Origin of the sequence: Pseudomonas shirazensis, assembly GCF_014268785.2 — a bacterium.
Lineage (GTDB): Bacteria > Pseudomonadota > Gammaproteobacteria > Pseudomonadales > Pseudomonadaceae > Aquipseudomonas > Aquipseudomonas shirazensis.
In genome coordinates this window covers 460,172-572,528 of record NZ_JABWRD020000002.1, presented here as the reverse complement: position 1 = coordinate 572,528, position 112,357 = coordinate 460,172, and the positions used below count along the sequence as shown (strand labels likewise).

Here is a 112,357-nt window from a genome sequence, read left to right as displayed (position 1 = left end):
CACCAGTGCCGCGAGAAAGTCCGCCTGACCGCTGCGCCCGCCTTCCTTGGGGGTGAAACCCAGCTGCTGGCAGGCGCTGAGCAGGCGGTCGTTGAGGACGAAACTGCGCTGATAGAGCAAGAACGGCGTCTCGGCCAGTTGGCCCAGGTCAACCTCGGTCAAGCCTGCCAGGGCGTGTCCGGCGGGCAGTAGGGCATCCAGCGGCTCGTTGCAGAAGGGCTGAAAGGCGAAGCCATCGTCATTCGGCGTCAGGCTGCCGCCCAGCTCCAGCTCGCCGCTGCGTACCGCCTGCTCAATGGTGCGGCTGCCGCCTTCGAGCAGATGAATGACGATGTTCGGGTGGCGCCGCCGGTACTCGGCGAACAGCCCGGCAAACAGCGCATCACTGCCCAGCAGTGGCAGGCCCAGGCGCAGCTCGCCCCGGTGCATCTGGCTCAAATCATCCAGCTCGCTCAACAGCTCCTGGCGCTGGCGCAGCAGCGCTTCGCCGCGCTCAAGTACGATGCGCCCCGCGGCGGTCAGGTGCATCTGCGAGCCCTGCCGTTCGAGCAGTTGCTGGCCGATGTCATCCTCCAGCTGAGCCACCTGCTTGCTCACCGCTGATTGGCTGATATTCAGCGTCTGCGCGGCCTGGGTAAAACCACCGCGATGAACCACTTCGACAAAGCTGCGTAGCTGCTTGAATTCCATCACCTGAATTCCTTTTTGGAATGGCAGGCAGTCTAACAATTCGCTTCTGGCCTAGGCACGGCAAATTTACAATGGGCACCTGTCGAGGAGCCCATTGATGAACGCTGTATTGCTTAAAAAACTCACTCGGCTGATCTGCGAGCTGGCGGTGCTGTTTGCCTTGTTTCTGTTCGGCAGCCAGCTTGCAGCCTGGTCTGGCTGGCCCATTCCGGGTGGTGTGCTCGGCCTGGCCCTGCTCTTGATGCTGTTCGCCAGCGGCCTGCTGAAACCGGCCATGCTCCAGGCCGGTGCGGGCTGGCTGATGGCCGAAATGCTGTTGTTCTTCATTCCGGCGCTGATGAGCCTGCTCGATTACGGCAGCCTGCTGCGCGATGAAGGCTGGCGCATCCTCCTGGTGATCGCGGTGAGCACGCTGCTGGTAATGGTGGTCACTGCCGTGACGGTCGAGCTGGTGTGCCGCTGGAGCCTGCGACATGAGCCTTGAGCCGATGCCGCTGTTTTGGCTGGCGCTGACACTGGCCGCTTATCTAGGCAGCCGCTGGCTGTACCGGCGCAGCGGGCGTTACCTGCTGTCGCCGCTGATCCTGGTGCCGGCTTTGCTGCTGGCGGTGGCCGTGCCACTGCACACCGCCTATGCCGAGTACGCGCGCAATACCCATTGGCTGATGGCCGTGCTTGGCCCGGTGACGGTGGCCTTCGCCGTGCCCATCTGGCAGCAACGGGCGTTGCTCGCGCGGCATTGGCCGGCGTTGCTGCTGGGCATGCTGGCCGGCAGCTGCGTGTCGATCGGCAGCTCCTGGGGCCTGGCACACCTGTTGGCGCTGGACGAGGCAGTCAGCCTGTCGCTGCTGCCGCGCTCGATCACCACCCCGTTTGCCATGCCGCTGGCCCACGATCTGGGCGGCGTGCCGGAGCTTACTGCGGTGTTCGTGATGTTCACCGGGGTGCTCGGGGCGCTGTTCGGCGGCACCTTGCTGCGATGGTTGCCGTTGCGCACGCCACTGGCCCGTGGCGCGCTGTTTGGCGTCGGCGCACATGGCGCAGGTGTCAGTCGGGCGCAGGAAGTGGGCCGCGAAGAAGGTTCGGTTGCCGGCCTGGTCATGGTCCTGACCGGCTTGCTCAACCTGTTCGCCGCGCCATTGCTGGCGGCGTTGCTGTGACCGTTCGTGCCACTGACCTGTACGGTCATCAAGCTGGCTGCCAAGGCGAGTTCCGCCGATCGAGGCGCTGACTATGCTGTGCAGGACGCAACATAAAGAGCACATGTAAGTGCCAAGGTGACATGCAATGACCGCAGCCTTGCCGTATTCGACCCATGCAGCTTTGATCCAAGCTACTACTCCAGGACAACTCTGATGCCTTTGGCCGAAATTCCATTGTGCGTCTGGCGTACCCGGGGTCAGGATTTCTCATTCCGGGGCCAGAGCATCCGCTACTGGACGGCAGGGCAAGGCGAGCCTCTGCTGCTTCTCCACGGTTTCCCCACGGCCAGTTGGGACTGGCACTATTTATGGGGCCCATTGACCCAGCGCTTTCGCGTAGTGGCCTGCGACATGCTCGGCTTTGGCGACTCTGCCAAGCCGCTCGGCCATCGCTACAGTTTGATAGAGCAGGCCGATCTGCAGCAGGCCTTGCTTGCTCACTTGGGCATCGACGAGCCAGTGCACCTGCTCGCCCACGACTATGGCGGCAGCGTCGCTCAAGAGTTGCTCGCACGGCACTATGAGCAGCGCAGCAACATCGCCAGCTGTGTCTTCCTCAACAGCGCGCTGTTCCCCGAGCGTTGCCCGCTGCTGCTGGTGCAGAAGCTGTTGCTCAGCCCGCTTGGCTGGCTGATCGGCCGCTCGTTCGGCCGGGATGACCTGGTGCGTACCGTCACCCAGATCTATGGGCCCTGCACCCACCCCAGCGAAAGCGCTCTGGACGACAGCTGGAGCCTGATCACCGCCAACCGTGGCACGCATATCCTCCACCGGCTGATCAACTACGTGCATGAACGGCGCCAGCAGCGTGAGCGTTGGGTCGGCGCGCTGCAGGGTGATGGCGTGCGTTTGCGCCTGATCAACGGCTCGGTTGATCCACTGTGCGGTGCCCACATGGTCAACGCCTTCCGCCAGCTCGTCGTGGATGCCGATACGGTGCAGTTGCAGGGCATTGGTCATTACCCGCACATCGAAGCGCCGGTGCAGGTGTTGCGCCATTACCTGAGCTTTCGCGAGCAGCCGTTGAGCTTTGTACCGCAGAAAGTGGCCTGGTGTTGATGGGGCCGCCGGGCTGAAAAACAAAAAACCGATGTCAGCGAACTGACATCGGTTTTTCATGCAGCCTGGTTTTCAAGAACAAAAAGCGACAGGCTGGATCACGCGTGGATCAGTTGCCGTAAACCGGCAGCTTTTTGCAGATGGCCTTGACCTTCTCACGTACCGCGTCGATCACGGCCTGGTTGTTCAGGTCGGCGAGGATGTCGCAGATCCAGCCAGCCAGCTCGCGGCATTCGGTTTCCTTGAAGCCGCGGGTGGTCACAGCCGGGGTGCCGAAGCGCAGGCCCGAGGTGACGAACGGCGAACGTGGATCGTTCGGTACCGAGTTCTTGTTGACGGTGATGAAAGCGTTGCCCAGGGCAGCGTCAGCATCTTTACCGGAGATGTCCTGCTTGATCAGCGAGAGCAGGAACAGGTGGTTTTGAGTACCGCCGGACACCACGTCGAAGCCGCGCTCGATGAACACCTCGGCCATGGCCTGGGCGTTTTTCACCACTTGCTGCTGGTAAGCCTTGAACTCAGGCTGCAGCGCTTCCTTGAAGCAGATCGCCTTGGCGGCGATGACGTGCTCGAGCGGGCCGCCCTGGGCGCCTGGGAACACTGCCGAGTTGAGTTTCTTCTCGATGTCGGCGTTGGCACGGGCCAGGATCAGGCCGCCACGTGGACCGCGCAGCGTCTTGTGGGTGGTGGTGGTGACTACGTCGGCGAACGGCACCGGGTTTGGGTACACGCCAGCGGCAACCAGGCCAGCAACGTGGGCCATGTCGACGAACAGGTAGGCACCGACCTTGTCGGCGATGGCGCGGAAGCGCGGGAAGTCGAGAACCTGCGAGTAGGCCGAGAAGCCGGCTACGATCATTTTCGGCTTGTGTTCAACAGCCAGGCGCTCGACTTCGTCGTAGTCGATCAGGCCATTGCCGTCGATGCCGTACTGCACGGCGTTGTACAGCTTGCCCGACGAGCTGACGCTGGCGCCGTGGGTCAGGTGACCGCCGTGAGCCAGGCTCATGCCCAGGATGGTGTCACCGGCCGACAGCAGGGCCAGGTAGACCGCAGCGTTGGCCTGGGAGCCGGCATGCGGCTGGACGTTGGCGTAATCGGCGCCGAACAGCTCTTTGGCGCGATCGATAGCCAGTTGCTCGACCACGTCGACGTATTCACAGCCGCCGTAGTAGCGCTTGCCTGGGTAGCCTTCGGCGTACTTGTTGGTCAGTACCGAACCTTGGGCTTCCATCACCGCGGGGCTGGTGTAGTTTTCCGAAGCGATCAGCTCGATATGCTCTTCCTGACGCTGAGCTTCTTGCTCCATGGCGGCAAAGAGATCGGCGTCGTACTTGGCAATGGTCAAATCACGGCTGAACATGGCGGTCCTCAAGGATCGGGGCTGAATTGGGTGTGCATTCTAACCGATTGGCCGAGGCGTGGCATATGAACTGGCGTCATGTCGCAGACCAATGCCATTCACGTCGTAAAATGACCGGGCGGACATGCCGCTCGGCTCACTGGAACATGAACAGCGTCTCGTTGCTGAACTGCGCTTCGAACTGCTGCGGCGGCATTGGCCGGCCGAACAGGTAGCCCTGCACTTCGTCGCAGTCGTGCTCGCGCAGAAACTCCAGCTGCTCGTGGGTTTCGACACCCTCGGCGATCACCGCCAGGTTGAGGCTGTGGGCCATGGCGATGATCGCCCTGGCGATCTGCGCGTCTTGCTCGCCGGAGGGCAGGCCGTCGACGAAGGTGCGGTCGATTTTGAGCACATCGATGGGGAACTGCTTTAAGTAGTTGAGCGATGAGTAGCCAGTGCCGAAGTCATCCACGGCGATGCTCAGGCCAAGGTTTTTCAGGCTGTCGAGAATCTGCATGGCCTCATGCACTTCGCGCATCAGGATGCTTTCGGTCAGCTCCAGCTCCAGGCACGCCGGCGGCAGCCCGGTTTCTTCAAGAATGGTCGCGATGCGCGTGCCCAACTGGCCGTCGGAGAACTGCCGCGCCGAGATGTTCACCGACACTTTCGGTACGCGCACCTTGGCCAGATGCCAGGCCTTGAGCTGGCGGCACGACTCGCGCAACACCCAATCACCGACATCCACCACCAGCCCGACCTCTTCCAGCACCGGAATGAAATCGCCCGGCGGCACCAGCCCGCGGCGTGGATGGCGCCAGCGCAGCAGCGCTTCGGCGCCGGTCAGGCGTTTGCCGTCGCCACTGAATTGCGGCTGGTAATAGAGGATGAATTCGTTCTGTTCGAGGGCATGGCGCAAATCGCTTTCCAGTTCCAGGCGCTCGAGGGCACTGGCGTTCATCTCGGTCTGGTAGAACTGGAAGTTGTTCTTGCCGCGCTCCTTGGCATGGTACATGGCGGTGTCGGCGTTTTTCATCAGCTGGCTGAGTTCGCTGCCATCCTGCGGGCTCAGGGCGATGCCGATACTGGCGGTGACGAAGAACTCGCGGTTCTCCAGTACGAACGGCCGCACCAGGCTGCCAAGAATGCTCTCGGCAACATGAATGGCGCGGTTCAGGGCTTGCTCGCGGCTCGCGCGGGGCTGCAGCAGCAGGGTGAATTCGTCGCCGCCCATGCGCGCTACGGTGTCGTCGTCATCGACGCACTCGAGCAGGCGCTGGGCCATGTCCTTGAGCATGCGGTCGCCGGCGGCGTGGCCGAGCGAGTCGTTGATCGGCTTGAAGCGGTCCAGGTCGAGGAACATCAGCACCACCCACGACTTCTGCCGCTCGGCCTGCTGCAGCGCCGTGTACAGGCGGTCCTGGAACAAGGTGCGGTTGGGCAGGTGGGTCAGGGCGTCGTAATAGGCCAGGCGGTGAATGCGCTGTTCGCTGGCCTTGCGCTCACTGATATCGGTGAAGAAGCACACGTAGCTGGCCAGGTCGCCCTCGTCGTCGAGCACCGCGGTGATGCCGACCCAGGCCGGGTAATGCTCGCCGTCACGGCGTTTGAGCCAGACTTCGCCCTCCCAGCTGCCGCGCTGGTTGAGTTGCTTGAGCACGTAACGCAGGTGCGATTCCTGCTGGTCCTCGACGGTGAGCAGGCGTGGCAGTTGGTCGAGCACTTCGCTGACCGCATAACCACTGACCCGGCTGAAGGCGTCGTTGGCCTGAACGATGTAGCCGGCCGGGTCGGTGATCAGAATCGCCGAGGTCGAGTGCTCGAATACCGTTGCCGCCATGCGCAGGTCTTTTTCTGCACGGCGTTGCTGGCTGATGTCGCGGCCGACCCCAAGGATGCCCTCGAAGCGCTCGTGCTCATCCCACACCAGCACCAGGCGCAGCTCAATCGGGATCTTGCGGCCATCGGCGCGCAGGCAGTCGAACAGGAACAGCTGGGTCGGCAGCTCGGTGCGCAGCAGGGCCAGTTGCGCGCGGTCATCGATCGCTTTGCTGACCTGCTCCATCAAACTGTAGACACCGCTCAACTGGGCCGGGTTGGCGACCACCGACTGCCAGCCATTGGCGAATATCCACTCCGCCTCATAGCCGAGCACCGCGCGCACCGACGGGCTGACGTAATTGAGCAGCAAGCGGCTGTCGGTGGAGAAGATCACGTCGCTGATGCTCTCGGCGAGCATGCGGTAGCGTTGCTCGCTGTCACGCAGCGACGCGCTGGCCTCGATCTGTACGGTGACATCCTTGCCGACGCCGACGATGCGCGTGACCTGGCCATCGTTGTCGCGGGTCAGCACCTGCTCGCGGATGTCATAGCAGCGCCAGCCGCCGTCATGGTGGCGGAAGCGCAACTGGCAGTGCAGCGCCTCGCGGTGGCCGCTGTCGCGTTGCAACTGCAGCTGGCTGCGATAGTGCGCGGCGTCTTCGGGGTGCAGCAACAGCTCCCAGAAGCGCTCGCCCATCTGTGCCAGCTCGGCGCGGTCGTAGCCCAGGGTCTGGCCCAGATGCCGGTTGCTGAAGATCATCCGCTGGCTGGCCACGTCCTGCACGTAAAGCTGATCGGGCACGGTACGGACCACGTCCGACCAGAAGCTTTCGCGCTCCAGCAGCGACAACTCGACCTGCTTGCGGCTGGTGATATCACTGATGCTGAGGATCACCGCCTGATAATCGCGGCGTTGCTGTGGCAGACGCACCATCAGCCACAGGTGCAGGTCGCCTCCCAGTGGCGCCGGCAGGCAGACTTCCAGTTCAAGCACGCTGCGCTGCTCGATCAGGGCGTCGATCAACTGCATGCCGACGCTCTCGCGGCCATGCCCGGACGCCTCGATCAGGCGCTGCCAGGCGCCTTCGTGGCATTCGACACTGAGCAACTGGCGCGCCACCTGGTTGATCTCGGTGATTTTCAGCTCCTGCAGCAACGAGCGGCGCAGGTTTGGCTCCAGCGCCAGGCTCTGCCTCAGTGCACCCAGGTTGCGCAGGTGATAGCGATCGAGCTGACCGGGCAGGCTCGACAGGTCGAGCACGCACAGGGCAACCCCGGTGCCTTCGAAAATCTCGTGATAGCGGCGGCGGTCTTCCTGCAGCGCGCGCTGGCGCCGGCGCATGTTGGTCAGTGCCAGCAACGGCAGCAACGCACAGATCACCACCAACAGGCACTTGCCCAGCATTGGCAGCAGCAGTTGCTGGCGAGTCAGGCCTTCGTCATACAGGCCGCGCAGTTGCCAGCTACTGTTATCGAGGAAGGCAAGCATCACGCTTTGTAGCGGTTCACCACTGGAAACGGCGGACTCATGGCGCTCCAGCACCGCACCGTCGCGGCTGCTTTCCAGCAGCCAGAGCGGGTGGCCAGGGCCGTCCAGATGCTCGGTCAGCGCCGGGTAATAGTCAGGGCTCAGACGCAGCAGCCAATAACCGACGCCTTGTTCCGGCGTTTGGCGCAGCAGCAGATAGATCATGCCGTTGTCCGCAGCATTGGCAAAGAAATGGCTGCGGCCGCGATTCAATTGCAGCAACTCGTCAATCAACTGGCGGTCAGGGCTGCCGACCAGGCTGTCGGCCACGACCTGGCCATTCTGGTTCAACCAAGCCACATGGCGCAGGCTAGGCAGGCGCGCCTGCAGGGTTTGCAGCAGCGACGGCAATGCTTCAGGCGTCGGCGCTTTGACGTAGGGCTGGACCAGGTTCAGCGCTTGCTGAGCTTTGAGCGCCAGATTCAGGTTGAGGTTATCGGCCAATTTGGCGCTGGCGACAACCGTGTGTTCGCGCATGTCAGCCTGGGTATGGCGGAACTGCGCAAACAGCTGCCACAACAGCAAACCCAGCAAAACCAGCGCAAGCATGGCCAGCGCGCCTTTGAGCGAGCCGCGCAGGGATACACTACTCGAAGTGGGAGCAGGGCGCAAAACGGGCGGTTGGTTGAGATTGGTCAAGCGATGGTCCTGCAATTGGGCGGCGACGGCAGGGGCGCAACATGCATGGGTCGTGCCTGAGCCTGGGGTGGCGCGCACTTATAGTTGTGGACACATGAAGGCGGCTAGCATGCCTGCAATTGTGGCGAAGTGCCAGCCCTGCTTCCAGCGCATTGCCGACGGGGTGATCGGGTCCGGTTCGGCAACCTCGGGCTGGCTGTGCGAGAATGCCCGCCGCTTGACTGTTTACGCTTCTGGAGATGTACGGTTTTGGTTACCCACTATTCCCTCAACGGCCTTGATTCCGCCTGCGGGCGCAGCAGCCAGACCCTGGTCAGCACCGGTGTGGCCGATGCTGTTTCGTGTAAATCCTGCCAGCGCTCGCTGGTCAAACCTGATGCCGACGCGGCAGTGGTGCGCAAGAGCCCGTCGCTGGCTGAGCTGCGCAAGTCGGCCAAGGCTGCCAGTGAGCCTGATTTTGCGGTCGCCTCGGTGGTATTGCCTGCCTCGGCTCCTTCGGTAGCCACGCCGCAGGTCAACCCTGCGCTGGCGTCTGTGCTCAAGCAGCCAGTGTCGAGCCAGCCAGCGCCTGCGGCCAGCTTCAATGCCAAGGCCGCCTGGGCGGCGCAGCTGGTCAAGCAGGCCGGCAACCGCCCGCCGCGAGGCAAGCAGGCCAAGCAGCGGCGTGGTTGAGCTGCTGGCTTGACAGCTGTGTGATTGGGGCTGCGCGGCGCGGTCCCTGTGGGGGTTCACCCGCGAAGGCCGCACCCCTGACATCTGGCCAACGCCCACAGTTGGCGTAGAATGGTCGCCTTTGTTCACTGACACCCTGTAAGCACATCCCCCTGGCATCAGCCGGGTAGTTCGGATGTCTTCACCTATCTATAGAGGGCTTGGTTTTGGCTCAATACGTCTACACCATGCATCGGCTGAGCAAGGTCGTGCCGCCGAAGCGCGAAATCCTGAAGAACATTTCGCTGTCGTTCTTCCCTGGCGCCAAGATCGGCGTGCTCGGCCTCAACGGTTCGGGCAAATCGACTTTGCTGAAGATCATGGCTGGGGTCGACAAAGAGTTCGACGGTGAAGCCCGTCCGATGCCTGAACTGAACGTCGGCTACCTGCCTCAGGAGCCGCAGCTGGACCCAACCAAGACCGTGCGTGAAGTGGTCGAGGAAGCGGTGAGCGTGATCAAGGACGCCCAGGCGCGCCTGGACGAGGTCTACGCTGCCTACGCCGAACCGGATGCCGACTTCGACAAGCTGGCTGCCGAGCAGGCCAAGCTCGAATCGATCCTGCAGGCCGCCGACGGCCACAACCTCGAGCGTCAGCTCGAAGTCGCCGCCGATGCCCTGCGTCTGCCGGCATGGGATGCGAAGGTCGAGCACCTCTCCGGTGGTGAAAAACGCCGCGTCGCCCTGTGCCGCCTGCTGCTGTCGGCCCCCGACATGCTCCTGCTCGACGAACCAACCAACCACCTGGATGCTGATTCGGTGGCCTGGCTCGAGCGCTTCCTGCACGACTTCCCGGGCACCGTGGTCGCGATTACCCACGACCGGTACTTCCTCGACAACGTTGCCGGCTGGATCCTCGAGCTCGACCGCGGCGCCGGTATCCCGTACGAAGGCAACTATTCGGGCTGGCTGGAAGCCAAGTCGGACCGTCTGGCGCAAGAGTCCAAGCAGCAGAGCGCTCACGAAAAAGCCATGAAGGAAGAACTGGAGTGGGTGCGCAAAGGCGCCAAGGCCCGCCAGTCGAAGTCCAAGGCCCGTCTGGCACGCTTCGAAGAAATGCAATCGCAGGAATTCCAGAAGCGCAGCGAGACCAACGAGATCTATATCCCGGCCGGTCCACGTCTGGGCGACAAGGTCATCGAGTTCAAGAACGTCAGCAAGAGCTATGGCGATCGCGTGCTGATCGAGAACCTCTCATTCGCCATGCCTAAAGGCGCCATCGTTGGCGTGATCGGCGGCAACGGTGCCGGTAAGTCGACCCTGTTCCGCATGCTGATGGGCAAAGAGCAACCGGACTCGGGCACCATCGAGATCGGCGAAACCGTGCAGCTGGCCTGTGTTGACCAGAGCCGCGAGGACCTCGACGGCAGCAAGTCGGTATTCCAGCAGATTTCCGACGGCTCCGACCAGATCCGCATCGGCAACTATGAGATCCCGGCGCGTACCTATGTTGGCCGCTTCAACTTCAAGGGCGGGGATCAGCAGAAGTTCGTCAAGGACCTGTCCGGTGGTGAGCGTGGCCGTCTGCACCTGGCGCTGACCTTGAAAGAAGGCGGCAACGTCCTGCTGCTCGACGAACCGTCCAACGACCTCGACGTCGAAACCCTGCGTTCGCTGGAGGAAGCACTGCTCGACTTCCCAGGCGCAGCCATCGTGATCTCTCACGATCGGTGGTTCCTGGACCGTGTCGCCACGCACATCCTCGCCTACGAAGACGACTCCAACGTGCTGTTCTTCGAAGGTAACTACACCGAGTACGAAGCTGATCGCAAGAAACGCCTCGGCGATGCAGCGGCCCAGCCGCACCGTGTTCGCCACAAGAAGCTGGCGCAGTAACAGCTTCATCCGCTGCACAAGATTGGGGCCCTGTGGGGCCCCTTTTTTGTGCCTGCCTGAGCGCCGGTCAGGCTGCTTTCACGAGCATTCCGTGTGGTCCTTTGTATACATTTATATAAAACGCACCAATTTATTTCAAAAAAACGACATTTCGCCCTGTTGCAGTGCGAGCGGTTCTTGATAGAGTCGGGAAAAAATATAAGTCCAACCCTCTCTTGGTGAGATGTCTAGCATGATCGAATCCGTCGACGATTTCCTCGCGCGCCTGCAGCAACGTGACCCAGGCCAACCCGAATTCCACCAGGCGGTGGAAGAGGTCCTGCGTACGCTTTGGCCCTTCCTCGAGGCCAACCCCCACTACCTGCAAGCCGGCATTCTCGAGCGTATCGTCGAGCCTGAGCGCGCGATTCTGTTCCGTGTCTCCTGGGTCGATGATCAGGGCAAGGTCCAGGTCAACCGCGGCTACCGCATCCAGATGAACAGCGCCATCGGCCCCTACAAAGGCGGCTTGCGCTTCCATCGCTCGGTCAACCTCAGTGTGCTCAAGTTCCTCGCCTTCGAGCAGACCTTCAAGAACTCGCTGACCTCGCTGCCCATGGGCGGCGGCAAGGGCGGCTCGGACTTCGATCCAAAGGGCAAGAGCGACGCTGAAGTGATGCGCTTCTGCCAGGCCTTCATGAGCGAGCTGTACCGCCACATTGGTGCTGATTGCGACGTGCCGGCCGGTGATATCGGCGTTGGTGCACGCGAGATCGGCTTCATGTTCGGCCAGTACAAGCGCCTGGCCAACCAGTTCACCTCGGTACTGACCGGCAAAGGCATGACCTACGGCGGCAGCCTGATCCGCCCGGAAGCGACCGGCTACGGCTGCGTGTACTTCGCTGAAGAAATGCTCAAGCGTCAGGGCCTGCGTATCGACGGTCGCCGGGTGGCCATCTCCGGCTCCGGCAACGTGGCTCAGTATGCAGCGCGCAAGGTCATGGATCTGGGCGGCAAGGTCATCTCGCTGTCCGACTCCGAAGGCACGCTGTACTGCGAAGCCGGCCTGAACGATGCCCAGTGGGATGCATTGATGGAGCTGAAAAACGTCAAGCGTGGGCGTATCAGCGAGCTGGCCAGCCAGTTCGGCCTGGAGTTCCGCAAGGGGCAGACGCCATGGACCCTGGCCTGCGACATCGCCCTGCCATGTGCTACTCAGAATGAGCTGGGCGCCGAAGACGCGCAGACTCTGCTGCGCAACGGCTGTATCTGTGTGGCAGAAGGCGCCAACATGCCGACCACGCTCGAGGCTGTGGATATCTTCATCGACGCGGGCATTCTGTATGCCCCGGGTAAGGCTTCGAACGCCGGCGGCGTTGCCGTCAGCGGCCTGGAAATGTCGCAGAATGCCATGCGCCTGCTTTGGACCGCGGGTGAGGTGGACAGCAAGCTGCACAACATCATGCAATCGATCCACCATGCTTGCGTGTATTACGGCGAAGAAGCCGACGGTAAGGTCAACTACGTCAAAGGCGCCAACATCGCCGGCTTCGTCAAAGTCGCTGACGCGATGCTGGCGCAAGGCGTGGTCTGACATACGCTTGTGTTGGAGCTGCCTTGCCGGGGCGCCGGACCGGTCGGAAAGGCCCGCACAGCGGGCCCAGCAATTCAGCGGCGTTGTGTAGATCCCGGGGCCGCTACGCGACCCTTTCCGACCGGTCCGGCGCCCCGGCAAGGCCGCTCCTACACAGCGTCCGGCGTTATGGCGGTAATAACGATCATCTGGTCCCCGGCCGGGCGCCGCCACAGGACTTCATCCCCCGGCGCCGCGCCCAGTAATGCGCGCCCCAATGGCGAACCCCAGTTGATCAGGCCTTGCCTGGCGTCTGCCTGATCCTCGCCGACCAACTGCACGCTGTGTTCTTGCTCATCCTCATCGATAAACATCACGCAGCTGCCAATCTGCACCTTCTGCTCGGAGGTTGCCGGTGGCACCACTTGTGCGCTCTGCACGCGCGCGGCGAAGTAACGCAGTTCGCTTTCGGTGTTTGCCACCTGCTGCTTGTCGGCACGCTCACCCTCTGCCAGCAGTTGCTCTCGCTGGGCATTCAGCGCGGCCACGCGCTGCTGCAGCAAGCGCAGGCCAGCAGCGGTGACGTAGTTGGGTTGCTCGCTGACCCGCCGTTCAACCGGCTGTTCGGCCTGGGCGGCGGCGTGGTCTTCGTTGACAAATGCTCGGCTCATGCTCGGCCCTCCTCAGGCATGAGACCTCTGCCAAAGGCTGGTCGTTTCAGTGCAAGCCAGTTCGGGGCCTAGTTATGACGGTAGGCCCGCGCGGTGTCGCGATCCTTTTCCTGCTGCCAGTCGCGGTCACGCTCGTTCCAGTAGTGTTCGCGGTAGTCACGCAAATCCTGATTGGCCTGCATGCTCTGGCACTGCCGAAAGCCATCGTCCCAGCCGGCTTCATACTGGCGCTCGGCTAGATAGCGCGGCACGTTCTTGCGAAAGTCCCCGACCATCAAGCCCGCCGCCTGGCGGCCGCTGCTGCAGCCGTCGCCGTAACCATCGGCGTAGGCGGGCGGATAGCCGTGCTCGATCATCTGCTCGTGAGCTGACTGGCAGCCCGTGAGCAACAATGCTATTCCGATTCCAAGCCAGTACCGCGACATGTGCCAGACCTCCACGTTATAGAGAAAGTCTAGGCGCCGGATTGTCGCGCTGATGTCAAAACAATGTTGGATTGCTGTACGGCCAAACCCGGCCTGAACGCAACCCTGTGCGCTCAGACCGGGGCCGGCTGCATCAGTAGTGGTACCACTTCAACTCGAGCATCACCTCGTTTTGCGCAGTGGCCAGGTGACTGTACTCACGCTTGGCGCTCAGGCGCAGGCCCAGGTCCTGGCTGATTTCCCACTGCTGATTGAGGCTGAGGCTGCGGCGCACTTCGCCGTTGGTGAAGTAATCGCCCTTGGCTTCGACGGTCATGTTTCCCAGCCCGTTGCGCCAGAGCAGGCCACCATTGAAGCCTGCAGCCGGGCTGATGAACTCGGCAAAGTCGTTGTGGTGTTCGACCCGTACCGTGCCCAAGGCAAAGCCGAGCAAGCCGTCGGCCAACTGCCAGGTGCCGCCGGCGCCGCCGTTGACGTGGCTGACCAGCACTTCATCGTCATGCTTGCCCGGTACCCGCTCAAGGCCACCGGCAACCTGCCACGACAGCGGTTTGAGCAGCTCGTTGCGCGGCGTCAGGGAGCGGATGGTGGCGAGGTCGAGTTGCTGTACCTGCCAATCGTTGCCTTCGTACTGGCGCAGCTTGAGTTGGAGAATCTCGATCTGCGCGCCGAGCGGGAAGCCGTACGCGTTGTCGTTGAGGTCGTGGTAGGCCATGCGCAGGCCGTACTCGGCAAAGGCACGGTCCTCACGGGTGCCTACGCCAACCTGCCAGGTGCGCGACTGGTGGCCGTTTTCAGGCAGGCCCGGGCGTTCTACTTCGAGTGGCTCAGGTGGATTGCGGTTGATTGCCTGTAGCAGCTCGAAACTGCGCTTGGCCTGAGCCGGGTCGCGTTCCTGGCCGTTGGCGCGATAGCGCTCCAGGCGGTAGGCGGCATCCTGGACCAAGGCCTGACGCGGCTTGGGCAGTGCGTTGAATTCGGCGCTCTGCAGCTGCGCGGTGTTGGCGCTGATGGCCAGCACCTGCTGTTTTTCCTGATGATCGAGCGAATCTGCGCGGGCCAGCAGTTCACGTTCACGCGAGGGCCGGTAGCGAACACTGGAAACCAGACCGGATTGCTTGACTGCCTTGACCGTGTCGGTAGGGATCGCGGTCAGCGGGAACTGCGAGGTCAGATCCAGCCCGGGGCGGGCGACTTGCAGCAGTTCGAGCAGGCGATACGAGCAGTTTTCGTCAAAGAAGAAATAGTCGAACTGGACCTGTTTGAGTTCCCACACGTGTTCGACCATGCGCCCGGTCTCGGTCGGCGTCAGGTCCAGCTGGTACTCCCACAGGTCGCGGTTTTCCAGGCTGCGATACTCGGACAACTTCTCCTGGTACGGCATCAGGGCGAATAACCCGGGGTAGCCGCCTGCCAGGCCTTTCCAGGCATATAGAATGCTGTTGTCACTGCCTTCGATGTAGGCACCGAAGTTGATCGCGTAGCTGAGCAGGGTGGTGTCGTCGTCGCGGGTCTTGGCCTGGTCGATACGCAGCAGGGTATGGCCGAACATCGACGACGGGCTGTTCAGGTAAGCCGCGGGGAATATCAGTACTGCGCTGTGCGGGTCTACCGACTGATACCACTGGCGGAATTCGGCGCAGTCGGGCTGCGGCAGGTCTTGCAGATCGAGTTGCTCGCGCAGCCAGCGGGTGCGCGCGGGGTAGACGCATTGGGCGTGCTTGTCGCCGAGGCTGGCCGGCGCGTACAACGCTTGTACCGTGGCCGCCAGTTCGCGGTCGGGATGGTGCCCGCCGTCTTCGGCGAGGAAGAATTTGGCATCGTCGACATAACTGCGCCAACCGCCCAGTTTGCCGGTCTCGTAGTGGCCGAGGGCAATCCAGTAGGGCGTGGCCGCCAGCTGTTGCAGGCGCGCAGGGTCTACGTGGGGTGCAGCGTTGAGCTGGGCGCTGCCAAGCAGAGCCAGAAGGGCAAGGCGTTTGAGCATGTCGGGCAACTACTTCTTGAAGGATGCCGATGATGATGCCAGTCCCGCCCCGGTGAGGGGCGGGAAGGGCCGGACTCAAGCCTCGGTAGCGTACTTGGCCAGTTGCGGGTCGCTTTTGAGCACCGCGAGGGTGTTGTTGTGCACGGTTTCAGCAGTGGCATCGGCGCTGTTGAAGATCTCGCCGAAGTGCTGGTGGGTAACCGCGGCGAAGTGCGCGCGATCTTCAGGTGCAACGCCGAGAACCACGGCGTAGGTGGTCAGAGCTTCGCCCTGGCCTTGCGCCATGTCTTCGGAAAGCTCGTTCATCATGCCGTTCATGGCGAACCAGGACTTGCCGCCGTAGGTCAGCGAAGCCTTGGTCGAGCAACCGTTGGTGCCCGAGGTCATGCCGAAGGTGGCGTTGCCGGAAGTACCGTTGGTGGTGGAAGCCAGGAAGTGAGCAGGAGTCCCGCGCTGGCCTTCGAACAGCATGTTGCCCCAGCCGCAGTTCGGGCCACCAGGCGCGTCTGCCATGGCGTTGATCGAGATTGCGGTGAACAGAGTACCCAGAAGAATCCGTTTCATAGCTTCGTTCTCTTTCTTAGTAGACTTACCAATGGTCAGGGGTTCTGGCAATTCCTTGCCAGCTCGGAACAGCATAATGCTACCCCGCGCAATGTTGGAGTTTAGGCATGATCCAAAGGTTGCGTGGCTTATTACAAAAAATTGCATGAGTAATTGCCAGAGGTTGGCTGCGACATAAAGTCCCGGTGAGCCTTGCAACGTGCGGTCAGGCAGCGCCAGAATGCTTTCATCGCCCCGCCGAAGTAAGGAAACCCAATGCCCGATCCTGTCGCTGCGCGCCTGCGTCTTGCGCCTGAAGCCCTGACCCGGCGTTTTTCTCCCGAACAGTTTGCTTTCACCAATACTGACGATCTGGAACCGTTTCGCGGCGTTCTGGGCCAGGAACGTGCTGTCGAGGCCCTGCAATTCGGTGTGGCCATGCCGCGCCCTGGTTACAACGTGTTTGTCATGGGCGAGCCGGGTACCGGTCGCTTCTCTTTCGTCAAACGCTACCTGCGCGCTGAGGGCAAGCGCCAGAAGACGCCGGCTGACTGGGTCTACGTCAACAACTTCGAGGACATGCGCGAGCCGCGTGCGCTGGAGCTGCCGTCGGGAACAGCCGGCGAGTTCATCAGTGACATGAACGGTTTGATCGACAACCTGCTGGCGACCTTCCCGGCAGTGTTCGAGCACCCGTCCTACCAGCAGAAAAAAAGCGCCATCGACCGCGCCTTCAACCAGCGCTACGACCGTGCCCTGGACGTTATCGAACGCGCCTCGCTGGAAAAGGACGTGGCCCTGTACCGCGACGCCAGCAACGTTGCCTTCACGCCGATGAGCGACGGCAAGGCGCTGGACGAAGCGGAGTTTGCCCAGTTGCCGGACGAAGTGCGCGAGCGCTTCCACGACGACATCTCGCAGCTTGAAGAGCGTCTCAACGAAGAGCTTGCCAGCCTGCCGCAATGGAAGCGTGAGTCGAACAACCAACTGCGCCAGCTCAACGAAGAAACCATCACCCTAGCACTGCAGCCGCTGTTGGCACCGCTGTCGGAAAAATACGCTGAAAACGCAGCAGTCTGCGCCTATCTGCAGTCGGTGCAGTTGAACCTGCTGCGCACCGTGGTTGAAGAACTGGTCGATGACGCCAAGGCCGACCCGGTCGCGCGCAAGATGCTCGAAGAATATTACGCGCCAAGCCTGATGGTCGGTCACCCCAACAGCGGCGGCGCGCCGGTGGTGTTCGAGCCGCACCCGACCTACGACAACCTGTTCGGTCGCATTGAATACAGCACCGACCAGGGCGCGCTGTACACCTCCTACCGCCAGCTGCGTCCAGGTGCCTTGCACCGGGCCAATGGCGGCTTCCTGATCCTTGAAGCAGAGAAGATGCTCGGCGAGCCGTACGTCTGGGACGGCCTCAAGCGTGCGTTGCAGTCGCGCAAGCTGAAGATGGAATCGCCGCTGGGTGAGCTGGGCCGCGTAGCCACGGTCAGCCTCGCGCCGCAGATGATCCCGCTCAACGTCAAGCTGGTGATCATTGGCTCGCGTCAGCTGTACTACGCGCTGCAAGACCATGATTCGGACTTCCAGGAGATGTTCCGGGTGCTGGTCGATTTCGACGAAGACATGCCCATGGTCGACGAGAACCTTGAGCAGTTCGCCCAGTTGCTGCGTACCCGCACCAACGAAGAGGGCATGGCGCCGTTGACCAGCGACGCAGTTGCGCGTCTGGCCACCTACAGCGCTCGCCTGGCAGAAAACCAGTCACGCCTCTCGGCACGCATCGGCGACCTGTTCCAGTTGGTCAGTGAGGCGGACTTCATCCGTCAGTTGGCCAACGGCGAAATGACTGATGCCGGGCACATCGAACGAGCCCTGAAAGCCAAGGCGACTCGTACCGGGCGCGTCTCGCAGCGGGTGCTTGATGACATGCTGGCCGGGATCATCCTGATCGACACAGAAGGTGCGGCGATCGGCAAGTGCAACGGGCTGACCGTGCTCGAGGTGGGTGATTCGGCGTTCGGTATGCCGGCGCGGATCTCGGCCACGGTGTATCCGGGTGGTAGCGGTATCGTCGACATCGAGCGTGAGGTCAATCTGGGCCAGCCGATCCACTCCAAGGGGGTGATGATCCTAACCGGGTATCTGGGCAGCCGGTACGCCCAGGAATTCCCTCTGGCGATCTCGGCGAGCATCGCCCTTGAGCAGTCCTACGGCTATGTCGATGGCGACAGCGCGTCGCTGGGCGAGGCCTGTACGCTGATCTCGGCGCTGTCGCGCACGCCGCTCAAACAGTGTTTCGCCATCACCGGCTCGATCAACCAGTTTGGCGAGGTGCAGGCGGTTGGCGGGGTCAACGAGAAGATCGAGGGCTTTTTCCGCCTGTGCGAAGCGCGCGGCCTGACCGGCGAGCAAGGGGTGATCATCCCGCGCGCCAACGTCGCCACGTTGATGCTCGATGAGCGTGTGTTGCAGGCAGTGGAGGCGGGTCAGTTCAACGTCTACGCGGTCAGCCAGGCGGACGAAGCGTTGAGCCTGCTGGTCGGCACGGATGCCGGTACGCCAGATGAGAACGGTGAATTCCCCGAGGGCAGTGTCAACGCCCGAGTGGTCGAGCGGCTCAGCGAGATTGCCGAAATGATCAGCGAGGAAGACATCAAAGACGCTGAGAAGGAGCGTATGGAGGAGATGATCGCTCAAGCTAAACCGGCGTAAGTCAAAAAAACGGCGCTGGCGGCAATGTGCTACCGTTCGGCGCCGGTTTTCCATCTTTTTCCGTTGATCTTCTATGCTGGAACTTAGGGAGAGCAACAGCGTTCAGGATGGAAACAGCCTGCAGTGATTGGCTGAAATGGTTACCTCGGAGGGGACGCCGCCATGCGCAACCTCAGTCTCACCCGCCAGTGCCTTGGCCTGGTGACTCGTATTGAATGCAGCATTCGTCCGCTGTCTGGCGACAACGGCATGTGGACGCTGCTGTTTGCGGCCGGCATGGCCGGTGAACAGCCTTCGGCGATCAAGGCCCAGGGGCCGTTTCATGGACCGCTGGTGGCCGAGTCGGTGCTCAACGCGATTGTCGACAGCCTGACCTTGCATGGTTACCACGTCGCTGAAGACCCGCAGATCTGGTGTGTGCACCTGCAAGGGCAACTGCGCAAGATCAACGGTGAACGCTGCCGCAATTTGGGGGACTATCAGTTTCACCCTGAAACCTGACCCGTCCGCTTGAGCGATTTGTACCCTGCGGCAACCGACCGCAGGCTTTTGCTGTAACAGGTGGGTGGCTATACTCGCGATCGCTTTCCGCTCACCTGACGAGTTTGATCCTCCATGGAACGTTTTCTCGAGAACGCGATGTACGCATCGCGTTGGTTGCTTGCCCCGATCTACTTTGGCCTGTCGCTTGGCCTGCTGGCGCTGGCGCTGAAGTTCTTCCAAGAAGTCCTGCATGTGCTGCCCAATGTGTTCGCTCTCAGCGAAGCCGACCTGATCCTGGTCATCCTGTCGCTGATCGACATGTCGCTGGTTGGCGGCCTGCTGGTGATGGTGATGATCTCTGGCTACGAGAACTTCGTCTCGCAGCTGGACATCGACGACAGCAAGGAAAAGCTCAGCTGGCTGGGCAAGATGGACTCGACCTCGCTGAAGATGAAAGTCGCCGCGTCGATCGTGGCAATTTCTTCGATTCATCTGCTGCGGGTGTTCATGGATGCGCAGAACATCTCCACTGACAAGCTGATGTGGTACGTGATCATCCACATGACCTTTGTCATTTCGGCATTTGTCATGGGTTATCTGGACAAGCTGACCAAGCACTAAGCGCTGCTCTGCCGCATTGCCCATGCCGCCCGACCGTTGCCCAACGGCCGGGCGGTTGTGTATCTGCGGTGCGCAGTGGCCCGGTAGCTGATCTGCTGCGCCGCAGTGTGCTAGGCTGCTCGCCCTTTTGATCAAGGGCGCGGCTGCACTGCGCCCTGCTGCGGAGCAAGTCAATGTCCGAACTCATTCTGTCCACCGACGAAACCCGCGTCAGCTACGGCATTGGCCGTCAGCTCGGCGGTCAGCTGCGTGACAACCCACCACCAGGCGTCAGCCTGGAAGCCATCGTCGCCGGCCTGACCGACGCCTTCAATGGCGTTGAAAGCCGCGTCAACGAGGCCGACCTGTCGGCTGCGTTCAAGACCATCCGCGACATCATGCAAGCCGAAGCCGCTGCCAAGGCTGAAGTCGCTGCTGCTGTGGGCGTCGAGTTCCTGGCTGAAAACGCCAAGCGCGAAGGCATCACCACCCTGGCTTCGGGCCTGCAGTTCGAAGTACTGACCGCCGGTGTTGGCGCCAAGCCAAGCCGCGACGACACTGTACGCACCCACTACCATGGCACCCTGATCGACGGCACTGTATTCGACAGCTCCTACGATCGTGGTCAGCCTGCTGAATTCCCGGTTGGTGGCGTGATCGCCGGCTGGACCGAAGCTCTGCAGCTGATGAATGCCGGCAGCAAATGGCGCCTGTACGTGCCCAGCGAGCTGGCTTACGGCGCTCAAGGCGTTGGCAGCATCCCGCCGCACAGCGTTCTGGTGTTCGACGTCGAGCTGCTCGACGTTCTGTAAGACCGTCTGGGCCGCCTGGTGCGGCCCTTTCGCTTGACCTTCAGTTCCAGTCAGTCCCGCCAGGGCGCAATGCCCGTGCATAGCAGAACAGAAACAAATTGCGTACCAGCTCCTTGAGCACCACCGGCTCGCTTGAATTAAGCCCATGCAGGTCCAGGTCACCCTGGTCGCGTAGCTCGTTGAGGGCGTCCTGCTCAAGTACCGCGCACACTTCACCGGTCTCGCGGTGGAGAATTCTCAGGTAGGGATGGGGGCGGTCCAGCCAGGCGTCAATCAGATAAGTCATGGCTACTCTCCTTGGATAGCGGTTTCCAATGAGAATAATTCTTATTATCAAAATAGCAAGTAACTATTGGTTTTTTTCGCCAATGGTCGGTCGATCCTGTTGCAGGATCTGTCGGGGCCACCGAGGGCAGCCCCAGACCAGAGCGAGTCAGACCTTGCGCACGAACTCGGACTTGAGCTTCATCGGGCCGATGCCGTCGATCTTGCAGTCGATGTCATGGTCGCCGTCGCACAGGCGGATGTTCTTGACCTTGGTGCCGACCTTGACCACCAGCGAGGTGCCCTTGACTTTGAGGTCCTTGATCACGGTGATGGTGTCGCCGTCCTGCAGGACGTTACCGACCGAATCCTTCTTCACCACGTCATCGCTGGCTGCTTCGGCATCGTCGCTGGCCGACCACTCGTGGGCGCATTCAGGGCAGATCAGCTGGGTGCCGTCTTCGTAGGTATATTCGGAATTGCATTTGGGGCAGGCAGGCAGAGTGCTCACTACGGGTCCTTTGGCAGGGCTGGAAAAGCCTACATTGTATAAGGTTTTGCCGGTGAACGGGGCGATGAGATTCGCTCTCATCAACCGGAGTTGGTGCAGCTCGTGTAGGAGCGGCCTTGTGTCGCGAAAGGGGCGCGTAGCGGCCCCAGATATCAGCTTCGCCGCCGAAATTGCCGGGCCAGCTATGCTGGCCTTTCGCGACACAAGGCCGCTCCTACACAAAGCAGACCGCGCACGGTATCTAAACCATCGCTGGCCCAGCAGCCCTGCTTAGTGAGTACGGGCTACCGCAAACTCGCTGAGCTCGACCAGTGCATCGCGGTACTCGCTGGCTGGCAGTACTTCCAGGCAGGCGATGGCGCGGGCGACGTAGTCGCGGGCCATCTGCGCGGTGTAGGCGAGGGCGCCTGAGTCCTGCACGGCTGCGCGAATCTGCTCGAGGTCTTCCAGGCCACCCTTCTGGATCGCCTTGCGCACCAGTGCGGCCTGCTCGGGCGAGCCTTCGCGCATGGTGTAGATCAGCGGCAGGGTCGGCTTGCCTTCGGCCAGATCGTCGCCGACGTTCTTGCCCAGGGTCTCCGAGTCGCCCTGATAGTCGAGCAGGTCGTCGACCAGCTGGAAGGCCACGCCAAGGTGATCGCCAAAGGTGCGCAGCGCTTCACGTTGCTCGTCGCTGGCGCCTGCCAGCGCAGCGGCGCTGTGGGTCGAGGCTTCAAAGAGCATCGCGGTTTTGCCGCGGATGACTTCCATGTACACCTCTTCGCTGGTGCTCGCATCACGCACCCGCGACAGCTGCAGCACTTCGCCTTCGGCGATCACGCGAGTGGCCTTGGCGAGGATCTGCATCACCGACATCGAACCCAGTTCGACCATCATTTCGAACGAGCGCGAATAAAGGAAGTCGCCCACCAGCACGCTCGGCGCGTTGCCCCATAGTGCGTTGGCGGTGGAGCGGCCACGGCGCATGCCGGACATGTCGACCACATCGTCGTGCAGCAGGGTAGCGGTGTGGAGGAACTCGATGGTCGCTGCCAGCAGGCGCAGGTCGTCGCTCTCGCGACCCAGCGCTTTGCCGCAGAGCAGTACCAGCAAGGGCCGCAGGCGTTTGCCGCCGGCCGACGTGATATAGTCGCCGATCTTCGATACCAGCGGCACGCGCGAGGTCAGCTGCTTCTTGATGATCTCGTCGACGGCGCTGAAATCATCAGCTACCGCGCGGTAGAAGGTTTGGGGTTGCATCGGCTGCTCCATTGGGGTTGCGCGGCATGCTAGGTCGAGGGTTGCGGTGTGTCAAGGCACGCTGCCTGCCGCGCCGGGGCGGGACTTGCAAGGCCATCCTGGGTTGCGTACAATCGCGCACCCTAACTTTCCTGGGCAGCACCTGCCTTACGCAATTGCGCCGGGCCGTTCCAGCCTTGTGCAGCCATGCCAGCCAATACTCAATATATAAAGAGCTGGGTGAGCAGGATTATCGGAGAAATACCATGTCTTACGCAGTAATTGTTACCGGCGGCAAGCAGTACAAAGTCGCTGAAGGTGAATACCTGAAGATCGAGAAGCTGGAAATCGCCACTGGCGAATCCGTGACCTTCGATCGCGTCCTGCTGGTTGCCAATGGCGACGCAGTCACCATCGGTGCTCCAGTTGTTGCTGGCGCTACCGTGGTTGCCGAGGTCATCTCGCAAGGCCGTCACGACAAGGTTCGCATCATCAAGTTCCGTCGTCGTAAGCACCACATGAAGCGTATGGGCCACCGCCAGTGGTTCACCGAGATCAAAATCACCGGCATCCAGGCTTAATTTCCTAGATCCCCTGAATTTATTTGGAGAATTGAACCATGGCTCACAAGAAGGCTGGTGGTAGTACTCGTAACGGTCGCGACTCAGAATCGAAACGCCTTGGCGTGAAGATGTATGGCGGCCAGGTCATCAAGGCCGGCAACATCATCGTCCGTCAGCGTGGCACCCAGTTCCACGCCGGCTACGGCGTTGGCATGGGCAAGGATCACACCTTGTTCGCCAAGATCGAAGGCGTGATCAAGTTCGAGAAGAAAGGCGAATTCAACCGCCGTTACGTGAGCGTCGTCGCGGGCTAATCGCGCTGTCGCTGGAGAAGCCCCGTCACGCGACGGGGCTTTTTCGTTTGTGGTGAGCCTCTTGCAAAGCTGTTTGTCTGGGCTGCCGGCGTCGGTCTCTGCGTCTCGGGGTCGCCGCGCTCATTTTTGCAAGAGCCTCATGTTTTTGAGTCATTTCAACTCGTCTGCTGACGAGAGGCGGTTTCTATGAAGTTTGTTGACGAAGTATCGATCCGGGTCAAAGCCGGTGATGGCGGTAACGGTTGCATGAGCTTCCGCCGCGAGAAGTTCATCGAGAACGGTGGCCCCAACGGTGGTGATGGCGGCGACGGTGGCTCGGTGTACATGATTGCCGACGAAAACCTCAACACCCTGGTCGACTATCGCTACACCCGTCACTTCGACGCCCAGCGCGGCGCCAACGGTGGCAGTACCGACTGCACCGGCAAGAAGGGCGAAGACATGATCCTGCGGGTGCCGGTTGGCACCACCGTGATCGATGCCTCGACCCAGGAAGTGATCGGCGACCTGGTCAAGGCCGGGCAAAAGCTGATGGTCGCCCAAGGCGGCTGGCACGGCCTGGGCAACACCCGTTTCAAGTCCAGCACCAACCGTGCTCCACGCCAGACCACCCCAGGCAAGCCGGGCGATCAGCGTGACCTGAAACTGGAAATGAAAGTCCTCGCTGACGTCGGCCTGCTCGGCCTGCCCAACGCTGGCAAAAGTACCTTCATCCGCTCGGTATCGGCCGCCAAGCCGAAAGTCGCCGACTACCCGTTCACCACCCTGGTGCCAAACCTGGGCGTGGTCAGCGTCGACCGCTGGAAGAGCTTCGTCATCGCCGACATCCCCGGCCTGATCGAAGGCGCCTCGGAAGGTGCCGGCCTGGGTATCCGCTTCCTCAAGCACCTGGCGCGCACTCGCATCCTGCTGCATCTGGTTGACCTGGCGCCGCTGGACGAGACCAACTCGGCCGACGCTGCCGAAGTCATCGTCAACGAGCTGACCCGCTTCAGCCCGTCGCTGGCCGAGCGTGAGCGCTGGCTGGTGCTGAACAAGTCGGACATGCTGATGGATGACGAGCGTGACGAGCGGGTCAAGGAAGTGGTCGAGCGCCTGCAGTGGAAGGGGCCGGTCTATGTGATCTCGGCAATCTCCAAGCAGGGTACCGAAGCCCTCAGCCGCGACATCATGCGCTACCTCGAAGACCGCGCCGACCGCCTGGCCGCCGACCCGGCCTACGCCGCGCAGCTGGCCAGCCTCGATCAGCGCATCGAAGACGAAGCGCGTGCTCAGTTGCAGGCCCTGGACGATGCCCGTACCTTGCGCCGCACTGGCGTCAAGAGCGTGCACAGCGTCGGCGAAGACGATGTCTGGGATGATGATTTCGAGGACGACGAAGACGGCCCGGAAATCATTTACGTGCGCGACTGATCGCTTGCAGTACACTAAACGCCGCTCTCAGGAGCGGCGTTTTAGTATCTACGAATCGACATGGGTTGGATGAAGATGCGAAGCAAGGTGACGGGCGCGAAGCGCTGGGTCGTGAAGATCGGCAGCGCCCTGCTGACCGCCGATGGCAAGGGCCTGGACCGCGGTGCCATGGGCGTTTGGGTCGAGCAGATGGTGGCCCTGCGTGAAGCAGGGGTGGAGTTGGTGCTGGTCTCTTCCGGGGCCGTAGCAGCGGGCATGAGCCAGCTTGGCTGGAACAAGCGACCGAGTGCCATGAACGAGCTGCAGGCCGCCGCCTCGCTGGGCCAGATGCGCCTGGTGCAGGCGTGGGAGTCGAGCTTTGGTGAGCACGGCAAGCACACCGCGCAGATCCTCCTGACCCACGACGATCTGTCTGACCGCAAGCGTTACCTGAATGCCCGCAGCACCCTGCGCACGCTGGTCGATCTGGGTGTGGTGCCGGTGATCAACGAGAACGACACGGTGGTTACCGACGAGATACGTTTCGGCGACAACGACACCCTTGCAGCGCTGGTGGCCAACTTGGTCGAGGCGGACCTGCTGGTGATTCTCACCGACCGCGACGGTATGTTCGATGCCGACCCACGGCACAACCCCGACGCCCAGCTGATCTTCGAAGCGCGCGCCGATGACCCGGCGCTCGACGCCGTGGCCGGCAGCACCGGCGGTGCGCTGGGGCGCGGCGGCATGCAGACCAAACTGCGTGCGGCGCGTCTGGCCGCGCGTTCCGGCGCGCACACCATCATCATTGGCGGACGCATCGAACGCGTGCTGGATCGGCTCAAGGCCGGTGAGCGCCTCGGCACGCTGCTGTCGCCAGAGCGCGGCATGCTCGCGGCGCGCAAGCAGTGGCTGGCAGGCCACCTGCAGACCCGCGGCACACTGGTGCTCGACGAGGGTGCCGTGCAGGCACTGCGCCAGGCCAACAAGAGCCTGCTGCCGGTTGGGGTCAAGACTGTTCAGGGCAGCTTCCGTCGCGGCGAGATGGTGATCTGCGTCGGCCCGGACGGCCATGAAGTGGCCCGCGGGCTGGCCAATTACAGTGCGTTGGAAGCGCAGAAGATCATCGGCCAACCGTCCGATGCAATCGAGGCGTTGCTTGGCTACAGCGCGGAGCCCGAGCTGGTGCACCGTGATAACCTGGTTCTGGTGTAAGGGGATGACTGTGCTGAAAAAGCTGTTTGCCGTGGCGGTGTTGATGCTGCCGATGGTCGCGGGCGCTGAAGAAATCGGCCAGGTCTCGACCGTGTTCAAGTTTGTCGGGCCGAATGATCGGATCGTCGTCGAAGCCTTCGATGACCCCAAGGTCGAGGGTGTCACCTGCTACCTGTCGCGGGCCAAGACTGGCGGCGTCAAGGGTGGCCTGGGCCTGGCCGAGGACCGTGCAGAAGCGTCGATCGCCTGCCGTCAGGTTGGGCCGATCAACTTCAAGGGTGAACTCAAGGACGGTGACGAGGTGTTCAAGGAGCGCACCTCGCTGGTGTTCAAGACCATGCAGGTGGTGCGTTTTCTCGACAAGAAGCGCAACACCCTGGTGTACCTGGTCTACAGCGATCGCATGATCGAAGGCAGCCCGCAGAACGCGGTGACGGCGATTCCAATCCTGCCTTGGGCGCAGTAGCAGGTAGTACGTATTTTGGGGCTGCTTTGCAGCCCCCGTTACCGCAGATCAGGCCAATTCCTCGGCCACATCCTCACGCACAATCGCCTTCTCTGCATCGATCCGGCTGATGTACTTCCAGTCTGATTCGTCAATGTAGATGCCATTCGGCCCGCTACCACCTTCCAGATCGATCGCCACGTGCGCCGACACCTGTGGCTTGACGCTGGCCAGAATCGGCACGAAGCCCAGCTGCTGGCTGGTCTCGAGCAGCGCCGCCTGGTTGCGTTCGTCGATGTCGGCGGCCTCGTCGAGGTAGTACGGCAAGCGAATGCGTCCGGCCAGGTCGCGGTCCATCAGGTGCAGCAACAAGTACATGTTGGTCAGCGCCTTGATGGTCATGGTGGTGCCGTTGGAGGCAGCGCCATCGATGTCGGCGTGGATCACCGGCTGGCTGTTGATCTTGGTGATCTCGAACGCTAGCTCGAACAAGTCCTTGAGGCCCAGTTGGTTGTGGTTGGCTGCCACCAGCCGGGCCAGGTACTCCTTGGCCTCTTCGTTCTTGTGATCCTGGTCGCTGCTCTGGGTCAGGTCGAACACCGACAGGGTCTCGCCTTCTTCGTACTGGCCAGCGCTGTGGATGATCTGGTCGATGTGCTTGAGCGCTTCCTTGTTCGGCGCCAGCACCACGCGGAAGCTTTCCAGGTTGGACACCTGGCGCTTGTTGATCTCGCGGTTGAACAGCGCTAGCTGGTGCTCAAGGCTGTCGTAGTCGCTGCGGATGTTGCGCAGGGTCCGGGCGATGTCGGTAACCGCCGCACGGCGCGCCTTGGCCAGGGTCAGGGCTTCTTCGGTGCGGTGCGAGTAGGCGTTGATCAGCAGCTGCAGGCGGCGCTCCATGTCGTCTTCGCTGTCGAACTTGGCCACCCCTTTGAGGCGTACCTGGGCGTACAGCGCCTCGATCTGGTTATCTGCCCGCTGCAGCGCCTGCCAGCTGTCCTGGTAGTCGTTGAGCAGCGGCAGCAGGTTGTCCATCGAGTCGTCCACCGCTTCCATGAACGGCGTGCCGAACGGCATGTCGTTGGGTAGCAGCTGACGGCGGCGCAGGGCGTCTTCGAGGGTGCGCTGCTTGGCTTCGAGATCGGCCAACTGACGGCCGACCAGTTGCAGCTTGGCCGACAGTTGCTGGACGCGCTCGGTGAAGGCGTCGCTGGAGCGCTTGAGTTCGTCCTGGGCCGCTTCAAGCTGGGCCAGTTGCTCAAGCTTCTCTGGCTCTTCAGCGGCCAGGGTTTCGCTGCGACGGAAGTCTTCCAGGGCCTTTTGCGCATCCAGTACCTGCTGGTACAGGGCTTCGGTCTGGGCCTTGCTGGCGGTGCGGTCGGCGGCGACCGCCTGCTGGGTCTTGAGCTGCTTGAGTTCGCGGTCGAGGCGGTCTTTCTGGTCGCGCAGGGCCGCGCGGTCAGCCAACGCTTGCAGCGCCGGCGGCTCGATGTGCGAGAGGTCGATGGACAGGCCCGGGGCTTCGAAACGCTCGCCCTTGAAGCTGTCGAGCACCGCTTCCAGTGACTTGACCCAGAGGTCGCTGTCATCCAGCTCGATGCCGCGCTCGCCCAGCGGCAGGCTGAACAGTGCGCCGTTGAACAGGCGCATCAGGCGGTCGACGTCGCCTTGCGAGAACTCTTCGCGCAGGCGTGCGTAGCTGTTGTTGTCGGCATGATCGAGCTGCTGCTTGACCACCTTGACCCGCTTCTCGAGGTCACGCACACGCTCGTCGAGGTCTTCGGCGGAGAACTGCCGCGATTGCGCCAGGGCGCCGGCAAGTTCGTCGTGGGCGTCCTTGGCGGCAAGCAACTGCTGCTCGAGGACGCGTACATCATCGACCAGCGCAAAGCGATTCTTCAGCACCGACAGTTCGCCCAGCCAGCGCTGGATACCGCTGATCTCGCGCTCCAGGCGCATCAGCTCCTGGGTACCGCCGCGTTGGTCGTTCTGCAGGCGGTCCTGCTCGCTGCGGTAATGCTCGGACTGGATCACCAGTTCTTCTTTACGCGCCATGGCATATTCCTGCCAGGTGCCGAGCAGGTTATCCAGCAGCGGCGACAGGCGATGCAGCTTGCCACGCAGGATGTCGCGCTGGGCGACGCCGCCGGCCAGGGCTTCGACCAACGGCCCGGCGGCGACCAGGGCGTTGTAATCGCCTTCCATGCGGCGTACGTCGCGGAAGGCCTCTTCGCAGGCAGCGATGTAGTCGACGCTGCCCGAGCGCAGGCTGTGCTCGAAGGCATCGAGGAACAGCTGCTTGAGCTTGGCTGCAGTGATTTCGCGCATGTGCAGCAGGTTGATGAACAGGGCGCGGAAGGTCTTCAGGCTCTGCTCGCTGGTCGAGCGCAACGGGATCAGGGTCAGGTCCAGTGGCACCGAAGTGTGGCCACCGACCAGCAGACGGCGCAGTTCGTCGGGCTTCAGCTCGTAAGCCTTGAGGCCATTGCGCTCAAGGTTGGTGAACAGCTCCTTCTGGCGCAGGCAGGTGTCGTCTTTCTGGTAGTGAGCCAGGTCCAGCTGGCCTTGGTAGGCAAAGAACTGGTGACCGAAGCCGCCGCCCGGGCCGCGGCCGACTACGCCAATCACGTGCGGGCCATGGGGCAGATCCAGCTCGCAGAGGATGTAGCTGGTGTCGCTGGCGAAGTAGAAGCGGCGCGACTGCTCGAGGCTGTACTTGCCGAAGCTCATGTCCGACATGCGCGCCAGAATCGGGAACTGCAGGGCGTTGATCGACGCCGACTTACCCAGGTTGTTGGCGCCATAGACCGACAGCGGGTGCTCCAGCGGGAACAGGCCGAGGCTGTAGCCGGCGGTGTTGAGCAAGGCGAAGCGGCGGATGCCGTAGCGTTGCTGGCTCATGCGTCAATCTCCTGTTGCTCTTCGCGGATGGCGCGGGCAAGGGCATCTTCTTCGCTCTCGTCGCCGGCAAACGGGCTGAGGTCGAGCGGGTCGTCGGTGCTGTCGAGTTGTTCGGCGCTGTCGTCGTCGGCCAGCACCGGTACCGGCAGTGGCAGGGCGCTGTGCAGGGTCGCGGCCAGGTCGCGGTCCTGCTGCACCGACAGGCACACATCGATGAAGCGGTGCATCGGCGGCAGGAAACGGTAGATGCCGCCTTCTTCATGAGCGAAGCCCAGCTGGGTCATGCGCCGGAGGATCTTTTCTTCAAGCTCGTCGACGGTCTGTACTTCGGCCTGAATGAACAGGTCGCGGTACTTTTCCAGCAGCGACGGCAGCTCATCACGGCCGATGCTGCCGCCATCGAGCACGGCGATCGGGTCGCGGCCCTGGTCAGCCAGGTGTTCAACCAGGATGAAAGTGAACAGCGACAGGCGCTGGGCGGTCTTGTTGACCTGCGCAGCAGCCAGCTCTGGCACGAAGTAATAGAAACCGCGGGTATCGCACACCAGCTCGAAGCCAAGCGCCTTGAACAGGGTGCGGTACTGGTCCTGGAAGTTCGACAGCTGGGCGTACAACTCGGGGTCGCGGCGGCTGACGTGGAAGCCTTTGAACAGCTCGCGGAAGATCGGCGCGAGCTGGGACAGTTCGGAGAGATCAAGATGCATTGGCTGGGCTCGCAGTGGATGCAGGCGATGATTCGGTCAGGGCGAAGGAGCGCAGGCTCACCCGGTGTTCGGCGGTGAGATAGTCGCGCCGTTCGAGGCGCTCGCGGCTGAAGCGCTTCTCGCGCGACAGGCGCGAGAACCAGTACAGCAGCTCGTCGGTGGCGCCTTCGGGCTCCTGCTCCAGCAGCCAGACCATCAGGTCGGGCAGTGGCAGAGCGCTGGCACAGCGTTCGAGCATCTCCTTGACCGTGCGCGGGGCACGTGGCGTCGGGCCCTTGTCGGTGCGGTGGGCCTTGGGGAAGCGCGCCGGCTTGGGCTCGAAGCGGGCCAGCGCGTAAACGTAGGCCTCGACCTGGCTGGCGCTGCCGAGAAAGGTGCTTTGCGGTCGAGTGAACATCGGCATGGCCGCGTGCGGCACGGCATCGATGCCCTTGCGCCGGATCACCGACAGGGCCAGCGCCGCGCCACGGGTCACGGCGTTGTGCCGGCGCGCTTCTTCGCGCAACGGCAGCAGCAGTTCGCGGGCATGGCGCAGGGTCAGCTGGGCGCTGGTCTGCATCTCGAGGATGCGTGCATGGGTGCGCAGGAGCATGTCGTCGTCGACCAGATGGCCGAGCCGCGCCTGCTCGCCGAGCAGGCGCAGCAGCACCGTCTCGACCTTGCGCACGCCTTGCTCGAAGGCACCGTCGGCGTTGACCAGCTGGATCATCGGCTCGACGTACTCGTCCCAGGTTGCCAGTACTTCGGCGTAGCGCTGGCGCAGCGGGATCTGCCGGTTGCTGGTCTTGGCCCGTTCGGCCACGGCCACCAGCGCCTGCTCGTCGTTGTCGAGTTTCTTCAACACGTCGCGCACGCGCATGTCGAGCAAACGCAGCTGGCGCGCCAGATCGTCGCTGTCGCGGTTGTCGAATGCGTCCTGAATATGCCCGGCCAAGCGCTCCAGATGGCGCAGATAGGCTTCGATTTCCAGGCACAGGCCGAGCCGGTGCTCGCGGCGCAGGTAGGCCAGGAAGTCGTGGATCTGCGCATTCAGCTCGAAGCGGTTCGGGCTTTTTGCCACCGGTACCAGAATATCCAGGCGGATCCACACATCGAGCAGCTGAGTGATGTCCTGCGGGGTGCTTTCTACCTGCTGGCGGCCGAGTTGCTGGCGCAGTTCGATCAGGCTCAATGTGCCCTGGTCGAAACGTTCACACAGCGGCTCGATCAATGCCCAGTGTTCGGCGAGGGCGCGCAGGACGCGCTTGGGTTCGATCATTGGCGGGTCGACTCGTTGCCAAATTAAAGCCGGCGATTGTACTGCATCCAGGGGGGAGGAATTCACCCCTTGGTCTGTAATGAGATTGCGTCAGGGATTTACCGGGTTGGCCCAGGGTTTTGCCGGCTGGCAAATTTCCGCCAACCTGTAGCGGCGCGGGGCGGTCAACGGCGTTAGAATGCGCGACTGACTTTTCCCGGATGACCGTGCTGTGCTGATCGAGTCCCGCCGCCGCGCTTACCTGTCTGCCATGCAAGTGGTGCACTGGCTGCCGCGTGCCGAACTGCCGTTCGCCGCGCCGTCGCGCCCCGAGCTGCTGCTGCCGCAGGCGCCGGTCGAGGAAGTCGAGCTCGAAGCCCTGGCGCCAGCGCCCGCCGCCGCACCGGTCGCGCCGCAGGCACGCAGCATCGAACGGCCGAAAATCGAGATTCCGCGCCCAGCCAGCAGCGTCAAGCCAGCGGCCAAGCCGGCCGAGACCGAGGCTGAGCCAGTGGTCCGTGCGGCGCCGGTGCCACCGCCACGGTTTGCCCTGCAGTTACTGCGCGCCGGCGGTTGCCTGGTGCTGGTCGAGCTGGCCACTGGTCAGCCGTTCCAGAGCCGCGACCCATCCTACCTGCTGCTCAAGGACATGCTCCGCGCCGCCGGCCTGCCGGATGCGCCGCAGATCATCGGCGAGCCGATCCGTTGGCCGCTGCTGGTACGCGGCAACATGGACCAAGGCCCCGAGGCTGCGCGTGACTTCGTCCAGGGCTTTATCCAGGCGCGCCTGGAAGAATCACCCTGCACCTGCCTGTGGCTGATCGGCCTGCCGGCGCTGCGCTTTGCCGCCCAGGCCGAGGCACCGGCCTATTACCAAGAGCTGCAGGTCGAAGCGCTGGGCACTGCCTGGGCGCTGCCTGGCCTGGAACTGTTGATGGACGAGCCGCAGCGCAAGGCGGACGTCTGGCAAGCGATGCGCCAGCTGATGGCGCGCTGGAAGAGCGTTGAATGAGTGATTCGATCAGTTTCCGCCCGATGACCGAGGCGGACCTGGATGCGGTGCTGAAGATCGAGTACGCCGCGTTCAGCCATCCCTGGACCCGCGGGATTTTTCTGGATGCGCTCAAGTCATACCAGATCTGGTTGATGTTCGATGGCGCCCAGCAGGTGGGTCATGGTGTGATCAACGTGATCATCGACGAAGCGCACCTGCTCAACATCACCGTAAAACCGGAAAACCAGGGCCGCGGCCTGGGCCTGCGCCTGCTGGAAAAACTCATGGCCGAGGCCTACAAGCTCAATGGCCGCGAGTGCTTCCTCGAGCTGCGCGCGAGCAACCAGTCGGCCTATCGTCTGTATGAACGCTTCGGCTTCAACGAGATTGGCCGGCGCCGCGACTACTATCCAATGGCCGGTGGTCGCGAAGATGCCCTGGTAATGGCCTGCACCCTGTTCGACGAGTGACCTTGCGCCGTCAGGTCCAGTCACACAGGCATAACCTGATGAGGCAAGACCATGCACGACCTGCAGGAACTGATCGACAACAACGAGCGCTGGGCTGACGCGATCACCCAGCGTGACCCGGACTTCTTCGCCAAGCTGGCCCGTCAGCAGACGCCGGAGTTTCTCTGGATCGGCTGCTCCGACGCACGCGTGCCGGCCAACGAGATCGTCGGCATGCTGCCGGGCGATCTGTTCGTCCACCGCAACGTCGCCAACGTGGTGCTGCACACCGACCTTAACTGCCTGTCGGTGATTCAGTACGCGGTCGAAGTGCTCAAGGTCAAACACATCCTGGTCACCGGCCACTATGGCTGCGGCGGCGTGCGCGCGGCCATGCAGGACCGTCAACTCGGACTGATCGACGGCTGGCTGCGCTCGATTCGTGACCTCTACTACGAAAAACGCGGTGAGCTGGCCAAGCTCGACACGGACGAGGCGCGTGTCGACCGCATGTGCGAGCTGAACGTGATCCAGCAGGTGGCCAACGTTGCCCACACCAGCATCATCCAGAACGCCTGGCATCGCGGTCAGGAGCTGTCTATCCATGGTTGCATCTATGGCATCAAGGATGGCCGCTGGAAGAGCCTGGACACCACCATCAGCGGCTTTGCCCAATTGCCGCCGCAATACCGCCTGCGCCCGCAGGAGTAGGCTTAACTCTAAGCCAGTAGCCGCCAACTGGCTGAAGAGGTGAGCAATGAAAACTGCAAGGATGCTGCTCTGTGCAACTGGCTTGAGCATCGCCAGTGTTGCTCAGGCCGACCCGCGCGACCTGTGGATGTTCGCCCAGTGGGCCGGCGACCATCAGACTCGGCCGTTTCGCGAGATGCTGGTCGAGGCGCGGCTGTATGGCGTGGTGCCGATTCATCAATTGCTGCGCTCGGCGTCGGACTGGCGCCAGTGTCGTGCCTCGCCGTTCGCGGTGCCGCCGGCAGCGCAGTGGCCGGCAGTGCGCTCGACGCTGGCGTTGCTGCAAAGGCTGGGTGAGCAGGGTGTTCTGCGCCAGTTCGAGGTGGTCTCGGCGTACCGCGATCCGCAGCTCAACGCCTGTGCTGGCGGTGCGGTGGCGAGCGCTCACACGCGGGCTTTTGCGGTCGATCTGTTACTGCCGGCATGGGCTGACCCCAATCCGTTGTGCCGCTTCTGGCAGCAGCATGGCCAGGCCTGGAGCATGGGCCTGGGCCGCTATCCGTCGGGGCGGATTCATATCGACACCGCCGGTTACCGCACCTGGGGCGGTGATGGCAAAGCCGGCTCGTCGTTCTGTATCAGGCCCAGCTGAGCCAGGCAGGCCTGAGATTGGCAGCGCACCCAGTCGGCAAAGCGCTGGCGCTTGCAGCCGGGCAGAAACGCCTGCGGGCTGAGCAGGTGATACGCCGAGCCATCCGCGATAAACCCGGCGGGCGCGCGCAATTGGCCGCTGGCAGGGAAATTTTCCCCCGAGGAATACGGAGAGAGGTTGCAGGGCGATTCAAGGACAGAACGCCAGAAACAAGAAAGCCCGCACTAGGCGGGCTTCTTGTTAGATCTACAGACCTCGTGAGAAATCTGTAGATCTGAAGGGTGGTGGCTACACAGGGACTTGAACCCCGGACCCCAGCATTATGAATGCTATGCTCTAACCAACTGAGCTATGTAGCCAACTGGCGCGCATTATTCGCTTCAGACGCCCCTCTGTCAACACCCGGATCAAAAAAAATTTACACGGTTTCAACCGCTTAGCCTGCGAGTGCGGTTTCAGCGGGCGATCAGCCACTGGCCGAACAGGCTATACAGCTGCAATTGCTGCTCGGCGGCGAGCTGATCGAGGCTGGCCTGGGCGCGGTCGAGGTTGAAATCACCGCTGACCCGGCGATAAGCGGTTTGCTCATCCATCAGCCAGACGCGCTGCCCTTGATAGCCGGCCAGGCGCTCGAGCACGCTGGCCAGGGGCTGATCCTTGACCTGCAAGTGCCCGCTGCGCCAGGCCTCGACGCGCTCCACGTCGACTTTTTGCACAGGGTCGATGCGCTGTTCGGTGAAGGTTACCCGTTCGCCGGCCGAGAGCAGGCGTTGATCGCCGCCTTGAATGATCATGGCTTTGCCGTTGAGCACGACCAGTTCATCATGTTGGCCGCTGCGGGCGATCATCAGGCGAGTGCCATAGACCTGAATGCGCGCCTGGCCGACCTGCACTTCCAGGGCGCGGCCATCGAGCACCACTTCGAGCGAAACCTGACCTTGCACCAGTTGCAACTGGCGAGTGCGCCCGCGCAGGTCGGCGTTCATCGCGCTGGCGCTGTCCAGGTGCATCGTTGAACCGTCGGCCAGGCGCACACTGCGGCGCTCGCCGCTGGCGGTGTGCAGTTCACTGGCCAGGCGCTGCATCAACGGCCAATACAGATAGGCAAGGGCGGCGAGGATCAACAGAAACAGCGCGGCGAGGGTTTTGCCGAGATAGCTGCGGCGGGTTTGCAACTGACGCGGGCGCGGCCTTGCTGGAGGCGGAGTGAGTTGCTGCCAGTAGGCTTCCAGCTCAGCGTAGGCGCGGGCGTTGGCTGGGTCCTGCTGCTGCCACGTGGCGAACGCCTGCCGCTGCAGCCCATCGCAGCCTGGCTGACGGAGCATGGAAAACCACTCCAGTGCCTCGCGATCGGCGTCGGGCGTGGGCTGCTGGGCGGGCATCGGGTTCATTGATCGGTCGGCTCGCAGGTGAGGCGGAAGCGGCGAAAGGGAGTGGGGCAATGTGCCATGGATGCTAATTATATTGAGAACCATTTGCAAGTGTGTGTCGGACCGATGGTAAAAAAGCTAGCTATGTATCGATTTGTTTCCCGATAATCGGATCCCAAACCCGCGGACGGATGTCGAGCCCATGGCCATCAGCAGTTCTCAAACCACCTCCAGCGCAACTACGGCTTCAGGTACCAACCCTCTGGTGATGCGCATCATCGGCTTCTGTGCGCTGGCGCACCTGATCAACGACCTGATCCAGGCCGTGCTGCCGGCGATCTACCCAATGCTCAAGGCCAATTACAACTTGAGCTTTGCCCAGATCGGCCTGATCACTCTGACGTTCCAGATCACTGCGTCGCTGTTGCAGCCGTGGGTGGGCTTTTTCACCGACAAGCGGCCGACGCCGAATCTGCTACCGCTGGGCACCCTGTGCACCTTGGTCGGGATCGTGTTGCTGGCATTTGTTGGCAGCTTCCCGATGATTCTGGTGGCTTCGGCGCTGGTCGGCATCGGTTCGTCAGCATTCCACCCCGAGACATCGCGGATTGCCCGGTTGGCTTCAGGTGGGCGCTTTGGCCTGGCCCAGTCGACCTTCCAGGTCGGCGGTAATGCCGGCTCGGCGCTGGGCCCGCTGCTGGCAGCAGCGATCGTCATTCCGTTCGGCCAGACCCATGTCGCCTGGTTTGGCCTGGCTGGCTTGTTCTTCTTCGGCGTAACCCTGCTGCTGCGCCGCTGGTACAAGGAGCACCTCAACCAGGCCAAGGCGCGCAAGGCGGTAGAAGCGACCCATGGCCTGTCGCGCCAGCGCGTGATTGGTGCATTGGTGGTGCTGGGCTTGCTGGTGTTTTCCAAGTACTTCTACATGGCCAGCTTCACCAGCTATTTCACCTTCTACCTGATCGAGAAGTTCGACGTTTCGGTGGCCAGCTCGCAGTTGCACCTGTTCCTGTTCCTTGGCGCAGTGGCGGCGGGGACGTTCTTTGGCGGGCCGATTGGCGACCGCTTCGGGCGCAAGGCGGTGATCTGGTTCTCGATTCTCGGTGTGGCGCCGTTCACCCTGGCGCTGCCGTATGCCGATCAGTTCTGGACCACCATCCTCAGTGTGGTGATCGGCTTTATCCTCGCTTCGGCATTCTCGGCCATCGTCGTTTACGCCCAAGAGCTGGTGCCGGGCAATGTTGGCATGATCGCCGGGATTTTCTTCGGCCTGATGTTCGGCTTTGGCGGCATCGGCGCGGCGCTGCTGGGCTATGTGGCCGACCTGCGCGGGATCGAATACGTGTATGCGCTTTGTTCGTATCTGCCGCTGTTTGGCCTGCTGGCAATATTGTTACCGTCTACCGGCAAACGCTGACAAGTGCAGTGGGGTCGCAAATGCGGCCTCACTGCAAGTTAATAAGAGTCATTATCAATCTTATTCCTATAGCGCTCACTTTCCCTTAGAATCCGCCCCGCTGGCCGCAACGAGCATTGGGCCTGCGCAAAACAACAATATCTGGCGTAGTGGAGCGGGTCGTGAATTTCAAGAAGAATACGCTTGCCCTGGCTGTGGGCGCTGCCGCGTGCCTGGCAAATAGCGGCTGGGCCGCTGAAACATCGAACGCTGCATCACCAAACGTGGTCGAGATGGCGCCAATCACGGTGACCGGCGAGAAGATCGACCGCACCCTCGAGCAGACCCAGTCCAGCGTTGTGGTCGTCACCGACCAGCAACTGCGCGACAAGGCCGATCACAGCCTGGTTGATGTGTTTGCGCGAACGCCTGGGGTATACAGCCAGGCCGGCAACGAGAACTGGGGCATCCGTGGTGTGCCGGTGTCCGGTTTCGATGACCAAGGGCCGTCGACCATGAACGGTGCCGTGTCGGTCTATATCGATGGCGCTGTGCAGCCGAACCGGGCACTGACCTTGAGCCCGAACCCGCTGTGGGATACCGAGCAGGTCGAGGTGTTTCTTGGCCCGCAGTCCACCACTCAAGGGCGCAACTCGCTGGCCGGTGCAGTGGTGATCAAGACCAAGGATCCGACCTTCGACCCAAGCTTCTCTGCCCAGACCAACGTTGGCAACTACGGTGAGAAAGGCCTGGCCGTTGCTGGTGGTGGCGCCATTGTCGAGGGCAAGGTCGCCGGGCGTATCGCTGTGGACCGCCAGGACGGCGACGGCTATATCGACAATATCGCGCTGGGCAAGGATGCCAACCCGCATCGCACCAGCAATGCCCGCGGCAAGTTGCTGATCCTGCCCAATGACGACCTCGATGTACTGCTGACTTATGCCCACAGCGAGCACCGTCAGGGCGACAACTCGGTCATGCGCGAGAACGACAAAGTCCGCTACTACAAGGTGTCGTCCAATACCCAGGCCTTTGACAACCTCAAGCAGGATACCGTCAGCGCCAAGGTCGACTATCGCCTGAGTGATGCCTGGTCGCTGACCAGCATGACCGTCAACACCCGCTCCGATTACAGCAACCGCCTGGACTTCGACCAGACCGCCGAGAGCAACGACGTCATCCTCCGTGCACACGATGGCAATTTGTTCAGCCAGGAACTGCGGCTGAACTACAGCTCGGATGACGTGAAGAGTTTCATCGGCGCCTATTACGGCCACAGCACCAACAAATTCCATGACCGCCTGTTGTTCGATGACACCTTGTTCGCCACCGTCAAAGGCGACACGACAATCGATAACAAGGCTGTATTCGGTGAGGTCAACTGGACCTTCGCGCCGCGCTGGACGTTGATCACCGGCCTGCGTTACGACCACGAAACCAATGACACCGACGTCAAGCAGGACGACCTGTCCAGTCCGGGGCAAGTCAGTGAATCGTTCAACGCCCTGTTGCCCAAGCTGGGTCTGAACTATGAACTGGCGGTCAATCAGTTCCTCGGCTTCATGGTGCAGAAAGGCTATCGCGGCGGTGGCGTCAACGTGCGCTCCGGCAGTGGTCACGAGTCGTATGACCCGGAATACACCACCAACTATGAGCTGTCCTATCGCGGGACGTTCATGGAAGGCAGCCTGCGCACTCGCGCCAACCTCTATTACACCGACTGGAAAGACCAGCAGGTCAGCGTACGCCAGGACAACAGCAACGTTATCAATGTGTATAACGCCGGTCGCAGCACCATCAAAGGCCTGGAAGTGTTTGTCGAAAAAGACCTCAGCGAGCAACTGACGCTGACCTTGGGTGGCTCGGTCACCGATGGCAAGTACAAGGACTTCGTTGCCGGCAACGGCCAGGACCGCAGTGGCGAGGCGTTCCTCTATGCGCCCAAGTACAAGATGTCGCTGGGCGCGTTGTATCGGGTCAATGAACGGCTTACCTTCAACACTGACCTGACTTACCAAAGCACGGCGCCGTCGCAATACGACTTCAATACCGCGGGCCAGGTTATTGGTGAGCGCAGAAGCGACAACTACGTGCTGGCCAACTTCAGCAGCGAGTACAAGGTCACCAAGAACATCGCGGTGTCCGGCTTTGTCAAAAACGCCTTCGACAAGGAGTACGTGACCAACAACCGTGGCGGCGACATCATCGATGCCGGTGCACCACGTACCTTTGGCCTGGCGCTGCGTTACGACATGTAAGCCTGGAGGCGGTGAAGCGCACGGTTCGCTTCACCGCCCTTGCATGCCCCCGATTGACGCGCTCGCCAGCCTTGGCCTAGAGTGCCGCTTCCTATTTACCTGCGTAGTCGATGCAATGCGCCGTAGTCAGCGTCTCCTCCAAGCCCTTCAGCCTGCAGCCCAGGCCTGTCGGCGTGCCTGGCCGAGCGACACGGTGCTCAAGCGGCGGCGCAGCGTGCTGTTTGCCTTCACCTTCTCGCCACACCTTGCCCTGAACTGATTCGCGCCGCTGCGACCAGCGCCCTTTGCGCCTGGCCATGGGCGCCTGTGTGCAGTCATTTTTCAGGGTTATCAGCCGACGCGGCCGCAGGTGCCGCCGTGCCGGCATGCAAGGAGTGGGTAATGAACATGCGTTTGCTGGCGGGCCTCCTGTTCGCCGTATCGGTCGTGGGTTTTAGCCTCGGGGCGAGCCTGCCGCTGGTGTCGTTGCGGCTGCAGGACAGCGGTGCCAACACCCTGCAGATCGGCATCATGGCGGCGATACCGGCGGCGGGGATGATGCTCTCGGCGTTTCTGGTCGATGCCTGCTGCCGCTACCTGACCCGACGCACCATCTATTTGCTGTGCTTCAGCTTGTGCGCGCTGTCCATCGGCCTGTTGGAGTGGGCGTTCTCATCGATCTGGCTGCTGGCCTTGTTGCGACTGGGGCTTGGCCTGGGCATGGGGATCGCCATCATTCTGGGTGAATCGTGGGTCAACGAGCTGTGCCCGGAGCACAACCGCGGCAAGATCATGGCGCTGTACGCCACCAGTTTTACCGGCTTCCAGGTGCTTGGCCCGGCGATGCTGGCGCTGGTCGGCGCGCACAGCCCGTGGATCACCGGGGTGGTCACGGCCTGCTATGGCCTGGCCCTGCTGTGCATCGTATTGACCGTACCCAACGACCGTGTCGAACACGCTGAAGAAGACGACAAGAGCTTTACCCTGGCTGGTTTCTTCCGGGTTGCGCCGGCGCTGTGTGTGGCGGTGCTGTTCTTCTCGTTCTTCGATGCGGTGGTGCTGTCGTTGCTGCCGGTGTATGCCACCAGTCATGGCTTTGCCGTGGCCGTGGCGGCGCTGATGGTGACCGTGGTGTTTGCCGGCGACATGCTGTTCCAGCTGCCGCTGGGCTGGTTGGCGGATCGGGTCGAGCGCACCGGCCTGCATTTGCTGTGCGGGGTGCTAGCAATGCTGATCGGCATTGGCCTGCCATGGTTGCTGCAGATGAGCTGGCTGTTATGGCCGATGCTGGTGCTGCTGGGCGCGGTGGCTGGCGGCATCTACACCTTGGCGCTGGTGCTGATCGGCCAGCGCTTCAGGGGTCGCGACCTGGTCACGGCAAATGCCAGCGTCGGCCTGCTGTGGGGCGTCGGCAGCCTGATCGGGCCGCTGCTCAGCGGCGCCGCGATGGGCGCCGCACCGCATGGTCTGCCGATGGCGCTGGCACTGATGGCAGGGCTGTTCGTGTGCTTTGCCCGGCAGTCGTACCGCCGCGCTGGCAAGCTCAAGGCAGCCGCCGAGTAAGCGCTCGGCGAAGGCTCAGAAGCTACCGCGCAGGGTCACCGAGACGTTGCGCGGATCACCCCAGTAATAGCCGGTTGGCGTCGGCGCGACCTGGCGGTAGTACTTCTTGTCGAAGATGTTGTTGGCGTTGAGCTGCAGCGAGTACTGCTGGTTGAAGCGGTAGTTGACCATGCCGTTGTATACCGCATAGCCCGCCTGCGACGCTTCTACCGTGCCATTGCGGTTGTAGATATCGCTCTGCGCCTGCACCCCGCCGCCAATGGTCCACGCCTCCAGCTCGCCCGGCAGGCGGTAGCTGGTGAACAGGCGCAACATACGCTTGGGGTCGGTGGTGCGGATCGGGTTGCCGGTGCTGTTGCTGGTGTCCTTCAGGTACTCGGTGGTGTTGTAGGTGTAGCCACCGCCGACGTTCCAGCCCGGCAGCACTTCACCGGAAATCTCCAGCTCGAAGCCCTGGCTGCGGTTCTTGCCGGCAGCGACCTTGCAGTAGCCGCTGGTGTAGTTGGGCAGGCACGGGTTAGGCCCGCTGATGTCATCCAGGGCGTTGCCGACCTGATAGATGCGGAAGAACGCCAGCGAGGTATTCAACCGCCCTTCGTAGAACTCACCCTTGATCCCGGTCTCGTAGGCTTCACCAGTAGTCGGCTCGAGCACCGCGCCGCTGACCCCGGTGGCGGTCTGCGGGTTGAAGATCTCGGTATAGCTGGCGTAGGTACTGAAGTTGTCGTTGATGTCATAACTCAGCGCGGCATACGGCACGATCTTGTTGTCGACGGCGAACTTGCCGTTGGATTTGACGTTGTTTTCCTGCTCGTAGTCGTACCAGTTGTTGCGCGCGCCGATGATCGCTGTAAGCGGCTCGGCCAGGGAAATGCGCCAGGTGGCATAGGCCGCCTGCTGGGTGGTACGGGTGCGCACCGGGTGCGCGAAGATGGTGATATCCGGCTCCGGCAGGCTGGTCTTCGAGTCCCAGTTGCGCAGATCGAACTGCCCGGAGGCGACGTTGTTGGTTGCCGAAGCGTAGGAGTCGTTGCGGATCCGTTCGACGCCGAGCATCAATTCATGGGTGCGACCGAGCAGCTCGAACGGGCCGTTGAGGGTGGCGCTGAGGTTGTTCTGGATGCTCTCGCCGCCATCTCCTTCGGTGACCTGGTAATTCATCAGGTAGGGATTGCTGGTGCCAGTGGGCCGGCTGAAGTAGGTCTGCTTGAAACCGTGGTCGTCAAGCTCAAAGTGCGTACGCTGGGCCATCAGCTTGAGCTTCCAGTCATTGTCGAAGCGGTGCTCCAGCTCGGCGAAAGTCTGCAGATTGCTGCGGTCCCAGCGGTTCCAGTCCGAACCCAGATAGGTGCTGCGGCCAAACGGCAGCGGCTTGCCGTCGAAGTCGGCGGGCAGGTTGCCCCAGGCGCCGGTGGCGTCGAGCTTGGTCCATTCCAGGCCGGTGGTCAGCGTGGTGCTGTCGCTGAGGTCGAAGGCGAGTACGCCGTACAGCACCTCTTTGCGCTCCATGCGCGAGTTCTGGAAGTGATCCTTGTCGTCGTGCACGGCAATCATCCGCCCACGTACGTTGCCGGTTTCGGTCAGCGGGCCGGACACATCGGCCACATAGCGCTGCGCATCCCAGCTGCCCAGGGTCACGCTGCCTTCACCCTGAAACTCGGCAGTAGGGCGCTTGCGCACCAGGTTGACCGTACCAGACGGGTTGCCGGCACCGCGCAGCATGCCGGTGGCGCCGCGCAGGATCTCGGCGCGGTCGATGATCGCCGAGTCGCTCTGGATGAACGAGCCACCGCCGCTGCCTTGCACCACGGTGGCGCCGTCGTACTGAATTGCGTCGATCGCGTAGCCGCGGGAGTAGTACTGCACGCGCTCGCTGTCGGTCATGTTCACCACCACGCCCGGGGTCTGCTCGAGCAGATTGGTCAGGTTGGTGATGTTCTGGTCGTCGATCCGTTGGCGCGTGACCACCGTGACCGACTGCGGCGTGCGGCGGATGCTCTGGGCGGTTTTGCCGACGGTCACCGCGCCGGTAGTGTAGGAGCCGGAATGCTCGGTAGTTTCGCCCAGACGGTCGCTTGAGATGCTGGTAGCGCCCAACTCGAGCGCGCCGCCGGCGTCGATTGCCGGGATCAGCAGGAAGCTGCTGGCGCTCTCCTGCTGGACCTGCACGTCACTCCCCTGCAGTACGATCGACAAGGCCTGGGCGTTGTCATACCGGCCTTGCACGCCTCGGGTAGTCTTGCCTTGCAGGCTGTTGGCGTCGAACGACAGACTCAGGCCGCCTTGCCGGGCCAACTGGTCCAGTGCGCTGGCCAGCGGGCCGGCGGTGATGTTCCAGTCCCGTTGCTGGTTCTGACTGACGGGGGCGGCCTGGACCAGCACTGGCAGAGCGGCGGCGCTCAGGCCGAGGCCGAGCAGGGCGGCCTGCACGGCATGCCGCAGGCGATCGGGGCGGTGGGGACGGCGGTGAATCATGCAGCGCTCCTGAAGATTATCAAGTCCACTTTTCGGGCTTTGTTCCTTCAGGCCGAGCGAGAATGAGATTCCACCTCATTTATTTTTGGGTTTTTTCAGGCAGCGTCAATGCTGACCCAGTAGCGTGTGCGGTAGTCGACGCGCAGCGGCAGGGTGCGCGCCAGCAGCAGCAGAATTTGTTCGGTATCGGCCAATTGGTAGGTACCGGACACCCTCAACCGAGCAACCTCATCTGCACAGCGCAACAACCCTGGCCGGTAGCGCGACAGCTCGCTGATGAACTCGCCAAGGGGCATCTGCTGCACGCTGAGCACACCGTCGGTCCAGGCCCAGGGATCGCCATGCAGTTGCACCGCTGACGCGGCGCCAGACATCGACAATTGCACGACCTGGCCCGCCTGTACCTGTCGCAACGGGTTGCTCTGCGAGTCAACAGTGACTGAGCCACGACGCACCGCCAGCAACAAGCCGGCGTCGTTTTCGCGCAACAGCAATTGCCCGTTCTGCGTGCTCAGCTGACCCACCCGGGTACTGACGATGAAAGGCCGGTTATCGTCGCCATTGCTGTCCAGTGTCAGCTCGCCACGCAGCAGGCTCAATTGGCGTTGCGCGCTGCTGTAGCGCAGGTCGATGGCGCTGGCGGTGTTGAGCTGGATCATGCTGCCGTCGCTGCCTTGCACCTGGCGTTGCTCGCCGGTGCCGGTACTGCTGTCGGCGAGCAGTGCCTGCAGGCCGAGGGGTTCACGCGCCGCCCAGCCGAGACTGCCGCCAACCGCCAGCACAGCCATCAGCTTGAGCTGATCGCGGCGGCTGATGCGCTGCCGACGGCTGCCATCGAGGGTACGCCGGCTCAAGTCGCTGGGCAGGCCGGCCAGCTCTTCGCTCAGCTCGCTGACCCGTTGCCAGGCCAGGGCATTATGCGGATGGCTGGCAAGCCATTGCTGGAACTGGCGCTGGGTGCGTGCACTTGGCTCGTCGAAACGCAGCTTGACCAGCCAGTCGATGGCCTGATCGACCTGGGCCTGCGCCGGCGTGCGCTCAGAGGTCGGCATAGCGCAACCGGTAGCAGACGCCAAGTGCCTTGGCCAGGTCGCGTTCGATGGTGGCGCGGGAAACCTCCAGGCGCATGGCGATTTGGGTAATGCTCAGGCCATCCAGCTGTGCCAGCAAAAACGCCTGGCGCACCCGCGGCTTGAGTTGCTGCAGGGCGCGATCCAGGCGTTCGAGGGTATCGATAATGATCAGCCGGTACTCTTCGCTGGGCGCTTCGCCCTCGGGCAGGCAGGCCAGGCTGTCCTGAAAGGCTCGCTCCAGCGCACGTCGGCGAAACTGATCGATCATCAGGCCACGGGCGATGCTGCTCAGATAAGCGCGGGGTTCCTTCAGCGGTGATACCTGGCGTGCCCGCAACAGGCGGACGAAGGTGTCCTGAGCCAGGTCGGCAGCGTTTTCCATGCAGCCGACTCTAGTCCGCAGCCAGCCACGCAGCCAGGCATGGTGGGTTTGATAGAGCAGATCGACCTCGGACGGCTTGAGCGTGTCGTTCATCTGCATCGGATCAATGGCCCTGAACTAGAGTTAAATGCGTTTGTTAATGGTTCTCAATTCTATGGGTGAAGTAGGGTTCAGGTAAAGGCCTGGGCTAAGATGGGCGATCAGGCTCAACACAGGTTTTTGCCAATGATTGTGTCCGACCTCAGCGCGGCGGGGCTGCAGCAGGCCAGCGTTCATCTGGCAAGCATTGATCCTGACTGGGCCCGCCATGTTGCGACGATAGGCCCTTGCCTGCATCGCGCTACGCCCGGGCGGGAGCCCTATGAGGCGTTGGTGCGGGCGATTGCCTACCAGCAGTTGCACGCGCGCGCGGCCGAGGCGATCTTGCAGCGGATGCTCGCGTTATACCCGGAAGCGGCGTTTCCCAGCCCTCAGCAGTTGCTGGCGACCACTCCGTTGGCGCTGCGCGGGTGTGGTTTTTCGGCGAACAAGTTGACCACTGTGCAGGGCATCGCCCAGGCCCGCCTCGACGGCCTGGTGCCAAGCCGGGCCGAGGCGCTGGGTATGGCCGATGACGAATTGATCGAGCGGCTGGTGACGTTGCGTGGAGTCGGCCGCTGGACGGTAGAGATGCTGCTGATCTACTGCCTGGAGCGCTCGGATATCCTTCCGGTCGATGATTTTGGTGTGCGCGAGGGTTATCGGCGCATCAAGGGTCTGGACAAGGCGCCGACGCCTGCGCAGATGCGCGCGTTGGCACTACCCTTGAGCCCCTATCGGACGGCTGCGGCGTGGTATCTATGGCGTGCGGTAGGCTGACCAGTGGAACAAGCGCAAGAATCGGAGTGATCGCTGGCAGAGGCTCTGCCACGCTTTGCCCATCCCAGCCAGGAGACTGCGACATGCACCCTGTCGACACTACCAGCGCCCGGCGTACCGCATTGATTGCGCGCGCCTGCCGCCTGATCGAAACCAGTGACACCCTGCCCAGCCTCGACCAACTGGCGGTCGAGCTCGCGGTCAGCCGGTTTCATCTGCACCGCCTGTTCAAAGCCGAGACCGGCCTTACCCCCAAGGCCTATGCTTCTGCGTTTCGCGCGCAGCGCCTGCGCGAGCGCTTGCAAGGCGAGGCAGTGACCGTGACCGAAGCGCTGTTCGATGCCGGCTACAACTCCAACAGCCGCTTTTACGAAGGCGCCGGCCAACGCCTGGGCATGTTGCCCAAGCAGTACCGCGCACGTGGTGCAGGCGCGACCATCTACTTTGCCGTTGGTCAGTGCGCGCTGGGGGCCATTTTGGTGGCGCAGAGTGCGCGTGGTGTCTGCGCGATATTTCTTGGCGATGACCCTGCGCAGTTGCTCAATGATCTGCAGGATCAGTTCGCCAACGCCGAACTGATCGGTGCAGACAACCGCTTCGAGCAGTTGATCGCGCAGGTAGTGGGCTTTGTTGAACAACCCGCACTGGGCCTTAACCTGCCGCTGGATGTGCAGGGCACGGCGTTTCAGGAGCGGGTCTGGCAGGCCTTGCGTGAAGTCCCGGCAGGCCAGCGCGTCAGCTATACCGACATCGCCGAGCGCATCGGTGCGCCAAAAGCCGTGCGGGCGGTAGCACTCGCTTGTGCAGCCAACCGCATCGCCGTGGCCATCCCCTGTCACCGGGTCGTTCGCCGTGACGGTGATCTGAGCGGCTACCGCTGGGGAGTTGAGCGTAAACGGCAGTTGCTGGAGCGAGAAACGGCACTTCCCTAAGCCGGCAAGCGGCGTAGAATTCGCCGCCAGCAGAGTCTGTCTATAGGTGATTTCGATGAGCCGTGTAAGCCTTGACCGTTTGTGTGTGGGGTTACTGGCCCTGCTTATGTGGGTGGCGACCCCAGCCTGGTCGGCAGGCGCTACGCCGGTATCGCAACTGCTGGCCGGTGAGATGCCGGCGCTGGAGGAAAACGCCAGCCTGGAGCAGTTGACCGATCGGCTCGACCAGATCCGCCAGGGGGTCACCAGCAATGCCAACGACGACCAGCTGTCGCAGCTGCGTCAGGCAGCCATGCAGGTGCAGCGCCAGGCCGATGCGCTGACCACCATACGCACCACCGACATCAGCCGCCTGGATGATCAGCTCAAGGTGCTTGGCGATGTGCTGCCCGACGAGGGCGAAAGCATCACCCGCCAGCGTCAGCAGCTCACCAGTGACAAGAAGAAGCTACTGGCCGAGCAGAAGAACGCCACCCAACTGACCCAGTCAGCGCGTGACTTGTCGACCCAGATCGTCAATCTGCGCCGCAGCCAGTTCAACTCGCAGGTCACCAGCCGCGCCGCCAGCCCGCTGAGCCCGGCGTTCTGGTCGAGCATGATTCGCCCGACCGACGATGACGTCGCCCGCTTGCAGGCCTTGAAGACCGAGGCCAGTGATGCCCTGGCCAGCGCGCTCAGCCCTGAACACCGCTGGCTGTTCATCGCCAGCCTGGTCGCCGCGCTGCTGGTATGGACATTGGCGCGTTTGCTGGTCGAGCGTCTGCTGGCCGATGCGATGGTCCGTTGGTTGCCTGAAGGCCGCCTGCGCCGCAGCGCCCTGGCGCTGGGCGTCAGCCTGGCCACGCTGGCGACCATTGCGGGTTCGGTGTCGCTGGTGCGCTGGGGGCTGGAGACCAGCGCCGAGCTGGGCGCCGATATCGCCAGCCTGATCAACCACGTGCTGACGCTGGTGGTGTTCAGTGCCTTCATCACCGGCCTGGGCCGGGCCATGCTGATGCTGCAGCGGCCGTCCTGGCGGCTGCCGCCGATCCCCGACGAAGTGGCCAGCGCGCTGGGCTGGTTTCCCAAGGTGCTGGCCGTAGCGCTGATGGTGCTGTTGACCCAGGAGCGGATCAACAGTGTGATTGGCACCAGCCTGGCGTTGACCGTTGCCACCAATGGTCTGACCGCTCTGGTGGTGTCACTGGTGTTCTTCGCCGCCTTGGTGCGCTACCGCCGCACCCGACGCAAGCACCAGATCGAGCGACCAACCGGCCTCGCCGGGCTGATCCCGTTCGTGATCGTGGTCTGGGTGTTGCTGATCCTGCTGGCATTGCTGGCGGGCTACCTGACCTTGGCGTACTTCCTCGCGGCGAAAATGCTCTGGATCAGCGTGGTCGTCACCTGCGCCTACCTGCTGGTGACGGTATTCGGCGACCTCTGCGAAACCCTGCTCTCGCCACGCCAGCCTGGTGGCCTGGCGTTGGCTTCGACGCTCGGCTTGAAGCCGCGTCATCAGGCCCAGGCCAGCACTGTTCTGGCTGGCATCGGCCGCACCCTGCTGCTGTTCCTCGCGGCGCTGCTGGCGCTGATGCCGTCCGGCACCAGCCCCAGCGAGCTGCTGATGAGCCTGGCTGATTGGGACGGCAGCGGCGGCAAGGTGCTCGGCAATCTGAACATCGTGCCGCAAGATATTTTCATCGCCGTGGCGATGTTCCTCGGTGGGCTGTTCGCCATTCGAGTGGTCAAGCGCTGGCTGAGCGAGCGGCTGCTGCCCGAGACCGACATGGACGCCGGCATGCGTGCCTCGCTGGTGACCCTTGTCGGCTACCTGGGCTTCCTGTTCCTGGCGATGCTGGTGATGACGACCCTGCGCATCAACCTGACCAGCCTGACCTGGGTGGTCAGTGCGTTGTCGGTGGGTATCGGTTTCGGTCTGCAGCAGATCGTTCAGAACTTCATCTCCGGCCTTATCCTGCTCACCGAGCGCCCGGTCAAGGTGGGCGACTGGGTCAGCCTGGCTGGCGTCGAAGGCGATATCCGCCGGATCAACGTGCGCGCCACCGAGATCCAGATGTCCGACCGTTCGACGGTGATCGTGCCGAATTCGCAGTTCATCTCGCAGAACGTGCGCAACGTGACCATGGGCAATGCGCTGGGGGTGGTGGGTATCACCCTGACCCTGCCGCTGGAAACCGACCCTGATCAGGTGCGTGACCTGCTGATGGCGGCGTACCACGAGCACGAGGCGATTCTGGATGCGCCGGCACCCTCGGTGACGTTCAAGGACCTTACCGCCAGCGGCATGACGCTGAGCATCAGCGGCTATGTGGCCAGCCCGCGGCAGGTCTCCGGCACCCGCAGCGACCTGCTGTTCACCGTGCTCGGCCGGTTGCGCGATGCCGACATTCCGCTGTCTTCGCCGCAGAGCATGGTGCTGGTGCAGGAAGCGCCCAAGCCCGCCGACGAACCCGCCTGATCGTGGTAGCGGCGCGCCCCTTGCCGGCCAAGGGGCGCGTCGGCTAGCCCAGGCAGCGGGTCACATGCTTGACTGCCTGATAGGCCGACAACCCCCATGGCCCCAGCTCGCGGCCAATGCCGCTGGCCTTCGTACCGCCCCAGGACGTTTCGACGAATACCGCTTGCACCGAGTTGATCCAGACATGGCCGACTTCAAGGCTGTCGGCGACCCGCTCGGCGCGCTGCAGGTCGTTGGAGCATACGGTAGCCACCAAGCCGAAGCGGCTGTCATTGGCATGCTCGATTGCCTGCTGTTCGGTGCTGAACCGCTGCGCGCAGAGCACCGGCCCGAAGATCTCTTCCTGCCACAGGCGGCTGCTCGCGGGCACATCGACATACAGCGTCGGGCTGACAAACCAGCCATCACGATCCACTGCCTTGCCGCCGGCCATACAGCGCAAACCTTCATCGCGGGCACTGGCAAAGTAACCCGCCACCTTCAGCCACTGCGCCTGGCTGGTCAGCGGGCCCATGTCGACCTCTTCGCGTGATGGATTACCCACCCGCAGTTGCGTCAGGGCGCTCTGCAGCTGGCTTAGCAGCGCGTCGGCGATGCCTTCCTGCACCAACAGACGTGAGGTCGCCGAGCACATCTGGCCGGCGTTCCAGGTGATGCCGGCGATGATCCAGTCAACCGCCTGCTGCACGTCGCAGTCGTCGAACACGATGATTGCCGACTTGCCGCCCAGCTCCAGTGTCAGCGGCCGGCAGTGCGCCGCCGAGGCACGCATGACCTGGCTGCCGACGCCATTGCTGCCGGTGAATGACAGCTTGTCCAGGCCGGGGTGGCCGCTGAGCGCGGCGCCAGTTTCGGCTTTGCCGTTGACGATGTTCAGCACGCCTGCGGGCAGGCCGATCTGACTGGCGATTTCGCCGTAGGCCAGCTCCGCCAGTGGCGTGACTTCGGAGGGCTTGAGCACCACCGTGCAGCCTGCCGCCAGGGCAGGGGCGAGCTTCCAGGCGCTGGTGACCAGCGGGAAGTTCCACGGCACGATCAAGCCGACCACACCGATCGGTTCCAGCCGCGTACGCGAGGTGAAGCCTGGCACTGCCAAGGGTACTTCGCGGTTGCTCGCCGGGGATTGCTCGGCCAGCGCTGCGTAATAGGTGAAGGTCGCAACGGCGTCATCGAGGTCGACTTCAGCCTCGTGGCGGGGTTTGCCGTTGTTGCACATCTGCAGGGCGATCAACGCTTCACGACGCGCCGTCAGCTGCTCGGCGAAGCCGTGCAAGAGGCGGGCACGTTCACTTGCCGGGGTGGCTTTCCAGGCCGGCAGCGCCTGTCGCGCGGCGGTAACCGCTAGGTCAACCTGGGCCGTGCTGGCGGCCATCAGCTCGGCGAACGGCACGCCCAGCGCGGGGTCGTGGACGGTGATGCAGTCAATGCCTTGGCCTTCGACCCAGCAGCCATCGATGTAGTTGAACGTGTTCATGGGCAGATTCCAGTCAGGCCATTTCGGCGGCAGAAGTTACCGGTTGTGGCGCGCTGTTTCTGCAGCGCACCCAGCGCGGGCCGTTCGGCCCATACACGCCAGCGGGTTCGGGGAACAGTCTGAGCAGGCTCAGGTAGAGCAGGGCGGCGATGCCGAGAGTTACCGGCAGGCTCACGTCGATACCGCCGGCCAGTTCACCCAACGGCCCAACGAACTGCCCTGGCAGGTTGACGAAGCACAGGCCCAGCGCTGCGCTGGGCAGCCAGGCGCCCATGCCGCGCCAGTTCCAGCCATGCAGAAACCAGTAGTGGCCGCCGCGCTGGCCGCGGGTGAACACTTGCAGGTCATCGGCGTGGTAGAAGCCACGACGGGTAATCAGGCCGAGGATCATGATCACCATCCACGGGCTGGTGCAGGTGATGATCAGCACGGCGAAGGTCGACACGCTCTGCACCAGGTTGAAGGTAAAGCGGCCAAGGAAGATGAAGCCGATTGCTGCCACGCCAATCAGCAAGGTGGCTGCGGCGCGGCTGAGCAGCCGCGGGAACACGCTGGACATGTCCAGCCCGGTGCCATACAGCGCGGTGGTACCGGTCGACATGCCGCCGATTACCGCAATCAGGCACACCGGCAAGAAGAACCAGCTCGGCGAAATCGCCAGCAGGCCGCCAACATAGTTGTTGGCAGCGATGTAGTCAGGCGCCTGGCTGGCGACCAGTGTGGCCGTGCACAGGCCGAACAGAAACGGGATCAAGGTGGCGGCCTGGGCGCAAATCACGGCCAGCATGATCCGCGCTTTTGGCGTTTCGCGCGGAATGTAGCGTGACCAGTCGCCGAGAAACGCGCCGAACGACACCGGGTTGCTCATGGCCAGGATCGCCGCGCCGACAAACGCCGCCCAAAAGCCTGCCTGGCCGACATTGACGCTACCCGCGTAGCCCGCATCGAAGGGCCCGGCGAAGGCGAAGATGCCCAGCAGAAACAGCAGACTCGATGCCCACACGGCGATCTTGTTGACCCACAGCATGAAGCGAAAGCCGTAGATGCACACCACCAGCACCAGCACCGCGAACAGGCCGTAGGCCAGGCCCAGTGTCACGTCGGTTTCCGGCAATCCGACCAGGCGCTTGGCGCCGCCGACCAATGCATCGCCGGAACTCCACACCGACAGTGAAAAGAACGCCACGGCGGTCAGCAGTGACAGCAACGAGCCGACGATGCGCCCGTGCACGCCGAAGTGCGCGCCGGAGGAGACTGCATTGTTGGTGCCGTTCAGCGCACCGAACAGGCCCATCGGGGCAAGAATCAAGGCGCCGACACCAACACCCAGCAAAATCGCCCAGAACCCGGCCTGGAACGACAGGCCGAACAGCACCGGGAAGCTGCCGAGCACGGCAGTGGCAAAGGTATTGGCGCCGCCGAAAATCAGGCGAAACAGATCCAGCGGGGTGGCATGGCGTTGCGCGTCGGGGATTTGCTCGACGCCATTGCTCTCGATACCGGTCGAGTGGCTCATGTTGATGCTCCAGCGCGGTTGTTGTGGTCGGCGCAAGGCGCGGACGCTTTTATGGGTGCGTTGGCAGGTGCGGCAGGGCCGCAAGGGTTACCGCTGGCTCAGGCTGGCGAAACCACCGAAAGGTGTTCATGGCACGCGAGCCAGCGGGTGTTGTGGCGGCGGAACAGGATGGTCTCGCGCTCGGCCAGTTGTTGTTCTTCACCGTTGATAGTGATGCGGGTGGCGACGCTGTGGATGAAGATTGCCAGGTCGCCCTGCAGGGAGATGGTGGCGTTGCTCGATTGGCAATCGAGCACTTTGAAGCCTTCCTCTTGCCACTGTTGCCAAAGGGCTTGGTAGGCCTGGCGCGAGCGCAGCGGCTGGGGGAGGGTATGGAAGACGAAGGTTGCATCTTCGCTGAAACAGGCGAAGTAGCGCTCGGTGTCGTTGCTGGCGAAGGCGGCTACCAGCTCGGCGGCGGCCTGGCTTATCTGGAGGGTCTGGTCCACTGCGGTGGTCTCACGGTTATTGTGATTATGGTGGTGGGAGTTTGCGCAGGGTTGGAGGGGGGAAGAATCTGCGGGGTGAAATAATTAGTTCAGGGATTTGTGAAGTGATTTTGGGGGATGGGGGTTGTGTGTTGTACCGTGAGGGTAGGCGCCGGTTGGCTTGCGAGTATCTTACTGTTGCAATGGGCTTATCGGTGTTTGTGGTGGTAGGGCCAATAGGTCACCGAGCGGGATAGCCGGGGCCGCTTTGCGGGAGAGTGTCAGATTTTTTGTGTGCGGGCCGGTAATGGCCTGCCGCTGGGCAGGCCGGGCTTTTACCAGGTCGGCCTGATAAATCGGTCGCCGTACAGAATCGCAAATTGATTCATCGCATTTTTCCAATCATGCGCCGCCGAGCCCCAGTTTGCCGTAATGTTGCGAAGCCCAAGCCAGATCAGCTTGGTCGCTGCGTCATCAGTCGGGAAGTGGCCTCGCGTTTTGATGATCTTGCGTAGCTGGGCGTTGATGCTTTCGATAGCGTTGGTCGTATAGATCACTTTTCGAATGGCAGGTGGGAAGACAAAAAATGGGATCACTCGATCCCAAGCTCGTCTCCAGGCCGCCACGACCGCTGGGTACTGCTTTCCCCAAGGGCCATTTTCAAAGGCACCCAGTGCTTCCTCAGCCGCTTCTGCGGTGATGGCCTGATAGACCGGTTTAAGCGCCTTGGCCAGCTCACGGCGCTTATCCCACGCCGCATAATCGAGGCTGTTGCGGATCAAGTGGACGATGCAGGTTTGCAGCGTTGTCGCCGGAAACACTGCACTTAGCGCCTCTGGCATGCCTTTGAGACCGTCGGTAACGGCTATCAGCACGTCTTCTACGCCGCGGGTCTTGAGGTCGTTGAATACCTTCATCCAAAACTTCGCACCCTCAGTGTTTTCGATCCAGATGCCAAGAATATCGCGCGTTCCATCGGGTAAAACACCCAGCGCTAAGTAAATCGCCTTGTTGCGGACAAGGCCTTCTTCGCGGATCTTGACCCGCAGCGCATCGAAGAAAATGACTGGGTACATCGGCTCAAGCGGTCGCTGTTGCCACGCACCAATTTCCTCCATCACCTCGTCAGTGACTGAGCTGATGAAGTCATGGGAAACGTCCGTCCCGTATTGCTCAGAGAGGAAAGCGCGGATTTCTCGAACGGTCATGCCTCGGGCATACATGGCGATGATCTTGTCATCAAAACCGGTGTAACGCCGCTCATGCTTGGGGATCAGAATGGGGGCAAAACTGCCATCCCGATCACGGGGAATCTCCAGCCGCAGCGGGCCATCCCCTGTCAAAACCGTCTTGCCCGTTTTGCCGTTGCGCTGGTTGGTTTCATCCTCTGGGCGCTGCGCGCCCGGCGGATACCCCAGGTGGTGACCGAGCTCAGCACTCAATGCTCGCTCAATCAAAGCCTTCTTGAAGGCCGCAGAAGCGTCTTCGATAGCCTCTGCGGTCATCAGCCCTTCACCGAACTGCTCGAGCAGCTCCTTGGGGATTTTTGGTAGGTCACGCAGGGGTTTCTTTTTGGTTGGCATACATGCACCTCTTACTCATGTTATGCCCGAACACAAAATTTCTGACACCCCCCTTTGCGGCCCTTTCGCGACACAAGGCCGCTCCCACAGGTCATTGATCACTGGCCATGGCGGCCTTGCAGGCGCAAACCACTCAGCTACGCCGATACACCACAGCACTCCAATACCCACTATCACCGGACGCCTGCCGCACCCAGCCTGCAGCCCGCAACCGCTTGCCAATAAACCGATTCATGATCCCGTGCCCAACCAACAACACCGGCCCACCCTCAGCCATCGACTGCAACCGCCGAGCCCCGTCATCCGCCCGCGCACCGGCCGCCTTGGCCGACTCAACCCCAGCCGAATAGCCGCACAACCAGAGCACCCGCAGCACAGCCGCCCAGATAAACGGCGAAAGCTTCGCCAACCGCCCACGGCCACCGGGCAACTGCGCCTCGCAGAACACCGCATCAACCACAGCAGGCTCGACCCCAAGCGCCTGCGCTGAGCTCAGCGCTCGCGGCGCGCTGCTGCAGACAACTACCTGCGACCCGGTCGCCAACTGCACGCTGGCAGCAGGTGCCGGATCCTGGGTGATGAGTGAACGATCATAGTCTTCGATCCAACTCCGCATATCACCGAGGGCAACTCGACCGGTCACAGCCAGTTGCGGCTGGCCATGACGCATAAGAATAATCTGCTGTTCCATGCTGCTCTGCTTCCTTGTTGAATTCGCCACAAAAAAAATCCGACGCCAAGGCATCGGATTTTTCACATCAACCTGAAACCAATCAGACGTTGAAGCGGAAGTGCATCACATCGCCGTCTTTGACGATGTAATCCTTACCTTCCAGGCGCCACTTGCCTGCTTCCTTGGCGCCGCTCTCACCTTTGAACTGGATGAAGTCGTCATAGGCGACTACTTCAGCACGGATGAAGCCTTTCTCGAAGTCGGTGTGGATCACGCCAGCCGCCTGCGGTGCGGTAGCACCGATGCGCACGGTCCAGGCGCGCACTTCCTGCACGCCGGCGGTGAAGTAGGTCTGCAGGTTGAGCAGCTCGTAACCGGCGCGAATCACCCGGTTCAGGCCAGGCTCTTCCAGGCCCAGGGCTTCGAGGAACATGTCCTTCTCTTCGCCGTCATCGAGCTCGGCAATCTCGGCCTCGATCTTGTTGCATACCGGCACCACCACTGCGCCTTCTTCTTCAGCAATCGCGCGCACTACATCAAGGTGCGGGTTGTTGTCGAAGCCGTCTTCAGCAACGTTGGCGATGTACATCACCGGCTTGCTGGTCAGCAGATGGAAGCCACGGATCACGGCCTTCTCGTCGTCAGCCATGGTCTTCATCAGGCTGCGCGCTGGTTTGCCTTCAGTGAAGTGCGGGATCAGCTTCTCGAGGATGGCCTTCTGCGCGAGGGCCTCCTTGTCACCGCCCTTGGCATTGCGGGTGACTTTCTGCAGTTGCTTCTCGCAGCTGTCGAGGTCGGCGAAGATCAGCTCGAGGTCGATGATCTCGATGTCACGCTTGGGGTCGACGCTGTTGGAGACGTGAATCACGTTCTCGTCTTCGAAGCAGCGCACCACGTGGGCGATGGCGTCGGTCTCGCGGATGTTGGCGAGGAACTTGTTGCCCAGGCCTTCACCTTTGGAGGCACCAGCAACCAGGCCGGCGATGTCGACGAACTCCATGGTGGTCGGCAGGATGCGGTTCGGCTTAACGATTTCAGCCAGAGCCGCGAGGCGCGCATCCGGCATCGGCACGATACCGCTGTTCGGCTCGATGGTGCAGAAGGGGAAGTTCTCAGCCGCGATGCCGGACTTGGTCAGCGCGTTGAACAGGGTGGACTTGCCGACGTTGGGCAGGCCGACGATGCCGCAATTGAAACCCATGGAAATTCCCCTCTTGGTGAGATCAGGCCTTCTGGCTGTGCAGCTCGCGCATGGCCTTGGCGAAGTCGCCGGCGAGCACGTCCGGCAGCACGCCGAGGGCAAAGTCGATGCTGGCGTCGAGCTTGTCCTGTTCGGCGCGCGGTGCGCGGCCAAGGACGAAGTTGGAGACCAGCTTGGCGTCACCTGGGTGGCCGATGCCAAGCCGCAGGCGATGGAAGTCGTTCTGGTTGCCGAGTTGCGCGATGATGTCGCGCAGCCCGTTGTGCCCACCGTGGCCGCCACCTCGTTTAAGTTTGGCGACGCCCGGGGGCAGGTCGAGTTCGTCGTGAGCCACCAGAATGGCCTCCGGTTTGATCCGGAAGAAATTGGCCAAGGCCGCCACGGACTGGCCGCTGCGGTTCATGTAGGTGGTGGGGATCAACAGACGAACGTCGTTGCCCTGATGGCTGAATTTTGCCGTCAGGCCGAAATATTTGCGATCAGCAGTGAGTGAAACCCGCTGGGCGCTGGCAATGCGTTCAACGAAAAGAGCCCCTGCGTTATGCCGGGTCTGTTCGTATTCGGGGCCGGGGTTACCCAGGCCGACGATCAACTGGATGGCGGTCACGTAGGGGCTCTTCCTTGGAGTTGGTGGGTCACAGTGCTGGGCACTGTAACCCGGTCAACACCGGCGCGCCGAGTAGATTACTCAGCAGCGCCTTCTTCAGCGTCAGCAACAACGCGCGGAGCGTGAACGTTGGCAACAGCTTTGTCATCACCGTGGGCCAGAGCAACGAACTCTACGCCTTTAGGAGCTTTCAGGTCCGACAGGTGGATGATGGTGCCGATTTCAGCGTTAGCCAGGTCAACTTCGATGAACTCTGGCAGGTCTTTGGCTTCGCAGGAAACTTCGATCTGAGCTTCAACGTGCGAGATCTCGCCGCCTTTCTTGATCGGTGCTTCTTCGTTGATGAAGTGCACTGGAACCTGAGCGGTCAGTTTCTGGCCAGCGACAACACGGATGAAGTCGGCGTGCATGATGAACTGCTTGACCGGGTGACGCTGCAGAGCCTTGACGATGACGTTCTGCTTGGCGCCGTCAACGTTCAGCTCGATCACGTGGCTGAAGGCAGCTTCGTTTTCGAACAGCTTGGCGATTTCCTTCAGAACGAAGGTCACGGACTCAGCTTCTTTGTTGCCACCGTAGATGACGGCAGGGATGCTCTGCGTGTGACGCAGGCGGCGGCTCGCACCTTTCCCCAGGTCAGTACGCTTGATTGCGTTCAGGGTAAAATCAGTCATTTTGTTTCTCCAAAATAGCCAGCACCCGCAGGCGTTTGCGACCAGCGCCAAACGGGGTGGGCAAAAAAGCCCCGCCCCGACATAAGGGTCGGGGCGGGGCGCTTTTCGTCAACGGGGTTCCGCTTAGCGGAACATCGCGCTGATCGATTCTTCGTTGCTGATGCGGCGAACCGCTTCAGCGACAACCGGTGCAATATCCAACTGGCGGATACGGTCACAGGCTTGAGCAGCGGCCGACAGCGGAATGGTGTTGGTCACCACCAGCTCGTCGAGTACCGACTTCTCGATGTTCTCGATCGCTCGGCCCGACAGAACCGGGTGCGTGCAATAGGCGTAAACCTTGGCAGCGCCGTGTTCTTTCAGAGCCTTGGCCGCGTGGCACAGTGTGCCGGCGGTGTCGACCATGTCGTCTACCAGGATGCAAGTGCGCCCTTCGACGTCGCCGATGATGTGCATCACTTCGGAGTGATTGGCCTTTTCACGGCGTTTGTCGATGATACCCAGATCGACACCCAGCGACTTGGCTACAGCCCGTGCACGCACGACGCCACCGATGTCTGGGGAGACGATCATCAGGTTCTCGAAACGCTGGTCTTCGATATCGTCGACCAATACGGGCGAGCCGTAGATGTTGTCGACCGGGATATCGAAGAAACCCTGGATCTGGTCAGCGTGCAGGTCGACAGTGAGAACACGGTCGATACCCACGACAGTGAGCATGTCAGCGACAACCTTGGCGCTGATGGCTACACGTGCCGAACGCGGACGGCGGTCCTGGCGGGCGTATCCGAAGTAAGGAATCACGGCGGTGATTCGGGAGGCTGAGGAGCGGCGGAAGGCGTCGGCCATCACTACCAGTTCCATCAGATTATCGTTGGTCGGAGCGCAAGTCGGCTGAATGATGAAGACGTCTTTACCGCGGACGTTTTCATTGATCTCAGTGCTGATCTCACCGTCGGAGAACTTACCGACAGAAACATCACCAAGTGGGATATGCAGCTGACGTACGACACGTCGAGCCAGATCGGGGTTAGCGTTCCCCGTAAAGACCATCATCTTGGACACGCGCAGTACCTGAAGGCTGAGGGTATACCTGGATGAGTATAGGAAAATGGCAGGGGCGGCTGGATTCGAACCAACGCATGGCAGGATCAAAACCTGCTGCCTTACCGCTTGGCGACGCCCCTGTATCTGTTGCTGCGAGTACTGTGTACTCGACTTCTAGAGCAGACTCTGTAGCTTGCGATGCAACATCGAAACGTTGCTTCCTTTTGCCACAAACCCTGTTTGAGTCTCTGAAAGAAGGGCCAGAACTTTATCAGCTTCGGCTTTGCTTGGGAAGGCCCCAAACACGCAACTTCCAGTACCGGTTAATCGAGCTTCAGTATATTTACCAAGAAGATTCAGCGCATTGCGAACTTCCGGGTAACTTTGCTCTACCACCGGTTGGCAGTCATTTCGACTGTTTCCCTCGGGAACGGGGCGCATCTTAAGGGGGAGGGAATCACGTGTCAACTGCGGATGTGAAAAAATTTCCGCTGTGCTGACAGACACTTGCGGCACCAGCACGACATACCACGGCTCGACCGGATCGACCGGGGTGAGCTGCTCGCCAACCCCTTGGGCGAAGGCTGCATGGCCGCGCACGAACACCGGTACATCGGCGCCCAGGCTCAGTCCCAGCGCAGCCAGGCGATCAAGGTCCCAGCCCAGTTGCCACAGATGGTTGAGGCCGAGCAGGGTGGTCGCGGCGTCGGAGCTGCCGCCGCCAATGCCGCCGCCCATGGGCAGAAGCTTCTCCAGCCAGATATCCACACCTTGAATGCAGCCTGACTGCTGCTGCAATTGGCGCGCAGCGCGCACGATCAGGTTGCTGTCGTGGTCGACTCCGGGGACGTCCGTCTGCAGGCGCACCTGATCGTCGTCGCGCAGGGCAAAGCGCAACTGGTCAGCGTGGTCAAGAAACTGAAACACGGTTTCCAGCTCATGGTAACCGTCATCGCGGCGGCCAATGATATGCAGCCACAGGTTCAGCTTGGCCGGTGCCGGCAGGCTCAGCGTGGTCATCGATCAATGCCCCAGTTGCCGCGGTTGCCAGTCCTTGACCACCAGGGTGACGTCGATGTCCTTGCCATGCAGCTTGATTCGCTCTGGCAGCCAGTAGCCATTCTGCTCGGTGTAGCTCAGGTACTGCACTTGCCAGCCATCCTGGTTCAGGCTGGCCAGGCGGCTGTCCTGGTCAAGAGTCAGTTGGCTCTTGCTGTCGGGGGCGGGCAGGCCGCGCACCCACCAGACCAGATGCGACACCGGCAATTCCCAGCCAAGCTGTTCGGCGAGAAGGGCTTCCGGGCTTGGCGCTTCATAGCGGCCCTGGTTTGCTACCTCCAGCACCACGCCGCCGGGGCGACCGGTCAGACGCGCCGCACCGCGGCCGAGCGGACCAGCCAGGCGGATGTCGTAGTAATCCTGGCGCTGCAGCCAGAACAAGGTGCCGCTACCGGAGTCCTTGGGCGCGCGGATGCCGACCTTGCCGTTGATCTGCCAGCCGTCGAGGCTGCTCAGCTGTTGTTTGTGTTGACGCCACAGTTGTGGGTCGCCCTGGCCCTGTACGGCTTCACGACGACCAAAGCTGCTGCAGCCAGCGAGCACGGCGATCAGGGTAAAGGTAAGGCAATGACGCAAAAACATGGCTTAGAGAGTCTCTGATCCGGTCAGGCGCAAGACGGTCTTGCGCAGGACACTGCTGTCGGGTTGGGTTTCGAAGGCTTTGGCCCAGACCTGGCGCGCTTCGCGGCGCTTGCCATTGGCCCAGAGCACTTCGCCCAGGTGGGCTGCCACTTCGTGATCGGGGAAGCGCACCAACGCCTGGCGCAGGTAGCGCTCGGCCTCATCCAGATTGCCCAGGCGATAGTTCACCCAGCCAAGGCTGTCGAGCACGGCAGGGTCGTCCGGGGTCAGTTGGTGGGCTTTTTCGATCAGGGCTTTGGCTTCGGCATAGCGCGTGGTGCGGTCGGCCAGGGTGTAGCCGAGAGCATTCAGGGCCATGGCGTTTTCCGGCTCGCGGGTGATGATTGCGCGCAGGTCCTTTTCCATCTGGCCGAGGTCGTCACGCTTTTCGGCGAGCATGGCGCGGGTATATAGCAGGTTGATGTCGTCCGGGTAGCGCTTGATAGCTTGCTGCAGTACTTGGTCGGCCTGCGCCGGCTTGTCGTTGTTGCCGTAGCTTTCGGCCTCGATCAGGTACAGCTGGATGGCGTAGTCGGGCTGCGCTTCGCGGGCTTCGGCGAGCAGGCGCGAGGCCTCGCGGCCGCGGCCGTTGGCGATGAGGATGTCGGCCTGGCGCAGTTGCGCCGGCAAGTAGTCAGCACCTGGGCCCACCAGTGCGTATTCGCGCAGCGCCGCTTGCGGGTCGTTGCGCTGCTCGCGGATCCGGCCCAGGTTGAGGTGCGCGGCATCGACGTTGCTGTCGCGTTCGACCAGCTCTTGCAGATAGCCTTCGGCCTCGTCCCAGTCCTTGTTTTCCAGGCATACCAGCGCCAGGGAATAGCGCAGTTCGTCATCCTCCGGGTACTGCTGGAGCATGCTTTCGAACTCGGCCTTGGCGTCGCCGATGCGGTCCTGTTCGACCAAGGTGCGCGCGTAGGTCAGGCGCAAGCGCTTGTCTTCCGGGTTGTCGCGGATTGCTCGGCGCAGCAGTGGCAGTGCTTCAGGGCCGCGGTCGAGGGCTTGCAGCAAGCGTGCACGGAGCAGGATCGGAGCGATTTCGCCATTTTGCGGTGGGTGCTGCTCCAGCAGAGCCAGCGCTTGCTCCGGTTTGTCGTCCTGATTGAGCAGCAGCGCCTTGCCGAAGATCAGCTGGCCGTTCTCGGGGTACTTCACCAGCAGGCGCTCGAAGCTCTGCATCAAGCCGTCCCGGGTGCTTTGATCGGTCTCGGCGGCAGACAGCGCGAGGAAGTCGAAATGGGTATCGCCCTTACCTTGCAGGACCTTTTCCATGAACACCATCGACTCGTCGTAGCGCCCGCCACGCGCCAGCTGGATCGCGGCGGCGCGTTGGGCGTCGAGGTTGTCCGGGTCGTTGCGGGCCCAGATCAGCGCGGTATCCAGCGCCGGTTCGTCGGCACCAAGGTACTCGGCAATGCGGAAGGCCCGCTCGGAGACGCCTGGGTCCTGGGTTTTCTCGGCCTGGTCCACGTAGTTGGCCAGGGCGATATCGAAACGGTTGCGCTGGCCGGCCAACTCGGCGACGAGCAGGCTGTAGAGGGTTTCCGGCTTGAACGATCCGTACACCACGGGCTTTTCCTGCGCAGCCTTGGCGGCCTCTGCAGCAGGCGGCTCGGCGGCGTTCTGCGGGGCCAGGCTTTGGCAGCCCTGCAGCAGGGCGAAGGTGAGCAGCAGTGCGTGGGATCTATTCATAGATAAGGTATAAAAGTGCTATCCGGCGGTCGCAGCATGATGACACAAGCGCAGTGGCAAACCCACCTGCGAAGCCATACCGCGTGATTAAGAATCAGGCGCGTGTAGTGGCCATCATGGCCACGATCTATTACGACAATAGTGAACGGTGGTTGTTCTGGAACCTGCGAAGTAGGACAATTATCGGCTTCACGTCACAACCAGCGACCTTGCATGGCCTTTCTTGCACTTGGTATCAACCATAAGACTGCCTCGGTAGACGTACGCGAGCGCGTGGCGTTTACGCCCGAGCAACTGGTCGACGCCCTGCAGCAGCTCTGCCGACTGACCGCCAGCCGCGAGGCAGCGATCCTGTCGACCTGCAACCGCAGCGAGCTTTACATAGAGCAGGACCAGTTGACCGCCGACGCGGTGCTGCAATGGCTGGCCGACTACCACCAGCTCAGCGTAGATGAACTGCGCGCAAGCGCCTACGTGCATGAGGAACATGACGCCGTGCGGCACATGATGCGGGTCGCCTCCGGGCTGGACTCGCTGGTGCTGGGCGAGCCGCAGATCCTCGGCCAGATGAAGTCGGCCTACGCCGTGGCGCGTGAGGCTGGCACCATCGGGCCGCTGCTGGGGCGCCTGTTCCAGGCCACCTTCAGCGCCGCCAAGCAGGTACGGACCGACACCGCGATCGGCGAAAACCCGGTGTCGGTGGCGTTTGCCGCGGTCAGCCTGGCCAAGCAGATCTTCAGTGACCTGGGCCGTAGCCAGGCGCTGCTGATCGGTGCTGGCGAAACCATCACCCTGGTTGCCCGCCATCTGCATGAGCAGGGCGTGCGCCGTATCGTCGTGGCCAACCGTACCCTGGAGCGGGCAAGCATGCTCGCCGAGCAGTTCGGCGCCCATGCCGTGCTGCTGGCGGACATCCCCCAGGAGCTGGCGCACAGCGACATTGTTATCAGTTCCACCGCCAGCCAGTTGCCGATCCTGGGCAAGGGCGCGGTCGAAAGCGCGCTGAAGCAACGCCGGCACAAGCCGATCTTCATGGTCGACATTGCCGTGCCGCGCGACATCGAAGCGCAGGTCGGCGAGCTGGATGACGTCTATCTGTATACCGTTGATGACCTGCACGATGTCGTCGCCGAGAACCTCAAAAGTCGCCAGGGCGCGGCGCAGGCTGCCGAAGAGCTGGTTGCGGCCGGCGCCGGCGACTTCATGGTTCGCCTGCGCGAGCTGGCTGCGGTCGACGTGCTCAAGGCCTACCGCCAGCAGAGTGAACGGCTGCGCGATGAAGAGCTGCAGAAGGCCCAGCGGCTGCTGGCCAACGGCGGCAACCCGGAGGACGTGCTGGCCCAGCTGGCCCGAGGGCTGACCAACAAATTGCTGCACGCACCCAGCGTGCAGCTGAAAAAGCTCTCGGCCGAGGGCCGCGTCGATGCGCTGGCCATGGCCCAGGAACTCTTTGCCCTCAACGAGGGCTCCACGGACAAACCCCCGCAATGAAAGCGTCGCTGCTGAATAAACTGGATATCCTCCAGGACCGCTTCGAGGAACTGACTGCCCTGCTCGGTGATGGCGAGGTCATTGCCGACCAGACGCGCTTCCGGGCCTATTCCAGGGAATACGCCGAAGTCGAGCCGGTGATGAGCGCCTACCAGGAATGGCGCAAGGTCCAGGCTGACCTCGAGGGCGCGCAGGCGCTGCTCAAGGACAGCGACCCGGACATGCGCGAGATGGCCGTCGAGGAAGTCCGCGAAGCCAAGGAGCAGTTGGTCGAGCTGGAGTCGCAGCTGCAGCGCATGCTGCTGCCCAAGGACCCCAACGACGGTCGCAACGTGTTCCTTGAAATCCGTGCTGGCACCGGCGGCGACGAGGCGGCGATTTTCTCCGGCGACCTGTTTCGCATGTACTCGCGTTACGCCGAGAAGCGTGGTTGGCGCCTGGAAATTCTGTCCGAGAACGTCGGCGAGCACGGCGGCTATAAAGAGATCATCGCGCGCATCGAAGGTGATAACGTCTACGCCAAGCTCAAATTCGAGTCCGGCGCGCACCGTGTGCAGCGGGTGCCGGAGACCGAATCGCAAGGGCGTATCCATACCTCCGCCTGCACCGTGGCAGTGCTGCCCGAGCCCGACGAGCAGGTCGCGATCGAGATCAATCCGGCTGACCTGCGTGTAGACACCTACCGGGCCTCCGGTGCTGGCGGTCAGCACATCAACAAGACCGACTCGGCGATCCGCATCACCCACTTGCCGACCGGCATCGTGGTCGAGTGCCAGGAAGAGCGTTCCCAGCACAAGAACCGCGCCCGCGCCATGTCCTGGCTGTCGGCCAAGCTCAACGACATCCAGACCAGCGCTGCACAGAACGCCATTGCCAGCGAGCGCAAGCTGTTGGTCGGCTCGGGTGACCGCTCCGAGCGCATTCGCACCTATAACTATCCGCAGGGACGGGTGACCGATCACCGCGTCAACCTGACCCTGTACTCCCTGGATGACATCCTCGCCGGCGGCGTCGATGCCGTGATCGAACCGTTGCTGGCCGAATACCAGGCCGATCAATTGGCTGCCCTGGGGGACTGATGACCATTATTGCCAGCCTGCTGCGCAACGCACAGTTGCCAGATTCGCCGACCGAGCGGCTCGATGCCGAGTTGCTGCTGGCGGCTGCCCTAGGCAAGTCGCGCAGTTTTCTCCACACCTGGCCTGAGCGCATCGTCAGCAGTGAGGCCGCGCAGGTGTTTGCCGACTATCTCGCGCGCCGCCGTGACGGCGAGCCGGTGGCTTATATTCTCGGTCAGCAGGGGTTCTGGAAGCTCGACCTCGAGGTTGCGCCAGACACCCTGATCCCGCGGCCCGATACCGAGCTGCTGGTTGAAACCGCCCTCGAGCTGCAAGCCGGCGGCCCGGCGCGGTTGCTCGATCTGGGCACTGGAACCGGCGCGATCGCCTTGGCCCTGGCCAGCGAACGCCCGGTTTGGCAGGTGGTTGCAGTAGACCGGATCGACGCCGCCGTGGCGCTGGCCGAGCGTAATCGTCAGCGCTTGCAGTTGAGCAACGTCGAGGTGCGCAAGAGCCACTGGTTCGACGCCCTGGCTGGCGAGCGCTTCGCGATGATTCTGAGCAACCCGCCGTATATCCGTGCTGCCGACCCGCATCTGGTCGCTGGCGATGTGCGCTTCGAGCCGAGCAGTGCCCTGGTGGCAGGTGACGATGGCCTGGATGACCTGCGCGTGATCATTGCCCAGGCGCCTGAGCACCTCGTCGAAGGCGGCTGGTTGTTGCTCGAGCACGGCTACGATCAGGCTGATGCTGTGCGTGAACTGCTCAGCCAACAGGGCTTCACCGAGGTCGCCAGCCGGCGTGACCTGGGCGGCCACGAACGCATCTCGCTGGGGCGCCTGCCATGCTGAGTGATCAGGAACTGCTGCGCTACAGTCGGCAGGTCCTGCTGGCTCAAGTGGATATCGACGGCCAGTTGCGGCTCAAGCAGAGCAAGGCGCTGGTGGTCGGCGTCGGCGGCCTCGGCTCGCCGGTGGCGTTGTACCTGGCAGCGGCGGGGGTTGGCGAGCTGCACCTGGCCGACTTCGACACGGTCGACCTGACCAACTTGCAGCGGCAGATCATCCACGACACCGACAGTGTCGGCATGGGCAAGGTCGACTCGGCGATCAGGCGCCTGCAGGCGATCAACCCGGAGATCAAGCTGGTTGCGCACCGCTTGGCGCTGGACGAGGATTCCCTGGCAGCGGTTGTGTCAGCGGTCGATGTGGTGCTGGATTGCTCGGATAACTTCACCACCCGCGAGGCGGTCAATGCCGCGTGCGTAGCTGCGGCCAGGCCTCTGGTCAGCGGCGCGGCGATTCGCCTCGAAGGCCAGCTGTCGGTGTTCGACACACGGCGCGACACCAGCCCTTGCTACCACTGCCTGTACGGTCACGGCAGCGAGGCCGAACTGACCTGCAGCGAAGCCGGCGTGATCGGTCCGTTGGTGGGCCTGGTCGGTAGCCTGCAGGCACTCGAAGCACTCAAGCTGCTGGCCGAGTTCGGCGAGCCGCTGGTTGGCCGCCTGTTGCTGATCGATGCGCTGACTACGCGCATGCGCGAGCTGCGGGTCAAGCGTGACCCTGCCTGCGCCGTGTGCGCTCAGCGCCATGGCTGAGCGCTCGGCGCCGGTCGGCGTGATGGACTCGGGGGTCGGCGGCTTGTCGGTGCTCGCCGAGATCCAGCGCCGGCTACCGAACGAATCACTGCTATACGTGGCCGACAGTGGTCACGTTCCCTACGGCGAAAAATCCCCTGACTACATCCGCCAGCGCTTGCGCCATATCGCTGAGTTTTTTCAGCAGCAAGGTGCCAAGGCAATGGTGCTGGCCTGTAATACCGCGACCGTGGCCGCCGTAGCCGATCTACGCGAGCAGTACCCGCAGTGGCCGTTGGTGGGGATGGAACCTGCGGTCAAACCGGCGGCGGCGGCGACTCGTTCAGGCGTAGTGGGAGTGCTGGCTACCACCGGTACTCTGCAAAGTGCCAAATTTGCCGCCTTGCTCGACCGCTTCGCCAGCGACGTCCGCGTCATCACCCAGCCCTGTCCGGGGTTGGTCGAGCGGATCGAGGCGGGCGACCTGATCAGCGCCGAGTTGCGCCGGTTGCTCGCAGGCTATGTTCAACCGCTGCTGCAGGCGGGTTGTGACACGCTGATTCTGGGCTGTACGCATTATCCCTTCTTGCGTCCGCTACTGGCCGAACTGGTTCCGGCAGATGTAGCGATCATCGATACCGGGGCTGCGGTGGCCCGGCAACTTCAGCGTTTGCTCGGCGAACGTGACCTGTTGGCAGAGGGGCCGGCGCAGCAGACCGCCTTCTGGACCAGCAGTGATCCGGACAATTTAAGAAAAATCCTACCTTTGTTGTGGAGAAAGTCCGACAGTGTGCGAAGCTTCCCATTGTAAAAAAAAAGTGAAAAGCCACCTAGAAAGCTGAACTATCGTACAAGCTTTGATTTCTATTAGGTGCCGATGGGGCATAACACTTAAAACAGCAAAGGAAAGGGATGTTTCTCATGAAGAAACTGCTTGGTTTAGCGGCGGCTGCCGCTTTGGCAATGGGGCAAATGTCTGCGGCACAGGCGGCGGACGTTTCGCTTTCGGTAGGGCAGACCGGCGACTCCACCATGGTCTATCGCCTGGGCCTGCAATCGAACTGGGATGCCAGCTGGTGGCAAACCAGTGTTGGTCGGGTAACCGGCTACTGGGATGGCGCCTACACCTTCTGGGACGGCGACACCACTGCCAGCAACCACAGCCTGTCGTTCGCGCCGGTATTCGTCTATGAATTCGCCGGTGACAGCGTCAAACCGTACATCGAAGCCGGTATTGGTGTCGCTGCGTTCTCGCGCACCAAGCTGGAAAGCAATGACCTGGGCTCGTCGTTCCAGTTCGAAGACCGTATCGGCTTCGGCCTGCGCTTTGCCGGCGGCCACGAGATCGGCGTGCGCGCGATCCACTACTCCAATGCCGGGATCAAGCAGCCCAACGATGGCGTAGAGAGCTACTCACTGCATTACCGTATGGCGCTGTAAGCGCGCCGTCAGGTAGCCGGGGCCGCCAGGCGGCCCCGGAACCGCTCTAGCGCGGTAACGGCCACAGGCTGCTCAGGCTCCACACTTCCAACACCAGTTCCGACTCCCGTTCACGCAGGCTGCTGACCAGCACTTGCGCTGCGGTTTCGGCTGTCCATTGTTCGGGGATGGCATGCGCGGCTGTGACCGGCGCCTGCAGCGATTGTGGTGCGACCACGGTCAAACCGATGCCGTGCGCCTGCAGTGCCTGGCGCTGCTCGCGGAACCAGTGCGTCAAGCTGTTGCTGGCGTTGAGCGGCTGATTGGGATGGTGCAGTTGCATCGCAGAATAGCGGCTGAGAATGGCCATGACCTGTGGCGAGCTGCCGTTGGCCAACAGAGGCGCAGCTGCCATCAGGCAATTGCTGCTGGCTTGCCGATTGCTGGTGACGATCGCCTCCAGCACTTTGTCATCAGGAAGCTCGGGCGCGAGGTAATCACAGGTCCCAGCATTGATGATCAACCCATCCAACGAGCCCCATACGGCCTGCACCTGCGCAGCGGCCTCGGTAGCCCTAGCATAGTCATGCAGCTGCCACGGCAGCGGCAAAAAGCGCTCACCCTGATCCTCGCTCAGCGTATCCAGCAGATGGCTGTCGTTGCAGCTGGCTGCAACCCGATGGCCTTGCTTGAGCAACTCAATCACCAGTGCCAGACCAAGCCCATTGGTAGCACCGGTGATCCAAAAACTGCTTGTGTGAGTCACACATTGCCCTCTAATCCTGCCGAGCGGCCCTTGAAGGCTTCCAATGCGCGCTGGCGACTGCTTGCGAGATCCACAATTGGACTCTGATAAGAGGTTGTAGCAAAAAGATCAGCAGATTTCACGGGCAAATGAATGGATTTATCGTCGCGGGCCTTCAATTGGGGGAGCCACTGACGAATAAAGCGCCCTTTGGGATCAAAACGTTGCGATTGCGTCACCGGATTGAAGATGCGGAAGTACGGTACCGAGTCGGTGCCGGTCGATGAGCTCCACTGCCAGCCACCGTTGTTGGCGGCAAGGTCGCCGTCGATCAGATGACGCATGAAGTGCCGCTCTCCGTGGCGCCAGTCGATCAGCAGGTTCTTGCTCAGAAACATCGCGACGATCATGCGCAGGCGGTTATGCATCCAGCCAGTTGCCAGCAGTTGCTGCATCGCTGCGTCGATGATGGGGAAGCCGGTGCGGCCTTGTTCCCAGGCCTTCAAATCTTCCGGTGCATCGCGCCAGGGCAGGGCAGCGGTGTGCGCGCGGAATGGTTGGTGGCGCGAGACCTGTGGATAACCGACCAGGATGTGTTTGTAGAATTCACGCCAGAGCAGTTCGTTGATCCAGGTCTGCACGCCGGCACTGCCGCTGTCGAACTCGCCGCGATTGGCCGACAACGCCGCATGCAGGCACTGCCGAGGGGAAATGACCCCCGCTGCCAGGTATGCGGACAACTGGCTGGTGCCGGGTTCGGCCGGTAAATCGCGCAGTTGCAGGTAATCATCGATGCTGTGTTCGGCAAACTCGGCGAGGCGCCGCTGCGCTTCTTTTTCACCGGCGGGCCACAACTCCCGCAACGCCTGAGTGGGCTCGGCAAATCCGTCGAAGCCAGATGGAATCCGGTCGCTGGCGATCTTCGTCGCAGCTTGTTTCGCAACTCTGCTGGCCATGGCAGGCATGCCATGCTGCAGACGCTCGAGGCAGGCACGCTTGAACTGGCCGAACACTTGAAAATACTGGCCGGCCTTGGTCAGCACGGTGCCGGGGCTGAGCAGCAACTGATCAAGGTAACGATGCACGCTGATGTCGCTGCTGCGCAGCAGGGCCTCTGCGCACTCATCGCGTAGTTGCTCGTTGACGCCATACTCGTCATTCCAGTGCACTGCTTCCACCGCGTGCTCCCGGCAGATATCGAGCAGCACTTGCGGCACCTGAGCCCAGTCGTCGGTGTGGCGAATCAGCAGCGGGATGTTCAGTTGCTGCAGTGATTGGCTCAATTCGCGCAGGTTGCGCAACCAGAAGTCGACCTTGCACGGGGCATCGTCATGGCTCAACCATTGCGCGGGGCTGGCTATCCACACAGCCACGGTGGGGCCGCGTTCACAGGCAGCGCTGAGGGCGCTGTTGTCATCGATGCGCAGGTCGCTGCGCAGCCACATCAATTGCATGAAGAAGTCGTCTTTGGCGGGGTGAGCGCAGGTTGCTGAAGCAGGCGCAGCGCGGCCTGCGGTGTGTCGAACAGGGACAGGCCGGGTTGCTGCATGGCTTCCAGTTGGGTCTGGTGCAGGGCAATTGTTTCGCCACCCAGTAGTTTTACCGCATCGATGCCATGCAGCGCGCGCTCAAGGGCGGCATAGTCAACGCGCGGGCCGAGCAGCAGTACCAGCACCTGCGCTTGTAGCTCGCTCACGGCGCGTTGCAGCTGCGCGCCGGCGACCTCGAACTCGAGCACCTCGACGGCGCGGCCACTGCTGGTAAACAGCCAGGCGCACAGCCACAGATGCGCGTCGAAACCGCGATCGCTGTCGACCACCAACAGCACCGGCGGCCCTGTAAGCTGCTGATTGTCGTGATACACCCGTGCGCCGAACTTGCTGCGCAGCCAGGTGTGAAAAAACGCCTGCTCGAGGCGGGCGTTGAAATGCGTCTGCCAGCGCCGGGCGAGGCTGTGCAGCAACGGCAGCAGCAGCTGTTCACAGAGCGTGACGGCCGGGTACAGCGCCATGGCCTGATTGAGCTGCTGGTCGAGGGTGCGCTGGGACAAGTTGCCCACCGCTTCGATCAACGCCTGCTCGCGCAACTGCCAGTCCCCTTGTGGGGCAACGCTTGGGGCGTGTTCAAGCAGCTCACGGACCTGGCCGACCGAAGCACCACGCTCGAGCCAGCGCAGGATCGCCTGCACCTGCTCGACTTGATCGGAGCCATACAAGCGATGCCCCTTGGCCGTGCGTTGTGGCTTGAGCAAACCGTAGCGACGCTCCCAGGCGCGCAAGGTGACCGGGTTGACCCCGGTGCGGCGGGCAAGCTCGCCAATGGGCATCAAATCTTCAGACTGCATTGCGTAGACCTAGACTCTCGGGGTGGGGCTGCAGATAGGCCTGCTGGCTGAGGTAGGGGTCTGGATGTACCCGCAGGTGGTGTTTGAGCAGGGTCATCGGTACTACCAATGGCACGATTCCTTGCTGATATTGGCCGATTACCTGCTGCAGCTCGGCGCGGTCACCCTGATCCAGCGCATCGCGCAGATAACCGCTCAGGTGCAGCAGCACGTTGCAATGGGTGCCGCGGTTGGCCGGGCGGCGCAGTGCCTGCATCAGGAGGCTGAAGTACTGCGCGCCGACCTGCTGCGGGTCGTCATCCTTGCGCATGCTGCCCAACAGCCGGCCAAGCTCGCGATAGGCTTTGGGATTGTTGGCCATCAGCAGGTATTTGTACCGCGAATGGAAACTCACCAACGCACCCCGGCTCAGCCCCACAGCCAGTTGCTGCTGCCAGTCGGCGTAGGCATACACGCGGCTGATGAAGTTCTCCCGCAGCACCGGATCATGCAGGCGGCCCTCCTCTTCGACCGGCAGATCGGGGCGGCGCGCGCAGAAAGCGTCGGCGTAGGCACCGCGGCCACCTTTGAGCGCAGGGTGGCCGTTGTCCTGATAGACCTTGACCCGCTCCAAGCCGCATGAGGGCGACTTCTGCATGAAGATATAACCGCAGACATCGCCGATCTCATCAGCCATCTGCTCGCCATAGGCGCGCAGTGGGGCAGAGTAGTTGGCGCCGGGGTTGCGCGTGGCAACCACTTCGGGGTGTTGCGGATCACCTACCAGGCGGATCGGATCGCGCGGAATACCCAGACCGATGGCGACCTCAGGGCACAACGGTGCCCAGTCGAAGTGCGCTTCGAAAGCACTCAAGCAGAGTTCGGAAGCCTTGTGCCCGCCGTTGTAGCGCACGTTCTCGCCGAGCAGGCAGGCACTGATGCCAATGCGGGGTTTCGCCAACGCGTTCATCGCTGCCTCCAGAATACCTGTACAAGGTTGCTCCTTGTGTACAAGTCTATTCCAGCACAGCCACGCATTTATGCAAATAGTTTTTTCTGTACAGGTTTACAGCCAGATCTATTCCAGATGCTCGAGCAAGCGTCTTGCCGCTTCCTGGCCACTCAACCAAGCACCTTCGACCCGGCCAGACAAGCACCAGTCGCCACAGGCGTACAAGCCCAGGTCAGCATCCGCGAGCGCCCCCCATTCATGGCCAGCGGCGGGGCGGGCATACAACCAACGGTGGGCCAGGGCAAAGGTTGGGGCCGGCACCGCGCAGCCAATCAGCTCGGCAAACTCGCCGCTCAACTGCTCGATCACCAGCTCTTTGCTCAGGTCGATGTGCTGCTTGCTCCAGTCTGACGTGGCATGCAGCACCCAGGTGTCGAGCTGCTCGTCGCGCCCTGGTTTGCTGCGGTTGCGCGCCAGCCAGTCAAGTGGGTTGTCCTGCACGAAGCAACCTTGCATGGGCGTTTGTAGTGGCGTCTCGAAGGCCAGGGCGATGGCCCAGGTGGGTTCCATCTGCACGCCGGCGGCGACCGCTGCCAATTTTGGGGTTGCTGCCAGCAGTGGCGTGGCTTGCGGTGCGGGCACGGCAATCACGACCCGGCTGAAGGGGCCGTGGCTGCAGCCTTCAGTATCCTGCAGGTGCCAGTACTGCTTGCCGCGAAACACCTCGGCGATGCGGCAGCCGAAATTGACTGTAACGTCGTTGAGTAGGCCGCGAGTGATGGCGCTCATGCGCGGCACGCCGACCCAGCGCACTTGCTCGTCTGGGGAAGGGCTGAGGACGCCATCGCGATAGTTGTACAGCTGCGGCTTCCATTGCGCGGCATGGCCAGCGGCTTCCCACTGTTGCACCTGCTCGACGAAGCGCCGGTCGCGGGCAGTGAAGTACTGCGCGCCCAGGTCGAGCGCACCGGCATCGCTGCGCTTGCTGGCCATCCGCCCACCACTGCCGTGGCCTTTGTCGAACAAGTGCACAGTCTGCCCGGCGGCCTGCAGGGCCTGGGCTGCGGAAAGGCCGGCAATGCCGGCACCAATGATGGCAATAGGTACTGTCATGATGGCCTCTTCTAACCTTGCTTGAAACAGATTACGCGGTCTTGCAAACCTGTACAATGCGCAAAGTTTGTATAAGGTTATTCCGCTCTACAGGCCAGCTTGGCCTATGTTTATCCGAGAGCGTGCGGTCAAGAAAGTGCCTTGTTGTTAAAAATAGACCACCCCGACGATCTGCGAGGACACAGCCATGCATATATTGCTGACAGGCGGTACCGGTTTGCTCGGCAGGCATCTTTGCCGTCTGTGGACTGGCCAGGGCCATCGGTTGACGGTCTGGAGCCGGCGCCCGGAACAGGTGCCGATGCTTTGTGGCAGCGGCGTACGCGGTATCGCCCAGCTGGATGATCTGGCTGCCGATGACCCGATCGACGCAGTGATCAATCTGGCCGGCGCACCGATTGCCGACCGGCACTGGACCGCAGCGCGGCGCAACCTGCTTTGGGCCAGCCGCATTACTTTGACCGAGCAGTTGCTGGCGTGGCTGCAAAAGCGCGAGCAGCGCCCTGAGGTGCTGGTGTCAGGCTCAGCAGTGGGCTGGTATGGCGATGGCGGTGAGCGCGAGCTGACCGAGGCTTCGCAACCGGTCAAGGAGGACTTCGCCAGCCAGCTGTGCATCGCCTGGGAAGAGACCGCGCAGCGTGCTCAAGCGCTTGGCATACGCGTGGTGCTGGTGCGGACCGGGTTGGTGCTGGCCAGCGATGGCGGCTTTTTGTCGCGCCTGCGCCTGCCGTTCAAACTCGGCCTGGGCGGGCCGCTGGGCAGTGGTCGGCAGTGGATGCCGTGGATCCATATAGATGATCAGGTCGCCCTGATAGATTTTCTCATGCGCCACAACGACGCCAGCGGTCCTTATAATGCCTGCGCGCCCGAGCCTGTGCGCAACCGTACCTTTGCCAAATGCCTGGGCAAGGCGCTGCATCGACCGGCGTTGTTGCCCGTGCCGGCGCTGGTGTTGAAGGCCGGGCTGGGCGAGCTGTCTACTTTGCTTCTCGGTGGCCAGCGTGCGCGCCCGACCCGCTTGCTGGCGGCTGGCTTCACCTTCCGTTTCAACGATCTGCAATCGGCGCTGGACAACCTGTCCGGGCGCCTCTGACATAGGACGCTGCATGACCGATCATGCCCTGCTGCTGGTCAACCTGGGTTCGCCAGCCTCCACTTCGGTAGCCGACGTGCGCCGTTACCTCAACCAGTTTCTGATGGACCCGTACGTGATCGACCTGCCGTGGCCGGTGCGGCGCTTGCTGGTGTCGCTGATCCTGATCAAGCGCCCTGAGCAGTCGGCTCATGCCTACGCGTCGATCTGGTGGGATGAGGGCTCGCCGCTGGTGGTGCTGACCCGTCGTCTGCAAGCCGCCATGCATGCGCATTGGCCGCATGGCCCGGTGGAAGTAGCCATGCGCTATGGCCAGCCGGCGCTGCCGGAGGTGCTCAAGCGCCTGGCTGCGCAGGGCGTACGCAAGGTGACATTGGCGCCGCTCTATCCGCAGTTCGCTGACAGTACGGTAACCACCGTGATCGAGTTGGCGACGCAGACCATTGCACAGAACCGGTTGCCGCTGGAGATGCGGGTGTTGCAGCCGTTCTATGATCAGCCGAGCTATATCGATGCGTTGGTGGCCAGTGCGCGGCCGTATCTGCAGGATGACTATGACCATCTGTTGTTGAGCTTCCATGGGCTGCCTGAGCGGCATCTGAAGAAGCTTGATCCGACCGGCAATCATTGCTTCCAGAGTGCCGATTGCTGCCAGCAGGCGTGTGCCAATGTGCGGGCGGTGTGCTATCGCTCGCAGTGCCTGGCCAGTGCGGCGGCGTTTGCCAAGGCGATGGGCATTGCGGATGGCAAGTGGTCGGCTTCGTTCCAGTCGCGGTTGGGGCGGGCCAAGTGGATCGAGCCTTATACCGAGACGCGGCTTGATGAGTTGGCCAAGGCTGGGGTGAAGCGGTTGCTGGTGATGTGCCCGGCGTTTGTTGCTGACTGTATCGAGACGCTCGAGGAGATCGGGGATCGGGGGCGGGAGCAGTTTATCGAGGCTGGGGGGGAGGAGTTGGTGCTTGTGCCTTGTTTGAATGATCATCCGCAGTGGGCTCGGACGTTGGCTCGGCTTTGTGAAGAGGGCTGATGTATGGGGGGCGGTTTTCTTTGCACTATCCAATTGATTTAGGGGCTGTTATGGCCCCTTTCGCCCTTACGGCGAGTCACTTTTGGCAAACGCCCGGCGTTTGCCAAAAAAGTGACTCGCTGTAAGGGCGAAAGGGGCCCTAACTATTCACACAAATACCGGATAAACCCCAACAAAGCAGGGTCACCCAATCACCTCTCAGGGCAACTGATCATCCAGCTTGTTGTTCTTCCACCCATCATTCCCAGGCAGCAACAGATTCAACACAATCGCCACAATGGCACACAGCGCAATGCCCTTCAGGCCCCAGTCATCCGGCCCATCACCGCTGCCAATCAGTACCCCGCCAATCCCGAACACCAAGGTCACCGAAACGATCACCAGGTTACGCGCCTCGCTCAGGTCGATCTTGTGGCGGATCATGGTGTTCATCCCCACCGCTGCAATCGAACCAAACAGCAAACACAGGATGCCACCCATGACCGGTACCGGAATGCTCTGCAGCAGCGCGCCGAACTTGCCGACAAACGCCAGGGTTATGGCAAACACCGCCGCCCAGGTCATGATCTTCGGGTTGTAGTTCTTGGTCAGCATCACCGCACCGGTCACTTCCGCGTAGGTCGTGTTGGGCGGCCCGCCGAACAGGCCGGCAGCAGTAGTGGCCAGGCCATCGCCCAGCAGCGTGCGATGCAGGCCGGGCTTTTTCAGGTAGTCGCGTCCAGTCACGCTGCCGACAGCAATCACTCCACCGATATGCTCGATTGCCGGCGCCAAGGCCACCGGCACGATGAACAGAATCGCCTGCCAGTTGAACGCTGGCGCGGTGAAATGGGGAATCGCCAGCCAGGGCGCCGCAGCGATCTTGGCAGTGTCGACCACGCCAAAGGCAAAGGCCATGGCAAAACCGACCAGAACCCCGGCAATGATCGGCACCAGGCGGAAGATGCCCTTGCCGAACACGGCCACGATCAAGGTCGTCAGCAGGGCCGGCATGGAAATCAGCATCGCGGTCTGATACGGAATCAGCACAGCGCCATCGCCGCCCTTGCCCATGGCCATGTTGGCGGCAATCGGCGCCATCGCCAGGCCGATTGAAATGATCACCGGGCCGATCACCACCGGCGGCAGCATGCGGTCGATGAAACCGGTGCCTTTGATCTTCACCATCATGCCCATGAAGGTGTAGACGAAGCCTGCCGCCATCACTCCGCCCATGGTCTCGGCCAGGCCGAACTGACCTTTGGCGAGGATGATCGGGGTGATGAAGGCGAAGCTCGAGGCGAGAAACACCGGTACCTGACGGCCCGTTACCAGCTGGAACAGCAAGGTGCCGATGCCGGCGGTGAACAGCGCCACGTTAGGGTCGAGGCCGGTGATCAGCGGCATCAGCACCAGCGCGCCAAATGCCACGAAGAGCATCTGCGCGCCCGAGACGACCTGGCGCCAGAGCGGGTCGTTGAAGCCGTCCTGCATGATCAGGCGTCCTTCTGCTTGGTGCCGAAGATCTTGTCACCGGCATCGCCCAGGCCTGGGATGATGTAGCCGTGCTGGTTGAGGCGCTCGTCGATCGAGGCGGTGTAAATGCTCACATCCGGGTGGGCCTTCTCGACTGTGGCGATACCCTCGGGGGCCGCCACCAGCACCATGGCGCGGATCTCCTTGCAGCCGGCTTTTTTCAGCAGGTCGATGGTTGCGACCATCGACGCACCGGTGGCCAGCATCGGGTCGATGATCAGTGCCAGGCGCTGATTGATGTCCGGTGCCAGCTTCTCAAGGTAGGTGTGCGCTTCGAGGGTTTCTTCGTTGCGGGCGACGCCCACGGCGCTGACCTTGGCGCCCGGGATCAGGCTGAGCACGCCGTCGAGCATGCCGATGCCGGCACGCAGGATCGGTACTACAGTGATCTTCTTGCCGGCGATTTTCTCGACCTGGACTTTACCGCTCCAGCCGTCGATTTCGTAGGATTCCAGTGGCAGGTCCTGGGTGGCCTCATAAGTCAGCAGGGCGCCCACTTCCTGGGCGAGTTCGCGAAAGTTCTTGGTGCTGATATCGGCACGGCGCATAAGGCCGAGCTTGTGGCGGATCAGCGGATGGCGGATCTCACGAGTAGGCATGGGGGAGGGCTCCGGAAGGCGGGCAAAAAAACCGCGCTAGATTAATCTATTCAGCCTGAGCTGTCGCTTTGTCATTGTGCACGTTAGTCCATAAACGCTTGATCTGAGGCCAGCGGATGCGTACCTTTGCCCGCTTTTCCGATTCCGACCCCTGGGGAGCGCCATGTCCGCCGATCTCGAGCACATCCGCCAAGTCATGCGCGAAGCTGACTGCCTGTACAACGAAGCCGAGGTCGAAGCGGCCATCGCCAAGGTAGGCGAGCACATCAGCCGCGAGCTGCATGAGAAGAACCCGGTCGTGTTCTGCGTCATGAACGGTGGCCTGATTTTCGCCGGCAAGCTGCTTACCCATCTGCAGTTCCCGCTCGAAGCGTCCTACCTGCACGCCACTCGCTACCGCAACCAGACCAGCGGCGGTGAGCTGTTCTGGAAGGCCAAGCCGGAAGTATCGTTCATTGACCGCGATGTGCTGATCGTCGATGACATTCTCGACGAGGGCCACACCCTCAGCGCGATCATCGAGTTCTGCAAGCATGCCGGCGCCCGTGAGGTGTACACCGCAGTGCTGATCGACAAGGAGCATGACCGTAAGGCCAGTCCGGACCTGAAAGCCAACTTCGTCGGTTTGCCGTGCATCGACCGCTACATCTTCGGCTATGGCATGGACTACAAAGGCTACTGGCGCAACGCCAACGGCATCTTCGCCGTAAAGGGCCTGTAAGCCATGCGCGCGCCGGCATTCATCGACCAGTCCTTGTTTGCCGGCCTGGCCGAGCAGGCTGCGGCCAACCCGCGCGGGCGTCAGCACCATAACTTTCATGCCATGGCCGAACCGTGCCACCGCATGGCGGTTGGCTTGCAGCCTGACACCTACATCCCGCCGCATCGCCACCTGAGCGAAGACAAAGCCGAGGCCTTGCTGGTGCTCAAAGGGCGCCTTGGCCTGCTGCTGTTCGACGAGAAGGGCGGGGTTATCGAAAAACGCCTGCTCGAGGCCGGTGGCGAGTGCCTCGGTGTCGACCTGCCACCGGGTGTCTATCACGCGCTGGTGGTGCTCGCCGCCGACAGCATTCTGTTCGAGTGCAAGGCCGGCCCTTATCGCCCGGTGGGTGAGGGTGAGCTGGCGCCATGGGCGCCGCGTGAGGGTGAGCCAGGGGTTGCCGCATACCAGGTGTGGATGCGCGCGCAGTTCGCCTGAGCGGGCATGCTAGAGTGCGGCTTCATGCCAAGGAGCCTCACATGCGTGCGTTCATTCCCTTGCTGTTGGCGCTGAGCCTGCCATTGTCTGCGGCGCCCCTGCACAGCCAGTTTCTGCCACCTGATGACCAGTCGCTGCGCCAAGAGGCGCCGACCAGTCAACAGTTGCTGCAAGTCACCGACTACTCGGTGGTGGTTGGCACCCAGCGTCAGTCTGACCAACAACCGATCCCGATCACCGCCTCGCTGCAGATGCGCCTGAAAGGCAAGCCGCTGAGCAAGGGCGCGACGATTACCCAAGTATTGCTCAGCTTCGATGGTGAAGGTGGCAAGAGCCTGAAGAAGCCAGTCTACGACGACAAGACCCGCACCCTGAGCCTGAATTACCCGATGGCCGACTACCGGGTGATCATCGACCTGCTGCGCAACGAGACCCTCTACGTGCAGTTTCTGACTTACGCCAACGGCCATGTCTGGGCGGATCTGCATACCGGCACCGTACGTACGCGTTGAGGCCTGCGCATTGGCGGGGGTACACTGCCGCCCTGCGAAATTTGGTGATGGCTTAGGTGGAGTCGGCAATGCGTAAAGACAAGAAGCAAGTGATTGGTGACGAGATCAGTGACGACTACATCAAGTCGTTTCTGCAGTACGACCCGGCCGACGGCGTGACATCGCCGTCCGCGCACAAGCTGGTCAAAGCCTATCGTGGCCTGCGCATCGATGACTTCGAGCGGTTTGTCGGGTTCTTCGTCGAGGCGGGTTATGAGCTGGACGGCAAGGACGAGCACGGTCAAACTTTCGTCGAGCAGATCGCTGATCAGCGTAATGCGGCGGAGTACATCGAGATCATCAACGCCCGTGGTTGAGTGATCTGAGTCTGGGGTGATTTGGGGCCGCAGAGCGGCCCCTAGACCGGTCAGGCGTAATGCTGAGCCGGGCTGCTTTCAACCATCTGCAATACCTGGTCGTTATGCTCGCTGACCTTGCGGTACAGCGCTGCATCGCTGGCCAGGACACTTTCCCGAGCAGGGAAGATCTCGTGCAGCTTGCTCGCCCAGGCACCCTTGGCTTGCTCAGGGAAGCAGCGTTCGATCAGATCAAGCATGATCGACACCGTCACCGAGGCACCAGGGGATGCGCCCAGCAGGGCCGCCAGGCTGCCGTCGGCCGCCGCAACCAGCTCGGTGCCAAATTGCAGCACGCCGCCTTTTTTCGGGTCTTTCTTGATGATCTGCACGCGCTGGCCGGCCACTTCCAGACGCCAGTCTTCGGCTTTGGCTTCTGGGTAGAAGCGGCGCAGCGAGTCCAGGCGTTGCTCCATCGACTGCATCACTTCACTGACCAGGTACTTGGTCAGGTCCATGTTGTCGCGCGCGACTGCCAGCATCGGACCGAGGTTGCCCAGGCGTACCGACAGTGGCAGGTCGAGCAGCGAACCGTGCTTGAGGAACTTGGTGGTGAAGCCGGCGTAGGGGCCGAACAGCAGCGAGGTTTTGCCGTCGACGACACGGGTATCCAGGTGCGGCACCGACATCGGCGGAGCGCCCACGGCAGCCTGGCTGTAGACCTTGGCCTGGTGCTGCTTGACGATTTCCGGGTTGTCGCAGCGTAGCCACTGGCCGCTCACCGGGAAGCCGCCAAAGCCTTTGCTCTCGGGAATGCCCGAAGCCTGCAGCAATGGCAATGCCGCGCCACCAGCGCCGAGAAAGACAAAGCGTGCATCGACTTCACGGCTACCGCCGCTGTTGACGTCCTTGATGCTGACGGTCCAGCCGGCGCCGTTACGGCGCAGGCCGACGACCTTCTTGCTGTACTTGACCTGGCTGTCCGCGGTGTTGCCGAGGATTTTCAGCAGCTTGTTGGTCAAGGCACCGAAGTTGACGTCGGTGCCTTTCATCACGCGGGTTGCGGCGATGTGCTGGTCGGCCGGGCGGCCGGGCATCATCAACGGCATCCAGTCGCGCATCACCGCCTTGTCTTCGGTGTACTCCATCTCGCTGAAGGCGTGGTGCTGCTTGAGCAGCTCGAAACGCTTCTTGAGGAAGGACACGCCCTTGTCACCTTCGACGTAGCTCAGGTGTGGCACGGGATTGATGAAGTCACGCGGCGCGCCGAGGCCACCCTTGTTGATCAGGTAAGCCCAGAACTGCCGTGACACCTCGAACTGAGTGTTGATGTGCACGGCCTTCTTGATGTCGATGCTGCCATCGGCGGCCTGCGGCGTGTAGTTCAGCTCGCACAGGCCGGCATGGCCGGTCCCGGCGTTGTTCCAAGGGTTCGAGCTTTCTGCAGCCCCGGAGTCCATCGCCTCGACGACCTCCAGTTTGAGGGCCGGGTCGAGCTCCTTGAGCAGTACGGCCAGGGTGGCACTCATGATGCCCGCGCCTACCAGTACTACATCAACCGATTCGTTCTGCGCCATTAACGCGTCTCCACAATCTACAGCACCTAATTGACAGCATAGGATCCCTGGGGTTGCCAGGCTCGCCATGTCCGACTCTTCGCAGTTCTTGCAACTTCGCGAACACCGCCAATCAGTCTCAGGGTTCAGCTATTGAACGCTGATTGCCACGGCTGCGGCAATTCGACTTATGGTCAAGGTGTCCGACGTGCGTTATGGACCGGCCTCAGTGACTCATCATGGATGAGCGCCAATACCGGCCATCAGGGGCTGTTGGGGACACATCTGCTGCTGTTGCACATGCCAGACTGTTCATTTGCTCGCCACACTCTTGTGAAGTTGTGAAAACCTGGTTTTTTCCACGCTCTTTTGGAGACGTGAACCTCAAAAAGGGACTGCGCGATGGCAACCCACAGGTTCATGCAGTGCAGAAGGCCAGAAAAAGCAGGCGCAACAGCCGGATGCAAGACCTGAAGTGGAAGGCTCTCTGTGGGCGAGGCGGTGAAGGTGCCGGGGTCAATCGGCAGGTGCGGGGCCCGATCAGGAGACGTCCTTATAATCGGGGGGAGATTATAGCGATGTCGCGGGCAGAAAGGTCGTTAATCGCGGTTTTTATTGCAGCATTTGTCAGGCGGGCAGGCTGCGTTGCTGCCAACGACGGCTTGCACTGACGCAAACCCGGGCGCTAGCAGGCAAGGTCCGGCCCAGCCAGGCAAGCTGCATGTCACTGACCTGAACCCAGCCGCTACCGCTGGGCGGCAGGCTGCACTGCTTGAAACCCAGGCAGCAACCGGTGCTGTCGAGGCGAGCATAGATAAGCTGGGGCGAGCGCTTGAACAGCAGGTTCCAGAGCGAGGCCATGGCGGCGAATCCTTTATGGAGTGGGCTGGGCCAAGGATAACGGCGCGGCCATGAAAGCATTATGACAAGCGGATATAGCCGATAGCTGGCGTTCAAGCGGCTGGGTATACTGTGGGCCTTTGCCGCATTTTCTGGAGAAACGCGCATGTTGCAACGTCTGCTGTTCGGTTTGCTCGCGGTGGCCAGCCTGAGCCTGGTCGGTTGTGCCCACAGCCCGCAACAACTCAGCCCGCAACCCAAGCTGACCACTCAGCTCAACCCGGTCGGTCGCGGCCAGCCTGTCGTGGTGCGGGTGGTCGATGGTCGTCCTTCGCAGTCGCTCGGCACCCGTGGCGGCATGTACCCGGAAACCAGCACCATCAGCGTCAACGGCAACGATGTCGTGCCCAAGCTGCAGGCTCAGGCCGAAGCTGCGGTGCGTCTGCTCGGTTTCACCCCGACCCAGGGCGGCTCCAATGCGCCGCAGTTGACCGTGACCCTGGCCGAACTGAAGTACCAGTCGCCCAAGGACAAAATGTATGTGACCGAGGCGACCATCGGCGCGACCTTCCGTGCTGACGTAGCCAATGCCAACCGCCGTTACAGCGGCCGTTACGGCGCTTCGCTGGATCAGCGCTTCGGCATGGCGCCGAACCAGGAAACCAACACCAAGCTGGTCAGTGATGTGCTCAGCGATGCCTTGACCCGTCTGTTCAAGGACCCGACCATCGGTCAGGTGCTCGGCGAGTAAGCGTTCGTCACAGCCAGGTCATAAAAAAACCGCTGCCTGAATCTCAGGCGGCGGTTTTTTTTCCTTCAGGAATAGGCAATAGCGCAGCGCAGAGAACAAAGTCTATGGCAGATGAAATCCGTCGGCAGTTGGTCGTAAAGCCGCAGCCAACGCGCCCGGCTTGGGTAGAATGCTCGGCTTTGCTGTCGCGACTGCGAGGTCTGTAATGTCTGTGCAAGTACTCTGGGGGCTGCTGGCGGCCCATCCGGCCAAGCTGATCAACCTGCTGGCACTGCTGATTACCTGCCCTGGCGGCCTGCTGCTGCAAAGCGCCCGGCGCCGGGCGGCGCTGACGCGGCGCAGCCTGGCGGTCGACGAAGGCCTGGTCGACGCCTTTGATCGGCGCGTGCCGCGTTACTACTACACCCTCGGCTCGGCGTGCCTGGCGCTGGCGCTGCTGTTGTCCTGGTTGAGTACCTGGATCTGACGGCGGGGCTGCTGCCAGCCCCACCGCGGTTCAGGCAACCTGGCTCTGGACCTTGACCTGATACTGATTGCGTACCGGCGTTGCGTACTGCAGCACCAGGTAAGGCTGCTGTTCGACCGGGCAGGCGTCGAGGCGGCGTTGCCATTCCTGCTTGGCTTTGGCCAACTCGTCAGCCTGGAACAGCTTCTCGGCAGGCGGCACGGCCAGTGCCGGGTCGGCATCCTGCCACATTGCGTAGGCCAGGTAATGCACCGGGAACAAGCGGTAACCACCCAGGATCTGCCGGTCAACTTCCTGCGCCAACAGCTTGGTATCGGCAAAGAACTCCCTGACCGGTGCAGCGAAGTGGATATGCACGCGGCCTTTATAGCCGGTGATGCCCGTAGCGATGCTCTTGTCGTCTTCGCCGGGGGCCTTGGTATAGCTGCCGGTGGTGGCGCGGATGTACAGCTCCCGCGCCTTGGCCTGATCGCACGGGTCATACTCGTAGCTGATCGATACCGGCGTCAGGTTCAGGTCCTGGATCACCGCGCCGAATGGCTCGTCCTTGCGGCTCATGTGGAACATCTTGAGGATCGCCGAATCGGTACGGTCATCGCCGTCCTTGGCCCGGCCTTCAGCCTGGGCGATCCAGATCGACGCGCCATCGGTGCGGATCGAATGATTGATGTAGGCCGAGAGCAACTGATAAGCCGCCAGCTTCTCGCGCCGCCCGGTCAATGAGCGGTGCACGATGAAGCTCTTGTTCAGCCGCATCATGTCACTGACAAAGGGCTTTTGCAGGAGGTTGTCGCCAATGGCGATGCGCGGCGTCGGCAGGCCGGCGTGGTACACCGCATAGTTGACGAAGGCCGGATCCATGACAATGTCACGGTGGTTGGCCAAAAACAGGTAAGCCGTACCTGCCTTGAGCTGTTCGACACCTGAGTAGGTGACGCCGTCGGTGGCGCGATCGATGGTCTGGTCGACGTAATACTCGACTTTGTCCTGCAGGGTCGCGACGCAACTGACGCCGGCGAACTCTTTGCGTAGGCGGCGCGCGATCAGTGGCTTGAGCAGCCAGCCGAAGGCACCGGCCGCCCGAGGGAAGCGGAAGTGGGTGAGGATATCGAGGAATGCCGGGTCGCTGAACAGGCGCGCCAGCACCGCCGGCACCTCAGCATCGTCATACGGTCGGATGGCATCGAATTCGCCCATCATGCTCTCTTGTTGGAAACGACTAGGGTAATAGATAGGGGGCGGCTCCGAAAAACGGCTCGGACGCGCGCAGGTCCCGTAAATAGACCGACAATTATACGCATAAGTCACCCTGGAGGCCGCGATGCTGGAAACTGCATTCTACGATTGCCCTTATTGTGGAGAGGGGGTGGAGACCACGGTTGATCTGTCCGGCGGTGATCAGCGCTATATCGAAGACTGTCAGGTCTGCTGCCGGCCGATCGTGTTCGACCTGCAGGTGCACGGCGACGAGTGGATGCTCGATGTGAAAAGCGAGGATGACGCCTGATGCGACGGATCTACGAGCCAGAGAGCTTGCTGGAGGCCGAGCTGCTGGTGGCGGTGCTGGCCAGCGAGGGCATCGAGGTGCACCTGGTCGGCCGCGACCTGGTCGGCGCCGCCGGTGAGCTGCCCTTGCACGGTTTGCTCGGCCTAGCGGTGGCCGATGAGCAGGCCGGCTACGCACGCGAGCTGATCGATGCGTACAATGTTGCCCTGCCAGTTGCTGGCGACGAACCGGAGAGTTATCCCGGGACACTGATTTGCTAGGTTGTATATCGCATGTGTGGACGCTACGCCCTGTTTCGCTGGACCCCGGCCTTTGCCGGACTGCCGGGCTACCCCGCCGACCAACAGGCGCAATGGAACATCGCGCCCGGCGCCTCGGTGCTGATCCAGCGCCAGCTTGACGGCCAGCTACAGGTGGCCAGAGCGCGCTGGGGGCTGACCCCGCCGTGGCTGACCGACTTGTCCAAGACGCCGGCACAAGCGCGGGCCGAGACCCTCGCCGAACAACCGATGTTTCGCCAGGCGTTTACCGAGCGCCGTTGCCTGATGCCGGCCAACGGTTTTTACGAATGGCGTGGCAGTGTGCGCAAGCGGCCTTACTGGCTGACGCCGGGCGAGGGCGCGGCGCTGTTCTTTGCAGCGATATGGGAGGCATATCCGGTGCAGGAGCAAGTCTGGCTAAGCTGCGCAGTGGTCACCCAGGCGGTGGTCAATCAGCGCCGGCCACTGATCCTCGACGAAGCCGGGCAGGCTGCCTGGCTTGATCCGCAGACGCCTCTGGCGCGTTTGCATGAGTTGCTTGCTGGCCCACCGGCTGCGCTACGCGAGCGGGCGCTGGCCAATTTCGTCAATGATCCCAAGCTGGATGCACCGGAGTGTCTGACGCCGGCTTGAACTGGTGCAGAAAAACCTCGGGTTAAATCTTCCCTATGGCTCTGGCGGCGCCGGGCGTCTGCGCCTAGGATACGCGGCACGTACCCAGGGAGTGTTTTATGCGTAAGTCATTTGTTCTCAGCCTGCTCGCTGCCGGCGTCCTGCTGAGCGGCTGCCAGGCGGTGAATACCACCAGTGGCGGCGCCGTCGGCGTTGAGCGCAAGCAGTACATGTTCAGCATGCTGTCGACCGACGAGGTCAACAACATGTATGCCCAGTCCTATCAGCAGACCTTGAGCGAAGCCTCGAGCAAGGGCGTGCTGGATAAAAGCAGCGCCGAAGCCAGGCGCGTGCAGGCCATCGCCGATCGTCTGATCGCCCAGGCGCCGCAGTTTCGCCCGGATTCTGCGCAGTGGAAGTGGGAAGTCAACGTCATCAAGAGTGACGAACTCAACGCGAACTGCGGCCCTGGCGGCAAGATCATCGTCTACACCGGCCTGATCGATCAGCTCAAGCTGACCGACGCTGAAATCGCCGCCGTGATGGGCCATGAGATCGCCCATGCCCTGCGTGAGCATGGTCGTGAAGCGATGTCCAAGGCCTATGGGATCGAGATGGCCCGCTCCGGTGCTGGCGCCCTGCTGGGCCTGGGCCAGGACAGCATGGCCCTCGCCGACACCGTGGTGAACTACTCGATGACCCTGCCCAACAGCCGCGCCAACGAGAACGAGGCGGATCTGATCGGTCTTGAGCTGTCGGCCCGTGCCGGCTACGACCCGAACGCCGCGATCACCTTGTGGAACAAGATGAGCAAGGCGTCCGAGGGCGCCCCGCCTGAGTTCATGAGCACTCACCCGGCTTCGTCCAGCCGGATCGCCTCGTTGCAGGCTGCCATCCCCAAGGTGATGCCGTTGTATCAGGCTGCCAAGAAGTAAGCGGTATTGGGGCTGCGAAGCAGCCCCAAAATCCCTGCTGAATCAACCAATCCAGCCACTGCTCTTCATCGCCGAATACACCGCGACGATCGCCAGCACCACAAACGCCGTGGCAGCCAGGCGCCGAATCAGTGTCAGCGGCAACTTCTCCGCCGCAAAGTTACCCGCCAATACCACCGGTACGTTGGCAATCAACATGCCCAGGGTGGTACCGATAATCACCATGATCAGGTGCGGATACTGCGCCGCCAGCATCACGGTGGCGACCTGAGTCTTGTCGCCGATCTCGGCCAGGAAGAACGCAATCAAGGTCGTCACGAACGGCCCGAAGCGTCGTGCTGCGCTGCTTTCGTCGTCGTCCATCTTGTCCGGCACCAGAGTCCACAACGCGGTTGCGACAAAGCTTGCGGCCAGCACCCAGTGCAACACCGACTCGCTGAAGAACCCACTTACCCACGCCCCTACTGCACCTGCCGCAGCGTGGTTGGCGAGGGTGGCGACAACGATACCGGCGATGATCGGCCAGGGTTTTCGAAAGCGGGCAGCAAGGATGAGCGCGAGCAGTTGCGTCTTGTCGCCGATTTCGGCGAGCGCAACGATGGCGGTTGGTACGAGAAGGGATTCCAGCATCAGGGTTCCTACGGGGGCGGGTCGACACGGCTATGACACGTACAGCCTTCCCGCCCCGGGTAAGGTGTGCGTGTCATAGGTCTTGTCAAACCCTGGGTCCGTCTGTGCGGACCGTAGGTCGTACGCGCCATGGTCTGAGGACCAAGTATGTTGACGCGTACCGGGCAAGCTTGAGTGCTTGCGGGAGACTACTCCCCTAGGACGGAGCGGATTCTGCCTAGGCAAATCCGTTTGGGCAAGCGCTATTTCCTATCCGCGTTTTGCCTGGTAAATCCTGAAACCCTGCTCTTCGATCAGCGTCTTGCAGTTGCCCAAGGCCTGCTGGATGTACGGTTGATAGCGCAGAAAGGTATTCGCAACAAGGCGAAGTTCGCCACCTGATCGCAGATGTTCAGCCGATTTTTTCAGCAGTGTTTCCGAGGCGTTATAGTCAGTGTGGACGCCGGTATGGAACGGCGGATTGCTCAGGATTACCTGCAGATCACGCGGTGCAGCATCGATCCCATCGCCACTGATGACTTCAGCTTGCAAGCCGTTGGCGGCAAGGGTGAGGCGGCTGCTGGCCACCGCGAAGGCATCGACGTCGAGCATGGTTACCTGGCTGTCCGGATAACGGCGCTTGACGATCGAGCCAATTACGCCCGCGCCGCAGCCGAAGTCGAGTACCTGGCCAACCGCCAGGCCGTCCAGATGTTCAAGCAACAGGGCGGTGCCGCGGTCCAGCCGGCCATGGCTGAACACCCCGGGCAGGCTGACGATCTGCAGCGGACCATCGGCCAGCGGCAGTTCGAAGCGTTCAGCCAGGCTTTCCAGTGGGGTGGCGGCCGGGGCGTTGTCGACGGTTACCTGCCACAGCTGGCAGTGGCGCGCACTGTCGAGCTTGCGCGGCTTACCGAAGGCTTGCAGCAGCTTGGCGCCGCCTTCGATCCCGCCGCGCTTTTCACCGACCAGATACAGCTCACGGCCAGCCAGGCGCGAAGCCAGGGCGTTGAGCAGGTAGGCGGCCAGTTCGCGCGACTTCGGCATAAACACTACCGCGGCATCGAACGGCACCTGCGGCGGCTCGACGCCATGCTGGTTGCGCCCGGCAAAGCGCGCTTCGAGCAGGGCCTGGTCGCCGGCGTGCCAGGTCCAGCCGTGGGCTTGCGGCAGTTGGCCGAGCAGATCGTCGGCGGGCAGGCCGGCAAGCAGCACCGAACCCTGGAACAACTCCGCCTGACGGAGCAACACTTCACTGCGCGGGTCCATGGACGACGCCTCCTGAAAAAAGTCGCGCAGTGTAGCAGAGGCGGGCTTGGCTCAGCTGACCACGCGGCGCGGCGTGCCGGCGAAGAACGCCTGGGCGTTTTCGCTGAGCTGCCCAACGATGCGCTGCCGTGCCTCGACCGCGCCCCAGGCACTGTGCGGAGTAACGATCAGGCGTGGCACGTCCGCCTCCAGCAGCGGGTTGCCGTTGACCGGTGGCTCGACGCTGAGCACGTCGCTCGCCGCGCCGCCCAGATGGCCACTGCGCAGGGCGTCGGCCAAGGCCTGTTCATCGATCAGGCCGCCGCGGGCGGTGTTGACCACCAACGCGCCGGGCTTGAGCAGGGCCAGTTCACGGTGGCTGATCATGTGCCGGGTGTGTTCATTGAGCGGGCAATGCAGGGTCAACGCATCGACCTGCGGCAGCAGTTCGTCCAGCGGCAGGCGCTCGGCACGTGCAGGGCGACCGGGGATCTGCCCGCTCAGAACGCGCATGCCAAAGGCCTCGGCCAGGCGTGCCACCGCGCCGCCCAGCTCGCCGTGGCCGAGCAGGCCGAGGGTCTTGCCTTCAAGTTCGACGATAGGGAAGTCGAGCAGGCAGAACTGGCTGGCCTTGGCCCATTGACCGTCGGCGACCGCGCGCTGGTAGTCGCACAGGCGGGTCGCCAGCGCCAGCAGCAAGGCCAGGGTGTGCTGCGCCACCGAGGGAGTGCCGTAGCCCTGGCAGTTGCACACGATAATGCCCTGGGCACGCGCGGCATTCAGGTCGACGTTGTTGGTGCCGGTTGCAGCCACCAGGATCAGTTGCAACTGCGGGTTGGCCGCCAGTACGTCTGCATCCAGCAGCACCTTGTTGCTGATTGCCACAGTAGCGCCCTGCAGGCGTTCGGCAACCTGCTCCGGCGCGGTCGCGCCGTGTAGCGTAAGAGTGCCGAAGCAGGCCCTGAGCGCGCTTAGGTCGAGGTCGCCGAGGTCCAGTGAGTCATGGTCGAGAAATACAGCAGTGTGGCTGGAGGTCATGGTTTGTCCTGTGCTCTGGCAGCGTGCGCGAAGGGGAGGGTAATAGACCCTACAGAATCAGGTGAAAAAACGCATGTCGACTAATTGAACTCTGTCATGCGACCTTGGCCGCTGCCCCGATCTCTGGCTGCAGCGTGCAGAGGGCGTCAGCAGTTTCGTGCTCGAATGCTTCCAGCGCCGCGTGCAGCCCCTGCAAGGAGGTGATCTGTGCGCGAACTGCAGCTTTCTTGTCGGCGAGCGCCTTCTGCACCTGCAGCCAGGGAATCTGACCCTCTGGGTAAGGCTTCAGGATGGCCTGCATCTCTTTCAGCTTGAATCCAAGTTGCTGCGCGCATTTGATCAGGCGCAGGCGATCTACGCTCTGTTCGCTGTAGATCCGGTAGTTGCCTGCGCGTTGCGGCTCGGGCAGCAGGCCGAGCTTCTCGTAGTGACGGATCGATTTGACGCTGGTGCCCGCAAGTTGGGCTGCTTTTCCGATGTACATGGGGGGCTTCCTTGCGTGATCGATGCGCCAGCCTGGGCTGGCGATTCATCTTACACAAGCAGCTGAACGCGTCTACGTGGCTAGCTGGCGGCCAGCTTGCGGGCCTGCAGCAACCAACGCTCGCGCTGGCTGGTACTGGAGCCGAGTAGCGGCCCGAACGTCAGGGTGCGGGTCGGCTTGATGCCGCAGAAGGCCAGGGTGGTCTTACGCATCTGATGCAGGCCAGGCATGCGATAGACCCAACGGTAGTACCAGGGCGGCGTGTCCATTGTCACCAGCAAATGGGCGGTGCGGCCTTTGAGCAGTTGCTCAGGGAATGGCGAGTCTTCGCGGTACTTGAAGGCAAAACCAGGCAGGAAAGTACGGTCGAAAAAGCCCTTGAGCAACGCCGGGGTAGCGCCCCACCAGATCGGAAAGACAAATACTAGTTGTTCGGCCCAGAGGATGTCCTCCTGGGCCTGGCGCAAGTCCGGTTCCAGCGGCTGGATCTGCCGATAGCCGTGGTGCAGTACCGGGTCGAAGGTCGCCTTCGGCAGGTCAAGAATACGCACGGCATGCCCGGCCTCGCCGGCGGCGAGGATGTAGGCCTGGCCCAATGCGGCGCAAAAGCTGTCCGCGGCGGGGTGGCCGAGGATCACCAGAATACGTTTGCTCATGTCAGCTCCACTCAATCAAGCCAACGAGGCTAAGGCCTGCCCCTAGCGGTAGAGTCAACAGCGGCACTCATACCCGCGCCGCGCAAATCATTCCTTCGGCTGATTTGGCTGTCACATCTGCGCTCTAGAGTAACCGCCTGACCTCGCCCGACTCGAAAAAGGGATAACCATGCTGCAGACGCGCATCATCCAACCCGCTGAAGGTGCTTACCAATTCCCGCTGCTGATCAAGCGCCTGCTGTTGTCTGGCAGCCGCTACGAGCGCACCCGCGAGATCGTCTACCGTGACCAGTTGCGCCTGACCTATCCACAACTGGTCGAGCGCATTGCGCGCTTGGCCAATGTGCTTAGCGAGGCCGGGGTCAAGCCGGGCGATACCGTCGCCGTGATGGACTGGGACAGCCATCGTTACCTGGAATGCATGTTTGCCATACCAATGATCGGCGCGGTGGTGCACACCATCAATGTGCGCCTGTCACCCGAGCAGATCCTCTACACCATGAACCACGCCGAGGACCGACTGGTGTTGGTCAACAGCGATTTCATCGGCCTGTACCAAGGCATCGCCGGGCAGCTGACCACGGTTGAAAAGACCCTGCTGCTGACCGACGGCCCGGACAAGCGCGCCGAACTGCCGAACCTGGTCGGCGAGTACGAACAACTGCTGGCCGCCGCCAGCCCGCAGTACGTCTTCCCTGATTTCGACGAAAACTCGGTGGCGACCATGTTTTACACCACCGGCACCACCGGCAACCCTAAGGGCGTGTACTTCACCCATCGGCAACTGGTGCTGCATACCCTGGCGGAAACTTCGGTACTGGGCAGCATCGACAGCGTGCGCCTGCTCGGCAGCGATGACGTGTACATGCCGATCACGCCGATGTTCCACGTTCACGCCTGGGGTATCCCGTACGCAGCCACGCTGATGGGCATGAAGCAGGTCTACCCTGGCCGATACGAGCCGGACATGCTGGTCAAGCTCTGGCGTGAAGAGAAGGTCACCTTCTCCCACTGCGTACCGACCATCCTGCAGATGCTGCTCAATTGCCCGGCGTCCCAGGGCCAGGACTTCGGCGGCTGGAAGATCATCATTGGCGGCAGTGCGCTCAATCGTGCGCTGTATCAAGACGCGCTGGCCCGTGGTATTCAGCTCACTGCAGCCTACGGCATGTCCGAAACCTGCCCGCTGATCTCCGCTGCGCACATCAACGAAGAGCTGCAGGCCGGCGGCGATGACGAGCGGGTCAGCTATCGGATCAAGGCCGGGGTACCGGTGCCGCTGGTGGAAACCGCGATTGTCGACTGCGATGGCAATTTTCTCCCGGCCGATGGTGAGACCCAGGGCGAACTGGTGCTGCGGGCGCCGTGGCTGTCGATGGGGTATTTCAAGGAGCCGGAAAAAAGCACCGAGCTGTGGGCTGGCGGCTGGCTGCATACCGGAGACGTCGCCACCCTAGACGGCATGGGCTATATCGACATCCGCGACCGCATCAAGGATGTGATCAAGACCGGCGGTGAATGGATTTCCTCGCTCGACCTTGAAGACTTGATCAGCCGCCATCCGGCGGTGCGTGAAGTGGCAGTGGTCGGTGTCGCCGATCCACAGTGGGGCGAGCGTCCGTTTGCCCTGCTGGTTGTTCGCGACGGGCAGAGCCTTGAAGCCCGTGCGCTCAAAGAACATCTCAAACCGTTCGTCGAGCAAGGTCATATCAACAAGTGGGCGATTCCCAGCCAGATTGCCGTTGTTACGGAAATTCCCAAGACCAGCGTCGGCAAGCTGGACAAGAAGCGCATCCGCCTCGACATCGTCGAATGGCAGGCCAGCAACAGCGCGTTCCTGTCGACCCTGTGAAGCGCAGCGGGTCATCGGCGAATTAGGCGCGACCCGCATTGCAGAGAGGATGGCGCCTTGTCAAATGGGAAAATTGCGCCATGCTAGAGCACTGTCAGCTCGCACACCGGACCAGATCGGGGCGAGCGACGGGCACGGAACGCAAATCACACTTTAGAGGGATCTAGCGTCCGAGCCTGCTGGCTATAGTCGGGGCCAGGGGTTTTCAGAAACGGAGGGGGAGCGCTGCGTGCAACTCGCAGCGTCGCAGGTGCAAGCCTGCCTACCGGTCAGCCGGACCGTTTCTGCAAGGACTCACTGCCATAACAAAAAAGAACATGGAGTAGCGTCGATGAAATCTGCACACCCGTTCTGGCGTCGGGCAAGACTGCCCTTTGCCGTCAGCCTCGCTTCTACGCTCGCAAGCCCTGCATTCGCTGTCAGTTTCAACATCGGTGAAATCGAAGGCCAGTTCGATTCGTCGCTGTCGGTCGGCGCCAGTTGGTCGACAGCCAGCCCGAACAAAAACCTGATCGGCGTCAACAATGGCGGCAAAGGGCTTTCGCAGACCTCCGACGATGGCCACCTGAACTTCAAGCGCGGTGAGACCTTCTCGAAAATCTTCAAGGGCATCCATGACCTCGAACTGAAGTACGGCGACACCGGCATCTTCGTCCGGGGCAAGTACTGGTATGACTTCGAGCTCAAGGATGAACACCGCGAGTTCAAGGACATCAGCGATTCCAACCGCAAGGAAGGCGCCAAGTCCTCTGGGGCCGAGCTGCTCGATGCGTTTGTCTATCACAACTACTCGATTGCCGACCAACCCGGTTCGGTGCGTTTCGGCAAGCAGGTAGTCAGCTGGGGTGAAAGCACCTTCATTGGCGGTGGCATCAACTCGATCAACCCGATTGACGTGGCTGCCTTCCGCCGTCCTGGCGCCGAGATCAAAGAAGGCCTGATCCCGGTCAACATGTTCTATATCTCGCAGAGCCTGACCGACAACCTCTCGGCCGAGGCCTTCTACCAGCTGGAATGGGACCAGACGGTTGTCGATAACTGCGGCACCTTCTTCTCTCAGCCGGACATTATTGCCGACGGCTGTACCGACAATCTGCGGGTGCTCAGCAGTGGGCGAACTTTGAGCGGGCTGCCACCTATAGCGCAGGGCATCCTGGCCGGGAGCGGGGTGAACTACAACGACGAAGGCGTGCTTGTGCGGCGCAGTGCTGACCGCGATGCCCGTGACAGTGGCCAGTTCGGGGTCGCGCTGCGCTACATGTTCGAGCCGCTGGACACCGAGTTCGGCGCCTACTTCATGAATTATCACAGCCGTGCGCCGATCTTCAGTGCCACCGGTGCCGATCCATCGGTGTTCGCTGGCCTCGCCGGTTTGCCGCCACCGCTGCAGGGTCTGGCGCCGCTGATCGTTGCGGGCAACTCGAAATACTTCGTCGAGTACCCGGAAGACATCCGCCTGTACGGTTTGAGCTTCTCCACCACGCTGCCAACCGGTACCGCCTGGAGCGGTGAAGTCAGCTATCGGCCAAACGCGCCTGTGCAGCTCAACACTACCGATATCTTGTTCTCCGGCGTACGTCCGATCGGCGGCGCGTTGGCCAACGCATCGTTGCTCAATGGCACCCCTGGCCAGGACTTGCACGGCTACCGCCGCAAGGAAATCACCCAGTTCCAGACCACTCTGACGCACTTCTTCGATCAAGTGATGGGCGCGAGCCGCATGACTGTGGTCGGCGAAGTCGGCGTGACTCACGTTGGCGGCCTGGAGAACGCCCGCGAAATCCGCTATGGCCGTGACCCGGTCTATGGCCCGGGGCCGCTGCCAGCGACCGGTGGCGCGGATACCTGTGTGGCACTCAATAACAGCACAATCGGTGGCGCCGGGGCGGGCGCATCCACCGCCAACCTCAGCCGCAAGTGCGAAAACGATGGCTATACCACCAGTACTTCGTGGGGCTACCGGGGCCGCGTGATCTGGGACTACAACGATGTCTTCGCTGGAGTCAACCTCAAGCCAAGCGTGGCCTGGTCGCACGACGTGTCCGGCTATTCTCCTGGCCCGGGCGCCAACTTCGAAGAAGGGCGCAAGGCCGTAAGCCTGGGCCTCGATGCCGAATACCAGAACACCTACACAGCGAGCCTGTCGTACACCAACTTCTTTGACGGCAAGTACACCACCGTGGATGACCGCGACTTCGTTGCGCTCAGCTTCGGCGTGAACTTCTAAGCCCATTGATCCAGGACGACCAACCAATGAACAAGACCAGAAGTCTGCTGAAGGCCGGTGTACTGGGCATGTCCCTGCTGGCAACCAGCGTAATGGCTGCGGTTTCCGCTGACGAGGCGGCCAAACTCGGCAGCACCCTGACGCCGATGGGTGCGGAAAAAGCCGGTAACGCCGACGGTTCCATCACGGCCTGGCAACCGCTGTCGAAAACGGCTGGCAGCGTCGATGCCAAGGGGTTCCTGTCTGACCCGTATGGCAGCGAGAAGCCCAAATTCACCATCACCGCGCAGAACGTCGAGCAGTACAAGGACAAGCTTTCGCCTGGCCAGTACGCGATGTTCAAGCGCTACCCGCAGACCTACAAGATTCCGGTCTACCCGACCCATCGCGGCTCGACCGTGCCGGATGAAGTGTTTGCCGCGATCAAGCGCAACGCCACCAAGACCAATCTGGTGGCGGGCGGCAACGGCCTGGAGAACTTCGAGACGGCTATCCCGTTCCCGATTCCCAAGAGCGGCGTGGAGGTGATCTGGAACCATATCACCCGCTATCGCGGTGGCAGCGTGACGCGCCTGGTTACCCAGGTCACGCCGCAACCCAACGGCTCCTACAGCCCGGTATCGTTCTCGGACCAGTTTGTGTTCCGCGACAAGCTGAAAGATTACGACCCAGCCAACCCGGGCAACGTGCTGTTCTACTTCAAACAGAAGGTCACCGCGCCTTCGCGCCTGGCGGGCACCGTACTGCTGGTGCACGAGACCCTTGACCAAGTCAAGGAGCCGCGCAAGGCCTGGGTCTACAACGCCGGCCAACGCCGCGTGCGCCAGGCACCGCAGGTGTCCTACGATGGTCCGGGTACTGCGGCGGACGGGCTGCGTACCTCCGATAACCTCGACATGTTCAACGGCGCGCCAGATCGCTACGACTGGAAGCTTGAAGGCAAGAAGGAGATGTACATCGCCTCCAACACCTACAAGCTCGATTCGCCAAGCCTGAAATACGCCGACATCGTCAAGCCCGGCCACATCAACCAGGACCTTAGCCGCTATGAGCTGCGCCGGGTCTGGCATGTGGTCGCGACCTTGAAGCCGGGCCAGCGGCATATCTATGCCAAGCGCGACTTCTATATCGATGAGGATACCTGGCAAGCCTCGGTGATCGACCAATACGACGGTCGCAACCAGTTGTGGCGCGTGTCCGAAGCGCATGCTCAGGACTATTACAACAACCAGGTACCGTGGTACACCCTCGAGACGATCTATGACCTGCAGTCGGGTCGCTACCTGGCCCTGGGTCTGAAAAACGAAGAAAAACGTGCCTATGACTTTGGCTTCACCGCCAGCAAGGCCGACTTCCAGCCAGCAGCGTTGCGCCAGGACGGTATTCGTTAATCGACGCAGCTAAAACTCCGCGTGACTCCCAGAACGCCCCGGCCCGCCGGGGCGTTTTGATTTCAGGTGCGCACTGATGGGTTGCCGTAAATCAGCTCTGTCGCTTTTTGTCGTAGTCTTTTACCGGATAAACACACCCATCATCTTCAAATAGGCTGCGATACCCGCTAGTCTCGCAACAACCTGCTGTGCTGATGTCTCCCTCATAACGAGCCGGCCATGACTGATCTGTCCCGTACGCATGGATACACCAGCCAGGCCCTTGGCCTGCTGGACGGGCGTTTTTTCCGGCCACCGTTGCCCGATGGCCACGTGCCCCGTGGGCGCTTGTGCCAGCGTCTGCATGCGGGGCTGTCTGGCAGGCTGTTGCTGATCAACGCGCCAGCCGGCTTCGGCAAAAGCTCACTGGCGATTGAGTTCTGCGAGTCCTTGCCTGATCACTGGCGCAGCCTGTGGCTGGGGTTGAGCCAAAGGGATGCCGACCCTGGGCGCTTCCTCGAGCGGCTGCTGGAAGGTTTGCAGCAGTACTGCCCGGCCTTGGGCGGGCAGGCCATGGGCCTGTTGAAGATGCGCCAGCGTCATCAGCCGTTCGCCTTCGAAGAGTGGCTCGACGGCCTGCTCGACGAGCTGGCGCTTTACCTGCAAAGCGATAGCCCGATCCTGCTGGTGCTTGACGACTACCATCTGGCGCAGGGGGCGGTGCTCGACCGGTGTTTGCAGTTCTTCCTCAATCACCTGCCAAACGGCCTGGTGCTGATGATTACCAGCCGCCAGCGCCCCGATTGGCACCTGGCCCGTCTGCGCCTGTCGCGCCAACTCAGCGAACTCAACGAGCAGGACCTGCGCCTTACTGCCGACGAAGCGCTGGCGGTGCTCGGCCGACAGCCCACCGGCTTGCGCGGACAGGCACTGGACAACCTGATCCAGCGCAGCGATGGCTGGGTAGCGGGGCTGCGCTTCTGGCAGCTGGCAGCCAGCGAGTCGGGCGACGAACATGCCTTGCCGCAGGCATTGCATGGCGGCGAAGGGCTGATCCGTGACTACCTGCTCGAAGAAGTGATCGATATCCTGCCGGCCGACGTGCAGGCGTTTTTGTACGAAACCGCCTGCCAGGAGCGCTTCTGCGCCGAGCTGTGCGACGCCCTGCGCGCACGTCAGGACAGCGCCGGCATCCTGCGCTACCTGCAAGCGCATCAGGTGTTTCTGGTGCCGCTGGATGAACACGGCCATTGGTATCGCTACCATCATCTGTTCTCTGATTTGCTGCGCAGCCGCCAGCACAGCGCGCCGCTGGCTGATCTCCACCTGCGCGCCTGCCGCTGGTTTCAGGCCCAGGGCCTGCTTGACGAAGCGGTCGAGCAGGCCCTGCGCGCCGGCCATCTGGATGTGGCGGCGGACCTGGTGCAGAGCCTGTCCGAGGAGCAACTGCTGGCCGAGCAGAACGTCGGCATGCTCCTGCGCTGGAAGATGGACCTGCCCGACAGCCTGTTGATCAGCACGCCGCGGCTGATCGTGCTGTACAGCTGGGCGTTGGGCCTGGCCTGCCAATTGGATGCTGCCGAAGAACTGGCGGCGCACCTCAGCCGGTTTTTACCGGCGCCCTCGGCCACCGCCCAGCGCTCGATGCTGGCGCAGTGGCTGGCGCTCAGTGGCGTGATCGCTCGCGGCCGCGGCGATCGTGAACGCACCTTGAGCTATTGCAGCGAAGCGCTGCAGAGCCTGCCCAACAAACGCTACGGCCAACGTCTGGTGTGCCTGTCGACGCTGTCCAACCTGGCCATTGCCGACGCCGACTTCTGGCGCGCGCGTGGCTGGAACCGCGAAGCGCTGGAGTTGGCCCAGCGGATCGGCAACCCGTTGTTCGAGGCACTCGCCCATTACGATCGGGCGCGGGTGCTGCACGCCCGTGGGGAAATCCGCCGGGCGCTGGATGAAGTGCGTCAGGGCTTGTTGCGCCTGCAGGATCTGTCAGCGCAGCGGCTGTACGCGGTGCGCGCCAGGCTGACCTTGTACGAGGGCCATTTGCTCGCGGCGCACCTGCAACCGGCCCAGGGCCGCGCGCGCTTGCGCGCGGGCCTCAGTGAGGCCCGCGCCTGTCGCGATATCAGCGTGCTGATCGGGCACTGCGTGATTGCCTCGCTGGATGGCCGCGAAGGGCAGTATGCCGAAGCCTTCGCCGAACTGGCCGAAGCCGAGCGCTTGATGCATATCTGGGATGTACCGCCAATCTTCTACCTGGCGATGATCACCCTGGTGAAGTGCGAGCTGTGGCTGGCCCAAGGCCGTACCGATCTGGCCGAATCATGGCTGCTGCGGCTCGGTCAGACCTATGGCGGCGAGCAGCCCGCTGCAGCACCGGAGTTTCACCCATTACTGCCATTGCACATCGAACTGCAACAGGCGCTGCTGGAGCGCGTCCAGGGCCGTTCGGCGCAGGCTGTCGAGCGCCTGCAGAGGCTGGTCGAGCGCGGCCAGGGCAGTGGCGGTCAGTTGCTGGCGGCCAGCGCCTTATGCCAGCTGATTGCCCTACATCTGACCGAGGGCCGCGAGCAGTCCGCTGCCAGCCTGTTGCCGCAAGCGCTATTGGCCGCCCAGGGTGGCGCCTTGCAAGCGTTTCAACGGTTGCTGGAAGAACAGCCGCTGTGGCTGCGCGAGCAGCTGTCGACGCGCCCCGCCTGCAGCGTCCAGCTCGACCTGCTGGCGCGCCTGCCGCAGCCGCAGGTGGTTGCCAGTGGCACCGGCGAAGCCCTGAGCGGGCGGGAGCTGGCGGTGCTTGAGTTGATCGCCCAAGGCTGCTCGAACCAGCAGATCAGCGAGCGCCTGTTCATCTCGCTGCACACCGTCAAGACCCACGCCAGCCACATCAACAGCAAGCTTGGCGTGGAGCGCCGCACCCAGGCGGTAGCCAAGGCCAAGGCGCTAGGGCTGCTGCCCTGAGCCTGCCCCACGGCCTGCGAATTCGCCCTCAGCTTTCTCTACCTGCTGCCGATAAACAGATCGGCGACACGCATCGCCTCGGGTCATTTTCCATCTTCTGCCATGACAGGTCGTGTTGATGCTGCAGTACGGGCAAAAAAGCTTTCTGATCGTCGACGACTTCACCGACTTTCGCACCTCGGCCCGCTCCATGCTCCGCGAGCTGGGCGCGCGCGATGTGGACACCGCTGACAGCGGCGAACAGGCGCTGCGCATGTGCGCGCAGAAACGCTATGACTTCATCCTGCAGGACTTTCACCTGGGCGATGGCAAGAAGAACGGTCAGCAGGTACTCGAGGACCTGATCCTCGACAAGTTGATCAGCCACGAGTGCGGGTTCCTCATGGTCACCGCCGAGAGCAGCCAGGCCATCGTTCTCAGCACCCTCGAGCACGAGCCGGATGCCTACCTGACCAAGCCGTTCAACCGTGTCGGTCTGGCCCAGCGCCTGGAAAAACTGCTGCAGCGTAAAACCCTGCTCAAGCCGATTCTGCAGGCACTTGATCGCGGTCGCCCGGCCGAAGTGATGGCCGCCTGTGCTGCCCTGTGCAAGCAGGACCCGCGCTTTGCCCCGCTGTGCCTGCGCTACCGCGCCGATGCCCTGCGCGATCTCGGCCGCTTCGAAGAGCTGGAGAAGTTTCTCTCGTCGATCCTCGCCAGCAGACCGCAGCCGTGGGTCTACTCGATGCTCGGCAGCGTGCTGCACAAACGCGGCCAGAACGATCAGGCCAAGGGCGTGTACGAGCAGGCGCTGAAAGCCTTCCCGATCATGCCAGGGCTGTATGACGGCATGGCCGATGTGCTGGTCGCCCAGGGCGATAACAAGCGTGCCCAGCACATGCTCGAGGAGGCCGTGCGCCTGTCGCCACTGGCAGTACGCCGGCAGGCCGCGCTGGGTAAGCTGGCGATGGGCAACGACGATTTCGAAAGCGCGTCCAAGGCCTTCCGTCATGCTGTCAGCCAGGGCCAGAGCTCGCGCTACAAGGACGCCGAAACCAACCTTGGCCTGGCTCAGGCGCTGATGAGCAAGAACGCAGGTTTTGGCCTCGACGCACGCACCCGGGTCGAGATCAACACCGTGCTCAGCGAGGTGGCCAAGGAGAACGGCGAGGACCAGGGCCTGCAAGTGCGCGCCCGGTTGATGAAGGCGGCCAGCCTGCAACAGGCCGGCGACCCTGAAACCGCCGCCAAGTTGACCGAGCAGGCCATGCAGCGGCTGGACAACATGGACCAGTTCTTCTCGGTCGACGCCGCCCTGACCGTGGCCAAGCAGCTCCAGCAACTGGGCCAGGAGGCAGCCGGCACCAGCATCCTCAAGGGCTGCGTGGAAACCTACGGCGATGACCCCAAGGTCATGCAGAGCGTAGCCAAGATGACCGACGACCCAACGGTGCTGGGCGCCGTGACCGAAGCGGTCGATCTCAACCGCCAAGGGGTTCGCTGCTATCAGGCCGGCCAGCTCGACGAGGCCTTGGGGATGTTCCGCCGAGCGCTGTCGCTACAGCCAAAAAACATCAGTATCGCCCTGAACACGGCTCAGGCCCTGTTGCGTATCGCCGGCGAGTCGCCTTCGCCCGAATACATGCTGGAGTGTCGCAGCTGCCTGCAAAGCGTGGCCGGCATCCCCGCCAGCGACAGCCGCTACGAGCGTTATCGAAAACTGCATATGCGGGTGTTTGGCGCATGAACCAGGAAAACTCGGGGCTGGATTTCTCGACAGTGATCGCCTCAACTGTCCACGACATGAAAAACTCGCTGTCAGCGTTGATCCAGGCGCATAACCAGTGGCTGGCGCGGCTGCCCGAAGCGCAGCGGCAAGGCACCGAGCAGGGCGTCATAGAGCATGAATTCGGCCACCTTAACGGCATGCTGGTGCAGATGCTCGGGCTGTACAAGCTGGGCGTCAATCAGCTGCCGATCTGCCCTGGCTACCACGAGCTGGAAGATTTCATCGAGGCGCAGTTGGCGGCGCATCAGGAGATCCTCAAGCACCGCGATATCCTCGCCACCTGGCGTATCGAAAGCGCCAGCCCGCTGGGCTTCTTCGACCGCGAGCTGGTGGCTTCGGTGATCTCCAACGTGCTCACCAACGCCATTCGCTATGCCGGCCACGCCTTGCTGATCGGTATTGAAGAAGAAGGCGAGCAGTTGATCATCAGCGTCAACGACGACGGCCCGGGTTATCCCGAGCGCATGCTCGAGCGGCAGCAGGATTACATTCAGGGCCTCGACGCCAGCACCGGCAGCACTGGCCTGGGCCTGTACTTCGCGGCACGGATTGCGGCCCTGCATGAGCGCAATGGCGTTACCGGCCGAATCGAAATCAGCAACGGTGGCGCCCTCGGTGGCGGTTTGTTCAGGCTCTATCTGCCCTGAGTCGAGGTATCATGTTCAGCATTCTTCAGCTGAGCAGAACCCCCATGACCAGCGCCGCCCCAAGCCTTATCCGCGAAACCTTCCCGGTCGGGCCGTTGCAGTGTAACTGCACCCTGATCGGTGATCCGCTGAGCAAGAAAGCCATCGTCGTCGACCCAGGCGGTGATCCAGAGAAGATCGTCGCCCGCTTGCAGGCCCACGGCCTGACGCTGGTCAGCATCATCCACACCCATGCCCACCTTGATCACTTTCTCGCCTCTGGCCGGCTCAAGGAGCTGACCGGCGCGACCTTGCACCTGCACAAGGACGACCAGCCGCTGTGGGATAACCTGGAGATGCAGTGCCAGATGTTCGGCGTGCCGTATACCCCCGCACCACCACCGGATCGCTGGCTCGCCGATGAAGAGGAGCTGGCCTGCGGCTGTGGCGTTGCCCTGCACACGCCTGGGCATAGCCCGGGCTCGATGAGCTTCTGGTTTGCCGATGCCAAGCTGCTGATTGCCGGCGACACCTTGTTCCGCCGCGGGATTGGCCGCACCGATTTGTGGGGTGGCGACCAGCGCACTATCGTTCGTTCGATCAAGGACCGTTTATACCGGCTGGATGAAGACGCGGTGGTGGTGGCCGGGCATGGCCCAGATACGCGCCTGGGCGATGAGATGCGCGAGAATCCTTTCGTACGCGCTTGAATATTCATGGAATTATTCAGCCCGGTAATGATCCAACCCCGGCAGGGGTCAACGTACGATCACTGCACACTTGAATTTCTGTAGGAGCTTTCCATGATGCGTCGTCTGATTATCGTCGCTACTGCCGCTGCCCTGATGGCAGGTTGTGCTGGCCAGAACCCTTATGACAACCAAGGCCAGGGTTCTGGCGGCATGAGCAAGACTGCCAAGTACGGCGGCCTGGGTGCTCTGGCCGGTGCTGTAGCCGGCGCTGCGATCGACCACAACAACCGCGGCAAGGGCGCGCTGATCGGCGCGGCTGCGGTAGGTGCTGCCGCTGCCGGTTACGGTTACTACGCCGACAAGCAGGAAGCTGCACTGCGCGAGAGCATGGCCAACACCGGCGTTGAAGTGCAGCGTGAAGGTGACCAGATCAAGCTGATCATGCCAGGCAACATCACCTTTGCCACCGACTCGGCGAACATCTCGCCAAGCTTCTACACCCCGCTGAACAACCTTGCCGGCTCGTTCAAGCAGTTCAACCAAAACACCATTGAAGTGGTCGGGTTCACCGACAGCACCGGTAGCCGCCAGCACAACATGGACTTGTCGCAGCGTCGCGCGCAGGCGGTCAGCACTTACCTGACCTCGCAGGGCGTGGATGCTTCGCGGGTGTCGGTACGTGGCCTTGGCCCGGATCAGCCGATTGCGAGCAACGCCGATGCCAACGGGCGTGCGCAGAATCGCCGGGTTGAAGTCAACCTGAAGCCGATTCCTGGGCAGCAGTATCAGCAGTAATCTGCGCCGGGGTTGAGATTGCTGGGGCCGCTGTGCGGCCCTTTCGCGACACAAGGCCGCTCCTACAGGTACCGTGTAGGAGCGGCCTTGTGTCGCGAAAGGGCTGCAAAGCAGCCCCAATACCCACTCAAATATTCCTGCTGGCCTGAATCGCCGTCAGCGCAATGGTATGCACAATGTCGTCCACCTGCGCCCCGCGCGGCAGGTCGTTCACAGGCTTACGCAAACCCTGCAGCATCGGCCCCAGGCTGACCCCGTCAGTGCTGCGCTGCACCGCCTTGTGGGTGGTATTGCCAGTATTCAGGTCAGGGAACACGAACACCGTCGCGCGCCCAGCCACCGGGCTTTGCGGCGCGACTTGGCGGGCGATCTCCGGGTTGGCGGCCGCGTCATACTGCAACGGCCCATCGATGACCAGGCGTTGTTCGGCCTGCTGCGCCAGACGCGTTGCCTCACGCACCTTGTCGACTTCCTCGTCACTGGCCGAATCACTCGAATAGCTGATCATCGCCACCCGCGGCGCAATGCCGAAGGCCTCGGCTGACTGCGCGCTCTGCTGGGCGATCTCGGCCAGCTCGGCGGCGCTTGGGTGCGGGTTCATCACGCAGTCGCCATACACCAGTACCTGCTCCGGAAACAGCATGAAGAACACCGACGACACCAGGCTGCTGCCGGGCGCGGTCTTGATCAGCTGCAGGGCCGGACGAATGGTGTTGGCGGTCGAATGCACCAAGCCAGAGACCAAACCGTCGACTTCATCCAGCGCCAGCATCATGGTGCCGATCACCACCGGATCTTCCAGCTGCTGTTCGGCCATCGGTGCATTGAGGTTCTTGCTCTTGCGCAAGTCGACCATCGGCTCGACGTAACGCCCACGGATCAAATCAGGGTCGAGAATTTCCAGATCCGGCGGCAGGGTAATGCCCTGCGCGCGTGCCACCGCCTGTACTTCTTCGGGCTTGGCCAGCAGCACGCAGCGGGCAATCCCACGCGCCTGGCAAATCGCGGCCGCTTGTACCAGCAGCGGTTCGGCGCCCTCGGGCAGGACGATGCGCTTGTTGGCCTGCTGGGCGCGCTGGATCAGCTGATAGCGGAACACCGCCGGCGACAGGCGCAGTTCACGCGGCGTGCCGCAGCGCTGGTGCAGCCAGGCGGCATCGATCTGGCCGGCGACAAAGTCGGTGATGAATTCGGCGCGCTCGCGGTCGTCGACCGGGATCTCGCGGTTGAGCGAGTTGAGCCGGTTGGCGGTGTCGTAGGAGCCGGTGCTCACCGACAGGATCGGCAGGCCGGCCTGCAGTGCGCCGCGGCACAGTTCGAGAATGCGCGGGTCAGGCTTGCTGTCGCTGGTCAGCAACAGGCCCGCCAGCGGCACGCCGTTGATTGCCGCCAGACTTACGGCAAGGATGATGTCGTCGCGATCGCCAGGGGTCACCACCAGCGTGCCGGGCTTGAGCAGCGGTACTGTGTTGGCCACGGTTCGGGCGCAGATGATGATGGTGTTCATCCGCCGTTGCTCGTAGTCACCTGCGTTCACTACCTGAGCGCCGAGCAGATCGGCCACATCGCGGGTGCGTGGCGCGTTCAGCTCGGGTTGGTAGGGGATGCAGCCGAGCAGGCGGAAGTCATTGCCGCGCAGCAGCGGCGAATGCTCACGCAGGCGGCTGGCGAACTCGCTCATGCTCTCTTCGGTGCGGACCTTGTTGAGGATCACCCCGAGTACCTTCGGATCACGCGGGCCGCCAAACAACTGCGCCTGCAGCTCGACACGGCCGGACAGTTCGCTGAGCACTTCGTTTTCCGGCGCCGACACCAGAATCACCTCGGCATCCAGGCTTTTCGCCAGATGCAGGTTGACCCGCGCGGCGTAGCTGGCATGCCGGGTCGGCACCATGCCTTCGACCACCACCACGTCCTTGCCGACGCAGGCCTGTTGGTACAGGCGAATGATTTCTTCGAGCAGTTCGTCGAGCTGGCCGTCGCCGAGCATGCGCTCGACCTGGCCCAGGCTCAGCGGCGTCGGCGGCTTCAGGCCGTGGGTGCGCGCCATCAGCTCGGTCGAGCGCTCCGGGCCGGTGTCACCCGGATGGGGCTGGGCAATGGGCTTGAAGAAGCCGACCTTGAGACCGCCGCGCTCGAGCGCGCGGACCAGGCCGAGGCTGATGGAGGTCAGGCCGACACCGAAGTCGGTCGGTGCGATGAAAAATGTCTGCATGCGTGCTTCTCGAAATAAGCGGTGCAAAGAACCAATCGCCAAGGGTATCGCTAATCGGCACCTTGTGCGCACCATCCACACGCGAATGTCTGGCCGATGCGCTGTTCGCGCTCGGCGGCCTCGAGCACCCACGGGCGTGCTTGCCAGGGCGGTTGATGGCGCAGATGCTGGGTATGCCCGCACGTCAGCTCGACCACCCAGTGGCCCTGTTCATCCTGATGAAAACCGCTGACCCGACTGACGGGGCGGGCATCGCCTGCAGTGCGTTCGCAATCGGGCGATGCGTTGGTTACACTTGTCCGCTCTACATTCTTTTGCAAAAGGTCTCGCCCCCATGCCGATCGCCGCCAACAAGGCCGTCTCCATCGACTATACCCTGACCAACGACGCCGGGGAGGTGATTGACAGCTCCTCTGGCGGCGCGCCGCTGGTTTACCTGCACGGTTCCGGCAACATCATCCCAGGCCTGGAAAAAGCCCTGGAAGGTAAAGATGTCGGCGAAGAACTGAACGTTACCATCGAGCCGGAAGACGCCTACGGCGAATACCTGGCCGAGCTGGTCAGCACCCTCAACCGCAGCATGTTCGAAGGTGTCGACGTGCTCGAAGTCGGCATGCAGTTCCACGCTTCGGCGCCGGACGGCCAGATGCAGATCGTTACCATCCGTGACCTGGACGGCGACGACGTAACTGTCGATGGCAACCACCCACTGGCCGGTCAGCGCCTGACCTTCCAGGTCAAGGTCGTTGCGGTCCGTGATGCCAGCGAAGAAGAAGTTGCCCATGGCCACGTCCATGGCGAAGGCGGCCATCAGCACTGATATCTGCGCTAAGCTCAGACAGTCGCCAGGCGCTCGGGCAAGCCGTACTTGCCCTCCATGGGAGGGTTGACGGTTGGCCCGCGCGCCTTTTTAGTGGGCGCCGTTTGCTCCAGCGACAATCAGAACGTAGGAAGGGGGAGTCATCATGAGTGCATTTCACGAGCTGACGTTGCATGCGTTGGATGGCGAGGATCTACCCCTTGCGCCGTTCAAGGGCCAGGTGGTGCTGGTGGTCAATGTGGCCTCCAAGTGTGGCCTGACCCCGCAGTACGCCTCGCTTGAATCGTTGCACCAGCTGTACAAGGCCAAGGGTTTCAGCGTGCTTGGCTTGCCATGCAACCAGTTCGCCGGCCAGGAGCCGGGCAGCGAGCGTGAAATTCAGGAATTCTGCAGCCTCAACTATGGGGTGAGTTTTCCGCTGAGCAGCAAGCTTGAAGTCAATGGTCCTCAGCGCCACTCGTTGTATCGGCTGCTGGCGGGCGAGGGTGCCGAGTATCCGGGCGATATCAGCTGGAATTTCGAAAAGTTTCTGGTGGGCAAGGACGGCCGCGTGCTGGCTCGCTTCGCCCCGCGCACTACACCTGATGACCCTGCACTGGTGCAGGCGATCGAAAAAGCCTTGGCTTAACGGTGCTGTTGCGAGCGGCCGGGGCTGGCTAACCGGCCCATCGCGGGCAACGGCAGCGGCGCTCTGGCGCTGGTTGCGTCGCAGGCCTGCTGCCAGGCATCGCACAAATACCCTTCGAACTGCTCGACGATGGCTGGCCAACCTTGGCGGCTGGCATGCTGCCGCGCATTCAGGCGAACCCGGCGCAGGGTTTCGCTTTCCTCAAGTAACCAGCACGCTGCATCGATGAACCCGATCTGATCCCCGGGCATAGCCACGGCCCCGCTGTGCCCGTGACGCACGTGCTGAGCCGCTGCGGCTTGGTCATAAGCGACCACGGCCAGGCCTGAGGCCATGGCCTCGAGGACGACGTTGCCAAACGTCTCGGTCAAACTTGGGAACAGGAACACATCGCCGCTGGCGTAGTGCTCGGCAAGGTGTTGGCCACGCTGCGCGCCGCAGAACACCGCGTCTGGCAGTTGCTGCTCGAGGCTGGCCCGCTGTGGGCCGTCGCCGACCATGATCAGGCGCAGGCGCTGTTGTGGATAACGCTGCTGGAGGGCTTGCAGGCAAGGCTTGAGCAGGTTCAGGTTTTTTTCCGCAGCCAGCCGGCCGACATACATTATCGCCAGGTCTTGCTCGGCCAAGCCCCATGCTTCACGCAGCATCTGGCTGCGGCGGGCGGGATTGAACAGGCAGGCATCGACTCCGCGTGCGAGCATGGCCAGTTGGGTAAAACCGCGTCGTTCGAGGTCCACCCGTTGGCTGATGCTTGGTACCAGCGTCACCGCGCTGCGCCGGTGGAACCAGCGCAGGTAGTGGGTCAGCAGCCGGGCCAGCAGGCCAAGCCCGTACTGGCCTGCATACTGCGGAAAATTGGTGTGAAAGCCGCTGACCACGGCAATCTTCAAACGGCGTGCGGCGCGCAGCGCACTCAGCCCCAACGGGCCCTCGGTGGCGATATAGATCACATCTGGCCGCTGCCTGCGCCAGCGCCGCAGCAGCTTGTGCAGGGAAATGCCGCCCCATTGCAGGTCGGGGTAACCTGGCAGCGGCCAGCCTTTGCACAGTAGCAGGTCAGCGTCGTCAAGGCGCAGTGGATCGTGGGCCTGGCGCGGGCGCACCAGCTCAACGCTGTGGCCGCGCTCGCGCAGACCGTCACTCAACCGGCCGAGGGTATTGGCCACGCCATTGACTTCAGGGGCAAATGTCTCGCTGACGAAGGTGATGCGCAGGCTTGGAGTGTTCATGACAGAAGTTTCCGCCTGCCCGATTGCGTTCCCATGACCACTTTATGACCGGCAAGTGACGTCTGGTTGCGGAATGCCTAGTGCGCGGAATATTTCCCAGCAGGCCGCTCAAGAACGTTCATATATCTGCCGATGCAGATGGATTCGGATGGCCGGTGCGCTCCAGGAGTGCGGTAATGTTCAACAGCAAGCTCAAAAAAGAAAACCAGCGACTGCGCGAGGACTTGATGTCCATGGAGCAGGTCAAGGACAGCCTCGACAGCGAAATGCTGGTGCTGCAGCTGGACCCGCAGGGGCGCATCGAAACGGTCAACGCCAACTTTGAGCGTGAAATGTTCTATCGCGCTGACCAGTTGCTCGGCCGTAGCCTTGAAGAGATCGTTCCGGCGCACGTCAAGAAACTCGATTTCTATGAGCGCATGAAAGCCGCCATCAGCACCGGCGCCCACCTCAATGGCGCTTTCCGCCTACTGCGTGGCAATGGCGAAGAGGCGTGGCTGCGCTCGATACTGCAGCCGGTGCGGGATTTCCAGGGCCGCATCAAGTACTTCACGCTGCACTCCAGCGACCTGACCCGGACCATTGCCAGTTCGCGTGAGCACGAGAGCCTGATCAATGCACTGATGCGCTCCACGGCTGTCATCGAATTCAGCCTCGATGGCCATGTACTGACCGCCAACGAGCGCTTCCTGCAGACCATGGGTTATCGCCTGGAGCAGGTCAAAGGCAAGCATCACCGTCAGTTCTGCGAGCCTGAAGAAGCCAACTCAGCCGGTTACCAGGTGTTCTGGGACAAGCTGCGCCGTGGCGAGTTTGTCGCTGACCGGTTCAAACGGGTTGATGCCAATGGCCGCGTGGTGTGGCTGGAAGCGTCCTACAACCCAATCATCGACGCCCACGACGTGCTCTACAAAGTGGTCAAGTTCGCCACAGTGATTACCGACCAGGTCAACCAGGAGCAGGCTGTCGCCCAGGCTGCCGATATCGCCTACAGCACCTCGCTTGGTACCGATGCCAGCGCCTGCAAGGCCAATGATGTGGTGACTCAGACCGTCAGCGTGATGCGCGGCCTGGAAGCCTCGATGCAGCAGGCTGCAGAAGGTATTCAGGCGCTGGATACCCAGTCACGGGTGATTGGCTCGATTATCAAGACCATCAGCGATATTGCCGGGCAGACCAACCTGCTGGCGCTCAATGCCGCCATCGAAGCGGCCCGCGCCGGTGAGCAGGGCAGGGGCTTTGCTGTGGTCGCCGATGAAGTACGCCAGTTGGCCTCGCGCACCAGCACCGCCACCGAAGAGATCGCCCGGGTCGTGCAGCAGAACGAGCAGTTGGCGTTAGCCGCGGTGGCTATCATCGACACCAGCAAGCGTCAGGCCGAGCAGGGCCTGAGCCTGGCCGGCGAGACTGGCGCGGTGATCACCGAGATTCAGGATGGCGCCAAGCGCGTGGTCGAAGTGGTGGGGCAGTTCTCCAGCCAATTGGGCTCTTGAGCCTGGCTCTGGGGCCGTGCACCGGCCCCAGAGCCAATCAGCTGCGTTCGCGCACCCAGAACAACGTCGCCCCGGCCACCGCTGCCGGCATCATCACGATGTTGACGAACGGGATCATCAGCGCCAGGTAGGTGATGCCGCCAAAGCCCATGCTCTGCCAGCGCTTCTGGCGCAGCCAGGCGAGCATGTCCTGCCAGCTCATCTTGTTGTTGTCGGCCGGATAGTCGATGTACTGGATGGCCATCATCCACACGCCGAAAATCAGCCACAGTGGTGCGGCAATGACGTTTACCACCGGGATGAACGAGAGAATGAACAGCGCCAGTGCGCGCGGCAAGAAGTAGCCCAGCTTGCGCATTTCGCGGCTCAAGGTGCGCGGCACCATGGCGATCAGCTCGCCCCAGCTGAACGGCGGGAAGGTGTCCTGGCCGCGCACCACCACTTCGACCTTTTCTGCCAGAAAGCCGTTGAAGGGCGCCGCGACAATGTTGGCCACCAGGGTGAAGGTGAAGAACACCATCAGCACCACCAGCGCCACGAACAGCGGCCAGATGATGTAGGTGAGAAAGCTCAGCCACTCCGGCAGAGTTGGCATCAGCGTGTCGACCCACAGGCTGAACTGATGCGCGGCCAGGTACACCAGGCCACCGAACAGCAGCAGGTTGATCGCCAGCGGCAGCAGCACGAACAAGCGCAGGCCAGGGGTCAGGATCAGCTTGAGGCCTTCACGCAGGTATTGCGGGCCGGATAGAACAGGGGCTTGCATGGAGACGCTCCGCAGAAGGTAAACGCGCTGACCTTACCGAGTTTGCTGGCGTGACGGAAGCCGGCCGAGCAGCGCGCAACCGGCTGTAACAAAACCTCGCGGGACCTCTCTATCGATTTTGCTGGTGGATAGAGCGTGTCTATAAGGTGGATTGTCTGAGGATATTTCCTTAATCTCTGCGACCTCGCTACAGTGCGTTCAACTTTTAGAGGTTTCGGACTTGCGCGTTTTAGCCTTCCCCAAGTGCTGCGTGGGTCCATTTTTATTTCCAGCCGCCGCCGGCGCTTTGCAGCCGACCCCGTGCGGCCCGCTCGACAGGAGTTCGACATGTCTGAAGTACGTCATTCGCGGGTGATCATTCTCGGTTCCGGCCCTGCCGGCTACAGCGCTGCGGTCTACGCTGCGCGTGCCAACCTCAAGCCCCTGTTGATTACCGGCATGCAGGCCGGTGGCCAGCTGACCACCACCACCGAAGTCGACAACTGGCCGGGCGACCCCCATGGCCTGACCGGCCCAGCGCTGATGCAGCGTATGCAAGAGCACGCCGAGCGCTTCGAGACCGAGATCGTCTTCGACCACATCAACGCGGTTGACCTGGCCAACAAGCCGTTCACCCTGCAAGGCGACAGCGGCACCTACACCTGCGACGCGCTGATCGTCGCCACCGGTGCCAGTGCGCGTTACCTGGGCCTGCCGTCGGAAGAAGCGTTCATGGGCAAGGGCGTGTCTGCCTGCGCAACCTGCGACGGTTTCTTCTACCGCAACAAGCCGGTAGCGGTCGTCGGCGGCGGCAACACTGCCGTTGAAGAGGCGCTGTACCTGGCCAACATCGCCAGCAAGGTGACCCTGGTGCACCGTCGCGAAACCTTCCGCGCCGAGAAGATCCTGGTCGACAAGCTCAACGCGCGGGTTGCCGAAGGCAAGATTGAGCTCAAGCTCAACGCCACCCTCGACGAAGTGCTGGGCGACAACATGGGCGTGACCGGTGCGCGCCTGAAAAACAACGACGGCAGCAGCGACCAAATCACTGTTGACGGCGTGTTCATCGCGATCGGCCACACCCCGAACACATCGCTGTTCGAAGGCCAGCTGACCTTGAAGGACGGCTACCTGGTAGTCAGCGGCAGCCGCGAAGGCAACGCCACTGCAACCAACGTCGAAGGCGTGTTCGCAGCCGGCGACGTGGCCGACCACGTCTACCGTCAGGCGATCACCTCGGCAGGTGCTGGCTGCATGGCTGCACTGGACGTCGAGCGGTACCTGGACGGCTTGGCCAACGCTTCGTTCTAAGCCGCCAGCGTCAAAACGCGGGGCAATGGGCACGGTTCGCAACCAGCGCCCATTGCCCCGCGTTGCGTTTACAGGCTCAAGCGCATCGACAGGTCGACCGCTTTGACGTCCTTGGTCATTGCGCCGATCGAGATGTAGTCGACCCCGGTCTCGGCGATCACCCGCAGGGTGCTTTCATTGACACCGCCGCTGGCCTCGAGCTTGGCCTTGCCGGCATTGATCCGCACCGCTTCGCGCATTTCATCCAGGCTCAGCTCGTCGAGCATGACGATATCGGCTCCGGCCGCCAGCGCCTGGCGCAGTTCATCCAGACTCTCCACTTCGATCTCGACCGGCTTGCCTGGCGCGATGCGGTGCGCCGCAGCTACTGCTTCGGCAACGCCACCGCTGGCGGCGATGTGGTTTTCCTTGATCAGGAACGCGTCATACAGGCCGATGCGGTGGTTGTGGCATCCGCCACAGGTCACCGCGTACTTCTGCGCCAGGCGCAGGCCGGGTAGGGTCTTGCGGGTATCGAGCAAGCGCACCTGGGTGCCTTCGACCAGGTCCGCGAGGAACCGCGCCCGGGTGGCCACGCCTGACAGCAGCTGGAGGAAGTTAAGCGCTGAACGTTCGCCGGTCAGCAGCGAGCGGGCTGGGCCTTCGAGGTGAAACAGCGGCTGGTTGGCCTTGGCCAGGTCGCCATCGACCACTTGCCAATGCACCGCGACCCGCGGATCGAGCTGGCGAAACACCGCATCGACCCAGGCACTGCCGGCCACCACGCAGTCTTCGCGGGTGATGATGGTGGCCTTGGCCAGGCGCTCGGCCGGGATCAGTTGTGCGGTGATATCGCCATTGCCGACGTCCTCGAGCAACGCGCGGCGCACGTTGGCTTCGATTTCGGCAGTCAGGTCGGCGAGGCGTAGGTTCGGCATGGTCGGCTCCACAAGCTAGATGCCGGCGATTATAGGGCAGGGGGGCGGTGTGTACAGTCATGCCGCTGATGACCTTTGGTCAGAACAGGGGAGCATTTCGTCTGATTAGTGGTCTTTTCACCGGGGCATGCACTACGTGGTGGCAGCTGTAAGACTTTTTGTCGATAATAGCGTCCAGTATTTGGCGTCATGGCTTTGACGATTTCCTGCAAGGAGTTAGGGATGCATACAGAAGGCAAGGTGGTGCCCTTGGTGGCGGCCGCCGACAGAGGTGCGCGCGTGCCCTCGCTGAGCCTTCCGATCGTGCTCCTGCAGGTACGGGACAAGGCTGTTCTGCAATTGCGCCAAGGCCTGCAGGCCCTGTTCGACAATGCTGACGACAGGCTGTTCGAGATGGCGGACCGGACCGGTGAGCGGGTCGATCAGAACCTCTACTTCGAAGCGATGCGCGACCTGCGGCTGAAGCGCAAGAGTATCGAGCGGGAGTTTCTCGATGCGTTCTATGACGCCTTCGCCCGTATCGGCCAGGCCGAGCGCGTACCTTATCTGGCGATTACCGAATCGCTGCGCAACGCTGCTCAACCGGAGCGGGCGGCGGCCATCGAGGGCATGCTGGCGCGGGTGTTGTCGCGTGATGGCTTTGCCCTTGATCAGCTCGGCTTGCGCTTCCAGGCGCTGCTGGAGATGCCCCTTGAACTGCGCCGCAATCCGTTGGGCCCGGAGTGCCTGTGTGGGTTCTTTCTGGATGCCGGGCGCAGCCTGGGGGTTGGCCCGCAGGTCAAGCTGATCCTGCTCAAGCTGTTCGAACGCTATGTGCTGCGTGATCTTGATCTATTGTACGGCGAAGCCAATCAACTGCTCGCTGCAGCCGGCATCCTGCCCGAACTGATGCCCGCGCCGCGGCGCCGCGCCGAAGACCGGCCGCTGACCCACCTGCACAGCGCTGACTGTCACGCCCAGGCCGATCCGGCCGACGGCGACAGTACTGGCCAGGACTTCTTCGCCAGCCTGCAACCGCTGCTGGCGCCTGCTCGCGGGCGTTTCGCGCCGCGCCTGCAGAGCGTGGCAACCGCCGAGCCAATCAATACCGCCGATCTGCTGCGGCTACTGTCGCATTTGCAGCACTACGTGCCCGGCGTGGCTGATGCCGACGACTTCAACCTGAGCCAGCAGCTGGAACAGTTGCTGCTGCGGGTCGGCGTACGCAGCGGCAACCGCCGGCGGATCGGCAACTACGACGAAGATGTGATCAACCTGGTCGGCTTGCTCTT

Annotated in this window: 103 protein-coding genes, 2 tRNA genes, 4 pseudogenes and 1 riboswitch (2 of these 110 cut by a window edge); of the genes and pseudogenes, 57 read left to right on the top strand and 52 right to left on the bottom strand. The window is 62.3% G+C overall.

The window, feature by feature from the left end:
- Positions 1–690, bottom strand: the 5' portion of a protein-coding gene (locus HU736_RS13855; protein WP_103435992.1) for a LysR family transcriptional regulator. Its footprint begins 189 nt before the window's first position; 690 of the gene's 879 nt are visible here — the first part of the coding sequence; the start codon lies at positions 688–690; its stop codon lies off the left edge, out of view.
- A 97-nt stretch (positions 691–787) separates the two neighbouring features.
- On the opposite strand from HU736_RS13855, the gene HU736_RS13850 reads away from it, so the two are divergent.
- The 3 genes from HU736_RS13850 (at position 788) to HU736_RS13840 (ending at position 2,951) form a co-directional block, all read left to right on the top strand.
- Positions 788–1,174 carry a CidA/LrgA family protein gene (locus HU736_RS13850; RefSeq protein WP_186701369.1) on the top strand — a complete coding sequence of 129 codons (387 nt, stop codon included), beginning with the start codon at positions 788–790 and terminating at the stop codon, positions 1,172–1,174.
- On the top strand, positions 1,164–1,850 hold the full coding sequence (locus HU736_RS13845; RefSeq protein ID WP_186701370.1) for an LrgB family protein: 687 nt from the start codon (positions 1,164–1,166) through the stop codon (positions 1,848–1,850). The genes HU736_RS13850 and HU736_RS13845 overlap by 11 nt, the downstream gene beginning before the upstream one ends.
- A gap of 195 nt (positions 1,851–2,045) precedes the next feature.
- Positions 2,046–2,951: an alpha/beta fold hydrolase gene (locus HU736_RS13840; RefSeq protein ID WP_186701371.1), complete on the top strand. Its 906-nt coding sequence runs from the start codon at positions 2,046–2,048 to the stop codon at positions 2,949–2,951.
- A 109-nt stretch (positions 2,952–3,060) separates the two neighbouring features.
- On the opposite strand, the gene glyA is transcribed toward HU736_RS13840, so the two are convergent.
- Positions 3,061–4,314 (bottom strand): serine hydroxymethyltransferase, encoded by a 1,254-nt coding sequence (glyA, locus tag HU736_RS13835; protein WP_101316367.1) that lies wholly within the window; start codon positions 4,312–4,314, stop codon positions 3,061–3,063.
- Positions 4,315–4,450: 136 nt separating this feature from the next.
- Positions 4,451–8,281: a sensor domain-containing protein gene (locus HU736_RS13830; RefSeq protein WP_186701372.1), complete on the bottom strand. Its 3,831-nt coding sequence runs from the start codon at positions 8,279–8,281 to the stop codon at positions 4,451–4,453.
- Positions 8,282–8,530: 249 nt separating this feature from the next.
- Between HU736_RS13830 and HU736_RS13825 the strand changes: the two genes are divergently transcribed.
- The 3 genes from HU736_RS13825 (at position 8,531) to gdhA (ending at position 12,400) form a co-directional block, all read left to right on the top strand.
- Positions 8,531–8,953 (top strand): hypothetical protein, encoded by a 423-nt coding sequence (locus HU736_RS13825; protein ID WP_186701373.1) that lies wholly within the window; start codon positions 8,531–8,533, stop codon positions 8,951–8,953.
- A gap of 206 nt (positions 8,954–9,159) precedes the next feature.
- Positions 9,160–10,827 (top strand): energy-dependent translational throttle protein EttA, encoded by a 1,668-nt coding sequence (gene ettA, locus HU736_RS13820; protein WP_103435998.1) that lies wholly within the window; start codon positions 9,160–9,162, stop codon positions 10,825–10,827.
- A 232-nt stretch (positions 10,828–11,059) separates the two neighbouring features.
- On the top strand, positions 11,060–12,400 hold the full coding sequence (gdhA, locus tag HU736_RS13815) for an NADP-specific glutamate dehydrogenase (RefSeq protein ID WP_186701374.1): 1,341 nt from the start codon (positions 11,060–11,062) through the stop codon (positions 12,398–12,400).
- Positions 12,401–12,549: 149 nt separating this feature from the next.
- On the opposite strand, the gene HU736_RS13810 is transcribed toward gdhA, so the two are convergent.
- The 4 genes from HU736_RS13810 to HU736_RS13795 form a co-directional block, all read right to left on the bottom strand.
- Positions 12,550–13,050, bottom strand: coding sequence for a GreA/GreB family elongation factor (locus tag HU736_RS13810; protein ID WP_186701375.1), 501 nt, complete (start codon positions 13,048–13,050; stop codon positions 12,550–12,552).
- A gap of 68 nt (positions 13,051–13,118) precedes the next feature.
- Positions 13,119–13,475 carry a hypothetical protein gene (locus HU736_RS13805; protein WP_186701376.1) on the bottom strand — a complete coding sequence of 119 codons (357 nt, stop codon included), beginning with the start codon at positions 13,473–13,475 and terminating at the stop codon, positions 13,119–13,121.
- Between the two features lie 133 nt (positions 13,476–13,608).
- The gene (locus HU736_RS13800) at positions 13,609–15,462 is read right to left on the bottom strand and encodes an Lnb N-terminal periplasmic domain-containing protein (protein ID WP_103436002.1); all 1,854 of its coding nucleotides are present in this window, start codon (positions 15,460–15,462) and stop codon (positions 13,609–13,611) included.
- Positions 15,463–15,537: 75 nt separating this feature from the next.
- Positions 15,538–16,026 (bottom strand): DUF3015 domain-containing protein, encoded by a 489-nt coding sequence (locus tag HU736_RS13795; RefSeq protein ID WP_103436003.1) that lies wholly within the window; start codon positions 16,024–16,026, stop codon positions 15,538–15,540.
- Positions 16,027–16,281: 255 nt separating this feature from the next.
- Between HU736_RS13795 and HU736_RS13790 the strand changes: the two genes are divergently transcribed.
- From HU736_RS13790 to bamJ, 4 genes are all read left to right on the top strand, one after another.
- On the top strand, positions 16,282–18,720 hold the full coding sequence (locus HU736_RS13790) for a Lon protease family protein (RefSeq protein ID WP_103436004.1): 2,439 nt from the start codon (positions 16,282–16,284) through the stop codon (positions 18,718–18,720).
- A 162-nt stretch (positions 18,721–18,882) separates the two neighbouring features.
- Positions 18,883–19,221 (top strand): PA4575 family protein, encoded by a 339-nt coding sequence (locus HU736_RS13785; protein WP_101316388.1) that lies wholly within the window; start codon positions 18,883–18,885, stop codon positions 19,219–19,221.
- A gap of 114 nt (positions 19,222–19,335) precedes the next feature.
- Positions 19,336–19,824, top strand: coding sequence for a TIGR00645 family protein (locus HU736_RS13780; protein WP_101316390.1), 489 nt, complete (start codon positions 19,336–19,338; stop codon positions 19,822–19,824).
- Positions 19,825–19,997: 173 nt separating this feature from the next.
- Entirely contained in the window at positions 19,998–20,615 is a 618-nt protein-coding gene (gene bamJ / locus HU736_RS13775; RefSeq protein WP_101316392.1) for a BamJ family beta-barrel-assembly machinery protein, read from the top strand.
- Between the two features lie 40 nt (positions 20,616–20,655).
- Here the strand turns inward: bamJ and HU736_RS13770 are convergent, their stop codons facing one another.
- From HU736_RS13770 to HU736_RS13760, 3 genes are all read right to left on the bottom strand, one after another.
- Positions 20,656–20,901 (bottom strand): PA4570 family protein, encoded by a 246-nt coding sequence (locus tag HU736_RS13770; RefSeq protein WP_101316394.1) that lies wholly within the window; start codon positions 20,899–20,901, stop codon positions 20,656–20,658.
- Between the two features lie 147 nt (positions 20,902–21,048).
- The gene (locus HU736_RS13765) at positions 21,049–21,390 is read right to left on the bottom strand and encodes a zinc ribbon domain-containing protein YjdM (protein WP_103436006.1); all 342 of its coding nucleotides are present in this window, start codon (positions 21,388–21,390) and stop codon (positions 21,049–21,051) included.
- Between the two features lie 270 nt (positions 21,391–21,660).
- Positions 21,661–22,629, bottom strand: a complete 969-nt coding sequence (locus HU736_RS13760; protein ID WP_103436007.1) for a polyprenyl synthetase family protein — start codon at positions 22,627–22,629, stop codon at positions 21,661–21,663.
- Between the two features lie 245 nt (positions 22,630–22,874).
- Between HU736_RS13760 and rplU the strand changes: the two genes are divergently transcribed.
- From rplU to HU736_RS13735, 5 genes are all read left to right on the top strand, one after another.
- Positions 22,875–23,189 (top strand): 50S ribosomal protein L21, encoded by a 315-nt coding sequence (rplU, locus tag HU736_RS13755; protein WP_101316400.1) that lies wholly within the window; start codon positions 22,875–22,877, stop codon positions 23,187–23,189.
- Between the two features lie 38 nt (positions 23,190–23,227).
- Positions 23,228–23,485 (top strand): 50S ribosomal protein L27, encoded by a 258-nt coding sequence (gene rpmA, locus HU736_RS13750; protein ID WP_101316402.1) that lies wholly within the window; start codon positions 23,228–23,230, stop codon positions 23,483–23,485.
- Positions 23,486–23,671: 186 nt separating this feature from the next.
- A complete protein-coding gene (gene cgtA / locus HU736_RS13745; protein ID WP_101316404.1) occupies positions 23,672–24,898 on the top strand; it encodes an Obg family GTPase CgtA in 1,227 nt (408 codons plus the stop codon).
- Between the two features lie 75 nt (positions 24,899–24,973).
- Entirely contained in the window at positions 24,974–26,092 is a 1,119-nt protein-coding gene (gene proB, locus HU736_RS13740; RefSeq protein ID WP_101322938.1) for a glutamate 5-kinase, read from the top strand.
- A gap of 4 nt (positions 26,093–26,096) precedes the next feature.
- Positions 26,097–26,558, top strand: coding sequence for a CreA family protein (locus tag HU736_RS13735; RefSeq protein WP_150570020.1), 462 nt, complete (start codon positions 26,097–26,099; stop codon positions 26,556–26,558).
- A gap of 48 nt (positions 26,559–26,606) precedes the next feature.
- Here HU736_RS13735 and mksF read toward each other — a convergent pair whose 3' ends face one another.
- Genes mksF through mksB form a run of 3 tightly spaced genes read right to left on the bottom strand, consistent with a single transcriptional unit; the run spans position 26,607 to position 31,400 of the window.
- Positions 26,607–29,438, bottom strand: a complete 2,832-nt coding sequence (gene mksF / locus HU736_RS13730) for an Mks condensin complex protein MksF (protein WP_150570021.1) — start codon at positions 29,436–29,438, stop codon at positions 26,607–26,609.
- Positions 29,435–30,142, bottom strand: a complete 708-nt coding sequence (gene mksE / locus HU736_RS13725; protein WP_103436010.1) for an Mks condensin complex protein MksE — start codon at positions 30,140–30,142, stop codon at positions 29,435–29,437. The genes mksF and mksE overlap by 4 nt, the downstream gene beginning before the upstream one ends.
- Entirely contained in the window at positions 30,132–31,400 is a 1,269-nt protein-coding gene (mksB, locus tag HU736_RS13720; protein ID WP_181089112.1) for an Mks condensin complex protein MksB, read from the bottom strand. The genes mksE and mksB overlap by 11 nt, the downstream gene beginning before the upstream one ends.
- A 211-nt stretch (positions 31,401–31,611) precedes the next feature.
- On the opposite strand from mksB, the gene HU736_RS13715 reads away from it, so the two are divergent.
- The 4 genes from HU736_RS13715 to HU736_RS13700 are packed head-to-tail and all read left to right on the top strand — an operon-like array spanning position 31,612 to position 34,164.
- Positions 31,612–32,391: an energy transducer TonB gene (locus HU736_RS13715; protein WP_186701377.1), complete on the top strand. Its 780-nt coding sequence runs from the start codon at positions 31,612–31,614 to the stop codon at positions 32,389–32,391.
- On the top strand, positions 32,388–32,843 hold the full coding sequence (rimI, locus tag HU736_RS13710) for a ribosomal protein S18-alanine N-acetyltransferase (RefSeq protein WP_101316416.1): 456 nt from the start codon (positions 32,388–32,390) through the stop codon (positions 32,841–32,843). Before HU736_RS13715 ends, rimI begins: the two co-directional genes overlap by 4 nt.
- A gap of 51 nt (positions 32,844–32,894) precedes the next feature.
- Positions 32,895–33,533, top strand: a complete 639-nt coding sequence (can, locus tag HU736_RS13705; protein WP_101316418.1) for a carbonate dehydratase — start codon at positions 32,895–32,897, stop codon at positions 33,531–33,533.
- A gap of 46 nt (positions 33,534–33,579) precedes the next feature.
- A complete protein-coding gene (locus HU736_RS13700) occupies positions 33,580–34,164 on the top strand; it encodes a D-Ala-D-Ala carboxypeptidase family metallohydrolase (protein ID WP_186701378.1) in 585 nt (194 codons plus the stop codon).
- On the opposite strand, the pseudogene HU736_RS22060 reads toward HU736_RS13700, so the two are convergent.
- The 3 genes and pseudogenes from HU736_RS22060 to HU736_RS13690 all read right to left on the bottom strand — a co-directional run.
- A pseudogene (locus tag HU736_RS22060) lies at positions 34,104–34,304 on the bottom strand (LysR family transcriptional regulator); the annotation flags it as partial. The gene HU736_RS13700 and the pseudogene HU736_RS22060 overlap by 61 nt on opposite strands.
- A 142-nt stretch (positions 34,305–34,446) precedes the next feature.
- Positions 34,447–34,523, bottom strand: a tRNA-Met gene (locus HU736_RS13695).
- Positions 34,524–34,619: 96 nt separating this feature from the next.
- Positions 34,620–35,546 (bottom strand): FecR family protein, encoded by a 927-nt coding sequence (locus HU736_RS13690; protein WP_186701389.1) that lies wholly within the window; start codon positions 35,544–35,546, stop codon positions 34,620–34,622.
- A gap of 190 nt (positions 35,547–35,736) precedes the next feature.
- Here HU736_RS13690 and HU736_RS13685 point away from each other — a divergent pair, with 190 nt between their 5' ends.
- From HU736_RS13685 to HU736_RS13675, 3 genes are all read left to right on the top strand, one after another.
- Positions 35,737–36,951 carry an MFS transporter gene (locus tag HU736_RS13685; protein ID WP_186701379.1) on the top strand — a complete coding sequence of 405 codons (1,215 nt, stop codon included), beginning with the start codon at positions 35,737–35,739 and terminating at the stop codon, positions 36,949–36,951.
- Between the two features lie 161 nt (positions 36,952–37,112).
- The gene (locus HU736_RS13680) at positions 37,113–39,188 is read left to right on the top strand and encodes a TonB-dependent receptor (protein WP_186701380.1); all 2,076 of its coding nucleotides are present in this window, start codon (positions 37,113–37,115) and stop codon (positions 39,186–39,188) included.
- Positions 39,189–39,569: 381 nt separating this feature from the next.
- Positions 39,570–40,730, top strand: a complete 1,161-nt coding sequence (locus HU736_RS13675) for an MFS transporter (protein WP_103436017.1) — start codon at positions 39,570–39,572, stop codon at positions 40,728–40,730.
- A gap of 15 nt (positions 40,731–40,745) precedes the next feature.
- On the opposite strand, the gene HU736_RS13670 is transcribed toward HU736_RS13675, so the two are convergent.
- From HU736_RS13670 to HU736_RS13660, 3 genes are all read right to left on the bottom strand, one after another.
- Positions 40,746–43,205: a TonB-dependent siderophore receptor gene (locus HU736_RS13670; RefSeq protein ID WP_186701381.1), complete on the bottom strand. Its 2,460-nt coding sequence runs from the start codon at positions 43,203–43,205 to the stop codon at positions 40,746–40,748.
- A 95-nt stretch (positions 43,206–43,300) separates the two neighbouring features.
- Positions 43,301–44,257, bottom strand: coding sequence for a FecR domain-containing protein (locus HU736_RS13665; RefSeq protein ID WP_103436019.1), 957 nt, complete (start codon positions 44,255–44,257; stop codon positions 43,301–43,303).
- Positions 44,244–44,759: a sigma-70 family RNA polymerase sigma factor gene (locus tag HU736_RS13660; RefSeq protein ID WP_186701382.1), complete on the bottom strand. Its 516-nt coding sequence runs from the start codon at positions 44,757–44,759 to the stop codon at positions 44,244–44,246. The genes HU736_RS13665 and HU736_RS13660 overlap by 14 nt, the downstream gene beginning before the upstream one ends.
- 126 nt (positions 44,760–44,885) lie before the next feature.
- Here HU736_RS13660 and HU736_RS13655 point away from each other — a divergent pair, with 126 nt between their 5' ends.
- The 3 genes and pseudogenes from HU736_RS13655 to HU736_RS13645 all read left to right on the top strand — a co-directional run bounded on the left by HU736_RS13655 (position 44,886) and on the right by HU736_RS13645 (position 48,908).
- On the top strand, positions 44,886–45,518 hold the full coding sequence (locus HU736_RS13655) for a DNA-3-methyladenine glycosylase family protein (RefSeq protein WP_103436021.1): 633 nt from the start codon (positions 44,886–44,888) through the stop codon (positions 45,516–45,518).
- Between the two features lie 128 nt (positions 45,519–45,646).
- Positions 45,647–46,450 (top strand): annotated as a pseudogene (ada, locus tag HU736_RS13650) (bifunctional DNA-binding transcriptional regulator/O6-methylguanine-DNA methyltransferase Ada); the annotation flags it as partial.
- Between the two features lie 55 nt (positions 46,451–46,505).
- Complete coding sequence (locus HU736_RS13645) at positions 46,506–48,908, top strand: DUF3772 domain-containing protein (protein WP_186701384.1); 2,403 nt, start codon at positions 46,506–46,508, stop codon at positions 48,906–48,908.
- A 43-nt stretch (positions 48,909–48,951) separates the two neighbouring features.
- Here the strand turns inward: HU736_RS13645 and HU736_RS13640 are convergent, their stop codons facing one another.
- The 13 genes from HU736_RS13640 to HU736_RS13580 all read right to left on the bottom strand — a co-directional run bounded on the left by HU736_RS13640 (position 48,952) and on the right by HU736_RS13580 (position 61,519).
- The gene (locus HU736_RS13640; RefSeq protein WP_103436024.1) at positions 48,952–50,382 is read right to left on the bottom strand and encodes an aldehyde dehydrogenase family protein; all 1,431 of its coding nucleotides are present in this window, start codon (positions 50,380–50,382) and stop codon (positions 48,952–48,954) included.
- A 13-nt stretch (positions 50,383–50,395) separates the two neighbouring features.
- On the bottom strand, positions 50,396–51,898 hold the full coding sequence (locus tag HU736_RS13635) for a purine-cytosine permease family protein (protein ID WP_186701385.1): 1,503 nt from the start codon (positions 51,896–51,898) through the stop codon (positions 50,396–50,398).
- Between the two features lie 98 nt (positions 51,899–51,996).
- Positions 51,997–52,386 carry a nuclear transport factor 2 family protein gene (locus HU736_RS13630; RefSeq protein ID WP_186701386.1) on the bottom strand — a complete coding sequence of 130 codons (390 nt, stop codon included), beginning with the start codon at positions 52,384–52,386 and terminating at the stop codon, positions 51,997–51,999.
- Positions 52,387–52,700: 314 nt separating this feature from the next.
- Positions 52,701–53,948: an IS256 family transposase gene (locus HU736_RS13625; RefSeq protein WP_105642849.1), complete on the bottom strand. Its 1,248-nt coding sequence runs from the start codon at positions 53,946–53,948 to the stop codon at positions 52,701–52,703.
- 133 nt (positions 53,949–54,081) lie between these two features.
- Positions 54,082–54,639 carry a histidine phosphatase family protein gene (locus HU736_RS13620; RefSeq protein ID WP_186701488.1) on the bottom strand — a complete coding sequence of 186 codons (558 nt, stop codon included), beginning with the start codon at positions 54,637–54,639 and terminating at the stop codon, positions 54,082–54,084.
- 82 nt (positions 54,640–54,721) lie between these two features.
- Positions 54,722–55,822, bottom strand: a complete 1,101-nt coding sequence (gene ychF, locus HU736_RS13615) for a redox-regulated ATPase YchF (protein WP_103436028.1) — start codon at positions 55,820–55,822, stop codon at positions 54,722–54,724.
- A gap of 22 nt (positions 55,823–55,844) precedes the next feature.
- Positions 55,845–56,429, bottom strand: coding sequence for an aminoacyl-tRNA hydrolase (gene pth / locus HU736_RS13610; protein WP_103436029.1), 585 nt, complete (start codon positions 56,427–56,429; stop codon positions 55,845–55,847).
- Between the two features lie 77 nt (positions 56,430–56,506).
- Complete coding sequence (locus HU736_RS13605) at positions 56,507–57,103, bottom strand: 50S ribosomal protein L25/general stress protein Ctc (protein WP_150570046.1); 597 nt, start codon at positions 57,101–57,103, stop codon at positions 56,507–56,509.
- 123 nt (positions 57,104–57,226) lie between these two features.
- The gene (locus tag HU736_RS13600; protein WP_099773531.1) at positions 57,227–58,168 is read right to left on the bottom strand and encodes a ribose-phosphate pyrophosphokinase; all 942 of its coding nucleotides are present in this window, start codon (positions 58,166–58,168) and stop codon (positions 57,227–57,229) included.
- Positions 58,169–58,215: 47 nt separating this feature from the next.
- A tRNA-Gln gene (locus HU736_RS13595) sits at positions 58,216–58,290 on the bottom strand.
- A 34-nt stretch (positions 58,291–58,324) separates the two neighbouring features.
- Positions 58,325–59,170: a 4-(cytidine 5'-diphospho)-2-C-methyl-D-erythritol kinase gene (ispE, locus tag HU736_RS13590; RefSeq protein WP_103436031.1), complete on the bottom strand. Its 846-nt coding sequence runs from the start codon at positions 59,168–59,170 to the stop codon at positions 58,325–58,327.
- A 3-nt stretch (positions 59,171–59,173) separates the two neighbouring features.
- Positions 59,174–59,791, bottom strand: a complete 618-nt coding sequence (lolB, locus tag HU736_RS13585; protein WP_186701487.1) for a lipoprotein insertase outer membrane protein LolB — start codon at positions 59,789–59,791, stop codon at positions 59,174–59,176.
- A gap of 3 nt (positions 59,792–59,794) precedes the next feature.
- Positions 59,795–61,519, bottom strand: coding sequence for a tetratricopeptide repeat protein (locus HU736_RS13580; protein ID WP_103436033.1), 1,725 nt, complete (start codon positions 61,517–61,519; stop codon positions 59,795–59,797).
- A gap of 213 nt (positions 61,520–61,732) precedes the next feature.
- Between HU736_RS13580 and hemA the strand changes: the two genes are divergently transcribed.
- From hemA to HU736_RS13550, 6 genes are all read left to right on the top strand, one after another.
- On the top strand, positions 61,733–63,010 hold the full coding sequence (hemA, locus tag HU736_RS13575; protein ID WP_101316492.1) for a glutamyl-tRNA reductase: 1,278 nt from the start codon (positions 61,733–61,735) through the stop codon (positions 63,008–63,010).
- Entirely contained in the window at positions 63,007–64,089 is a 1,083-nt protein-coding gene (gene prfA / locus HU736_RS13570) for a peptide chain release factor 1 (RefSeq protein WP_101316494.1), read from the top strand. The genes hemA and prfA overlap by 4 nt, the downstream gene beginning before the upstream one ends.
- Complete coding sequence (gene prmC, locus HU736_RS13565) at positions 64,089–64,919, top strand: peptide chain release factor N(5)-glutamine methyltransferase (RefSeq protein ID WP_101316496.1); 831 nt, start codon at positions 64,089–64,091, stop codon at positions 64,917–64,919. The genes prfA and prmC overlap by 1 nt, the downstream gene beginning before the upstream one ends.
- Positions 64,913–65,668 (top strand): molybdopterin-synthase adenylyltransferase MoeB, encoded by a 756-nt coding sequence (locus HU736_RS13560; protein ID WP_186701486.1) that lies wholly within the window; start codon positions 64,913–64,915, stop codon positions 65,666–65,668. Before prmC ends, HU736_RS13560 begins: the two co-directional genes overlap by 7 nt.
- A complete protein-coding gene (murI, locus tag HU736_RS13555) occupies positions 65,661–66,458 on the top strand; it encodes a glutamate racemase (protein WP_186701492.1) in 798 nt (265 codons plus the stop codon). Before HU736_RS13560 ends, murI begins: the two co-directional genes overlap by 8 nt.
- Before the next feature lie 110 nt (positions 66,459–66,568).
- Positions 66,569–67,087 carry an acyloxyacyl hydrolase gene (locus tag HU736_RS13550; protein ID WP_103438695.1) on the top strand — a complete coding sequence of 173 codons (519 nt, stop codon included), beginning with the start codon at positions 66,569–66,571 and terminating at the stop codon, positions 67,085–67,087.
- A gap of 46 nt (positions 67,088–67,133) precedes the next feature.
- Here HU736_RS13550 and HU736_RS13545 read toward each other — a convergent pair whose 3' ends face one another.
- The 5 genes from HU736_RS13545 to HU736_RS13525 form a co-directional block, all read right to left on the bottom strand.
- A complete protein-coding gene (locus HU736_RS13545; RefSeq protein WP_186701485.1) occupies positions 67,134–67,832 on the bottom strand; it encodes an SDR family NAD(P)-dependent oxidoreductase in 699 nt (232 codons plus the stop codon).
- On the bottom strand, positions 67,829–69,265 hold the full coding sequence (phrB, locus tag HU736_RS13540) for a deoxyribodipyrimidine photo-lyase (protein WP_186701484.1): 1,437 nt from the start codon (positions 69,263–69,265) through the stop codon (positions 67,829–67,831). Before phrB ends, HU736_RS13545 begins: the two co-directional genes overlap by 4 nt.
- Positions 69,256–70,155 (bottom strand): MerR family transcriptional regulator, encoded by a 900-nt coding sequence (locus HU736_RS13535; protein ID WP_186701483.1) that lies wholly within the window; start codon positions 70,153–70,155, stop codon positions 69,256–69,258. Before HU736_RS13535 ends, phrB begins: the two co-directional genes overlap by 10 nt.
- Complete coding sequence (locus HU736_RS13530; RefSeq protein ID WP_186701482.1) at positions 70,145–71,104, bottom strand: DUF523 and DUF1722 domain-containing protein; 960 nt, start codon at positions 71,102–71,104, stop codon at positions 70,145–70,147. The genes HU736_RS13535 and HU736_RS13530 overlap by 11 nt, the downstream gene beginning before the upstream one ends.
- Before the next feature lie 108 nt (positions 71,105–71,212).
- Complete coding sequence (locus tag HU736_RS13525) at positions 71,213–72,199, bottom strand: NAD(P)/FAD-dependent oxidoreductase (protein WP_103436041.1); 987 nt, start codon at positions 72,197–72,199, stop codon at positions 71,213–71,215.
- 187 nt (positions 72,200–72,386) lie between these two features.
- Between HU736_RS13525 and HU736_RS13520 the strand changes: the two genes are divergently transcribed.
- Positions 72,387–73,292 carry a TIGR01777 family oxidoreductase gene (locus tag HU736_RS13520; RefSeq protein WP_186701481.1) on the top strand — a complete coding sequence of 302 codons (906 nt, stop codon included), beginning with the start codon at positions 72,387–72,389 and terminating at the stop codon, positions 73,290–73,292.
- A 13-nt stretch (positions 73,293–73,305) separates the two neighbouring features.
- Positions 73,306–74,319, top strand: a complete 1,014-nt coding sequence (gene hemH / locus HU736_RS13515) for a ferrochelatase (protein WP_103436043.1) — start codon at positions 73,306–73,308, stop codon at positions 74,317–74,319.
- A gap of 198 nt (positions 74,320–74,517) precedes the next feature.
- Here the strand turns inward: hemH and HU736_RS13510 are convergent, their stop codons facing one another.
- A complete protein-coding gene (locus tag HU736_RS13510) occupies positions 74,518–75,792 on the bottom strand; it encodes a uracil-xanthine permease family protein (RefSeq protein ID WP_103436044.1) in 1,275 nt (424 codons plus the stop codon).
- 2 nt (positions 75,793–75,794) lie between these two features.
- A complete protein-coding gene (gene upp / locus HU736_RS13505; protein ID WP_101316519.1) occupies positions 75,795–76,433 on the bottom strand; it encodes a uracil phosphoribosyltransferase in 639 nt (212 codons plus the stop codon).
- A gap of 163 nt (positions 76,434–76,596) precedes the next feature.
- Here upp and HU736_RS13500 point away from each other — a divergent pair, with 163 nt between their 5' ends.
- From HU736_RS13500 to HU736_RS13485, 4 genes are all read left to right on the top strand, one after another.
- Complete coding sequence (locus tag HU736_RS13500; RefSeq protein WP_103436045.1) at positions 76,597–77,154, top strand: hypoxanthine-guanine phosphoribosyltransferase; 558 nt, start codon at positions 76,597–76,599, stop codon at positions 77,152–77,154.
- 3 nt (positions 77,155–77,157) lie between these two features.
- Positions 77,158–77,631, top strand: coding sequence for a WbuC family cupin fold metalloprotein (locus HU736_RS13495; RefSeq protein ID WP_103436046.1), 474 nt, complete (start codon positions 77,158–77,160; stop codon positions 77,629–77,631).
- A 41-nt stretch (positions 77,632–77,672) separates the two neighbouring features.
- Positions 77,673–78,143, top strand: coding sequence for a hypothetical protein (locus tag HU736_RS13490; RefSeq protein WP_103436047.1), 471 nt, complete (start codon positions 77,673–77,675; stop codon positions 78,141–78,143).
- A 68-nt stretch (positions 78,144–78,211) separates the two neighbouring features.
- Positions 78,212–78,499: a PA4642 family protein gene (locus HU736_RS13485; protein WP_186701480.1), complete on the top strand. Its 288-nt coding sequence runs from the start codon at positions 78,212–78,214 to the stop codon at positions 78,497–78,499.
- A gap of 50 nt (positions 78,500–78,549) precedes the next feature.
- Here the strand turns inward: HU736_RS13485 and mqo are convergent, their stop codons facing one another.
- Positions 78,550–80,055 (bottom strand): malate dehydrogenase (quinone), encoded by a 1,506-nt coding sequence (mqo, locus tag HU736_RS13480; protein WP_186701479.1) that lies wholly within the window; start codon positions 80,053–80,055, stop codon positions 78,550–78,552.
- A 606-nt stretch (positions 80,056–80,661) separates the two neighbouring features.
- Positions 80,662–80,895: a hypothetical protein gene (locus tag HU736_RS13475; RefSeq protein WP_103436049.1), complete on the bottom strand. Its 234-nt coding sequence runs from the start codon at positions 80,893–80,895 to the stop codon at positions 80,662–80,664.
- A 145-nt stretch (positions 80,896–81,040) separates the two neighbouring features.
- Here HU736_RS13475 and HU736_RS13470 point away from each other — a divergent pair, with 145 nt between their 5' ends.
- Positions 81,041–81,625, top strand: coding sequence for a YajG family lipoprotein (locus HU736_RS13470; protein WP_101316532.1), 585 nt, complete (start codon positions 81,041–81,043; stop codon positions 81,623–81,625).
- Between the two features lie 205 nt (positions 81,626–81,830).
- Positions 81,831–82,091, top strand: coding sequence for a hypothetical protein (locus tag HU736_RS13465; protein WP_186701478.1), 261 nt, complete (start codon positions 81,831–81,833; stop codon positions 82,089–82,091).
- Positions 82,092–82,121: 30 nt separating this feature from the next.
- On the opposite strand, the gene HU736_RS13460 is transcribed toward HU736_RS13465, so the two are convergent.
- The gene (locus tag HU736_RS13460; RefSeq protein WP_186701477.1) at positions 82,122–83,291 is read right to left on the bottom strand and encodes a 1-acyl-sn-glycerol-3-phosphate acyltransferase; all 1,170 of its coding nucleotides are present in this window, start codon (positions 83,289–83,291) and stop codon (positions 82,122–82,124) included.
- Positions 83,292–83,412: 121 nt separating this feature from the next.
- On the opposite strand from HU736_RS13460, the gene HU736_RS13455 reads away from it, so the two are divergent.
- The 4 genes from HU736_RS13455 (at position 83,413) to HU736_RS13440 (ending at position 85,405) form a co-directional block, all read left to right on the top strand.
- Entirely contained in the window at positions 83,413–83,598 is a 186-nt protein-coding gene (locus tag HU736_RS13455; RefSeq protein WP_101316538.1) for a CPXCG motif-containing cysteine-rich protein, read from the top strand.
- Positions 83,598–83,858, top strand: coding sequence for a putative signal transducing protein (locus HU736_RS13450; RefSeq protein WP_186701476.1), 261 nt, complete (start codon positions 83,598–83,600; stop codon positions 83,856–83,858). Before HU736_RS13455 ends, HU736_RS13450 begins: the two co-directional genes overlap by 1 nt.
- Before the next feature lie 12 nt (positions 83,859–83,870).
- Entirely contained in the window at positions 83,871–84,491 is a 621-nt protein-coding gene (locus tag HU736_RS13445; RefSeq protein ID WP_186701475.1) for an SOS response-associated peptidase, read from the top strand.
- A 98-nt stretch (positions 84,492–84,589) separates the two neighbouring features.
- The gene (locus HU736_RS13440; RefSeq protein WP_186701474.1) at positions 84,590–85,405 is read left to right on the top strand and encodes a M48 family metallopeptidase; all 816 of its coding nucleotides are present in this window, start codon (positions 84,590–84,592) and stop codon (positions 85,403–85,405) included.
- Positions 85,406–85,447: 42 nt separating this feature from the next.
- On the opposite strand, the gene HU736_RS13435 is transcribed toward HU736_RS13440, so the two are convergent.
- The 5 genes from HU736_RS13435 to HU736_RS13415 all read right to left on the bottom strand — a co-directional run bounded on the left by HU736_RS13435 (position 85,448) and on the right by HU736_RS13415 (position 89,440).
- Positions 85,448–86,032 carry a TMEM165/GDT1 family protein gene (locus HU736_RS13435; RefSeq protein WP_181003836.1) on the bottom strand — a complete coding sequence of 195 codons (585 nt, stop codon included), beginning with the start codon at positions 86,030–86,032 and terminating at the stop codon, positions 85,448–85,450.
- Positions 86,033–86,130: 98 nt separating this feature from the next.
- Positions 86,131–86,245, bottom strand: a riboswitch (yybP-ykoY riboswitch).
- A 39-nt stretch (positions 86,246–86,284) separates the two neighbouring features.
- On the bottom strand, positions 86,285–87,283 hold the full coding sequence (locus tag HU736_RS13430; protein ID WP_186701473.1) for a methyltransferase: 999 nt from the start codon (positions 87,281–87,283) through the stop codon (positions 86,285–86,287).
- 51 nt (positions 87,284–87,334) lie between these two features.
- Positions 87,335–88,300, bottom strand: coding sequence for a 2-hydroxyacid dehydrogenase (locus HU736_RS13425; RefSeq protein ID WP_186701472.1), 966 nt, complete (start codon positions 88,298–88,300; stop codon positions 87,335–87,337).
- Positions 88,301–88,394: 94 nt separating this feature from the next.
- Positions 88,395–88,784, bottom strand: a complete 390-nt coding sequence (locus tag HU736_RS13420; RefSeq protein WP_186701471.1) for a MerR family transcriptional regulator — start codon at positions 88,782–88,784, stop codon at positions 88,395–88,397.
- A gap of 80 nt (positions 88,785–88,864) precedes the next feature.
- Positions 88,865–89,440, bottom strand: coding sequence for an NAD(P)H-dependent oxidoreductase (locus HU736_RS13415; RefSeq protein WP_186701470.1), 576 nt, complete (start codon positions 89,438–89,440; stop codon positions 88,865–88,867).
- A 169-nt stretch (positions 89,441–89,609) separates the two neighbouring features.
- Here HU736_RS13415 and HU736_RS13410 point away from each other — a divergent pair, with 169 nt between their 5' ends.
- The 8 genes from HU736_RS13410 (at position 89,610) to HU736_RS13375 (ending at position 101,728) form a co-directional block, all read left to right on the top strand.
- Complete coding sequence (locus tag HU736_RS13410; protein WP_186701469.1) at positions 89,610–91,292, top strand: fatty acid--CoA ligase; 1,683 nt, start codon at positions 89,610–89,612, stop codon at positions 91,290–91,292.
- A 331-nt stretch (positions 91,293–91,623) separates the two neighbouring features.
- Positions 91,624–93,519 carry a DUF1302 domain-containing protein gene (locus tag HU736_RS13405; RefSeq protein WP_186701468.1) on the top strand — a complete coding sequence of 632 codons (1,896 nt, stop codon included), beginning with the start codon at positions 91,624–91,626 and terminating at the stop codon, positions 93,517–93,519.
- A gap of 26 nt (positions 93,520–93,545) precedes the next feature.
- Complete coding sequence (locus tag HU736_RS13400) at positions 93,546–94,910, top strand: DUF1329 domain-containing protein (protein WP_186701467.1); 1,365 nt, start codon at positions 93,546–93,548, stop codon at positions 94,908–94,910.
- Positions 94,911–95,129: 219 nt separating this feature from the next.
- Entirely contained in the window at positions 95,130–97,847 is a 2,718-nt protein-coding gene (locus tag HU736_RS13395; RefSeq protein WP_186701466.1) for a winged helix-turn-helix domain-containing protein, read from the top strand.
- Positions 97,848–97,965: 118 nt separating this feature from the next.
- Positions 97,966–99,573: a tetratricopeptide repeat-containing response regulator gene (locus HU736_RS13390; RefSeq protein ID WP_103436064.1), complete on the top strand. Its 1,608-nt coding sequence runs from the start codon at positions 97,966–97,968 to the stop codon at positions 99,571–99,573.
- The gene (locus tag HU736_RS13385) at positions 99,570–100,262 is read left to right on the top strand and encodes a sensor histidine kinase (protein WP_186701465.1); all 693 of its coding nucleotides are present in this window, start codon (positions 99,570–99,572) and stop codon (positions 100,260–100,262) included. Before HU736_RS13390 ends, HU736_RS13385 begins: the two co-directional genes overlap by 4 nt.
- A 44-nt stretch (positions 100,263–100,306) precedes the next feature.
- The gene (locus HU736_RS13380) at positions 100,307–100,951 is read left to right on the top strand and encodes an MBL fold metallo-hydrolase (protein ID WP_101322941.1); all 645 of its coding nucleotides are present in this window, start codon (positions 100,307–100,309) and stop codon (positions 100,949–100,951) included.
- 93 nt (positions 100,952–101,044) lie between these two features.
- Positions 101,045–101,728, top strand: a complete 684-nt coding sequence (locus HU736_RS13375; protein ID WP_178080745.1) for a YiaD family glycine zipper/OmpA-like lipoprotein — start codon at positions 101,045–101,047, stop codon at positions 101,726–101,728.
- A 127-nt stretch (positions 101,729–101,855) separates the two neighbouring features.
- Here HU736_RS13375 and pta read toward each other — a convergent pair whose 3' ends face one another.
- Together pta and HU736_RS13365 are read right to left on the bottom strand one after the other, a co-directional pair.
- A complete protein-coding gene (gene pta / locus HU736_RS13370) occupies positions 101,856–103,943 on the bottom strand; it encodes a phosphate acetyltransferase (protein WP_186701464.1) in 2,088 nt (695 codons plus the stop codon).
- A 50-nt stretch (positions 103,944–103,993) separates the two neighbouring features.
- Positions 103,994–104,309: pseudogene (locus HU736_RS13365) on the bottom strand (DUF3565 domain-containing protein).
- On the opposite strand from HU736_RS13365, the gene HU736_RS13360 reads away from it, so the two are divergent.
- Both HU736_RS13360 and HU736_RS13355 read left to right on the top strand, forming a co-directional pair.
- Positions 104,278–104,763 carry an FKBP-type peptidyl-prolyl cis-trans isomerase gene (locus HU736_RS13360; RefSeq protein WP_101316570.1) on the top strand — a complete coding sequence of 162 codons (486 nt, stop codon included), beginning with the start codon at positions 104,278–104,280 and terminating at the stop codon, positions 104,761–104,763. The pseudogene HU736_RS13365 and the gene HU736_RS13360 sit on opposite strands and share 32 nt — an antisense overlap.
- Before the next feature lie 145 nt (positions 104,764–104,908).
- Entirely contained in the window at positions 104,909–105,391 is a 483-nt protein-coding gene (locus HU736_RS13355; RefSeq protein WP_103436067.1) for a glutathione peroxidase, read from the top strand.
- Here the strand turns inward: HU736_RS13355 and HU736_RS13350 are convergent.
- The gene (locus tag HU736_RS13350; protein ID WP_186701463.1) at positions 105,388–106,620 is read right to left on the bottom strand and encodes a glycosyltransferase family 4 protein; all 1,233 of its coding nucleotides are present in this window, start codon (positions 106,618–106,620) and stop codon (positions 105,388–105,390) included. The genes HU736_RS13355 and HU736_RS13350 overlap by 4 nt on opposite strands.
- 176 nt (positions 106,621–106,796) lie before the next feature.
- Here HU736_RS13350 and HU736_RS22220 point away from each other — a divergent pair.
- Positions 106,797–107,573, top strand: a pseudogene (locus HU736_RS22220) (PAS domain-containing protein); the annotation flags it as partial.
- Between the two features lie 108 nt (positions 107,574–107,681).
- Positions 107,682–108,113 (top strand): methyl-accepting chemotaxis protein, encoded by a 432-nt coding sequence (locus HU736_RS22215; RefSeq protein WP_401184781.1) that lies wholly within the window; start codon positions 107,682–107,684, stop codon positions 108,111–108,113.
- A gap of 37 nt (positions 108,114–108,150) precedes the next feature.
- Here the strand turns inward: HU736_RS22215 and cysZ are convergent, their stop codons facing one another.
- Complete coding sequence (cysZ, locus tag HU736_RS13340; RefSeq protein ID WP_101316579.1) at positions 108,151–108,879, bottom strand: sulfate transporter CysZ; 729 nt, start codon at positions 108,877–108,879, stop codon at positions 108,151–108,153.
- Between the two features lie 327 nt (positions 108,880–109,206).
- Between cysZ and trxB the strand changes: the two genes are divergently transcribed.
- The gene (gene trxB, locus HU736_RS13335) at positions 109,207–110,169 is read left to right on the top strand and encodes a thioredoxin-disulfide reductase (protein WP_103436071.1); all 963 of its coding nucleotides are present in this window, start codon (positions 109,207–109,209) and stop codon (positions 110,167–110,169) included.
- Between the two features lie 68 nt (positions 110,170–110,237).
- Here trxB and nadC read toward each other — a convergent pair whose 3' ends face one another.
- Positions 110,238–111,086 (bottom strand): carboxylating nicotinate-nucleotide diphosphorylase, encoded by an 849-nt coding sequence (gene nadC, locus HU736_RS13330; RefSeq protein ID WP_101316583.1) that lies wholly within the window; start codon positions 111,084–111,086, stop codon positions 110,238–110,240.
- Positions 111,087–111,308: 222 nt separating this feature from the next.
- Here nadC and HU736_RS13325 point away from each other — a divergent pair, with 222 nt between their 5' ends.
- Positions 111,309–112,357, top strand: the 5' portion of a protein-coding gene (locus HU736_RS13325; RefSeq protein ID WP_103436072.1) for a DUF1631 domain-containing protein. It continues 1,120 nt past the right edge of the window; 1,049 of the gene's 2,169 nt are visible here — the first part of the coding sequence; the start codon lies at positions 111,309–111,311; its stop codon lies off the right edge, out of view.

Coding starts and splice junctions, on each gene's coding strand:
- HU736_RS13850 (WP_186701369.1), top strand. CDS start 788: ATGAACGCTGTATTGCTTAAAAAACTCACTCGGCTGATCTGCGAGCTG.
- HU736_RS13845 (WP_186701370.1), top strand. CDS start 1,164: ATGAGCCTTGAGCCGATGCCGCTGTTTTGGCTGGCGCTGACACTGGCC.
- HU736_RS13840 (WP_186701371.1), top strand. CDS start 2,046: ATGCCTTTGGCCGAAATTCCATTGTGCGTCTGGCGTACCCGGGGTCAG.
- glyA (WP_101316367.1), bottom strand. CDS start 4,314: ATGTTCAGCCGTGATTTGACCATTGCCAAGTACGACGCCGATCTCTTT.
- gdhA (WP_186701374.1), top strand. CDS start 11,060: ATGATCGAATCCGTCGACGATTTCCTCGCGCGCCTGCAGCAACGTGAC.
- HU736_RS13810 (WP_186701375.1), bottom strand. CDS start 13,050: ATGAGCCGAGCATTTGTCAACGAAGACCACGCCGCCGCCCAGGCCGAA.
- HU736_RS13805 (WP_186701376.1), bottom strand. CDS start 13,475: ATGTCGCGGTACTGGCTTGGAATCGGAATAGCATTGTTGCTCACGGGC.
- HU736_RS13800 (WP_103436002.1), bottom strand. CDS start 15,462: ATGCTCAAACGCCTTGCCCTTCTGGCTCTGCTTGGCAGCGCCCAGCTC.
- HU736_RS13795 (WP_103436003.1), bottom strand. CDS start 16,026: ATGAAACGGATTCTTCTGGGTACTCTGTTCACCGCAATCTCGATCAAC.
- HU736_RS13790 (WP_103436004.1), top strand. CDS start 16,282: ATGCCCGATCCTGTCGCTGCGCGCCTGCGTCTTGCGCCTGAAGCCCTG.
- HU736_RS13785 (WP_101316388.1), top strand. CDS start 18,883: ATGCGCAACCTCAGTCTCACCCGCCAGTGCCTTGGCCTGGTGACTCGT.
- HU736_RS13780 (WP_101316390.1), top strand. CDS start 19,336: ATGGAACGTTTTCTCGAGAACGCGATGTACGCATCGCGTTGGTTGCTT.
- bamJ (WP_101316392.1), top strand. CDS start 19,998: ATGTCCGAACTCATTCTGTCCACCGACGAAACCCGCGTCAGCTACGGC.
- HU736_RS13770 (WP_101316394.1), bottom strand. CDS start 20,901: ATGACTTATCTGATTGACGCCTGGCTGGACCGCCCCCATCCCTACCTG.
- HU736_RS13760 (WP_103436007.1), bottom strand. CDS start 22,629: ATGCAACCCCAAACCTTCTACCGCGCGGTAGCTGATGATTTCAGCGCC.
- rplU (WP_101316400.1), top strand. CDS start 22,875: ATGTCTTACGCAGTAATTGTTACCGGCGGCAAGCAGTACAAAGTCGCT.
- rpmA (WP_101316402.1), top strand. CDS start 23,228: ATGGCTCACAAGAAGGCTGGTGGTAGTACTCGTAACGGTCGCGACTCA.
- cgtA (WP_101316404.1), top strand. CDS start 23,672: ATGAAGTTTGTTGACGAAGTATCGATCCGGGTCAAAGCCGGTGATGGC.
- proB (WP_101322938.1), top strand. CDS start 24,974: ATGCGAAGCAAGGTGACGGGCGCGAAGCGCTGGGTCGTGAAGATCGGC.
- HU736_RS13735 (WP_150570020.1), top strand. CDS start 26,097: ATGACTGTGCTGAAAAAGCTGTTTGCCGTGGCGGTGTTGATGCTGCCG.
- mksF (WP_150570021.1), bottom strand. CDS start 29,438: ATGAGCCAGCAACGCTACGGCATCCGCCGCTTCGCCTTGCTCAACACC.
- mksE (WP_103436010.1), bottom strand. CDS start 30,142: ATGCATCTTGATCTCTCCGAACTGTCCCAGCTCGCGCCGATCTTCCGC.
- mksB (WP_181089112.1), bottom strand. CDS start 31,400: ATGATCGAACCCAAGCGCGTCCTGCGCGCCCTCGCCGAACACTGGGCA.
- rimI (WP_101316416.1), top strand. CDS start 32,388: ATGAGTGATTCGATCAGTTTCCGCCCGATGACCGAGGCGGACCTGGAT.
- can (WP_101316418.1), top strand. CDS start 32,895: ATGCACGACCTGCAGGAACTGATCGACAACAACGAGCGCTGGGCTGAC.
- HU736_RS13700 (WP_186701378.1), top strand. CDS start 33,580: ATGAAAACTGCAAGGATGCTGCTCTGTGCAACTGGCTTGAGCATCGCC.
- HU736_RS13690 (WP_186701389.1), bottom strand. CDS start 35,546: ATGCCCGCCCAGCAGCCCACGCCCGACGCCGATCGCGAGGCACTGGAG.
- HU736_RS13685 (WP_186701379.1), top strand. CDS start 35,737: ATGGCCATCAGCAGTTCTCAAACCACCTCCAGCGCAACTACGGCTTCA.
- HU736_RS13675 (WP_103436017.1), top strand. CDS start 39,570: ATGAACATGCGTTTGCTGGCGGGCCTCCTGTTCGCCGTATCGGTCGTG.
- HU736_RS13670 (WP_186701381.1), bottom strand. CDS start 43,205: ATGATTCACCGCCGTCCCCACCGCCCCGATCGCCTGCGGCATGCCGTG.
- HU736_RS13665 (WP_103436019.1), bottom strand. CDS start 44,257: ATGCCGACCTCTGAGCGCACGCCGGCGCAGGCCCAGGTCGATCAGGCC.
- HU736_RS13660 (WP_186701382.1), bottom strand. CDS start 44,759: ATGCAGATGAACGACACGCTCAAGCCGTCCGAGGTCGATCTGCTCTAT.
- HU736_RS13655 (WP_103436021.1), top strand. CDS start 44,886: ATGATTGTGTCCGACCTCAGCGCGGCGGGGCTGCAGCAGGCCAGCGTT.
- HU736_RS13645 (WP_186701384.1), top strand. CDS start 46,506: ATGAGCCGTGTAAGCCTTGACCGTTTGTGTGTGGGGTTACTGGCCCTG.
- HU736_RS13640 (WP_103436024.1), bottom strand. CDS start 50,382: ATGAACACGTTCAACTACATCGATGGCTGCTGGGTCGAAGGCCAAGGC.
- HU736_RS13635 (WP_186701385.1), bottom strand. CDS start 51,898: ATGAGCCACTCGACCGGTATCGAGAGCAATGGCGTCGAGCAAATCCCC.
- HU736_RS13625 (WP_105642849.1), bottom strand. CDS start 53,948: ATGCCAACCAAAAAGAAACCCCTGCGTGACCTACCAAAAATCCCCAAG.
- HU736_RS13620 (WP_186701488.1), bottom strand. CDS start 54,639: ATGGAACAGCAGATTATTCTTATGCGTCATGGCCAGCCGCAACTGGCT.
- ychF (WP_103436028.1), bottom strand. CDS start 55,822: ATGGGTTTCAATTGCGGCATCGTCGGCCTGCCCAACGTCGGCAAGTCC.
- HU736_RS13605 (WP_150570046.1), bottom strand. CDS start 57,103: ATGACTGATTTTACCCTGAACGCAATCAAGCGTACTGACCTGGGGAAA.
- ispE (WP_103436031.1), bottom strand. CDS start 59,170: ATGACCACGCTGAGCCTGCCGGCACCGGCCAAGCTGAACCTGTGGCTG.
- lolB (WP_186701487.1), bottom strand. CDS start 59,791: ATGTTTTTGCGTCATTGCCTTACCTTTACCCTGATCGCCGTGCTCGCT.
- HU736_RS13580 (WP_103436033.1), bottom strand. CDS start 61,519: ATGAATAGATCCCACGCACTGCTGCTCACCTTCGCCCTGCTGCAGGGC.
- hemA (WP_101316492.1), top strand. CDS start 61,733: ATGGCCTTTCTTGCACTTGGTATCAACCATAAGACTGCCTCGGTAGAC.
- prfA (WP_101316494.1), top strand. CDS start 63,007: ATGAAAGCGTCGCTGCTGAATAAACTGGATATCCTCCAGGACCGCTTC.
- prmC (WP_101316496.1), top strand. CDS start 64,089: ATGACCATTATTGCCAGCCTGCTGCGCAACGCACAGTTGCCAGATTCG.
- HU736_RS13560 (WP_186701486.1), top strand. CDS start 64,913: ATGCTGAGTGATCAGGAACTGCTGCGCTACAGTCGGCAGGTCCTGCTG.
- murI (WP_186701492.1), top strand. CDS start 65,661: ATGGCTGAGCGCTCGGCGCCGGTCGGCGTGATGGACTCGGGGGTCGGC.
- HU736_RS13550 (WP_103438695.1), top strand. CDS start 66,569: ATGAAGAAACTGCTTGGTTTAGCGGCGGCTGCCGCTTTGGCAATGGGG.
- phrB (WP_186701484.1), bottom strand. CDS start 69,265: ATGCAATTGATGTGGCTGCGCAGCGACCTGCGCATCGATGACAACAGC.
- HU736_RS13535 (WP_186701483.1), bottom strand. CDS start 70,155: ATGCAGTCTGAAGATTTGATGCCCATTGGCGAGCTTGCCCGCCGCACC.
- HU736_RS13530 (WP_186701482.1), bottom strand. CDS start 71,104: ATGAACGCGTTGGCGAAACCCCGCATTGGCATCAGTGCCTGCCTGCTC.
- HU736_RS13525 (WP_103436041.1), bottom strand. CDS start 72,199: ATGACAGTACCTATTGCCATCATTGGTGCCGGCATTGCCGGCCTTTCC.
- HU736_RS13520 (WP_186701481.1), top strand. CDS start 72,387: ATGCATATATTGCTGACAGGCGGTACCGGTTTGCTCGGCAGGCATCTT.
- hemH (WP_103436043.1), top strand. CDS start 73,306: ATGACCGATCATGCCCTGCTGCTGGTCAACCTGGGTTCGCCAGCCTCC.
- HU736_RS13510 (WP_103436044.1), bottom strand. CDS start 75,792: ATGCAGGACGGCTTCAACGACCCGCTCTGGCGCCAGGTCGTCTCGGGC.
- upp (WP_101316519.1), bottom strand. CDS start 76,433: ATGCCTACTCGTGAGATCCGCCATCCGCTGATCCGCCACAAGCTCGGC.
- HU736_RS13500 (WP_103436045.1), top strand. CDS start 76,597: ATGTCCGCCGATCTCGAGCACATCCGCCAAGTCATGCGCGAAGCTGAC.
- HU736_RS13495 (WP_103436046.1), top strand. CDS start 77,158: ATGCGCGCGCCGGCATTCATCGACCAGTCCTTGTTTGCCGGCCTGGCC.
- HU736_RS13490 (WP_103436047.1), top strand. CDS start 77,673: ATGCGTGCGTTCATTCCCTTGCTGTTGGCGCTGAGCCTGCCATTGTCT.
- HU736_RS13485 (WP_186701480.1), top strand. CDS start 78,212: ATGCGTAAAGACAAGAAGCAAGTGATTGGTGACGAGATCAGTGACGAC.
- mqo (WP_186701479.1), bottom strand. CDS start 80,055: ATGGCGCAGAACGAATCGGTTGATGTAGTACTGGTAGGCGCGGGCATC.
- HU736_RS13475 (WP_103436049.1), bottom strand. CDS start 80,895: ATGGCCTCGCTCTGGAACCTGCTGTTCAAGCGCTCGCCCCAGCTTATC.
- HU736_RS13470 (WP_101316532.1), top strand. CDS start 81,041: ATGTTGCAACGTCTGCTGTTCGGTTTGCTCGCGGTGGCCAGCCTGAGC.
- HU736_RS13465 (WP_186701478.1), top strand. CDS start 81,831: ATGTCTGTGCAAGTACTCTGGGGGCTGCTGGCGGCCCATCCGGCCAAG.
- HU736_RS13460 (WP_186701477.1), bottom strand. CDS start 83,291: ATGATGGGCGAATTCGATGCCATCCGACCGTATGACGATGCTGAGGTG.
- HU736_RS13455 (WP_101316538.1), top strand. CDS start 83,413: ATGCTGGAAACTGCATTCTACGATTGCCCTTATTGTGGAGAGGGGGTG.
- HU736_RS13450 (WP_186701476.1), top strand. CDS start 83,598: ATGCGACGGATCTACGAGCCAGAGAGCTTGCTGGAGGCCGAGCTGCTG.
- HU736_RS13445 (WP_186701475.1), top strand. CDS start 83,871: ATGTGTGGACGCTACGCCCTGTTTCGCTGGACCCCGGCCTTTGCCGGA.
- HU736_RS13440 (WP_186701474.1), top strand. CDS start 84,590: ATGCGTAAGTCATTTGTTCTCAGCCTGCTCGCTGCCGGCGTCCTGCTG.
- HU736_RS13430 (WP_186701473.1), bottom strand. CDS start 87,283: ATGGACCCGCGCAGTGAAGTGTTGCTCCGTCAGGCGGAGTTGTTCCAG.
- HU736_RS13425 (WP_186701472.1), bottom strand. CDS start 88,300: ATGACCTCCAGCCACACTGCTGTATTTCTCGACCATGACTCACTGGAC.
- HU736_RS13420 (WP_186701471.1), bottom strand. CDS start 88,784: ATGTACATCGGAAAAGCAGCCCAACTTGCGGGCACCAGCGTCAAATCG.
- HU736_RS13415 (WP_186701470.1), bottom strand. CDS start 89,440: ATGAGCAAACGTATTCTGGTGATCCTCGGCCACCCCGCCGCGGACAGC.
- HU736_RS13410 (WP_186701469.1), top strand. CDS start 89,610: ATGCTGCAGACGCGCATCATCCAACCCGCTGAAGGTGCTTACCAATTC.
- HU736_RS13405 (WP_186701468.1), top strand. CDS start 91,624: ATGAAATCTGCACACCCGTTCTGGCGTCGGGCAAGACTGCCCTTTGCC.
- HU736_RS13400 (WP_186701467.1), top strand. CDS start 93,546: ATGAACAAGACCAGAAGTCTGCTGAAGGCCGGTGTACTGGGCATGTCC.
- HU736_RS13395 (WP_186701466.1), top strand. CDS start 95,130: ATGACTGATCTGTCCCGTACGCATGGATACACCAGCCAGGCCCTTGGC.
- HU736_RS13390 (WP_103436064.1), top strand. CDS start 97,966: ATGCTGCAGTACGGGCAAAAAAGCTTTCTGATCGTCGACGACTTCACC.
- HU736_RS13385 (WP_186701465.1), top strand. CDS start 99,570: ATGAACCAGGAAAACTCGGGGCTGGATTTCTCGACAGTGATCGCCTCA.
- HU736_RS13380 (WP_101322941.1), top strand. CDS start 100,307: ATGACCAGCGCCGCCCCAAGCCTTATCCGCGAAACCTTCCCGGTCGGG.
- HU736_RS13375 (WP_178080745.1), top strand. CDS start 101,045: ATGATGCGTCGTCTGATTATCGTCGCTACTGCCGCTGCCCTGATGGCA.
- pta (WP_186701464.1), bottom strand. CDS start 103,943: ATGCAGACATTTTTCATCGCACCGACCGACTTCGGTGTCGGCCTGACC.
- HU736_RS13360 (WP_101316570.1), top strand. CDS start 104,278: ATGCCGATCGCCGCCAACAAGGCCGTCTCCATCGACTATACCCTGACC.
- HU736_RS13355 (WP_103436067.1), top strand. CDS start 104,909: ATGAGTGCATTTCACGAGCTGACGTTGCATGCGTTGGATGGCGAGGAT.
- HU736_RS13350 (WP_186701463.1), bottom strand. CDS start 106,620: ATGAACACTCCAAGCCTGCGCATCACCTTCGTCAGCGAGACATTTGCC.
- HU736_RS22215 (WP_401184781.1), top strand. CDS start 107,682: ATGCGCGGCCTGGAAGCCTCGATGCAGCAGGCTGCAGAAGGTATTCAG.
- cysZ (WP_101316579.1), bottom strand. CDS start 108,879: ATGCAAGCCCCTGTTCTATCCGGCCCGCAATACCTGCGTGAAGGCCTC.
- trxB (WP_103436071.1), top strand. CDS start 109,207: ATGTCTGAAGTACGTCATTCGCGGGTGATCATTCTCGGTTCCGGCCCT.
- nadC (WP_101316583.1), bottom strand. CDS start 111,086: ATGCCGAACCTACGCCTCGCCGACCTGACTGCCGAAATCGAAGCCAAC.